The organism is Eubacterium xylanophilum ATCC 35991, from assembly GCF_000518685.1.
Lineage (GTDB): Bacteria > Bacillota > Clostridia > Lachnospirales > Lachnospiraceae > Eubacterium_F > Eubacterium_F xylanophilum.
Genome location: NZ_KI912472.1, coordinates 80,299 through 174,742, shown reverse-complemented (window position 1 = coordinate 174,742; position 94,444 = coordinate 80,299). Strand labels below are relative to the sequence as shown.

General features: G+C 40.6%; 73 protein-coding genes, 1 tRNA gene, 1 other RNA gene and 1 pseudogene (1 of these 76 cut by a window edge). 65 read left to right on the top strand and 11 right to left on the bottom strand.

The genetic code is table 11. From position 1 onward, the window contains the following. The 40 genes and pseudogenes from L877_RS14320 to L877_RS0109955 form a co-directional block, all read left to right on the top strand. Positions 1 to 233: pseudogene (locus L877_RS14320) on the top strand (group II intron reverse transcriptase/maturase); the annotation flags it as partial. A 317-nt stretch (positions 234 to 550) separates the two neighbouring features. After that, positions 551 to 1,639 carry a PucR family transcriptional regulator gene (locus tag L877_RS0110140; protein ID WP_026835973.1) on the top strand — a complete coding sequence of 363 codons (1,089 nt, stop codon included), beginning with the start codon at positions 551 to 553 and terminating at the stop codon, positions 1,637 to 1,639. Between the two features lie 50 nt (positions 1,640 to 1,689). After that, positions 1,690 to 2,379 (top strand): cell division ATP-binding protein FtsE, encoded by a 690-nt coding sequence (ftsE, locus tag L877_RS0110135; protein ID WP_026835972.1) that lies wholly within the window; start codon positions 1,690 to 1,692, stop codon positions 2,377 to 2,379. Beyond that, a complete protein-coding gene (gene ftsX, locus L877_RS0110130) occupies positions 2,339 to 3,277 on the top strand; it encodes a permease-like cell division protein FtsX (protein WP_242837144.1) in 939 nt (312 codons plus the stop codon). The genes ftsE and ftsX overlap by 41 nt, the downstream gene beginning before the upstream one ends. A gap of 18 nt (positions 3,278 to 3,295) precedes the next feature. Then, complete coding sequence (locus L877_RS13660) at positions 3,296 to 4,633, top strand: murein hydrolase activator EnvC family protein (protein ID WP_051437817.1); 1,338 nt, start codon at positions 3,296 to 3,298, stop codon at positions 4,631 to 4,633. Between the two features lie 10 nt (positions 4,634 to 4,643). Next, positions 4,644 to 5,852 carry a S41 family peptidase gene (locus L877_RS13005; RefSeq protein ID WP_051437816.1) on the top strand — a complete coding sequence of 403 codons (1,209 nt, stop codon included), beginning with the start codon at positions 4,644 to 4,646 and terminating at the stop codon, positions 5,850 to 5,852. Positions 5,853 to 5,903: 51 nt separating this feature from the next. Then, positions 5,904 to 6,251, top strand: a transfer-messenger RNA (tmRNA) gene (gene ssrA / locus L877_RS13955). A gap of 107 nt (positions 6,252 to 6,358) precedes the next feature. Then, positions 6,359 to 7,486 (top strand): FKBP-type peptidyl-prolyl cis-trans isomerase, encoded by a 1,128-nt coding sequence (locus tag L877_RS0110115; protein ID WP_026835970.1) that lies wholly within the window; start codon positions 6,359 to 6,361, stop codon positions 7,484 to 7,486. Positions 7,487 to 7,507: 21 nt separating this feature from the next. Next, positions 7,508 to 8,110, top strand: a complete 603-nt coding sequence (locus L877_RS0110110; RefSeq protein WP_026835969.1) for a hypothetical protein — start codon at positions 7,508 to 7,510, stop codon at positions 8,108 to 8,110. A gap of 15 nt (positions 8,111 to 8,125) precedes the next feature. After that, positions 8,126 to 8,797: a response regulator transcription factor gene (locus L877_RS0110105; protein WP_026835968.1), complete on the top strand. Its 672-nt coding sequence runs from the start codon at positions 8,126 to 8,128 to the stop codon at positions 8,795 to 8,797. 142 nt (positions 8,798 to 8,939) lie between these two features. Beyond that, complete coding sequence (locus L877_RS0110100; RefSeq protein WP_207637259.1) at positions 8,940 to 10,355, top strand: sensor histidine kinase; 1,416 nt, start codon at positions 8,940 to 8,942, stop codon at positions 10,353 to 10,355. A gap of 101 nt (positions 10,356 to 10,456) precedes the next feature. Next, on the top strand, positions 10,457 to 11,185 hold the full coding sequence (locus tag L877_RS0110095) for a hypothetical protein (protein WP_026835966.1): 729 nt from the start codon (positions 10,457 to 10,459) through the stop codon (positions 11,183 to 11,185). Between the two features lie 22 nt (positions 11,186 to 11,207). After that, entirely contained in the window at positions 11,208 to 11,597 is a 390-nt protein-coding gene (locus L877_RS0110090) for a PH domain-containing protein (protein ID WP_051437815.1), read from the top strand. Positions 11,598 to 11,628: 31 nt separating this feature from the next. Further along, on the top strand, positions 11,629 to 12,549 hold the full coding sequence (locus L877_RS0110085; protein ID WP_026835964.1) for a chemotaxis protein: 921 nt from the start codon (positions 11,629 to 11,631) through the stop codon (positions 12,547 to 12,549). Positions 12,550 to 12,568: 19 nt separating this feature from the next. Next, positions 12,569 to 14,122: a hypothetical protein gene (locus L877_RS14315; protein WP_207637258.1), complete on the top strand. Its 1,554-nt coding sequence runs from the start codon at positions 12,569 to 12,571 to the stop codon at positions 14,120 to 14,122. Between the two features lie 26 nt (positions 14,123 to 14,148). Beyond that, positions 14,149 to 14,766, top strand: coding sequence for an imidazole glycerol phosphate synthase subunit HisH (gene hisH, locus L877_RS0110075; RefSeq protein ID WP_026835963.1), 618 nt, complete (start codon positions 14,149 to 14,151; stop codon positions 14,764 to 14,766). A 31-nt stretch (positions 14,767 to 14,797) separates the two neighbouring features. Beyond that, complete coding sequence (gene hisF / locus L877_RS0110070; RefSeq protein WP_026835962.1) at positions 14,798 to 15,559, top strand: imidazole glycerol phosphate synthase subunit HisF; 762 nt, start codon at positions 14,798 to 14,800, stop codon at positions 15,557 to 15,559. Between the two features lie 19 nt (positions 15,560 to 15,578). Continuing rightward, the gene (locus L877_RS0110065) at positions 15,579 to 16,250 is read left to right on the top strand and encodes a uracil-DNA glycosylase (RefSeq protein WP_026835961.1); all 672 of its coding nucleotides are present in this window, start codon (positions 15,579 to 15,581) and stop codon (positions 16,248 to 16,250) included. Between the two features lie 29 nt (positions 16,251 to 16,279). Continuing rightward, positions 16,280 to 18,316 carry a DNA topoisomerase gene (locus L877_RS0110060; protein WP_026835960.1) on the top strand — a complete coding sequence of 679 codons (2,037 nt, stop codon included), beginning with the start codon at positions 16,280 to 16,282 and terminating at the stop codon, positions 18,314 to 18,316. Continuing rightward, positions 18,297 to 18,962, top strand: a complete 666-nt coding sequence (locus L877_RS0110055) for an LbetaH domain-containing protein (protein ID WP_026835959.1) — start codon at positions 18,297 to 18,299, stop codon at positions 18,960 to 18,962. Before L877_RS0110060 ends, L877_RS0110055 begins: the two co-directional genes overlap by 20 nt. A 191-nt stretch (positions 18,963 to 19,153) precedes the next feature. Further along, complete coding sequence (locus tag L877_RS0110050) at positions 19,154 to 22,093, top strand: hypothetical protein (protein ID WP_026835958.1); 2,940 nt, start codon at positions 19,154 to 19,156, stop codon at positions 22,091 to 22,093. A 127-nt stretch (positions 22,094 to 22,220) separates the two neighbouring features. After that, a complete protein-coding gene (locus tag L877_RS0110045; RefSeq protein ID WP_084554863.1) occupies positions 22,221 to 23,342 on the top strand; it encodes an Ig-like domain-containing protein in 1,122 nt (373 codons plus the stop codon). A 14-nt stretch (positions 23,343 to 23,356) separates the two neighbouring features. Then, a complete protein-coding gene (locus L877_RS13655) occupies positions 23,357 to 24,859 on the top strand; it encodes a CpsB/CapC family capsule biosynthesis tyrosine phosphatase (RefSeq protein WP_156923026.1) in 1,503 nt (500 codons plus the stop codon). A gap of 36 nt (positions 24,860 to 24,895) precedes the next feature. Then, complete coding sequence (locus L877_RS12995) at positions 24,896 to 25,609, top strand: YveK family protein (RefSeq protein WP_034785625.1); 714 nt, start codon at positions 24,896 to 24,898, stop codon at positions 25,607 to 25,609. Beyond that, positions 25,599 to 26,411: a CpsD/CapB family tyrosine-protein kinase gene (locus L877_RS0110030; RefSeq protein WP_034785622.1), complete on the top strand. Its 813-nt coding sequence runs from the start codon at positions 25,599 to 25,601 to the stop codon at positions 26,409 to 26,411. The genes L877_RS12995 and L877_RS0110030 overlap by 11 nt, the downstream gene beginning before the upstream one ends. A gap of 14 nt (positions 26,412 to 26,425) precedes the next feature. Beyond that, entirely contained in the window at positions 26,426 to 27,313 is an 888-nt protein-coding gene (gene rfbA, locus L877_RS0110025; RefSeq protein WP_026835954.1) for a glucose-1-phosphate thymidylyltransferase RfbA, read from the top strand. A 12-nt stretch (positions 27,314 to 27,325) separates the two neighbouring features. Next, entirely contained in the window at positions 27,326 to 28,345 is a 1,020-nt protein-coding gene (gene rfbB, locus L877_RS0110020; protein ID WP_026835953.1) for a dTDP-glucose 4,6-dehydratase, read from the top strand. 36 nt (positions 28,346 to 28,381) lie between these two features. Further along, entirely contained in the window at positions 28,382 to 29,320 is a 939-nt protein-coding gene (gene rfbD, locus L877_RS0110015) for a dTDP-4-dehydrorhamnose reductase (protein WP_026835952.1), read from the top strand. Continuing rightward, positions 29,301 to 29,900, top strand: a complete 600-nt coding sequence (rfbC, locus tag L877_RS0110010; protein ID WP_026835951.1) for a dTDP-4-dehydrorhamnose 3,5-epimerase — start codon at positions 29,301 to 29,303, stop codon at positions 29,898 to 29,900. The genes rfbD and rfbC overlap by 20 nt, the downstream gene beginning before the upstream one ends. Before the next feature lie 125 nt (positions 29,901 to 30,025). Beyond that, a complete protein-coding gene (leuB, locus tag L877_RS0110005) occupies positions 30,026 to 31,111 on the top strand; it encodes a 3-isopropylmalate dehydrogenase (protein ID WP_026835950.1) in 1,086 nt (361 codons plus the stop codon). 59 nt (positions 31,112 to 31,170) lie between these two features. Then, positions 31,171 to 32,841, top strand: coding sequence for a dihydroxy-acid dehydratase (ilvD, locus tag L877_RS0110000; protein WP_026835949.1), 1,671 nt, complete (start codon positions 31,171 to 31,173; stop codon positions 32,839 to 32,841). A gap of 21 nt (positions 32,842 to 32,862) precedes the next feature. Beyond that, the gene (ilvB, locus tag L877_RS0109995; protein ID WP_026835948.1) at positions 32,863 to 34,545 is read left to right on the top strand and encodes a biosynthetic-type acetolactate synthase large subunit; all 1,683 of its coding nucleotides are present in this window, start codon (positions 32,863 to 32,865) and stop codon (positions 34,543 to 34,545) included. Between the two features lie 69 nt (positions 34,546 to 34,614). Then, positions 34,615 to 35,697, top strand: a complete 1,083-nt coding sequence (gene serC, locus L877_RS0109990; RefSeq protein WP_026835947.1) for a 3-phosphoserine/phosphohydroxythreonine transaminase — start codon at positions 34,615 to 34,617, stop codon at positions 35,695 to 35,697. 34 nt (positions 35,698 to 35,731) lie between these two features. Next, complete coding sequence (locus L877_RS0109985) at positions 35,732 to 36,898, top strand: phosphoglycerate dehydrogenase (RefSeq protein WP_026835946.1); 1,167 nt, start codon at positions 35,732 to 35,734, stop codon at positions 36,896 to 36,898. A 187-nt stretch (positions 36,899 to 37,085) separates the two neighbouring features. Then, positions 37,086 to 38,324, top strand: a complete 1,239-nt coding sequence (locus L877_RS12990) for a bifunctional folylpolyglutamate synthase/dihydrofolate synthase (protein WP_051437813.1) — start codon at positions 37,086 to 37,088, stop codon at positions 38,322 to 38,324. Then, positions 38,302 to 38,952 carry an HAD family hydrolase gene (locus L877_RS0109975; RefSeq protein ID WP_034785619.1) on the top strand — a complete coding sequence of 217 codons (651 nt, stop codon included), beginning with the start codon at positions 38,302 to 38,304 and terminating at the stop codon, positions 38,950 to 38,952. Before L877_RS12990 ends, L877_RS0109975 begins: the two co-directional genes overlap by 23 nt. Before the next feature lie 69 nt (positions 38,953 to 39,021). Beyond that, complete coding sequence (zapA, locus tag L877_RS13650) at positions 39,022 to 40,068, top strand: cell division protein ZapA (protein WP_051437812.1); 1,047 nt, start codon at positions 39,022 to 39,024, stop codon at positions 40,066 to 40,068. Between the two features lie 110 nt (positions 40,069 to 40,178). Then, positions 40,179 to 42,407, top strand: a complete 2,229-nt coding sequence (locus L877_RS12980) for a peptidase U32 family protein (protein ID WP_169729793.1) — start codon at positions 40,179 to 40,181, stop codon at positions 42,405 to 42,407. After that, positions 42,392 to 43,717 carry an FtsW/RodA/SpoVE family cell cycle protein gene (locus L877_RS0109960; RefSeq protein WP_026835944.1) on the top strand — a complete coding sequence of 442 codons (1,326 nt, stop codon included), beginning with the start codon at positions 42,392 to 42,394 and terminating at the stop codon, positions 43,715 to 43,717. The genes L877_RS12980 and L877_RS0109960 overlap by 16 nt, the downstream gene beginning before the upstream one ends. Then, positions 43,704 to 45,266, top strand: coding sequence for a peptidoglycan D,D-transpeptidase FtsI family protein (locus L877_RS0109955; RefSeq protein WP_051437810.1), 1,563 nt, complete (start codon positions 43,704 to 43,706; stop codon positions 45,264 to 45,266). Before L877_RS0109960 ends, L877_RS0109955 begins: the two co-directional genes overlap by 14 nt. Before the next feature lie 51 nt (positions 45,267 to 45,317). Here L877_RS0109955 and L877_RS0109950 read toward each other — a convergent pair whose 3' ends face one another. The 3 genes from L877_RS0109950 to L877_RS0109940 all read right to left on the bottom strand — a co-directional run bounded on the left by L877_RS0109950 (position 45,318) and on the right by L877_RS0109940 (position 49,570). Continuing rightward, a complete protein-coding gene (locus tag L877_RS0109950) occupies positions 45,318 to 46,280 on the bottom strand; it encodes a 3-hydroxyacyl-CoA dehydrogenase (RefSeq protein ID WP_026835942.1) in 963 nt (320 codons plus the stop codon). Positions 46,281 to 46,417: 137 nt separating this feature from the next. Further along, a complete protein-coding gene (locus L877_RS0109945; protein WP_026835941.1) occupies positions 46,418 to 48,340 on the bottom strand; it encodes an endo-1,4-beta-xylanase in 1,923 nt (640 codons plus the stop codon). A gap of 219 nt (positions 48,341 to 48,559) precedes the next feature. Continuing rightward, positions 48,560 to 49,570, bottom strand: coding sequence for a metal ABC transporter substrate-binding protein (locus tag L877_RS0109940; protein WP_026835940.1), 1,011 nt, complete (start codon positions 49,568 to 49,570; stop codon positions 48,560 to 48,562). 498 nt (positions 49,571 to 50,068) lie between these two features. Here L877_RS0109940 and L877_RS0109935 point away from each other — a divergent pair, with 498 nt between their 5' ends. The 6 genes from L877_RS0109935 (at position 50,069) to cysS (ending at position 64,599) form a co-directional block, all read left to right on the top strand. Beyond that, complete coding sequence (locus L877_RS0109935; RefSeq protein ID WP_026835939.1) at positions 50,069 to 50,797, top strand: DUF975 family protein; 729 nt, start codon at positions 50,069 to 50,071, stop codon at positions 50,795 to 50,797. Between the two features lie 150 nt (positions 50,798 to 50,947). Next, complete coding sequence (nifJ, locus tag L877_RS0109930; RefSeq protein WP_026835938.1) at positions 50,948 to 54,511, top strand: pyruvate:ferredoxin (flavodoxin) oxidoreductase; 3,564 nt, start codon at positions 50,948 to 50,950, stop codon at positions 54,509 to 54,511. 148 nt (positions 54,512 to 54,659) lie between these two features. After that, entirely contained in the window at positions 54,660 to 55,703 is a 1,044-nt protein-coding gene (locus L877_RS0109925) for a hypothetical protein (RefSeq protein WP_026835937.1), read from the top strand. Positions 55,704 to 55,855: 152 nt separating this feature from the next. Beyond that, on the top strand, positions 55,856 to 60,007 hold the full coding sequence (locus L877_RS0109920; protein ID WP_026835936.1) for a hypothetical protein: 4,152 nt from the start codon (positions 55,856 to 55,858) through the stop codon (positions 60,005 to 60,007). Positions 60,008 to 60,122: 115 nt separating this feature from the next. Next, a complete protein-coding gene (locus L877_RS0109915) occupies positions 60,123 to 63,155 on the top strand; it encodes an HD domain-containing phosphohydrolase (protein ID WP_051437809.1) in 3,033 nt (1,010 codons plus the stop codon). 19 nt (positions 63,156 to 63,174) lie between these two features. Further along, positions 63,175 to 64,599, top strand: coding sequence for a cysteine--tRNA ligase (gene cysS / locus L877_RS0109910; protein ID WP_026835934.1), 1,425 nt, complete (start codon positions 63,175 to 63,177; stop codon positions 64,597 to 64,599). Between the two features lie 178 nt (positions 64,600 to 64,777). Here cysS and L877_RS0109905 read toward each other — a convergent pair whose 3' ends face one another. From L877_RS0109905 to L877_RS0109895, 3 genes are all read right to left on the bottom strand, one after another. Next, a complete protein-coding gene (locus L877_RS0109905; protein WP_026835933.1) occupies positions 64,778 to 65,128 on the bottom strand; it encodes a hypothetical protein in 351 nt (116 codons plus the stop codon). 1 nt (position 65,129) lies between these two features. After that, positions 65,130 to 65,534 (bottom strand): hypothetical protein, encoded by a 405-nt coding sequence (locus L877_RS12975; protein ID WP_034785617.1) that lies wholly within the window; start codon positions 65,532 to 65,534, stop codon positions 65,130 to 65,132. 84 nt (positions 65,535 to 65,618) lie between these two features. Beyond that, positions 65,619 to 69,065, bottom strand: a complete 3,447-nt coding sequence (locus L877_RS0109895) for a glycoside hydrolase family 2 TIM barrel-domain containing protein (protein WP_034785614.1) — start codon at positions 69,063 to 69,065, stop codon at positions 65,619 to 65,621. An 86-nt stretch (positions 69,066 to 69,151) separates the two neighbouring features. Here L877_RS0109895 and srtB point away from each other — a divergent pair, with 86 nt between their 5' ends. The 3 genes from srtB to L877_RS0109880 are packed head-to-tail and all read left to right on the top strand — an operon-like array spanning position 69,152 to position 72,308. Beyond that, the gene (gene srtB / locus L877_RS12970) at positions 69,152 to 69,925 is read left to right on the top strand and encodes a class B sortase (RefSeq protein ID WP_051437808.1); all 774 of its coding nucleotides are present in this window, start codon (positions 69,152 to 69,154) and stop codon (positions 69,923 to 69,925) included. A gap of 15 nt (positions 69,926 to 69,940) precedes the next feature. Continuing rightward, positions 69,941 to 71,536 (top strand): ATP-binding response regulator, encoded by a 1,596-nt coding sequence (locus tag L877_RS0109885; RefSeq protein ID WP_026835931.1) that lies wholly within the window; start codon positions 69,941 to 69,943, stop codon positions 71,534 to 71,536. Positions 71,537 to 71,549: 13 nt separating this feature from the next. Continuing rightward, positions 71,550 to 72,308, top strand: a complete 759-nt coding sequence (locus L877_RS0109880) for a hypothetical protein (protein WP_026835930.1) — start codon at positions 71,550 to 71,552, stop codon at positions 72,306 to 72,308. A gap of 8 nt (positions 72,309 to 72,316) precedes the next feature. On the opposite strand, the gene L877_RS0109875 is transcribed toward L877_RS0109880, so the two are convergent. Both L877_RS0109875 and L877_RS0109870 read right to left on the bottom strand, forming a co-directional pair. Then, positions 72,317 to 73,903, bottom strand: coding sequence for a peptide chain release factor 3 (locus tag L877_RS0109875; RefSeq protein WP_034785612.1), 1,587 nt, complete (start codon positions 73,901 to 73,903; stop codon positions 72,317 to 72,319). A gap of 83 nt (positions 73,904 to 73,986) precedes the next feature. Then, positions 73,987 to 74,058: transfer RNA gene (locus L877_RS0109870), tRNA-Gln, on the bottom strand. A gap of 262 nt (positions 74,059 to 74,320) precedes the next feature. Here L877_RS0109870 and guaB point away from each other — a divergent pair. Together guaB and L877_RS0109860 are read left to right on the top strand one after the other, a co-directional pair. Next, positions 74,321 to 75,772, top strand: a complete 1,452-nt coding sequence (guaB, locus tag L877_RS0109865; protein ID WP_026835928.1) for an IMP dehydrogenase — start codon at positions 74,321 to 74,323, stop codon at positions 75,770 to 75,772. Next, a complete protein-coding gene (locus tag L877_RS0109860; RefSeq protein WP_242837143.1) occupies positions 75,762 to 76,514 on the top strand; it encodes a peptidoglycan recognition protein family protein in 753 nt (250 codons plus the stop codon). Before guaB ends, L877_RS0109860 begins: the two co-directional genes overlap by 11 nt. Before the next feature lie 77 nt (positions 76,515 to 76,591). Here L877_RS0109860 and L877_RS0109855 read toward each other — a convergent pair whose 3' ends face one another. The 3 genes from L877_RS0109855 to rpsT form a co-directional block, all read right to left on the bottom strand. Then, complete coding sequence (locus L877_RS0109855; protein ID WP_026835926.1) at positions 76,592 to 79,141, bottom strand: methyl-accepting chemotaxis protein; 2,550 nt, start codon at positions 79,139 to 79,141, stop codon at positions 76,592 to 76,594. 42 nt (positions 79,142 to 79,183) lie between these two features. Beyond that, complete coding sequence (locus L877_RS0109850) at positions 79,184 to 79,663, bottom strand: deoxycytidylate deaminase (protein WP_051437807.1); 480 nt, start codon at positions 79,661 to 79,663, stop codon at positions 79,184 to 79,186. 207 nt (positions 79,664 to 79,870) lie between these two features. Next, positions 79,871 to 80,131 carry a 30S ribosomal protein S20 gene (gene rpsT, locus L877_RS0109845; RefSeq protein ID WP_026835924.1) on the bottom strand — a complete coding sequence of 87 codons (261 nt, stop codon included), beginning with the start codon at positions 80,129 to 80,131 and terminating at the stop codon, positions 79,871 to 79,873. Positions 80,132 to 80,411: 280 nt separating this feature from the next. Between rpsT and L877_RS12965 the strand changes: the two genes are divergently transcribed. From L877_RS12965 to L877_RS0109775, 14 genes are all read left to right on the top strand, one after another. Beyond that, complete coding sequence (locus L877_RS12965) at positions 80,412 to 80,771, top strand: helix-turn-helix domain-containing protein (RefSeq protein WP_034785609.1); 360 nt, start codon at positions 80,412 to 80,414, stop codon at positions 80,769 to 80,771. Then, positions 80,758 to 81,105, top strand: coding sequence for a LytR/AlgR family response regulator transcription factor (locus tag L877_RS0109835; protein ID WP_026835923.1), 348 nt, complete (start codon positions 80,758 to 80,760; stop codon positions 81,103 to 81,105). Before L877_RS12965 ends, L877_RS0109835 begins: the two co-directional genes overlap by 14 nt. Positions 81,106 to 81,137: 32 nt before the next feature. After that, complete coding sequence (locus L877_RS0109830; protein WP_026835922.1) at positions 81,138 to 82,535, top strand: MATE family efflux transporter; 1,398 nt, start codon at positions 81,138 to 81,140, stop codon at positions 82,533 to 82,535. 19 nt (positions 82,536 to 82,554) lie between these two features. Further along, the gene (locus L877_RS0109825) at positions 82,555 to 84,294 is read left to right on the top strand and encodes a proline--tRNA ligase (protein ID WP_026835921.1); all 1,740 of its coding nucleotides are present in this window, start codon (positions 82,555 to 82,557) and stop codon (positions 84,292 to 84,294) included. Continuing rightward, positions 84,287 to 85,234: a glycosyltransferase family 2 protein gene (locus tag L877_RS0109820; RefSeq protein WP_026835920.1), complete on the top strand. Its 948-nt coding sequence runs from the start codon at positions 84,287 to 84,289 to the stop codon at positions 85,232 to 85,234. Before L877_RS0109825 ends, L877_RS0109820 begins: the two co-directional genes overlap by 8 nt. Beyond that, entirely contained in the window at positions 85,227 to 86,144 is a 918-nt protein-coding gene (locus tag L877_RS12960; protein WP_051437806.1) for a glycosyltransferase family 2 protein, read from the top strand. The genes L877_RS0109820 and L877_RS12960 overlap by 8 nt, the downstream gene beginning before the upstream one ends. 32 nt (positions 86,145 to 86,176) lie before the next feature. Further along, positions 86,177 to 87,199 carry an LCP family protein gene (locus L877_RS12955; RefSeq protein WP_034785649.1) on the top strand — a complete coding sequence of 341 codons (1,023 nt, stop codon included), beginning with the start codon at positions 86,177 to 86,179 and terminating at the stop codon, positions 87,197 to 87,199. Positions 87,200 to 87,283: 84 nt separating this feature from the next. Then, positions 87,284 to 87,763 (top strand): acetolactate synthase small subunit, encoded by a 480-nt coding sequence (gene ilvN / locus L877_RS0109805; RefSeq protein WP_026835919.1) that lies wholly within the window; start codon positions 87,284 to 87,286, stop codon positions 87,761 to 87,763. Between the two features lie 75 nt (positions 87,764 to 87,838). After that, positions 87,839 to 88,861, top strand: a complete 1,023-nt coding sequence (ilvC, locus tag L877_RS0109800) for a ketol-acid reductoisomerase (protein ID WP_026835918.1) — start codon at positions 87,839 to 87,841, stop codon at positions 88,859 to 88,861. Positions 88,862 to 88,988: 127 nt separating this feature from the next. Continuing rightward, positions 88,989 to 89,999, top strand: coding sequence for a deoxyguanosinetriphosphate triphosphohydrolase (locus tag L877_RS0109795; protein WP_026835917.1), 1,011 nt, complete (start codon positions 88,989 to 88,991; stop codon positions 89,997 to 89,999). 20 nt (positions 90,000 to 90,019) lie between these two features. Then, entirely contained in the window at positions 90,020 to 91,807 is a 1,788-nt protein-coding gene (gene dnaG / locus L877_RS0109790; RefSeq protein ID WP_026835916.1) for a DNA primase, read from the top strand. A 1-nt stretch (position 91,808) separates the two neighbouring features. Further along, entirely contained in the window at positions 91,809 to 92,960 is a 1,152-nt protein-coding gene (gene rpoD / locus L877_RS0109785; protein WP_034785606.1) for an RNA polymerase sigma factor RpoD, read from the top strand. Continuing rightward, positions 92,960 to 93,637, top strand: coding sequence for a tRNA (adenine(22)-N(1))-methyltransferase (locus L877_RS0109780; protein ID WP_026835914.1), 678 nt, complete (start codon positions 92,960 to 92,962; stop codon positions 93,635 to 93,637). The genes rpoD and L877_RS0109780 overlap by 1 nt, the downstream gene beginning before the upstream one ends. A 39-nt stretch (positions 93,638 to 93,676) precedes the next feature. Beyond that, positions 93,677 to 94,444: the 5' portion of a nucleoside kinase gene (locus L877_RS0109775; RefSeq protein ID WP_242837142.1), read on the top strand. Its footprint extends 897 nt past the window's final position; 768 of the gene's 1,665 nt are visible here — the first part of the coding sequence; its start codon is at positions 93,677 to 93,679; its stop codon lies off the right edge, out of view.

The following is a 94,444-nucleotide window of genomic DNA, read 5'->3' as shown; positions in this document are numbered from 1 at the left end:
GACTTCGTATGTGTATTTGGAAGCATTGGAAAACTCCGCAGAATAGAGCTAAGAATTTGATGAAGCTGGACGTACCAAGATGGGCAGCGTATAAAATCGCCTATTGTGGAGACAGATATGCAAGACTCGCTCACAATGGATGGGTACAAAAGGCTATAAGTAAAAAGAGACTAACCTCATTTGGATTAGTCTCAATGTTAGATTACTACACCGAAAGGTGTGTTACTTGTTAAGTTGATTGAACCGCCGTGTACGGAACCGTACGCACGGTGGTGTGAGAGGTCGGGGGATTATTCAAATCTCCCTCCTACTCGATTTGCTGGTCTTACTCCCTGCGATCGTAAGACAATTTGTGAAACGCATATTGCTGGTCTTACTCCCTACGGTCGTAAGACAATTAATCGGAAACGCATATTGCTGGTCTTACTCCTTTCAGTCGTAAGACAATTTTCCCTTTACTTTTTTGCTAAAAAATGATAGAATCAATATGATGCGACAGTAGTAGATTTTTTTAAATGCTGCAACCTAGCATGATATTATGGAGGTAAAGATGATATCTAATCAAATTTTGCAAAACACTATTGAGGGAATACATAAGATTATCAAAGGGCATTTGTGTGTGCTTGACACAGAAGGGAATGTTCTTGCGTCAACTTCTAAGGAATTGCCGGACATATCTGTACACGCCAAGGCTTTTGTTGAGTCACCGGCGGAGAGTCAGGTTATTAATGGATATAATTTTTTCAAGATAATTGATGATAATCAAGTTCAATACATGGTAGTTGTACAAGGCGACTCCGAAGAGATATATACAATTGGTAAGTTGATAGTCTTTCAATTTGAGGGATTGTTGCGCGCATACAAGGAAAGATATGATAAGGATAATTTTATCAAGAATTTGTTGCTTGACAACCTGCTTCTCATTGATATTTTCAATCGCGCCAAGAAGCTTCACATTGAGACCAATGCTTCAAGGGTTGTCTTCATTGTAGAAACTACAAAGAGCAAGGACAATGGTGTTCTTGAGACAGTGAGAAATCTCTTTGCCAATCAAGCAAAGGACTTTATCACAGCAGTTGATGAGCAGAATATTATCATTGTCAAAGAAGTCAATGAGAACGAAGGGGTCAATGAACTTGAGAAGACAGCCAGCGTAATCGTTGATATGCTCAATACTGAGAATATGATAAATGTTAGAGTATCATTTGGTACTGTTATCAGAGAACTCAAGGAAGTATCTAAATCATATAAAGAGGCGAAGCTCGCTATGGATGTAGGAAAGATTTTCTACAGTGACAAGAAAGTAGTTGCCTATAGCAAACTTGGAATAGGACGTCTTATATATCAGCTTCCTATGCCACTTTGCAAGATGTTTATCAAGGAAATATTCGGCGACAATGCACCGGATAAGTTTGAGGATGACACACTTGAGACAATCAATCAGTTCTTCAAGAACAACCTCAACGTGTCCAGAACGGCCGAGGTTCTGTATATTCATAGAAATACCTTGGTATATCGTCTCGACAGGTTAGTTAAGATAACTGGTCTTGATATTAGAAAGTTTGAGGATGCTATAACATTTAAGATAGCATTGATGGTAGTTAAGTACATGAAGTACTTAGAGACAATAGATTATTAGAAGAAAAGAGAAAAGAAGGTAGTTGTATGGCGGTTGATAATAAACGACCAATCATTGCGATGGATAATGTGAGCAAGCAATATCAGACAGGTGTTGATGCTCTCAAGAGAGTTACTCTTCGCATTGAAAAAGGAGAATTTGTATTTGTAGTTGGTAAGAGTGGTTCGGGAAAGTCCACATTTATCAAGCTTTTGTTGAGGGAGTTAGACCCTTCAGAGGGAAAGATTTACATTGCGGGAAGACTTGTCAACAACATGAAGCGCAAGCAGGTTCCACTGTACAGAAGAAATATTGGAGTGGTATTCCAGGACTTTAGATTGCTAAAGGACAAGACTGTATTTGAGAATGTAGCATTTGCGCAGAGGATAATCGGAAGAACCAAGAAGGAGATTATCAGAAATGTTACGACTATGTTGACGATAGTTGGACTCAATGACAAGGCGGATGTATATCCTGATGAGTTGTCAGGTGGAGAACAGCAGAGAGTTGCCATTGCCAGGGCATTGGTAAATCAGCCACCTATATTGCTGGCGGACGAGCCTACGGGTAACCTTGATCCTCAGACAGCGAAGAGCATTATGGTTTTGCTCAATCAGCTCAACAAAATGGGAACAACAGTAGTTGTGGTAACTCACAATGATGAGTTGGTTGATATGCTGAAGAAGAGAGTTATTCGTCTTGATGGCGGAGCTGTGGTTAATGACAAAGAAAAAGGTGGATATTACGATGAGGGGAATTAGTGTATTTTCATATTGTTTCAACCAGGGAATTAAAAGCCTAAAGCGCAATAGGATGTTTACGCTGGCTTCAGTGGGAACGATATCTGCATGTTTGTTGCTATTCGGAGTATTTTACTTCATAACAAGCAACTTCCAAAACATGATTTCTGAGATAGAGTCGACAGTGGGATTGACAGTTTTCTTTGAGGAAGGTGCTTCAAAGGGGCAGATTGATTCTATCGGAAATGCAATTAAGCTGAGAAAAGAAGTTGACAATGTCAAGTTTATTTCAGCTGAAGAGGCATGGGAAAAGTTTTCAGAAGAGAATTTCAAAGATAACAAAGAGCTATTAGATAGTTTTAGTGGAGACAATCCGCTAGAGGATTCGGCATCATATCAGGTTTCTCTGAAAAATGTTGCCACCCAGGAAGAAGTTGCAAAGTATATCGAAACCATAGAGGGCGTCAGGTCTGTAAAGCGTTCTGAGGATACTGCTAAGGGACTTGAAAATGCCAACAAGATGGTTAGTTATGTATCGGTTGTACTTATTGTGATTCTTCTGTTGGTATCTATATTCCTCATCAATTCGACTATTTCAGCCGGTATCGAAGTGAGAAGGCAGGAAATAGAAATCATGAGACTCATGGGTGCGTCAGACTTTTTTATCAGAGCACCATTTATGGTTGAGGGAATTGTTATCGGATTTATCGGTGCAATAGCGCCGGTTATAGTATTGCTCATTGCATATAAGGCAGTGACTGCATATCTCTTGAGTAAGTATGAAGGACTTCTCAAGTGGTTGTCATTCCTCAGTATGGGCGAGGTGTTTAGTATATTGATACCAGTTTGCTTTTTGATTGGTGTCGGAATTGGTTTTTTGGGAAGCTATATTACTGTTAGAAGACATATTAGTGTTTGATAAGGGAAGTGAGAAGTGATGTTTAAGAGAATTGTTGCAACATCTATGTTGTGTTCTATTTTAACTTCATATACGCTGGCAGGAGTGGGGGATTACTCATATGCCAAGAGTAATGTTCTCTATGCGCCAACAAAGACAGCGGCTGACTTTGAGACCAAGGAGTTCGATGAGGCTATCAAGAAGGCTGAGAAGATTAAGAAAGTTGCGCAAGAGCATATCGATGAACTGAAATCAGATATTAAGATATTAAAAACCAGCAAAAAGGGTATCCTCAAGTATATTACTGCAGTTGACAAGAAAACTGAGAAAATCAGTGATACACTTGACAAGGTTAAGAGCCAGGTAAAGGAAACCAGAAAGCAGGTTGGAGAAGCTGAGAAAAAGTACAGATTGGCTTCTAAGGTGGCAGAAGAGAAGTATGATGCCATGAAGAAGCGAATCAAGTATATGTATGAAAATGACAATGCAACTTACTTTGATGTACTATTTAATGCAGATAGTTTGTCAGAGTTGTTGAATAGATCAGAGTATATCAAGAAAATATCAGAGTTTGACTCTAAGATGTTTGAGAAGTATGCTACAGCAAGAAATAATGCTGAGAACAAAAGAGTAATCATGGAAACTCAGATTACTCAGATTACTTCCTTGCAAGGAGAAGTTAAGGAAGAAAAGGCGGCTTTAAAGGAACTTAAGAAGAGCAAGAAAACTCAGATTAAGCAGCTCAACAAAGTCATTTCAAGCCGCGGTGGAAGAATGAAGACTTTCACAACTAAGACAGCCAAACTTGAGGATAAGATTAACAACTTACTTCTTCGTAAGCAGAGAGTAATAGAGAAAAGAGAAGCAGAGAAGAAGAGAAAGCTTCAAGTCCAAGCTGCAGCATCTAATCGCGGTGGAGGCGGAGGTGCTAATATAAATGCAGCTACTAATCCGGATGCGTTTAAGGTAAATGCCAACGGACTCAGATGGCCACTTGATTTCAAGACTAGGATTTCGTCTAGGTTCGGTGCGAGAACAGCTCCTACGCGCGGTGCCAGCACATATCACAAGGGAATCGATTTGAAAGCTGTAACCGGAGCCAAGATCAAGGCTGCAGGAGATGGAGAGGTAGTAACAGCAACCTATAGTGCCACAGCCGGAAACTATGTCATGATTTATCATGGAAATAGTATGTATACAGTTTACATGCATGCATCAAAGCTTAAATGCAGAGTTGGTGATACTGTTAAGGCAGGGCAGACTATTGCCCTTGTTGGAAGCACAGGTATCTCCACAGGATCACATCTCCACTTTGGTATATCTGTAAATGGAGCTTATGTGGATCCGCTAAATTACATTAAACCGCCAAAGAAGTAGGAATTAAGTCATGAGATTTAAAGCATTTTTGAAGAAATATAAGGATTATTTGATTGGAGTATTCACAGGAATTACATTCTGTGTGGCAGTTTACGTTATTCTCCTTATGTTTGGAATTTTTCCCTTTGAGGGGAAGGTTGTGGGAGGCATCCACAACAAGACTAGGATTATCTCCGATTGCATAGAGAAATACTATCAGGGCGAGTACGACGAGCAGAAGCTGATTGACGGTGCTGCAAGTGGTATGGTTGATGCCTTGGGAGATAAATACTCTTGTTATTATTCAAAAAGCGAGTACAAAGATAAGAAAGATCAGATCAATGGTCAGTATGTCGGAATCGGCGTAACTATGCAACAGAAGGATAACGAGAGAATAAAAGTTGTCAGTGTTAATGAAAATGGTCCGGCGGCAAAAGCCGGAATGCAGGTTGGCGATGTCATCTTAAAACTAGATGGGGTTGACTATACTAGCAAAAAAATCAAAGACCTGACAGATGTTATTAAAAATGATAAGAATAAGAATAAGACTTTCGTCATCACTGTGGAGAGAACAGGAGAAGATGGAAAGGCTCAAAACATTGATATCAAGGTTGTCACAGATACAGTTAAAGTAGTAAGTGTAGCTAGTGAGATGATTGATGGATATGGATATATTCGCATTGCAACATTTGACAATGAGACAGATGATCAGTTTAAGAAGAAAGTTGATGATTTGGAAAAGCAGGGCGCCAAGGGGCTGCTCATTGATTTGAGAGACAATGGTGGTGGAATCGTGGATTCCGCAATTAATATGCTCAACAGACTTCTTCCCAAGGGAAAACTGATTACAGAGAAGAGCAAGCGAGGCGAAGATGTGGAGTATACTTCAGACGATGAGCAAAAGTATGATAAACCTATTGTAGTGCTCGTCAATGGAAATTCTGCATCGGCTTCAGAGATATTTGCAGGCTCTCTCAGAGATAGAGCAGGAGTCAAGCTGGTTGGAACCAAGACTTATGGCAAGGGCGTAGTTCAGTCTGTTATCAGTCTTGAGGATTCCTGTGGTGGCGGACTTAAGTTGACGACATCGGAATATTTTTTACCTAATGGTGAAACTATTCATAAAAAGGGTTTAACACCCGATATAGTAGAGGAGTACAAAAAACAAAGTGAAGGTGCGTACTCCAAAGATCAAGATAGTGTTCTGCAGAAGGGACTTGAGGTTCTCAAGGCACAGTAGGGCATAAAGGCGGCGTCCCAGAGGCGCTGCGACTGACCTTCATAGACATACGGGCTAGTACTGGTTTCGACAGGCTGGCTGAAGGTGGAGAAGCTATCCGTGGACCGTGACCACGTAAAAACATGGAACTAAATATAAACGCTGATAATAAAACATTAGCTGCTGCCTAAGCATAGGCAGTTGTCTGACCTGATGCACCTACACGTCGGGACCCAGGCATCAAACATGTAGGAAACGGCACATATTAAGCTTTGCGTATGTGGACGTATCATGAAGCTACTAAAGTGCGAAGAATGTTCATTTTCGTCGCATAGAGGGAATGTCAAATAATGAACTATGATAGTAGAAGTACATTGGATCCCAGTTTGGACGCGGGTTCGATTCCCGCCTGGTCCACTAAGTGTGCTGAGTTGACTCGGAGGGGTTCTCAGTGCAAAGCAAGTGACGTAGGTCCCTCATCGTAGATGGGGGCCAAAATTTTAAAGGAATAAATAAGGTGTGAAAATATGAGCAAGAAAAAGATGAACTCAAGAAGGAAAGAGAATATCAATTCACTTATAATAATGCTGGTTGTAATACTGGTACTTGTGGGATTTGGTGTTGGAGTATACTTTACAGCAAAGGACAATGAAAAGTACGATGAGTCCGAGGTAAATGGTACAACGGCGAGAGTTACCAAGAAAGTGGAGTTGGCCGATGGAGAGCTCTGTGATTTCCAAACCAAAGGAAATATTAAGCTTGCAAATTATAAGGGATTAAAGGTCAAAGTGGAGCCCGAAGAATCTGATGTCATATCAGAGATTGTAGATAGGTCCTCTGATGAAGGCGATTCTAAGTCCAAGATTGTCGAGAATGGCGACATGGTTTGTGTCACATATAAAGCCAAGAAAGATGGTCAGGAAATCGAGGAGGCCTCCTCAGAAGATGATTATATCTGGCTTGGACGAGGTGACTACATAGACGGATTTGAAAGTGGTATAGTGGGAGCTACAGTTGGAAAGAAGAAAAAGTTTAAATGCAAATTCCCAAAAGATTATAATGATGAGGATCTTGCAGGACAAACTGTAGATTATACTGTTGAAGTGTCAGCAAAGTGTGGTGTCAAAGATGTGGAGAAGATGAGCGACAACAAGTATCACACTTTGGCGGAATATTTTTCTTTTGAACACGACGAACAATTAAAGGATAATAGGGAAAATAAAGGCGATTTGGTCTGGGAGGATTATAAGGAAAAATGTGAGATTGTGTCGATCCCTAAGAATATTTTGAATGACGCAGTGGAGAGCACAAGGACAATGTATGAAAACTTTGCCAAGGTATCGGATATGACCCTTGAAGAGACTTTGGGACAGTTTGGAATGGACGAGAATAGTATCGGTGAAGTTGGCGAGGAGACTGCACAGGATATCTTGATTTCAAAGACTATTCTTGCGAAGGAAAACTATACGGTCACTGATGAAGAGTATGTCGAGTGCATCAATTCTGCGCTCGGATACGAGGGGAAAGACAAGAAGACAGATTTAGAGGCGTTGATTAAAGAGTACAAGGAACTCCAGGGCCTTAGACCCAAGGATGAGACATTGGTCGACATTGCCAAGAAGGTTATTGGAAAGTATGCAGTAGAGAAGAAGTAAGAAAAAGGAGTAGGATGTTATATGGCAAATCCTTATGTAGTTGATAGCTTTGAATTTGACAGTAAAATAGTCTATGACAGGGCGGTCAAGGAGACGGAAGTTATCAAAACTCTGACGGAGAAGTACGATGTTTCCAACGGGAAAGTTGCATATAAGATTTACAAGAAAGCCTGTAATGAAAGGGTTTTTTCCACTGTTGTTGGATACTCTTTTATGAACAAGCTTCGCGCCACCATAGTGGAGACCGGCACGGCGAGTCCCTTGGATTTGAAGCCGGTTTATGTTCCGTCAAAAAATGTGGATACCCTTGTGGGAATGCGCGGAGAAGAAAAGTATCAAAAACTCTATGGCGGTCAGAAAATTCTCAACAAGAAATTGAAAATAGCAGTATTTGCGCTAATCGTTGTTATTGCGGCATTTGTGATAATTGATTATAAGACAGAGTACTCTGTATTTACGTATTTTACCAATTATAAGGAGAATATGGAGAACGAATTAGTGGATAAGTATGAGAAGTGGGATTCTGAGTTGACAGAGAGAGAGGAAGCTGTGAAGATCAAGGAACAGGAATTGGGGATTAACACAGACGGAGAGTCTGCGACTTCCGAAAGTGCAGAGAGATAGCAAAGGAGCAAAACTATGGAACAGAAAATTTTGGTTGTAGATGATGAACAGAGAATGAGAAAATTGGTAAAGGATTTCCTCGTAAAGGAAGATTTTATCGTATTTGAAGCGGCTGACGGTGAGGAGGCAGTAGATATTTTTTTGAAAGAGAATAATATTGATTTGGTAATTCTCGATGTTATGATGCCAAAGATGGATGGATGGGAAGTTTGCAAAGAGATAAGATATTATTCCAAGGTGCCGATTATCATGCTAACAGCCCGCGGAACAGAGGATGATGAGCTCCTGGGATTTAAGCTTGGCGTTGACGAATATATATCAAAGCCGTTTAGTCCCAAGATTCTGGTGGCAAGAGTTAAGGCGATACTTAGGAGATCAAGTGCGGCGACGGAGGATGTGCTGGAATATGGAGACTTGGTGCTCAACAGATCTGCCCATCAGGTGTTTGTTGAGGGAAAACCGATAGAACTCAGTTTCAAGGAATTCGAGCTTTTGGCGTATTTTATGGAGAATAAGGACATAGCGTTATCCAGAGAGAAGATATTGAACCACGTCTGGGCCTATGATTATGTGGGGGAAGATAGAACGATTGACACCCATGTGAAGAAATTGAGAAGCAAAATGGGTGAAAAATGTGGAAAATACATCAAGACCATATGGGGAATGGGTTATAAGTTTGAAGTGTAGGTGAGATTTTGACATGATGAAATCAATGAGAACAAGGCTGGTTTGCATAAGTACAATGATGATAGTTCTTAGTATTGTACTTTTTCTTGTTATGAACATTTGCCTACTTCCTCGTTTCTATGAATATTCAAAAAAACATCAAATGAATAATGTTTATTCACAGGTTTGCAAGGTTTTTGAAGAAAACAGTTGGGATGAAAATGACACTGAAAAGCAGATTGACATCTATGACAGCGTGGATAAAATCAGAGAGAACTCGGGTGTATCTCTATATGTGATGCAGATAAAGGCCAATGTCAACAATGGAGACATAAGTGAGGTAACATATCTCTATCCAAGTATGAGTGGACGAATGCAGGATTTGAACCTTGAGCTTTTGCGCAAGTATGTGCAGTTCAAGCAAATTGGGTCCGTGAATGATGAAAACTATGAAGTGTTGGAGGGCAATGACCAATATGAAATGTTCCGCGTTTACGATAAGCGCGTGGACTCCAGATACATCGATTTGGTGGGCGGTCTCCAGGATAAATACTGGATTTATATCAGAAATAGTTATTCAAGTATCAACGAAAGCGCATATATATCCAACAAGTTTATCATTTATGTGGGAGTTTTTGTGACGATTTTGTTCATTGCAATTATGGTATTTGTCAGCGCTGGATATACAAAGCCGATTCTACGCCTGGCAAAGATTGCAAGGCAGATGGAAAAGCTTGAGTTTGACGTAAGATATACAGACGACAGGAAAGACGAGATAGGAGTCCTTGGCCATAGTATGAATTCTCTGTCGGATAAACTCGAGGAAACCATATCTGAACTAAAAACAGCCAATAACGAGCTTCAAAAAGACCTTGAAAAACGTTCCGAGCAAGAGGAGATGCGCAAGGAGTTTATAGCTAACGTATCCCATGAGCTGAAGACGCCTATAGCGCTGATCCAGGGCTATGCTGAGGGCCTCAAGGAAAATATCAACGATGACAGTGAGAGCAGAGATTTTTACTGTGAAGTTATAATGGATGAGGCGGAGAAAATGAGCAAGATGGTGAAGAACCTTCTTGAATTAAATCAGTTGGAGTTTGGTAATGGCGTGATTCAGTTGGAACATTTTGACATACAAGAAGTCGTAAGTGCAGCGGTAAATTCTGTGGATATAATAGTTAAGCAGAAGAATGTTAAGCTCTTATACGAGAAAAATGATCCGATTTATGTATGGGCAGACGAATACATGATAGCGGATGTTATAACAAACTATATAAGCAATGCGTTAAATCACGTTTCCGGTGAGAATGTCATCGAAGTGAAGGTCGTGGATGGTGAAGAAAAGGTCAGAGTCAGTGTATTTAACACAGGCGAGAAGATACCGAGAGAAGATATAGGCAAGATATGGGAAAAGTTCTATAAAGTTGACAAGGCCAGGACGAGAGAGTATGGCGGCAATGGAATAGGACTCTCCATAGTTAAGGCTGTTATGGAAGCTCTAAATCAAGAATATGGAGTTGAAAACTACGACAATGGCGTAGAGTTTTGGTTTGAACTTGACAAGACCAACGGCGATTAAAATCGGAAATTTGATTTGAAGTTTAGGGGTACTTGTGATAAAATTGAATTAGGTATATTGTCTATCAGAACATTTATGAAATCCTACAAAGGAGAGCAACTATGAAAAGATTATTTAACAATAGATTTCTCTTTGCCATGATGGCTATAAGCTGTCTTATATTTACTGGATGTGAGACCAAAAAGCTGTCAGAGGAACAGGAGAATAGTATAGCTGCTTATTCGGCACATGTTCTGTTGCAGCATTCACAGGGATTTGATAAGAAGTTAGTGAAGAATGCCGAAGTGACGGAGGCTCCGGTACGACAGGAAGTTAAAGCTACGGCGGCGCCTACAAAGGCACCGGTGGCTTCCCAAAACCAGTCCACTGATAATGGGGAGACGGCAGCAGATCCTAATGCGACACCAGCGCCGAAGGAAGTAGATATCAATGCTATATATAATATTAGCGGAGTTGATATTAAATATATAAACTATATGGTTGGAAGAGCATATCCCAAGGAATCCAATGAATATCAATTGACTGCACAAAAGGGTGATAAGTTGTTGGTTATGGAATTTGACTTGAAGAATCAATCAGGGACGACTAAAAAGATTAATCTCATGAAGTCGGGTATTACTTACAAGTTGTCATTGGACGGCGAAGAGTACTCGCCTACTATAGTCATTTTAGAGAATGGTGGCCTGAACTATCTCAAAACCAAGTTGAAGGCTGGTGGGACTGAGAGAGCGATTCTATCCTTTGAGGTTCCGGATGCTTCGGCCAAATTCAAAGAGGGAAGCCTTAAAATCGCGAAGAATAATAGCGTTTCGACAATAACGCTCAAATAATATAAGCACAAAGGAGATTAAGATGGACGAATATGTAGAGAAGAAAAGATGGTTGTTTTTGGGACTTCCATTTACATTTACAACATATACAATCAACAAGAAAAAGATTAATATTAGAAAAGGTTTGTTGAATACAACAGAAGATGACACCCTGTTATATAGAGTGACTGATGTTAAGCTAGTAAGAAGTTTATTTGAGAAGATGGCCGGTCTCGGAACAGTGGTTTGCTACTCGGCGGATAGCACTGATCCGGCTTTGCATCTAACACATATCAAGAACTCAAGCGCCATAAAGGAATTTATCCTTGAGGAGTCAGAGGAAGAGAGAAGAAGAATCAGAACACTTCACACCATGGGACTCAATTCTCCTGCGGGTGATGTGGATGATGTTGATGGCGTAGATATGTTCTAGGTGGTAAGAAGTACGAAAAGGGGGAATAGGTATGGCAAATGATATTAGCAAAACAGGAATATTGCTGGAGAGTGGAACTAACGAATTAGAACTCCTAGAGTTCGTAGTTGGTGGACAGCACTTTGGAATCAATGTTGCCAAGATAAGAGAATTATGTAATTATGAAACTCCAACTCCTATTCCAAATTCACATGAGTATATCGAGGGTATATATATGCCCAAGGACATGTTGATTACAGCGATTAATCTGGCAAAGGCACTTGGAATTCCCAAGGAAGACAATCCATCTACGGATATGTATATCGTGACAAATTTCAACAGGGTATATACAGCATTTCACGTAGATCAGGTGGTTGGTATTCACAGATTGTCATGGGAAGATATGGTCAAACCGGATACGACTATGTCATCAGCTGCAAATGCCAGCGCAATAGGTGTTGTAAAGATTAATGGCAAGGTGATATTGGTACTTGACTTTGAAAAGATTCTGTCAGAGATTAATCCTGAGTCAGGACTCAGGGTTTCTGAGATAGATATGTTGGGTGAGCGTGATAGAAGTGATGTCAAGATTCTTCTGGCTGAGGATTCGGCTATGCTTCTGGAGATGATGAAGGATTGCCTGAGCAAAGCCGGATATGTAAATCTCATTCCAACGTCTAATGGACTTGAAGCCTGGAAGGAACTCAACAAAATCATAGATGATGGCGGCAAGATAGGAGAGGATATTTCCTGCGTAATTACAGATATTGAGATGCCACAGATGGATGGTCACAGGCTTTTGAAGTTGATTAAGGATGACAGGAGATTTAATAAACTACCTGTTATCATATTCTCATCTCTTGTAAATGAGGAAATGAGGATTAAAGGCAAATCACTTGGGGCGGACGCACAGTTGTCCAAACCTGAAATTGGTAATTTAGTAAAGATGATAGATTCATTGATTGGAAAATAAGAGTAAAAGGATAAAGGTCATGGCAGATAACAAGACTTCAGCAGAATCAATGTTTGACCAGCTTCTAGATGAGGCGAATACTGGTTCTGAAGAATTGAATTCAATTGAAGATGTAGACGAAAGCATGTCTAAGGAGGAAGTAGTCGGTATTATCAATAAGCTGATTGATATCGATGAGGAAGACTCCTTGGAGAATGAATTTGATGATGAATTATCTAGGCTTCAGAAGGAGGACTCTTCTTCTTTTGAAGCTGTTTTTGATACAGAAAATGTGGAGAACCAGATGATGGACATTGCAGAAGAAGACAAGGAAGATGCGGAAATGTTCAGTATCTTAGAGGAACTAAACGAGGGCAAGAAGCCGGAGCCAGAGCCAGAGCCGGAAGCCGAACCAGAACCGGAACCAGAAGCAGAGCCGGAACCGGAACCGGAAGCAGAACTAGAACCGGAAGCAGAACCGGAGCCAGAACCAGAACCAGAACCAGAAGCAGAGCCGGAACCGGAGCTAGAGCCGGAACCGGAACCGGAGCCGGAAGCTGAACCAGAATCGGAAGCAGAAGCATCGGCGGAAGCGGAGCCGGTATCAGTTGATGACATTTTCAATGATGCTTTATCAGCTGTTGCATATAGTGAGGGAGAAGATGATGATGAGGATATGGCTGCCCTTGAGGCGATGCTAGCTCAGGATAGGGAAGAAAAACCAGCCAAGAAGGAGAAGAAAAAGAAAGAAAAGAATAAAAAAGTCAAAGGCGAGAAAAAGGGCTTTTTTGCCAGAATATTTGGCAATATAATCACTGAGGAAACTGCAGAGGAAGAGGAGAGAGAGAGGCAACTTGAGGTATTAGCTCAGCTTGACAAAGAGGAGCAGAAGAAGGTTGCCAAAGAAAAAAAGGCTGCAGAAAAGGAAGAGAAGGAAAAGAACGCCGAGGCTGCAAGGCAGAAGAAAGAACAGGAGAAGGCAGCAGCTGCTGCGGCTAAGCAGGCTGCCAAAGAGGAGAAAAAGCGACTCAAAGAAGAGAGGGCCGCAGAAGAGGCCAAGGAACCTGTTGGAAAGATCAATCCTATCGGCGCAACTATAGTGATTTTGTTCTTTGTTACAATTGGAGTCGTTGTGATTCTCGGCATAACTATATATAGCCGTAAGAAGACTCTCGACAATGCGGAAGCGCTTTTTAACAGTGAAAAGTATGTTGAAGCATATACTGAGATCAACAAACTGAGCATAGGTGAATCAGAGCAAACTTTGTATGACAAGATTGCCCTTTGCTCGAGAATTCAGAACCAGGTGATCTCATATGAGAGCTTCAAGAAGCTTGATCAGAACCTCGAGGGGATTGATTCGCTTATGAAGGGGCTAAAGGTATATGATTCCAATGTTGCAAAGGCAAATCAAGTTGGAGTTATAGGGCGAGTTAACAGCCTCGAGAGTAAGATAGCTGGCTATCTATATAATGATTTTGGGTTGTCTGAGTCGGAGGCGAGACGAATCAATGACAGCGCTGACAAGGTTCAGTATGCCAATGAACTCGAGAAATACGTTGAAAAATACAAAGACAAACAGAGAGACAAGTAGGCCCAGAGAAGAAAGAGAGGAACAACATGAGTCAGAATATCGTAATTGTAGATTATGATGCCGGAAATATCAAAAGCGTAGAAAAGGCAGTCCAATTCCTAGGATTTGATTGCAATGTAACGAGAGATTTGGAGCAAATCAAAAAGGCAGATAAGATTATTATTCCGGGCGTGGGATCTTTTGGCGACGCGATGGAAAAAATGAGACAGTACAACTTAGTGGACGTACTGAGAGATATAGCGGCAAAGGGAAATGTTCCGATGTTGGGAATTTGCCTTGGACTTCAGATTCTGTTTTCAGATAGCGAGGAGACTACCGGTGTAGAAGGACTCTCTCTATTGCCGGGACATATTGTGAAATTCCCAGATACTCCAGGTTTTAAGATTCCTCATATGGGTTGGAATTCGATTAAGATTAACAGTAATTCAAAATTATTTAAGGGAATAGAAGAAGATTCTTATGTCTATTTTGTTCATTCTTATTATTTGAAGGCCTCTAGAGAAGAGGATGTGGCAGCTACATCTGATTATATCCATCCATTTCACGCGGCTGTGGAGAGTGGCAATATCTTTGCGACGCAGTTTCATCCAGAGAAGAGTGGCGAAGTTGGATTGAAAATTCTAAGGAATTTTATTGAATTGTAGTTTGGATACAATTTAGCTATGGAGGAATGCTATGTTTACTAAGAGAATTATTCCATGTTTGGATGTAAATAACGGAAGAGTGGTTAAGGGAGTTAATTTTGTTAATCTAATAGATGCCGGGGATCCGGTTACAACAGGAGCCGCTTACGGAGAGGCCGGAGCGGATGAGTTGGTTTTTCTTGACATCACAGCTTCAAGTGATGCCAGAGAAATCAAGGCGAACATGGTTCGCAAGGTTGCTGAGACCGTTTTCATACCATTTACCGTTGGTGGTGGTATAAGAACTATAGATGATTTTAGAATGATACTGCGTGAAGGGGCGGATAAAGTTGCTGTAAACTCTGCGGCGATTATGAATCCCGACCTTGTTTCCGATGCGGCAGATAAGTTTGGTAGCCAGTGTGTAGTAGTTGCCATCGATGCGAAGCGGCGCGAAGATGGAAGTGGCTGGTCTATTTACAAAAATGGCGGCCGAGTGGATATGAATATAGACGCAGTGGAGTGGGCTATGAAAGCAGAGCGTTTGGGAGCGGGGGAAATCCTCCTCACAAGTATGGACTGCGATGGTACAAAAGATGGATATGACATCGAGCTCACTCGGACTATTTCTGAGAATACAGGAATTCCGGTTATTGCTTCTGGCGGCGCCGGAACGAAGGAACATTTTTATGATGCATTAGAAAATGGAAAAGCGGATGCGGTCTTAGCTGCGAGTTTGTTTCACTTCAATGAACTTCAGATTATGGACTTAAAGAAGTATCTAAGAGAGCGCGGAGTAAGCGTGAGAATATAATTATGTAAAGGTGATTGGAATGGCTGCGATAGACGGATTGTGGAAGGAAGTATTAAAGGAGGAGTTTGCAAAGGATTACTACAGAGATCTGTATGAATTTGTAAAAAAAGAGTATTCTACAAAGGTAGTATACCCTCCTGCTTCGAATATTTTTCAGGCATTGCACAAGACGCCATTAGACAAAGTCAAGGTGGTTATCTTGGGGCAGGATCCATATCACAATCCGGGCCAAGCTCACGGCTTGTGCTTTTCTGTGCAAAAGGGAGTGGAGATTCCACCATCCCTTGTAAATATATATAAAGAATTAAGCGATGATCTTGGAGTTGCGATTCCATCACATGGATATCTAGAAAAATGGGCGGATCAGGGGGTGCTTCTCCTGAATACTGTGCTCACTGTGGAGGCACATAAACCGATGTCACACAGAGGCAGGGGATGGGAAGATTTTACAGATGCAATTATAAGAGCTATATGCGCTCAGGACAGACCGATTGTATTTATACTTTGGGGCAAACCGGCGCAGAGCAAAGAGAAGATGATTCATAATCCCGAACATCTTGTATTAAAGGCTCCTCATCCGAGCCCGCTTTCAGCTTACAGAGGTTTTTTTGGAAGCAAACCTTTTAGCAAGACCAACGAATACTTGGTAAGCAAGGGAATTGAACCTATCGATTGGACGATTCCGGAATAATATAGATGTGGAGGATCATATAGTAATTTATGGGCAAACAATTGTTTATTGCAGAGAAACCTAGCGTTGCGCAGGAGTTCGCAAAAGTACTTAAGATGTCAGGGCGCAGAGGCGATGGTTTTATAGAATCTGAAAAGTATGTAGTAACTTGGTGTGTTGGCCATTTGGTCACAATGAGTTATCCGGACAAATACGATGAAAATCTCAAAAAATGGAGTTTTGACACAATTCCATTTATTCCAGAAAAATTCAAATATGAAATTATATCTGATGTAAAAAAACAATTCAATACGGTTAAATCTCTTCTGTTGCGAGATGATGTAGAGGCTATATATGTATGTACTGACTCGGGACGCGAAGGAGAGTATATATATCGATTGGTGGATATGATGGCAGGAGTGCCTGATTCCAAGGCAAAGTACAGAGTGTGGATTGATTCTCAGACTGAGGAGGAAATTCTCAGAGGAATCAGAGAGGCGAAAAGCTTGTCAGAGTATGATAACATAAGTGCCTCGGCCTATCTGCGCGCCAAGGAAGATTATCTTATGGGGATTAATTTTTCCAGGGCCTTATCCATAAAGTATGGAAATTGGCTTAACAAATCCTTGGATGATGGAAAGTGGACATCTGTGTCTGTGGGACGTGTTATGACCTGTGTTCTTGGCATGGTTGTCAGCCGGGAGTGGGAAATCAGAAACTTCCAAAAGACACCATTTTATCGTGTGATAGCTGACTTTGGCATAGAGGATAAAGTCTTCTCCGGAGAGTGGAAGGTGACACCTGAGTCCAAGTATCATATGTCCCCGGCACTCTATAAGGACAATGGATTCAAGGACAAAGAAAATGCTCTGGGACTCGTGGATGAGGTAAAAAACTCTGAGGATCAGTGCATCATTCAAAGTGTCAATAAGAAAAAAGAGAAGAAAAATCCTCCGCTACTTTTTAACCTGGCGGAGCTTCAAAATATCTCGTCAAAGCTTTTTAAGATTAGTCCGGATGAGACCTTGGGTGTTGTTCAGGAGCTATATGAGAAGAAACTTGTGACATACCCGAGAACAGATGCAAGAGTGCTTAGTACCGCTGTTGCAAAGGAGATAACCAACAATCTTAAGGGACTTCAGAACTATCCAATGGCTTTGCCTATAGTCAAGAAGATAGCTGAGATGAAGAGTTATGAGAATCTTGCCAAGACAAGGTATGTGGATGATAAAAAAATAACGGATCACTATGCCATTATACCTACGGGACAGGGGCTAAATGCCCTCAATTCTCTAAAGCCTATTCATGTCAAGATGTATGAAGTTATCATGAGAAGATTTCTCAGTATTTTCTTCCCGCCTGCGGAGTATCAGAAGGTGAATATAGATATATCCAAGGGAGCAGAACATTTTTTCACTTCTACGAAAGTGTTGGTGGAGGAAGGTTTTTTGCCGGTGAGCAAGTACTCGTTTGTCAACCGCAAGGAGGACGATGAGGATAAGAAATCAGAGGATGAGGAATTTGAGTCAGTCGACTTGAAGGATATATTGGATTTGTTGAAGAAGGGCACTGTGCTTGATCTCAAGAATTGCGATATCAAGGAAGGAGCTACGACTCCCCCTAAGAGATACAAATCCGGTACTATGATTCTTGCCATGGAGAATGCGGGGCAGCTCATAGAAGACGAGGAGTTGAGAGCTCAGATTAAGGGAAGTGGAATAGGAACTAGCGCCACTAGAGCGGAGATTCTCAAAAAACTGGTTAAAATCGGCTATATGAAACTTGAGAAAAAGACCCAGACCATATCGCCAACTCTAAAAGGTGAGTTGGTTTACTGCATAGTTAGATATTCTATGCCGGCCATGTTATCGCCGGAACTTACAGCGAGTTGGGAAAAAGGTCTAAATGGTGTGGCCGAGGGGAATATCACAGAAGATGAGTATATGTCAAAGCTCTCACAATATGTAAAGAAACTTGTGGGAGATGCTAAAAATATGAATAATCTCGGACAACTGGCATCGTATCAGCGACTAGTTGTGCCATATTATAATAATGGAGGAAAGAAGAATGCAAAGAATAAAAAATAGCGAATTATTCGATTTTTCGAAAACGATTGCCGCGGAGGTGTTTGATGGCACTATTTATCCGTATGAAGTATTAGGTAAAATAAGCGACTTCATAGTCAAGTTGGGAGAGAGTTTACCATTGGATAAATTTGACAAAAAGGGGGATAATATATGGATTGCCAAGAGCGCTAAAGTCGCTCCCACAGCCTTTATAGGAGGACCTGCAATAATAGATGAGGAAGCTGAAGTAAGGCATTGTGCCTTTATTAGAGGGAATGCAATTGTGGGAAAAAACTCCGTTGTCGGAAACTCGACAGAACTGAAAAACGTCTTGCTTTTTGATAATGTTCAGGTTCCGCACTATAATTACGTCGGAGATTCAATTCTTGGATATAAGAGTCATATGGGGGCTGGATCTATTACATCCAATGTAAAGTCGGACAAAACACTTGTGAAAATCAAGGTAGGAGACCAAACTGTGGAGACAGGACTCAAGAAGATGGGGGCAATCCTTGGAAACGAGGTCGAGGTTGGATGTGGAAGTATATTGAATCCCGGAACTATCATTGGATCCCATACGAATATTTATCCGCTGTCTTCTGTGAGAGGCTTTGTACCTGAAAAAAGCATCTACAAAAACCAAAATGAAGTGGTAAACAAATACTAAAATAAGTCATAAATATGTCAACTTTAATTTGTAAGAAAAATATTCCGCAATTGTCGTCGAAATGTGGCGAAATTGCTAGTATTTTAAGCAAAACAAAGTTGACATAATTTTTTTATTGTGATAAAATTTTAAACGTAGATGTATATTTGTATACAAAGATACTAAAAAAATTGTAGAAAAGGAGAAGATTTATGAACAACAAAAAATTAGTTGCAACTTCTTTGGCGTTCGCTCTTGCAGCTTCACTTGTATCTGTTAATCCAGATGTGGCTGATGCAGCAAAGAAGGTTAAGCTTGCTAAGAAGACTGTTACCGTAAAAGTTGGTAAGAGTAAGACTGTTAAGCTTAAAAACGTAAAGAAGAAAAAAGTCAAAAAGGTAAAGATTAAGCAGACAAAGAAGTCAAAGAAGATTGCCAAAGTTAGTTGGTCTAAGAAAAAACCATTGAACATTAAAGTCAAAGGTAAGAAAAAGGGCACTACTAAGGTGACAATCAGAGTTAAAGTTAAAGGTAAGAAAAAGTATACTAAACTTAAACTCAAGGTAAAGGTTAAGAAGGTTACAAAGGCAGCTACGAAGACAGCAGCACCTGCATCAAGTGCAGCGGCTTCAGCAGCAGCTTCAAGTGCAGCACCTTCAGCAGCAGCAAGCGCAGCAGCTTCAGCAGCAGCTTCAAGTGCAGCAACAGCAGCTCCAACTGCAGTAACTACACCTGTAGCAACTCCAACGGCTACTGTAGCCCCAACACCAGAGGGAAGCAAGCCACCAGCCGTAACAGCAGCACCTAAAGTTGAATTGACAAAGGATAATGTCGTTACATTTGGAAAGGAGACAACAGGTGATTATGGACAGGTTTCATTCAACGAGGATGGAACTGTTAACTTCAAGACAGATAAGCCAGCTGATGAAGAGGGAGTAGTTACAGGTTCTGTATTTAACAACGGATGTGTATTCTACCTTTCACCAGATAAGAAGAAGGTAAGTCTTGAGGGATATAAGTATGTTAAGCTTAAAATTAAGCTCAGTGAGACTTCAATCAACTCTGAAAATAAGCCTATGGAAGTATCTATGATTACATTCTCAGGTGGAGAAGATCCAGGAAATTACTGGGATAAGCATGATACATGGGGAACAATGGTTGAAGCTAGAGAGAACGAGGATGGAACCACAACATACATCTACCCAGTGGACGATAATACATTCTCAGCTCTTAAGAAGGCTACAGCAGTAGGATTCCTTATTAAGGCAACAGACTATGTTGGTGATTATACAGGTGAAGAGCCATACAAGCCAGCTGAAGCTACACTTTATAGCATCAAATTCAGCAACAGTCTTGAAGATGAGCCAGAAGAGACAGAGACTCCTACACCAGCACCTTCTTCAGAGACAATGGCTCCTGTTACAGATGGAGACTACACATTCAATGTTGCAGCTGCAGCAGATATTGCAGGATTTACTGCAGTTAAGAAAGTTGATGGTGGTATCAGACCTGACTTTACAGGAAATTATCAGAGAGTTATCTACAAACTTCCTGATGACTTCAATATCAACGATTACGAAAAAGTAGAGATGGTTGCAAATGTTCCAAATCAGTTGTCATTCTCTATCTTCAATGCAGATATTGATTTGACAGATCCTGACTATTGGCAGAATTCTCTCTACGACAACTATCCATTCTATAATGGTTCATTCACAGACAGAGAGCCAGGTGGAGTTGGTACAATTAAGGGCGAAGAAACTTTAGTTATGGATCTTAGCAAAATAAAACCAGCAACACTTAAGGGTGGTTATGTAACATTTGGAGTAAATGGCAAGCCTGAAGGAATCTATGATGAGAATGCTGGTCCTATTGATGAAGAAACTGGGGAACCAGAAGGTGCAGATGATTGGTCTAAGGTAGATTATGTAATCAAGAGCATCAAGTTCATCAAGAAAGAGAACATCGTTACACCAGCTCCAGATGACATTAAGCCACAGGAGATGGGAGTTGCAATCCCTACACCTGTTGTAGGCGGTGTGACAACTAATGATGTTGAAGCATCTGCCCTTATCGAAGGACCTAAGCCAAATTACAATGGATGGGCACCACTTTCAGGTATCGATTTCAGTAAACTTGATGTTAAACCAGGTACAGTTACTAAGATTGCCTTGTTCGGAACATTTACTGGAAATACAAAGACTAAGGGCCCAGATGATTGGGGTACAGCTCAGGCTGTAGTTACCTATAATGGTGAAACTGTTGCAAGTAAGTACAATGTTAGAAATGCAGCACTTACTTCTGCAGATGGCTTTGTAATTGATATTGCAAAGGAAAAAGGTGTTGTAGACCTAAGCAAGATTCAGATCGTCCTTCAGAACAGTGAAGAAATGGTTGATGGCAACAAGCTCACACTCAATGTAAACAAGATTGCGATCGAGACAGTTGTAGACAATGCTGGTCCAGCAATTGAGCCAGAAGTAACTGGTGATTTTATAGCTCTATACGAACTCAAGGAGTCAGCTGATGCAATCGGAATGAACTTTGACATTGATGGAACAAGAGTGACTCTTGATGATACACAGCTTTCATCACTTGAGGGTGTGGCAAATGTCAAGAATCCTGATGAGTTCTATGATAAATGGGTTGCAATTGATACTAGAGAAGTCGCTAACATGGGCGGATTCTATGTCAAGGTAACTAATAATACTAATGATAAGTCAGGTCAGACAAAGAATGTTTACATCAAGAAGACTGGTGACGTTACTGCTCTTGAGCATGATTATTCAGGATACTATGTAGTAACAGTTAAGAAGACTGACACAGAGAATACATACAATGTTAATATTAACAAGTATTCAGTGTCAGAGACAGATTCTGAAGTTAAACCTGTTCAACTTGAGTCTACAGAGAAGTATGACGCTACATTTGAAAAGGTTGAGGATATGTATGCATCAAATATCAAGTTTGATGGTACAGAGTTTAATATTGCAGTTGGTGGAGGAGCAGTCCAGTTCTCCAATGATCCATCTGTAGTTTACGCATATGTAGCTCCAAATAAGAGTAATCCAGCATACTTCTATGTAATGACAAAAGATAGTGATGTAGCTAAGTTAATTGCAGACAAGAAGATTTCAGTATCTGAGGCTAGATAAATATTTGTAACTAGTAGAGTCTTCAACTAGACTTATTATATACAGTGGCTCATGGCTATGCCATGCGCCACTGTGTTTTGATAACAGACAATCTATATGACATGACTAAGTATGATAATGGAGAATTATGATGACAAGAGAACTTTCTTTAAAGCTTTCGTATAAGATGACGACAGCGTTGTGTTTGGCGTCGCTTGCAGTCTCGTCTGTGGCGGGAAATGTAAGTGCTGCATCCAATAATAAGATAAATAATAAGAATATAAGTATTTACAAGGGATCAAAATATAAGATAGATATAAATAAACCAAAGAAGTATTCATTTAAAACTTCCAATAAGAAAATTGCTGTTGTAAGCAAAAAAGGAATTGTAAAAGCCAAGAAGTGTGGAAAGGCCATAATTACCGTTAAGAAAAAGAAAAAGACGGTGGCTAGGTACAAGATTAAAGTTGGCTGTTATATGAAAAATTTGAAAGTGACATCAGCGAGTGTAGTTACCCTTTCCAAGGGGAATACATCGATAATTAAGTATAGAGTATCGCCGGGCAATGTTTTATATGGTGGAGCGAAGTTTAAATCCGCCAATCCTAATGTTGCATCTGTCGATAAAAATGGAAAAATCACAGCGAAAGCAAAAGGCGAAACGACAATTAGCGTTACATCAAAAGCTACAACTTCCAGTGGTAAGAAAAAGACCAAAAAAGTTGTTGTAGTTGTTACAGAACAGCTAGTCGTGAAGCAGCCGGAATATGTAATAGCAGATCAACAGAGTACTGCAACCCCAGGGCACAGTACACCAAAACCCGATACTGACTCTTCTGAATCGGGAGTTGGCGGTAAGGAAGAGAATAAGGTTGAGATCCCTGCTTCAGTTCCGGATACTCAGTCAGTGGCTACAGTATTTCTTGTTACAGACAAAGATACCGGAAAGCTTGGAACTGCTTATCTAATCAACAGATCTGCAGTTTGTACATCTTCATTAATATATGATGGAAGAGTTTTTCAGTCCAATGACAAGGTGAAGACTATGCTTGTTGGTTTATCAAGCACAGATAAAGGTCTCAAACAATCTTCCGGAGACAAAAGGATAACTGTTGTTAAGGAGATGGGTACTAATATAACAACAATTACAGATAATTTGAAAGGCATAACATATACGCTGAGAGCGTATTTTAAAGATCCATATTTTGGTTCAAATTATGGATTAATAGTATTCGAAGGAGATACTAGAGATATATTTAGTATTACATAGAAATGAGTGGAAATATGAAAAAAGGATATAGAATAATAGTAATTATTATTTTTGCTTTTGTCTCATTATTCATTCCCTCTGATATTTCTATATTTGCTGCAGGAAATATTAATAGTGAAGAAGAAAGAGTTATATCAGCAGCTAGTGGTTCGTTTGAATATGAGGGTGTGACATATAAGGCTAAGGCGGAATATTTGTCAAAACTTCGCGCCAAGCTCTCTGAAGATAAAGTGGATTTAGATGCAAGCCAGGCATCTGAGGCTATAGATAATATATATTCCAATGTTAAGACAGGAGTGGATGAAGGATATCTGGAGCCTGTCGATGGCGAGGGAGCATCGGTCAAGCCTAAGAAGAAAAAAAGTGGGATATCACTTGATGATATTCTGAATGAGGATAGTGAAGATAATAAGGATAGTGAGAATCAGAAAGCCCAGCAATCTGATAACAATAAAGGCAGTGGTGGCTTAGGAGATGAGGATAGCTCTACAGCTTCCAATACATCGGAGCCTGAAAAGCAGGATTTAAGCACTGAGAAACCGAAGTCTGAGGTTTCAATTGTTACAGATTCGCCCGGGAAAGAGGATTCGGAAAAACCTTATGTCAATCCGGAACCGACAGATTCGCCTGTCATGGATCCGGTGGGGCCGGCAGTGGATCCTGTGATAATAGGTATTGTGATTTTAATACTATTGATTATTGCGATTATTGTCATATGGAGGTATTTCTCTAGGACTAAGAGAGATAAAACCGTGAATTCAGAGCAAATCATACAAGACATATGTAGTGCAATCGGGGGATTCAGTGACGTACATTCTCATATGCTGCCGGGAGTTGATGATGGTGCACAGAGTATGGGTGAAGCTATATCTCTCATCACTATGGCATATGAAAAAGGTTTTAGAAAGATATTCCTGACACCGCATTATATACCCGGAAGAAACAAGTGCAACGCAGAGGAGTTGCAGACTATTTTCAAGGATTTAAAGAAAAAAGTTATGGATAAATTCGGTGATGACATAACATTATATCTCGGAAATGAGATTCTCTACAGAGAGGGTGTTGTGAGAGAGGTAAATGAAGGCAAAGCCCTTACTATGGGAGATAGTCGTTATGTTTTAGTTGAATTTAATATCAATGTATCTTATAATGAATTGTATAATGCTTTAAAGCAGTTTGTACAAAATTCATATATTCCAATTCTTGCTCACTATGAGAGATATGAATGTCTCTTATTTAAAGAGGAGAGAGTGAGAGAAATCCATGGTTTGGGTGTTGGAATGCAGATTAATTATTCATCTTTTATTGGGGCAGACAAGCGAGCAAGATTTTGTCGAAAGATGGTTAGATTACATCTTGTACATTTCTTAGGAACGGACGCCCATGACACGAAGAGGAGAGTCCCTAATATCCATCATGCATTATCTGAGATGCTTGAGGATGGAGTGACTGAGCACCGAGTTAGAATGATAACTCATAGGAATTTTGATAAGATTATCAATGATAAGGTTCTATAGAACACATAATAAATAGCATGAAAGGATTAGATAAACATGAGTGATAATACTAATGAAGAAATTGAAATTGATTTAATGGAGATTTTCTTTCTTCTTAAATCGAGAGCAGTGATAATCATTGCATTGGCAGTTATTGCGGCCATCGGAACATTTTGCGTGAGTAAGTTTTGTTTGACGGAGCAGTTTGCATCGACATCTAAGCTGTATGTATTGTCTAAGTCAACTTCAATTACAAGTATTGCAGATCTTCAGATTGGAACATCTCTTACAACTGATTATATGGAACTTATTAACAGCAGACCGGTTGTAGAAAAGGTTATAGATAACCTTGGACTTGATAAGGAGCCTTATTCGGAAACTTATGAGTCTTTGCTTCCTAAGATTGCTGTAGAAAATCCAACAGATACGCGAATCCTGGCAATCACTGTGACATATACATCACCTGAAATGGCAAAGAAGATAGTAGATGAAATAGCTAAGGTGGCACAGACCAGTATATCCAAGGTAATGGCACAGGATGAACCTAATATAATTGAAAAAGGTTATGCCAATCCTATTAAGATTGCGCCAAGCAATGTTAAAAATGCAGCGATTGGCGGTATAATCATGTTTGTTCTTGTATGTGGATTCTTTATAGTGAGATTTATAATGGATGATACCATTAAGTCTTCTGAGGACATTGAGAAATACTTAGGAATCAATACACTTGCAACAATCCCATATAAGGAGGAAACAGTAGATGAGAATTAAGTTTGAAAAAGTTACAAAGCTTGACTATGCTTTGAGAGAAAGTTACAATACATTGAGAACTAATCTTCAGTTTTGTGGAGATGACATAAAGGTAGTAATGCTTACAAGCTGCACACCTAATGAAGGAAAGAGTACCATTGGCTTCAATCTTTGCAGACTTTTAGCGGAAGATGAGAAGAGGGTTCTTTTTCTCGATGCAGACATAAGAAAGTCAGTGCTTCTGGGAAGACATGGAGTAAGTATTCAGGAAAATAATAAAAATAAGAAAAAGCAAGAGATACTCGGACTTAGTCACTATTTGACGGGTCAGGCATCCCTTGAGGATGTAATCTGTGAAACAGATATAGAGAGATTTGATATAGTTTTTTCAGGTCCTGTTGTACCAAATCCGACAGAGCTTCTCGGCAACAAGTACTTTGAAGATATGGTTTCAAAGTGTCGCGCTTCCTATGACTATATTATCATTGATGCACCTCCTCTTGGAAGTGTTATTGATGGCGCTATTGTATCTACAGTATGTGATGGAGCGGTTGTAATTATCGAGAATAATAAGATTAGTTATAAGTTCGCGCAAAGTGTCAAGAAACAGCTTGAAACTGCCGAGTGCAGGATTCTCGGAACTGTACTTAATAAAGTCCCTGTTGGAACCGGTAAGGGCTATGGATATGGCAAATACAAAGGTTATTACAAGGGATATTACAAAGGATATTACTCCAATTATGGAGATTATTATAGCAGTGATAAGAACAAAGATAAGAGTGCTAAGAAGAAAAAGTTTTTCGCGAGAAAACAGGAAGGTTAAGGTAAATAGTATTTATGAAAGGTATTATACTTGCGGGAGGATCCGGTACGAGATTGTATCCGCTGACTATGGTGACATCAAAACAGTTGTTGCCTATATATGATAAACCTATGATTTACTATCCGCTTTCAGTATTTATGAAAGCCGGAATAAGAGATATTTTGATAATATCAACTCCACAGGATACTCCTAGATTTGAGGAGTTATTGGGAGATGGACATCAGTTTGGTATCTCCCTTAGTTATAAGGTTCAGGAGAGCCCAGATGGACTTGCTCAGGCCTTTATAATAGGTGAGGATTTTGTGGGCGATGATTCTGTTGCCATGATCCTCGGAGACAATATTTTTGATGGAAGTGGACTTGCAAAGCGCCTTGAGAATGCCATCGAGAATGCTGAAACTGGCAAAGGTGCTACAGTATTTGGCTACTATGTCGATGATCCGGAGAGATTTGGTATAGTTGAGTTTGATGAGAATGGTAAGGCTATATCCATAGAGGAGAAACCGGAACATCCTAAAAGCAATTACTGCGTGACCGGAATTTACTTTTACGACAATGATGTTGTTGAGTATGCCAAGAATTTAAAGCCAAGTGCCAGAGGTGAGCTTGAAATCACGGACATCAATAAGATTTATCTCGAAAAGGATAAACTCAATGTTGAGATTCTCGGGCAGGGATTTACATGGCTTGACACAGGTACACATGACAGCTTGGTGGAGGCAACGAACTTTGTCAGTACAATCGAGAATCATCAGCATAGAAAAATTGCTTGTTTGGAGGAAATTGCTTACCTCAAGGGGTGGATTTCCAAAGAGGAAATTCTCGAAGTATATGAATTGTTGAAGAAGAATCAATATGGCCAATATTTAAAGGACGTAATTGATGGAAAATATCAGGAATAGGCGGTGCAAAATATGATAAGAGTAGTAACAGGTGGGGCAGGTTTTATTGGTAGTAATTTTATATTTCATATGATGGATAAGTACCCTGATGACAGACTTGTATGCATTGATAGTCTTACTTATGCGGGAAATTTGTCTACTTTAAAATCTGTAATGGACAAGGAAAATTTTAGATTTGAAAAAATAGATATTAGAGATAGAGATGCGGTTTATAAGCTGTTTGAGGAGGAGAAACCGGATGTTGTAATCAACTTTGCGGCAGAGAGTCATGTTGACAGATCTATTGAGAATCCAAGCATCTTCCTCGAGACCAATATCATGGGAACTTCAATTCTCATGGATGCTTGTATCAAGTACAATGTAGGCAGATATCATCAGGTTTCAACAGACGAAGTATATGGTGATTTGCCACTTGACAGACCGGATCTTTTCTTTACGGAGGAGACTCCAATTCACACAAGTAGTCCATATAGCTCATCAAAGGCAGGGGCTGATTTGTTGGTTTTGGCATATCATAGAACTTATGGCTTACCTGTGACTATCAGTCGTTGTTCTAATAACTATGGACCATATCACTTCCCGGAGAAGTTGATACCTTTGATGATTATCAACGCTCTCCATGACAAGGATTTGCCTGTATATGGAGCTGGTGAGAATGTCAGAGATTGGCTATATGTGGAGGATCACTGCAAAGCTATCGATCTGATTTTACAGAAGGGTAGAATTGGAGAAGTCTATAATATCGGTGGTCACAATGAGAAGAAAAATATCGATATTGTAAAGATTATATGCGCAGAGCTTGGAAAGCCGGAGAGCTTGATAAAGCATGTTACTGACAGAAAAGGACATGACATGAGATATGCCATTGATCCAACCAAGATTCACAGCGAGCTTGGATGGTTGCCTGAGACGAAGTTTGAAGATGGAATCAAGAAGACTATTAAGTGGTACTTAGACAATGAAGATTGGTGGAAAGATATCATCAGTGGTGAGTATCAAAAGTATTATGAGGAGATGTACTCCAATAGATAAATTTGTGCCTTGTGCACCAGAAAGAGATGAAAGATTTTGAAAATATTTGTTACCGGAGTTGCGGGACAGCTAGGAAATGATATATTAAAAGTTTTGGATAGACGAGGAGATATTGCCGTAGGATCTGATATTGTGGAGACATGTGAAAATATTCCGACAAGTGCCAGTTATGTGGCATTAGATATCACGGATGCAGATCAGGTGCGGAATACGCTACTTGAGCATAAGCCAGATGCTATAATTCATTGTGCTGCATGGACTGCAGTTGATGCAGCAGAAGATGAAGAAAACAGAGAAATGGTCTATGCAATCAATGCGGGAGGAACCGAGAATATTGCGGTTGTTGCCAGGGAGATTGGTGCCAAGATGCTCTATATAAGTACGGATTATGTATTTGATGGTGAGGGAACCAAACCTTGGGACCCGGACGATAAGAATTACAATCCACTCTGTGTATACGGCGATAGCAAGCTGAAGGGCGAACTGGCTGTGGCAGAAAATGTGGAGAAGTTTTTTGTGACCAGAATTAGTTGGGTTTTTGGTGCCAACGGAAATAACTTTGTAAAGACGATGTTGAATGTGGGAGAGAGATTTGACACCTTGAAGGTAGTAGATGATCAAATCGGATTGCCTACATATACACCGGACTTATCAGAGTTGTTGGTAGACATGATTAAGAGCGACAAATACGGGTATTATCATGTATCTAATGAAGGGGATTACATAAGTTGGTATGATTTTGCCAAGGAGATATTTAAGGTGGCATGCGAGATGGGGCATAGCAATTATTCTCCGGAGAGGCTTACTGTCAATGCAGTGAGTACGGAGGAATACGGTGTTTCCAAGGCGAAGAGACCATTTAACTCAAGACTTGACAAGAGTAAGCTTGTGAAAAATGGATTCAAGTTGTTACCGGATTGGAAAGATGCCCTAAGAAGATATATGGAGGAATATTATGGGACAGATAACTGTTGAAAAAAATGTCGGAGGAATTGAGGGATTGTGCATTATCACACCCAAGGTTCACGGCGATGCAAGAGGCTACTTTGTAGAGACATATAACAAGAGAGATATGCTGGAGGCTGGGCTTGATCTTGACTTTGTTCAGGACAATCAGTCGAGTTCCACAAAGGGAGTTTTGAGAGGATTGCACTATCAAATCGAACATGCCCAAGGAAAACTTGTCCGAGTGGTAAAGGGAGAGGTTTTTGATGTGGCTGTTGATATGAGAGCGGGCAGTGTAACTTATGGAAAATGGTTCGGCGTGAAACTGTCTGCCGAGAATTTCAAACAATTCTACATTCCAAAAGGTTTTGCACATGGTTTTTTGGTTCTCTCAGAGACAGCAGAATTTTGTTATAAGTGCACAGATTTCTATCATCCGGGTGATGAGGGAGGAATCGCGTGGAATGACCCAGAAGTGGGAATTGAGTGGCCAGATGTAGTTGGAGAGTACTCCGGAAGTGCTTCGAGCGAAGGATATGAGATGTCAGACGGAACACCTCTAAATCTTAGTGAGAGAGACGTACTTTGGGGAAAATTAAGCGAAAAATAAAGATGTTATATAGATGGATCACTCTTTTTGTACTTGACATAAAGAGTGATTTTGCATTATACTAAAAAAGTTAAGAATTTTTTATTGCTGATAATAAGAATTGTAAAACATAAAGGAGGACAGATATGAATTGTAATATTGCAGTTATTCCAGGTGATGGAATAGGACCAGAGATCGTGAGAGAAGCTAGAAAGGTGCTAGATAAAGTCGGTGAAGTGTACGGACATACATTCAATTATGAGGAGCTTGATATGGGCGGATGCTCGATTGACAAGTATGGTGAACCACTTACTGATGAAACTCTCGAGAAAGCAAAGAAAAGCGATTCTGTTCTTCTTGGTGCGGTAGGTGGAAATGTAGGTCAGAGCCATTGGTATGAGCTTCCACCTGACAAGAGACCAGAAGCTGGTTTGTTGAAGATTAGAAAAGGCCTTGGACTTTTTTGCAATTTGCGTCCGGCTGTATTGTTTGACGAGCTCAGCGGAGCGTGCCCTCTTAAGGAAGAATTGACTGAGGGTGGTTTTGATTTCGTTGTCACACGAGAATTGACTGGTGGATTGTATTTTGGAGATAGATATACAAAGGAAGTAGACGGCGTTATGACAGCTGTCGATACCCTTACATATAATGAAGAAGAGATAAGACGAATTGCAAAGTGGGGATTTGAGATCGCCAGCAAGCGCTCTAAGAAGGTCTGCAGTGTAGATAAAGCCAATGTTCTTGATTCATCAAGGCTTTGGAGAAAAGTTGTAAAGGAAGTCAGCGCTGACTATCCGGATGTAGAACTCACAGACATGCTCGTCGATAACTGTGCTATGCAGATTGTCAAGGATCCTAAGCAATTTGATGTCATCTTGACTGAGAACATGTTTGGAGATATCTTATCAGATGAAGCGAGTATGGTCACAGGTTCGATTGGAATGTTGTCATCAGCGAGTCTGGGAGAGGGAACCCTAGGATTGTATGAGCCAAGTCATGGTTCAGCTCCTGATATTGCCGGACAGAATAAGGCAAATCCTATTGCGACTATTTTATCAGCAGCAATGATGCTCAAGTATTCATTCAACATGTTAGAGGAATCAGATGCCATCGAGAATGCTGTCAAGGCTGTATTGAAGAAGGGCCTTAGAACTATAGATATTATGGACGAGGGCAAGACTTGTCTTGGAACAATTGAGATGGGAGATGCCATCTGTGCTGAGATTAAGTAGGATGGTTGCCTTTGTGAGATATAAGAAGATTTGAATATATGACGAAAGGACTTGATATTATGAAGAGTGATTCAGTAAAAAAAGGTATGGCGACAGCTCCACAGCGTTCACTTTTTAATGCGCTTGGAATGACAAAAGAAGAGTTATCAAAGCCACTTGTTGGTATTGTTAGTTCATATAATGAGATTGTACCTGGACATATGAACATAGATAAGATTGTTGAAGCTGTAAAGCTTGGCGTTGCTATGGCAGGCGGTACACCTATCGTATTTCCGGCTATCGCAGTTTGTGATGGAATTGCAATGGGACATGTGGGAATGAAGTATTCCCTCGTTACCAGAGACTTGATTGCAGACTCAACAGAGTGTATGGCACTTGCACATGCTTTTGATGCATTGGTTATGGTACCTAACTGTGACAAGAACGTGCCTGGACTTCTCATGGCAGCTGCAAGGGTAAATGTTCCGACAGTTTTCGTGAGCGGTGGTCCTATGCTCGCAGGTCATGTAAAGGGCAAGAAAACAAGTTTGTCAAGCATGTTCGAGGCAGTTGGCGCATATTCTGCCGGTAAGATGACAGAAGATGACGTAGATGAATTTGTAAGCCATGCATGTCCAACTTGCGGATCATGTTCCGGAATGTATACAGCCAACAGTATGAATTGCCTTACAGAGGCCATCGGTATGGGACTCAAGGGCAATGGAACAATTCCTGCAGTTTATTCTGAGAGAATCAAGCTCGCAAAGCATGCGGGAATGAAGGTCATGGAATTATATGAGAAAAATATTCGCCCAAGAGATATCATGACTGAGAAGGCATTTCTCAATGCATTGACAGTAGATATGGCTCTTGGATGCTCCACTAACAGTATGTTGCACCTTCCTGCAATTGCCCACGAGGCAGGAGTTGATCTCAACCTTGATTTGGCCAATGATATAAGTGCTAAGACACCTAACTTGTGTCACCTTGCACCGGCAGGTCACACATACATGGAAGACCTCAATGAGGCAGGTGGTGTATATGCAGTAATGAATGAGCTCAACAAGAAGGGACTTCTATATACAGACATTATCACTGCTACAGGAAAGACTGTAGGAGAGAATATAGAGAATTGTATTAACAAAGACCCAGAGGTCATCAGACCTTTGGATAATCCATACAGCGAGACAGGTGGAATAGCTGTACTCAAGGGTAATATTGCACCGGATTCAGCAGTTGTCAAGAGATCAGCTGTAGTAGAAGAGATGATGGTTCATGAGGGACCGGCTAGAGTTTTTGATTGTGAAGAGGACGCAATTGCAGCAATCAGAGGCGGAAAGATTGTGGCAGGCGATGTAGTTGTAATCAGATACGAGGGACCTAAGGGTGGTCCGGGAATGCGTGAGATGCTCAATCCTACATCTGCAATTGCAGGTATGGGACTTGGATCATCTGTGGCACTTATCACAGACGGAAGATTTTCAGGAGCAAGCCGTGGAGCTTCAATCGGACATGTATCTCCTGAAGCAGCTGTTGGAGGACCAATTGCACTTATCGAGGAAGGGGATATCATCAAGATCGATATTCCTGCCAATACTCTTAACGTGGATGTCAGCGATGAAGTTCTCGAGGAGAGAAGAAAGAATTGGACACCACGTGAGCCTAAGGTTAAAACAGGATACCTTGCAAGATATGCTAATCTTGTTACATCCGGTAACACTGGGGCTGTATTAAAGAATGAATTGAATTAATTGAGAAAGAGGTGCGGATTTATGCAATTAAATGGATCTCAGATTATATTAGAATGTTTACTCGAGCAGGGTGTTGATACTATATTTGGCTATCCGGGTGGAACTATTTTGAATGTCTATGACGAATTGTATCACTATCAGGACAGGATCAGACATATTCTCACATCACATGAGCAGGGAGCTGCCCATGCAGCTGATGGATATGCCCGTTCTACCGGAAAAGTCGGAGTTTGTATGGCCACAAGTGGTCCGGGAGCAACAAACCTTGTAACCGGAATAGCAACAGCTTACATGGATTCAGTTCCTATGGTTGCCATAACTTGTAACGTTGCACTTCCTGCCCTTGGAAAGGATTCTTTCCAGGAAGTAGATATCGCCGGTGTGACAATGCCTATCACAAAGCATAGTTTTATCGTAAAGAATATTGATGATTTGGCGGATACTATGCGCCGTGCATTTGTCATTGCTCAGACAGGAAGACCGGGACCTGTACTTGTAGATGTGACTAAGGATGTTACAGCTGCAATGACAGACTTTACACCGCAGACACCGAATCTCATAACTAGACAGACGGATACAATTAACGAGGACGATATAGAGGCGGTTGTCAATGCAATACGTCAGTCTGAGAAGCCAATGATATTTGTGGGCGGAGGAAATATTCTGTCAGAGGATTCGGCAGAACTCCATGAATTCGTAAAGAAAGTAGATGCACCGGTTACAGATTCCCTCATGGGAAAAGGTGCTTTTGATAATACAGATGATTATTATGTTGGAATGCTTGGAATGCATGGCACAAAGACAGCTAATCTAAGCGTAACTGAGTGTGACTTGTTGATTGCACTGGGAACCAGATTCTCAGACCGTGTAATCGGAAATGCAAGAAAATTTGCATACAATGCAAAGATTGTACACATCGATATCGATGCGGCTGAGGTAAATAAGAATATAAGAGCTGATTACTCTATTATTGGAGATTTGAAAGCTATTCTTGAGATATTAAACAAGAAACTTGAAAATCAGTATCACAAGCCTTGGATTGACAAGGTTATGGCGAGAAAAGAAGCTCTTAAGATGTCTTACAAAGAAGACGGATTGACCGGACCATTTATCATCCAGTCAATCAATGAGATTACAGGTGGTGACGCAATCATCACAACCGATGTAGGACAGCATCAGATGTGGGCTGCACAGTACTTTGAGTACAAGGCTCCGAGAACATTTATCTCATCTGGTGGTATGGGAACTATGGGATACGGACTTGGCGCTTGTATAGGAGCTAAGGTAGGAAATCCTGATAAGCATGTTTTCAATATTGCCGGAGACGGATGTTTTAGAATGAATCTCAACGAGTTGGCAACAGCATCTAGATATGATATACCAATTATTCAGGTGGTTGTTGATAATAACGCACTTGGAATGGTTCGTCAGTGGCAGACATTGTTCTATGGCAAGAGATATTCACAGACAATTCTTAAGGATAAGGTTAACTATGAGTTAGTATCTGAGGGACTTGGAGCGAAGGCGATTAAGGTTGAGAAGAGAGAAGACCTTAAGCCGGCATTAGAAGAAGCCATGAAAGCTGATGGACCGGTAGTAATACATTGTATAATTGAGTCAGATGACAAAGTTTGGCCAATGGTTAAGCCAGGCGGAGCTATCGAAGAGGCATTTGACGAGGATGACCTCAAGAAAAACAAGTAAACATTTTCTCGCAATTATGTGAGAAATAATATATAACAAATTCAATTTAAATCTAAGGAGGAATTTAAAGTGGCTAGAGTTTATAATTTTTCAGCCGGACCGGCCGTATTGCCGGAGGAGGTTTTAAAGGAAGCAGCAGATGAGATGCTTGATTACAATGGAACAGGTATGTCTGTGATGGAGATGAGCCACAGATCCAAAGCATATGATGAGATTATTAAGACTGCAGAGAAGGACTTGAGAGACCTTATGAACATTCCTGATAATTACAAGGTATTGTTCCTTCAGGGCGGAGCTTCACAGCAGTTTGCAATGATTCCTATGAATCTTAAGAAGAATGGCGTTGCTGATTATATCGTAACAGGTCAGTGGGCTAAGAAGGCTTTCCAGGAGGCAGGAAAGTATGTTAAGGCCAATAAGATTGCTTCATCAGAGGATGAGACATTCTCATATATCCCTGATTGTTCAGATCTTCCAATCAGCGATGACGCAGATTATGTATATATTTGTGAGAACAATACAATCTATGGAACAAAGTACAAGACTCTTCCAAATACTAAGGGCAAGACTCTCGTAGCTGATGTATCATCATGCTTTTTGTCAGAGCCAGTAGATGTTGAGAAGTACGGAGTTATCTATGGTGGAGTTCAGAAGAACATCGGACCAGCCGGAGTAGTTATAGTTATCATCAGAGAAGATCTCATTCCTGAGTCAGTAGATGAGAGCGTTCCTACAATGCTTCAGTACAAGATTCACGCAGATGCTCAGAGTTTGTACAACACACCACCAGCATATGGTATCTATATCTGTGGTAAAGTATTCAAGTGGATCAAGAAGATGGGCGGTCTTGAAGTAATGAAGCAGAGAAATGAAGAGAAGGCAAAAATTCTCTATGACTTCCTTGACTCAAGCAAGTTGTTCAAGGGAACAGTTAGAAAAGAAGATCGTTCACTTATGAATGTTCCATTTGTAACAGGAGATGCTGATCTCGATGCTAAGTTTGTCGCTGAAGCTAAGGAAGCTGGACTTGAGAACCTCAAGGGTCACCGTACAGTTGGCGGTATGCGCGCTAGTATATACAATGCTATGCCTAAGGAAGGCGTAGAGAAACTCGTAGAGTTCATGAAGAAGTTCGAAGAGCAGAACTCATAATAGTATAGAAAAATATTTAGGAGGAAGAAGATTAATGAGCAAGAAAGTAAGTTGCCTTAATCCTATTGCCCTTTGTGGATTGAATCTTTTGGGCGATAATTATGAAATAATTGAAGATAACAATGATGCTGATGCAATTCTCGTCAGAAGCGCTCAGATGCATGATATGGAACTCTCAGACAAGCTTCTCGCTGTAGCAAGAGCAGGTGCCGGAGTTAATAATATTCCACTTGACAAATGTGCTGAGAAGGGTATCGTTGTATTTAACACACCTGGTGCAAATGCCAATGGTGTTAAGGAGCTTGTAATGGCTTCAATGATTCTCGCTTCACGTGATATCGTAGGTGGAATCGAGTGGGTCAAGGACAATGTTGCAGATGAGAACGTTGCCAAGGATGCAGAGAAAGCTAAGAAGGCTTTTGCTGGTACAGAGATTGCCGGCAAGAAGCTTGGTATCATCGGTCTTGGTGCGATCGGAGTTTTGGTTGCAAATGCAGCTAATAGACTTGGAATGGAAGTATATGGCTGCGATCCATTTATTTCTGTAAAGAATGCTCTTAATATGTCAAGAGATATTACGCTTGTAAACTCTTATGATGAGCTCTACGCAAAGTGTGACTATATCACAGTTCACGTACCATTGCTTGATGCTACTAGGGGTCTTCTCAACAAAGAAGCTTTCTCTAAGATGAAGGACGGAGTTATTCTTCTCAACTTCTCAAGAGATACTGTTTGTGAGGCAGATGCTATCAGAGAAGCTCTCGAGAGTGGTAAGGTTAAGAAGTATGTAGTTGACTTCCCAACACCTGAGACAGTTACACTTCCAAATACAATTGTAACTCCACACCTTGGAGCATCAACACAGGAGTCAGAGGACAACTGTGCTATCATGGCAGTTAATGAAATCAAAGACTTTATCGAGAACGGTAATATCATCAATTCAGTTAACTTCCCACAGTGCGATGCAGGTGTATGCGATACAAAGGGAAGAATTACAATTTGCCACAAGAATGTTCACTCAATCATCTCTAAGTTCACAGGAATCTTCGGTGATGCTGCGATGAACATTGAAAACATGGTTAACAAGAGCCGTGGAGACTATGCTTATACAGTTCTTGACACATCAGATGCCACAAATCCTGAGATCGTAGAGAAACTCAAGGAGATTGAGGGCGTAATTCGTGTAAGAATTGTCAAGTAATATTTTCAAGTATTAATTTAATGAGTATCAAAGCAGGTGTATATCAGTTTTTGTTGTTATCCACCTGCTTTTTTTGGAAACATTGGAATCGCATACTGCTGGTCTTACTCCCCGTGGTCGTAAGACAATAAACGCATATTGCTGGTCTTACTCACGTCGTTCGTAAGACAATTTTTTAAGGAAAACTATGAGAGAACTAAGTGAAATCAAGCTGGGATTGGAATCAATCAAAGAGCTTCTCAGGGTCAATGATAATCCAGAGAGAGAGCAAAGAATAATTCATATAGCCGGAACTAACGGTAAGGGCTCCGTATTGGCTTTTTTAGAGGAGATATTGGTCACAGCCGGGTACAAGGTAGGAAAATTCGTTTCACCTGCTGTATTCGACGATATGGAGATTATACAGTATAGGGATACTAAGACTAGGAAAAACATTCCGCGAAGTGATTATGATAGAATAAAAGATAAAATTCTAGATTCTATAGGTGAGATGAACCCTGATATAAGGAGACCGACGGATTTTGAGATAGACACAGCCGTGGCCTTTGTGTATTTTGGGGAGATTAAACCTGATTTTATTCTCTTGGAAGTAGGTATGGGAGGAAGACTTGATTCTACAAATGTAGTCAAAAATCCCCTGATGACAATAATAACTCCGGTTTCCCTTGATCATACAGGTTTTCTCGGGGATACTGTTGAAAAAATAGCATATAATAAAGCGGGAATTATAAAGAAAGATTCTCCACTTGTCACATATCAACCTTTTGCTGAGGCCGAAAAAGTGATAATAGATGAGTATAGAGCCGTTAATACTAAGCTGCCGGTTGTTGTAAATGAAGAGGATATAAGCATAGAAAGCATGACTCTTGACGGAACATTTTTCTGCTATAAAGGTGAGGATTATAAGATAAAAGCTCTTGGCAAATATCAGGTTTACAATGCATGTATCGCCATCGAAGCCGCCAGAGAATTTGCGGGTTTACATGATATTAAAGTTGGACTGGAAAATATGATTTGGCCGGGAAGGTTTCAAAAGATTCAAGAAAATCCCTTGGTTATTGTGGATGGAGCTCATAACATATCAGCAGTTAGGATGCTCCATGAGACGGTCAGGACTTATTTTTCCGGGAAGCTGGTTGGAGTAATGGGCGTATTTGCAGATAAGGATTACAGGGAGATGCTTGATATAATGGAGGAGGACTTTGATGCACTTGTGACAGTTACGCCACCCATGCCGAGGGGGCTTGATGCAGAGAAGTTAAAGGCGGAGATTGAGCGAGAAAACCTGGAAGTTTTTGCATTTCAGAGTGTCAAAGAGGGATTTGAATATGCTAAGAAGCTTGCGGGAAGGGATGGAAGTGTATTGGTGTTTGGAAGCTTATCAAATCTGAAGGAAGTGTGTGATGATAAAAGCGGCGATATTTGACTTGGATGGAACTCTACTGGATTCCCTCTATGTGTGGGCTAGAGTTGACTTTGATTTTCTCGGCAAGAGGGGTTTTGAGGTTCCTGACGATTATGGGAAGATAATTGCATCTATGGGATTTAGAGAAGTTGCAATCTATACCAATGAGAGGTTCGGCCTTGGGGAGGACATAGACGACATTTTGGCGGAGTGGAATGAGCTGGCCAGGGACAAATACCACAATGAAGTAAAGCTCAAACCCGGGGTAAAGGAGCTTCTTGAGAGATTTAAGAAAAATGGTCTGCTACTTGGAATTGCCACATCTTCCAACCATGAGTTGTATGGGAAGTGTTTGGAAAACAATGGGGTGGCGGAATATTTTCACTCTATTACTGAGACCAAGGAAGTGGGAAAGGGCAAAAAGTTTGCCGACGTATATTTGAGAGAAGCCGAAAAAATGGGAGTTTTGCCGGAGGAGTGCATAGTTTTTGAGGATTTAGGAGAGGGATTAGTGGCGGCAAGAGATGCCGGTTTTAAAACGGCAGTGGTTTATGACAGTGAGAGTGCGGCTGATTTCTTGCGTTTAGAAGAGCAGATGGATTATGCTATTAGGGACTTTTCCATTGACGCAAAAAAGATTATATTGTAAAATAATAAGTGGTGGTTTTTGACTAAATCATTATGAATTATTATAATCGTTTATGAAATGAGGATTTTTATGAGTACAAAGAATCATGTTGCCGTTATAATCAATGGTAAACAGTACAATCTCAGCGGAGTTGAGAGCCCTGAGTATTTACAAAAGATTGCATCTTATCTCAATGAAAAATTCGCGCAGTTAAAGTCTCAAGATTATTATTATACTTTGGACATGGAATTGCGGGATATTTTTCTGACTCTTAATATAGCAGATGATTATTTCAAGGAACGAGATGCTAGAATAGCTATGGTTCGTGATAATGAGAGAAAAGACGAGATCGTGCTGAACATGAAGCATGAGATTCTTGAAAGCAAGAGTAACTCAGATGGACTTGATAAGAATGTCAATGAGTTGCGAAGGCAGTTAGAAGAGGCAAAAGCCATGAACTTGAAGCTCTCAGCTGTTCGCGATGAGAATAAAGCGAAGATTAAGGAGTTAGAGGAGCAGTTAAAGCAGGCCGAGGCGGAGAGCAGTTCCAACGCCACAAAGCTTGATATAGAAATTAAGAAGTCCGAAGGATTGCAAAAGGATAAGGACAGATTGAATGTCAAAGTCAGTGAGCTGAAAGCGGGATATGAGTATGAAATCGCTGAGCTCAAGGAAAAGCTGGCCGAAGCGGAGACTAAGCGAGACGAGTTCAGCGCTCAAATCGAGGAAATGAATTCTAAGGTTACCAAAGCAGACAAGGCAGCTGCAGAAGCTGACAAGGCTTTGGAGAAGAAGACCAAGGACGATGAGCGCAAGATTAAGACATTGGAAACCAAGCTTAAGCGCGCTGAGGATAAAGCTAAGAAGGCTGTGGAAGATAGTAAGAATACCAAGGAGGATCTCCTGAAGCAGTTTGAGGAGGCCAAGGCGGATCTTGTGAAGAAGCAGCAGGCGGCCAATCTCAAGATGAAGGAGCACTTCGAGGAAGAGAAGATTAAGGCCGAGGAGAAGTATAAGGAAGAGAATAAGGAATATCAAGAGTTGGTAGATATTCTTGAGCAGGAGATAGATGATCTCAAGAATAAAACCGAAGAGGGTGGAAGAAATAAGAAATCTCGAAGAGGGAGAAATAACTAGAATTCAAATATTGGGGAACAGTTCGTCTGTTTCCCATTTGTATATGTTAAAAATTATGCATGAAAGAAGGTGACACAGGGCTATGCGCCGAGGGCGAAAGGCTCAGAATTATGAGAAATAGAGAAGTAGAAATACTCGCACCGGGGGGATCGGTGGAGGGAATATATAGCGCATTTGCGGCGGGAGCTGATGCTGTGTACACCGGAACCAGTAAGTTTTCTGCCAGAGCATATGCCAAGAATCCGTCAGTGGAGGAATTGTGTGATCTTTTAGATTATGCGCATTTTTGTGATAAGAAGATATATCTCACCCTTAATACACTCCTAAATGACACTGAAATAGGGCAGATTGAAAACCTTGTAGCGCCGCTTTATGAGTACGGTTTGGATGGTATAATAGTGCAGGATTTTGGAGTTGTTAACTATTTGGCGGAACATTTTCCTGATTTAAATATTCATGGAAGCACGCAGATGACGGTGCTAAACGGAGAGGCGTGTCAGGTCCTCCATCCGGCTATAACCCGTATTGTTCCATCCAGAGAGTTGACTATCGAGGAAATTCGAGCCTTCAGAAAGGCGACGGACCTGGAGTTGGAGGTATTTGTCCACGGAGCACTTTGTTATTGCTACTCAGGACAATGCAGGATGAGTGAAGTAATCGGTGGCAGAAGTGGAAACAGAGGGATGTGCGCTCAGCCTTGCAGGCTACCTATGGTTGCAGATGGCAGGAGGGGACATCTTCTCAGCACGAGAGATTTGTGTGGCCTTGCGGATATAGGTCAGTTAATCGATGCGGGGGTATGCTCTTTTAAGATAGAAGGACGTATGAAGAGCCCGACTTATGCGGCGCTTGCATCATATATGTATCGAAAATATTCCGACATCCATCTCGCGGGAGAAAAGCCCAACAAGGTTGAGATGGCAGATGATATGAGAAAACTTGCAGATGTATACAATAGAGGCGAGTTTACCAAGGGATTTTTGTTCGGTGGAAAAGATATTAAGAAGAGCCTTGTATATCCCAAGGTGAATGGGCACTTCGGCGTGAAAGTTGGAAAAGTTACCAAGGTTTCTGAAGGAAAGAATCTGGCAACTATAAAGCTTGAAAAAGATGTATATCCTCAGGATGTACTCGAATTAAGAGATGATGCTCAGAACAAGGAGTATGATTATACTCTCGGCGCGGGAAGTAAAGCGGGAGAGGAAATCAATGCCAGATTTACTAAGGGACTTAGAGTTAGAGCAGGAATGGGAGTTTATAGAACCAAGAATAATAGCTTGATTGACGAAGTGACTACAGCTGTAGAAAATGCAAGAACCAAGAAGCTTGCAGAAGTCAAGGTAACTTCCAAGGTTGGAGAAGAGGTCAGAGTGGAGTTTTCTTGCGGAGAAAAGAGTGTTGTGGAAACCGGCCAGATTGTGGAGGTTGCCGGCAAGAGACCTGTTACAGCTGAAGATATAGAAAAGCGAATCAGAAAGACCGGAGAAACCAAGTTTGAGATTGGAGAGGCTGAGTTTGACGTGGAGTCAGGCATCTTTCTTCCCCTCGGTGAGATCAACAAGCTTCGCAGGAAGGGGCTTGAAGAGCTGGAAAAGCTAATCGTGTCAGATTATCACAGAGAATTACCGGAAGGTAAAGAAGATGAAGTGGCAGAGTTATTAGAGGGCGAGTTCGTGATGGTTTCTTTTAAGAAGATGGCTCAATACGAGGAATTTGCGGATTCCCTGAGAGAGGATATAAAAGTTTGTATATATCTTGATGATTTTCCTAATTCCGGTGAATGGGGAAAACTTGGCGATATTCTAAGAGACAGGGAGTATTATGTGGCATTTCCAAGAATACTCAAGGGAGATAATAGGGAAAAATTTATGCGAGAATGGAGATCTCAAGGACATGCATTTGATGGTAAATCAGGAGTAATCGCCTCGACTATTCAAGGCCTGGAATTGTATCAAAATCTGGGAGAAAAGGGCGAACTTGTTATTGGAAGCGGATTATATGTTACAAACCGCAGGGCTTGGGAAACATATGCCAAACTTGGAGCAAAAAAGCACAGTTTTATAGCATATGGCAAAAGACCAGTAATGCTCACCGAAGGGTGTCTTTTTGCCACATTAAGTGAATCCTGTGGTGGGGAGAATCGCTGTAAGGAGATAGAACTTCCCAAGAGAGATAGATTTATCGTGGAGAGAAATTGTAAGTATTGTTATAATATTATATACGAGAGAGAATCAGAGGAATATGAGACAGATGAAATCTGCAATATGTCAGAGTTGCAGTTTACATTTGAGAGTGATGAGGAGATAAGAAAGGTATTGAACAGATGGAATTGTTTATAGTTGAGAGCCTTAGATATGTGATAGTGCTGCTTTTTGCAGTATATACATTCTATTGTTTTTTTGGGCTTCGTTATACCAATCCGGAGAAGCAAAATGGTGTTTATACAACTCAGCAGGTGTTTACCGTTTTACTTCATTTGGTTATGAGTGTAATCCTAATTATGGAGAATAAAAGCATAAAATATATAATTATTTGGATAATTGGATTATTGTTCTACTTCGTATTTTTGTTCTTGTATCAAGTGTGTTACAAGGGCTTATCTAGGCTTGTATTCAACAATATGATGATGTGCATGATGGTTGGATTTGTTATGTTAGCCAGACTATCTTATGACTATGCCCTTCATCAGATAATCATGGCTTCCATAGCCCTGGGAATATGTATATTTGTTCCTGTGATAATAGAAAAGCTGAAGATTTTGGAGAAAATGGGCTGGCAGTATGCAATGGTTGGCATCGCCTTTCTCATGCTGGTTTTTATCATAGGTGTGGAAAAATATGGATCTAGAAACTGGATAAGTTTTGGTGGAATTGCGATTCAGCCTTCCGAGTTTGTAAAGATAATATTTGTATTTTTCATAGCTTCCCTGCTCTCCAGAAAGCTCAGCCTCAAAAAGATTGCAATAGTCAGTGGAGTTGCGGCAGTTCACGTCATTATCTTAGTCTTGGAAAAGGACCTAGGAGCTGCCCTCATATATTTCTTTACATACATTATGGTGCTCTACGTGGCAACCACTAGAATTGCCTATGTATTTCTCGGTGCCATTGGTGGAACAGGAGCTGCGCTTGTGGCTTACAGACTATTTTCACATGTGAGAAATCGAGTAATTGCTTGGCAGGATCCATTTGGACATATTACGACATCCGGATATCAGGTTTCCCAGTCATTATTTGCCATAGGAACGGGTGGTTTTATAGGACTTGGGCTTGGAAAGGGACTTCCTACCAGTGTGCCGGTGGTGGAAAGCGATTTTATATTTGCGGCTATCTCAGAGGAGTTAGGAGGGGCTTTTGCAATATGCCTTCTGCTTGTATATCTTAGCAGTTTTATCATGTTTATGAATATAGCTATGAAAATGAAGAATCGTTTTCACAAGTTAACTGCCTTTGGACTTAGTGTAATATTTATTGTTCAGGTATTTATATGCGTCGGGGGAGTAACCAAATTCATTCCGTCAACGGGAGTGACCCTGCCTCTGATTAGTTACGGAGGAAGTTCGATAATGAGTACGATTGCCCTGTTTAGTATTATTCAGGGAATGTATGTTATTAACAGTAAAGGGGAGGGGGACAAATATGAAGAGAAGTGAGAGTGAACGCATCCAAGAGGGGGTTCGTTCAGCGAGAAATAGAAAAAAGAACAAAGAACAGCCATTACAAAGTCCAAAACCTAAGAAAAAGAAAAAACAAAAGCAAGACACTCAGAGTTTTCAGGAGACAACGCTAATAGCGCTGAACAAAAAAAGCAATAGAGAAATTGCAGTAGTGACCTATATTTTCTTGTTTTTGTTTGTATTTATGACGGGATATGTTATGTTTTTCTTGTCAAAGGACAAGGATCAAATTCTCAATAATCCGCAAAACAGAAGACAAGATTTATTGGCAGAGAGAGTGATAAAGGGAAGTATTCAGTCGGCAGACGGAACAGTTCTCGCCAAAACTGTCACCGGATCGGATGGCAAGGAAAGGCGTGAGTATCCATTTGACGGACTATTTGCCCATGTGGTAGGAAGAACATCTCATGGAAGAACGGGGATAGAGGCATCGGAGAGTTTTACATTATTAAACTCAAGCATTAATCCGGTAACAGCTGTCGTAAATAGTCTGAAGGGCAAGAAAAATCCCGGGGATAACGTGGTTACCACCCTTAATGTCGATTTGACAAGAATAGCAAGTGAGGCTTTGGGCAATAGAAAAGGTGCAGTTGTGGTAATGGATCCAAGTGACGGATCGATTCTCACCATGGTTTCAAAGCCAACATATAATCCCAATTATATTGCAGAAAGATGGGAGAAGTTGATAAATTCAGTGGACAGTTCATCACTTTACAATAGAGCTACTCAGGGCTTGTATCCGCCGGGATCTACATTTAAACTCTATACATTGCTTGAGTATATGAGGGAAAACAAGGATTATAAGAAGTTTACGTATAATTGTAAGGGCAAGATTGGAACGGATTCTGAATCCATTCACTGTTACGGAAATACTGTGCATGGAAAGCTTGATCTTGATACTGCCTTTGCCAAGTCCTGTAATTCAGCATTTGCTGAAATAGGTAAGGGTTTAAGCACATCCAGTTGGACCAAGCTCTGCGAGAAGTTCTACTACAACAAGACAATGCCTATTTCTGAGGTTGAGCAAAAGAGTGCAAGATTTGATCTTAGTGGACTTGGGACTGGAGATATCATGCAAGCTTCTATCGGCCAGGGCGATGTGTTGACATCCCCGCTTCAGAACATTTTTCTTGTGAATGCGGTGATGAACAATGGGACACTTGTAAAACCGCGATTGGTAGACCATATAAGTGACACTTATGGAAATGTTATTTCTAAGAGAGAGCCGGAAGAACTTTCTGCATCAATTAGCAAGAAAGAAGTGAAGGCACTTAAAGAGGCCATGAGTGCTACGGTTTCGCGGGGAACTGCTACGGCGCTCCAATCCTCAAATTACTCTGCAGGCGGCAAGACCGGATCCGCAGAGTTCAAGGAGGGTTCAAATGATTCACATGCGTGGTTTGTAGGCTATGCCAAGCAGGGCAAGAAGTGCCTGACAATTAGTGTGATTGTAGAGGGAGCCGGAACCGGTGGGGCGCATGCTGTGCCTATCGCCAGACGTATATTTGATGCTTATTTCCTATAATTGATTAAGGCCACCGACTGATCGGTGGCCTTTTACTAGCTATTTATAAATTTATTTGTATTCATAGAATCCTTTTCCGCTGTTGATTCCCGTTTCGCCTTTGTCGATTTTTTCTTTGAGAAGCTTTCCGATTTTGTATGTCGTACTTGTTTCATCAGCCGCTTCAGGCTTCATCTGGTTGATATTATAAGCTGTTTCAAGTCCAACAATATCAAGTATCTGAAATGGTCCGGCTGGTGCTCCCGTGGCTAGTCTCCATGTGAGATCGATTGTCTCAGGGTCAGAAACTTCATTAGCCCACAGAGATTGGGCTGCTGTGAGGAATGGAACAAGCATGGAATTGAGTATATACCCAGGCTGTTCCTTGTGAAGTTTGAGTGGAACCATGTTGATTTCATCGGCGAATTCGACAACTTTATTATAGACATTTGCGTCAGTTCCAGGGTGCCCCATTACTTCAGCTGTGTTATTCTTCCATATTGTGTTTGCAAAATGAAGAGCGCAATACTTATCCGGTCTTCCTGTATACTCTGCGAATGTGCTTGGAAGCATAGTAGAAGAGTTTGTACAAAGAATTGTATCGGGATCCAATAAATCCTTCATCGCCTCATATACACCAATCTTAGCTTTTGGATCCTCAGACATGGATTCTATAACAATATCCGCTCCGGAGAGAGCCTTTGCCATGTCGATTTCGATTGTTATATTATTCTTCAGTGCTTCAGCACCGTCTTTGACGAGTTGATCAATTTTCTCGGCTGTGATTCCATCCCAGCTTCTGATAAGTCCTCTAGGATAAAGCATTCCGCCAATGGGATTTCCGACAAGATTTTTTGCGGCCTCAAGATCCTGTAACATCATTTCTGTGTAACGAGCAATCTTAGGTTCTGTTCTCCCGATAGAAGCTTCACTTCTCAACCAAAATGTCACCTTATGTCCCGTATATGCACACATCAAACCTATCTGAGTTCCCAGTACACCGCCTCCAGCTACTACAACATTTTTAAAGTTCATTAATACATCCTCCTTATACTTTAATTATAATTGTAAACCTTAATTATAATATACCATATCTTTTGATATATCTGCAAGAAAAAACCTGACGAAGAACCCTTCGCCAGGTTGTATTAGAAAAATATTCCGCAAATTATTTACTCGCCTTTTGCTTCCTTTGCAGCTGCGATAAGTCCATCAAATGCTGGTTTCTTATCAGCAATAGTCAAACCAAAGAGTGTAGGATAGTAGTTTGGTCTCCAAGATACAGCATCGCAAATATTCCAAACTGTTATAGATGTGATATTTGCACCTTCCTTTTTGGCTTTGATAATTCCATCAAACAAAGATTTGTAGAATGCACCCTGTGTATTGAGAACATAGTTCTTATAATCGTTGTAGTTTTCGATTACTTCTTTGTTCTTTGTCTTGATATCTTCGATGTCAGTTCCGCCAGATGTCTCAGTGATAACTTCATAGTATGGATTTCCATTTTCATCTGTTGCGATTGGAAGATCATACTTTGTTCTCTCTGGATAGTGATCAACATCTGTTACATCCATCTCTGTGAGCTGGATTTCAAAATTCTTAGCTGCAAATTTCTTAACAGCCGTGATAAATGTTTCAACTGATCCTGATGGGTCATTGAAGTGACTCTGCATTCCTACACCGTCGCAAACCTTACCAATCTTGTTGTATTGATCAACAGTGTTGATATGCTCGATGAGCTCGATGATGTTGGCTGTTGCAGATGACTCATAAGTATTATAGTCGTTGTAGATAAGTGAGATATCATCTCTCTCATACTTCATACACTGCTCTTTGGCCCATACAAATCCACATTTAACATATTCGCAGTCTTTGCGGTAAGAAGTACCGAATGCATCTTTCCAATAGTTGGAGAATGCTGCGTTCTGCATATGTACATACTCGTTAGCTACGTCGATTGTATAAAGTGCGCTTGCATATGGACTTGTGAGTGCATAATCAAGTACATTGTGGATATACATCTCTTCACGGCAGAGAAGAAGTTCCTTGCTCTTACTAAGGCCTTTTGATGTGTCATAGTTAGGGCAGAAGAAGTACTTAGGCATCTGTGATTGCCATAGGAGAGTATGGAAACGAACTCCAATACCATTATCCTTACAAATCTTCAAAATTTTGTCGATTCTCTCGAAGTTTGCTTTATTGAACTCAGGGACGATGAGATTTCCATCTGCGTCCTTGTTTTCATCAAATGAAGCATAGTTTTCAGGAACCCAAACTTCTTTTGTTCCGATCTTAGCCTCGGAGAGTTTTTCTGTGCTATCCTCAACCATAAGGGCATCTGGCTTCATCTCGTTAGTCATTGTAATTGTATTGCAATGATGAGCGATGAATGCACATGTTGTATCTTTTGCGAGGAGCTCATCATAAGTCACACCGAATCCAACACGTGGAATAAGTCCATCGAATTCTTTGCATAGACTTGGAAGAGTGAGATCTGGCTGAGCAGATAAATGAGCATTTCCTGTTGTGTCAATTGAGAAATCTGCATTTGCAGGAAGTGGGGTTCTCGCATATGCTGGATAAGTCTCAGTTGGTTCTTCGCTAACTACCGGAGTTGCTGTGGCAGCTGAAGCTGTAGGAGCAACTGTTGAAGCTGGCTTTTCAGAAGCCTTGGCTGCAGGTGCTGCAGTAGCAACGTTCTGATTTGCAGGAGCTTTAGCTCCGGTTACCTTGACCTTGACAGTCAAAGTGTAGGATTTCTTACCGGCAATCTTTTTCTTGAGTTTTACTTTTGCAGTGACTTTTGTGCTACCGGCTGAAATACCTTTAATTGCAATAGTAGTCTTTTTACTTACCTTTGCAGTTGCAACCTTTTTGTTCTTGACTTTTGCAGTTAGCTTCTTTACTTGTGATGCCTTGGCATTTTTGAGTTTAACTTTCTTTGTTTTAGCAATTGCTAAACTGACGGATTTACTGCTTAATACTACTTTCTTTTGTTTTGCTGCCACCTCAGGCGCAGTAATTGAGGTAGCTACCAAAGCTGCTGTTAAAGCAAATGTGACCGCTTTGGATACTTGTGATTTTTTAATCATATCTATCTCCTTTGTTAATAGTTGCGTGTTTGTCGTCGGATTAAATAATGTGGAATCGATCCCATAGCAAGTAAATTCAACGACAAAAGTTTATAAGTTTCTCCAATACAATATTATACAACAAAACTGTTATTATGTCACGGGCTTTAGTAAAAAATGCACAAAAAACCCCGATTTATTTCTTAAAGGGAAATAATCGGGGAATGCACATATAAAAGGTTATTTGAGTGATTCTCTCAGTATATCCAAGTTGGACTTCATAACATTGAGGTATGTCTCGCCCTTGTTGATGTCATCTGATGTCACTGACTGCATAGAGTCTAATACGACAATCTTTTGATCTTTGGATTTTGTATTTTGCTTTACTGTATCGGCGATTTTTCCATCACTTTTCTCAATGGTGAAAATTGTGGATAGACCGAGCTCGTCCACCTTTTTGGCAAGGAAGGATACAGTCTCAAAACTTGCATTCGTCTCAGAAGAGCAGCCCACAAAAGCTGCATAGTAATCTAACTTGTAATCCTCTATCATGTAGCGGAACGGAAATCTATCTGCAAAGAGAAGAGTTTTCTTGTCAGAAGAATTCACAGTATCCTGATAACTCTTGTCTAGAGCGTCTAATTCCTTGTTATACTTTGCTAAGTTTTTATCGTATTTTCCGGCATTTGCAGCATCGATTTTTTTCATTGAATCAGCAATCTTAGAGCAAATAACTTTAGCATTTTTTAGAGAAAGCCATACGTGTTCGTCATTTTCGACTTCTTCTTCCTCGGCTTCTTCGTGTTCATGTTCTTCAGCCTGCATTCCTTCCTTTACTTCTTCTGCCTTCACACTATCTCCGAGAACATCGAGAAGATTGATAACAATCATATTTTTATTGGTCGCCTGTGCAAGAGCATCTGTCACCCATCCGTCAGACTCACCGCCGACATAGATGAACAAATCACATGTTGAAATTTTTTTGATATCTTCTATAGAAGGCTGGTAGCTGTGAAGATCGACGCCCTTGTCAAGTAGCATAGTTATGTCTGCTTTCCCCGGAGTCTCGCCAATAACATTTTTAGCCCAATCATAAGCTGGGAAAATAGTAGTCACAATGTGATACTTAGAGTTACCTGATTCTTGATTTAGATTTGTGGAAGCGGATTTTTCTTGATTACCGCATCCAACGGATACAAGTGCCGCGATCATTATGCAACACAGTACAGATACAAATTTTTTTGTTTTCATATTTCATGCTCCTTTCCTGAATATGAGAACTGTTTTCAAATTTAATTTGAGAACGATTTTCATTTTAGCACAACTAGAATGACATGTCAAGAGAATTGGGATTGGAAATGGAAAGTGGAAGGGTAGAGAGAGGGGGATAGACTTGATTGATAAGTAGTGAGGGGCATGCCTATTTGAAAAAAGAGGATTTGGCATGCCCCGAGAAGGGGAGAGACTTGATTGATAAGTAGTGAGGGGCATGCCTATTTGAAAAAAGAGGATTTGGCATGCCCCGAGAGGGGGATAGACTTGATTGATAAGTAGTGAGGGGCATGCCTATTTGAAAAAAGAGGATTTGGCATGCCCCGAGAAGGGGAGAGACTTGATTGATAAGTAGTGAGGGGCATGCCTATTCGACCCCAAAAGCACTGTGACATATCCAATTTGCAAATATTCCAACAATATGATAGAATTGAAGAGACTTTTGTCAAATACTAAAGAACATTACGGAGGATTATTATGTGGACAAGAAGTGAGTTGAAAGACAGAGCCAAAGACGCATACAGAAGATGTAAATGGGGACTTATAGTTGTTTCTATTATCATTGGCGTCATAGCAGGAGGAGGAGCCGGTGGCTCATGGAGCAATATTGGAAAAATTTTTGATGACAAGAGCGGAAAACGCCCCAAATTTAGTGGTGGGCATATGAGTCAAGATGAGATGGCAGTGCTTATAGCTGTAATTCTTGCAGTTCTTGCTGTTGTAGCTGTTGCTATTCTATTCGGCACAGCACTGGGTATTTTTCTTAAAAATCCGCTTATGGTTGGATGTAAGAGATACTTTGTCGACTGTACAACAGAGGATTTGACGGTATCAGAGATAAGTCGAATCATGAGCCCTTTCAAAAAGGGAGCATACGGAAACACAGTTAAGACTATGTTCCTAATGCAGTTGTTCATTTTTCTGTGGTCTATGTTATTCTGGATTCCTGGAATTGTGAAGTCATATGAATATAGAATGATTCCTTATATCATGGCAGAACATCCAGAGCTTAGTTATAAGGAAGCATTTAGAATGAGTAAGGAGATGATGCAGGGTAATAAATGGTCTGCATTTGTACTTGACTTATCATTCCTCGGATGGCATATTCTTGGCATCATGACACTTGGAATTCTTGAGATTTTTTATGTGGCCCCATATGTGGCGATGACAGATGCATATCTGTATAAGACTTTGAAGAATTATTAATGAAAATACTACGAGTCTACTAGGTAAATCCTAGTGGACTCGGCTTTTTTTGAATGTGAAGTTTTTTTTGGATTTGCTTTACATTTTTTGGCATTGGTGCTAAAATATAAGTTAGCGAATAAAAAATTTTTTTAAGGAGGATTCGAACAAATGGCTAGAGTAAAACAATCAATGGACGGAAATACAGCAGCAGCTCATGTTGCATACGCATACACAGAAGTTGCAGGTATCTATCCAATTACTCCATCAAGCCCAATGGCAGATACAGTAGATCAGTGGTCTGCTGCAGGACAGAAGAATATTTTTGGAAACACTGTTAAAGTTGTAGAGATGCAGTCTGAGGCTGGTGCAGCCGGAACGGTTCACGGCTCACTTGCTACTGGAGCTCTTACAACAACATTTACAGCATCACAGGGACTTTTGCTTATGATCCCTAATATGTATAAGATTGCTGCTGAGCAGCTCCCTTGTGTATTTGATGTTTCTGCACGTACAGTTTCTACACAATCACTTAATATCTTTGGTGATCATAGTGACGTATATGCATGTCGTCAGACTGGTTTTGCCATGTTGGCAGAGACTAATCCACAGGAAGTTATGGATCTTAGCCCTGTAGCACATCTTGCTGCATTGGAGGGTAAAGTACCATTCATCAACTTCTTCGATGGATTCCGTACATCACATGAAATCCAGAAGATTGAGAAATGGGATTATGAGGATCTCAAAGAGATGTGCCCAATGGATGCAGTTGAGGCATTCCGTGCACATGCATTGAATCCTGAAAAGCCAGCCATGCGTGGTTCTCACGAGAATGGTGACGTATTCTTCCAGCATCGTGAAGCTTGTAACACAGTATATGATGAGTTACCAGCTGTTGTTGAAAAATACATGAAGAAAATTAATGACAAACTTGGAACAAACTATGATTTGTTTAACTACTATGGTGCAGAGGATGCTGATAGAGTTATTATCGCTATGGGATCTATCTGTGACGTAGCAGAAGAAGTTATCGACTACTTGACAGCTAAGGGTGAGAAGGTTGGACTTATCAAAGTTCGTTTGTACCGCCCATGGTCTTCTAAGAGCCTTTTGAAGGTTATTCCTAAGACAGCTAAGAAGATTGCTGTTCTTGATAGAACAAAAGAGCCAGGATCACTTGGTGAGCCACTTTATCTTGATGTGGCTTCAACACTTCGTGAGGCTGGTTTGAATGATATTATCCTTACAGGTGGACGTTATGGTCTTGGATCAAAGGATACACCACCTTCATCAGTATTTGCTATTTATACTGAGCTCGCTAAGGATGCGCCTAAGGCTAGATTTACAATTGGTATCGTGGATGATGTAACAAATCTTTCACTTCCAGAGGTTAAGCCAGCTCCTATCACATCTGCTCCAGGAACAAAAGAGTGTAAGTTCTGGGGACTTGGTGGAGACGGTACTGTTGGTGCTAACAAGAACTCAACAAAGATTATCGGTGACCACACAGATAAATTTATCCAGGCATACTTCCAGTATGACTCAAAGAAGACTGGTGGTATCACAATTTCTCACTTGAGATTTGGTGACAACCCAATCAAGAGTCCATACTACATCAATCAGGCTGACTTTGTAGCATGCCACAACCCATCATATGTTGTTAAGGGATATAAGATGGTTCAGGATGTTAAGCCTGGCGGAATATTTATGATTAACTGTCAGTGGTCGGATGAAGAGCTTGACAAGCATATGCCTGCTGAGTCTAAGAAGTATATCGCTGACAACAATATTCAGTTGTATACAATCAATGCTATTGACAAGGCTATCGAGATTGGTATGGGTAAACGTACTAATACAATTCTTCAGTCTGCATTCTTCAAGCTTGCAGATATCATGCCTATCGATGAGGCCGTTGAATATATGAAAGCTGCTGCTAAGAAGTCATACTCAAAGAAGGGTGACGCAGTAGTAGAGATGAACTACAAAGCAATCGATGCTGGTGTAGATGCTGTACATAAGGTAGAGGTTCCTGCATCATGGGCTAATCCAGAAGCTGATGCTCCTAAGAAGGCTTATGAGGGAAGACCAGAGGTTGTCAAGATGGTTACAGAGCTTCTTGATCCTATCGCACTTATGGATGGTGACAATCTTCCTGTATCTGCATTCAAGGATATCGCAGATGGACAGTTTGAGATTGGTGCATCTCAGTATGAGAAGCGTGGAACAGCAGTTATGGTTCCTGAGTGGGATCCTAACACATGTGTTCAGTGTAACAGCTGTGCATTCGTATGTTCACATGCAACTATCAGACCATTTATCTTGGATGCTGACGAAGTTAAGAATGCTCCATCAAACATCAAGCTTGCTGATTCTAAGCATGCAACAGGTGAGGGAATGAAGTTCACAATGAGCGTTTCTCCACTTGATTGTATGGGATGTGGCGAGTGTGTTACTGTTTGTCCGGCAGCTGCTAAGGGCGCACTCAAGATGGTTCCACAGGAGACTCAGGCAGATGAGCAACCAGTATTTGATTATGTAGTAGCTACAGTTGGTAAGAAAGATATTAAGCCTGCATTTACTGATGCAACTCCTATCGGATCACAGTACAATCAGCCACTTCTCGAGTTCTCAGGAAGTTGTGCAGGATGTGCTGAGACAAGTTATGCAAGACTTGTTACACAGCTCTTCGGTGAGCAGATGTATATCTCTAATGCAACAGGATGTTCTTCAATCTGGGGCGGTCCTGCAGCTACATCACCATATACTGTAAACAAAGACTCAAAGCAGGGTCCTGCTTGGTCAAACTCATTGTTCGAGGACAACGCAGAGCATGGTTTGGGTATGTACATCGGACAGAAGTATCTCCGTGACAATGCAATTGCAGAGCTTGAGGAGCTTGCTGCTTCAGATAAGGCATCAGCTGAACTCAAGGATGCTATCGCTAAGTTCATCGAGACTAAGGATGATACAAAGGCTAACACACCAGCAACTAAGGCTATGATTGCAGAGCTTGAGAAGATTGCTGATAAGTGTGATAAGACAAAGGCTATTCTTGCTAAGAAACAGTACCTCGCTAAGAAGTCTGTATGGATCTTCGGTGGTGACGGTTGGGCATACGATATCGGATTCGGTGGTCTTGATCACGTACTTGCATCTGGTGAGAATGTCAATGTTATGGTATTCGATACAGAGATGTATTCTAATACAGGTGGACAGGCATCTAAGGCTTCAAACATTGGAGAAGTTTGTCAGTTCGCTGCAGCTGGTAAAGAGGTTGGTAAGAAGAGTCTTGCTGAAATCGCTATGAGTTATGGATATGTATATGTTGCTCAGATTGCTCTTGGAGCAAATCCTGCACAGGCTGTTAAGGCTATTGCAGAGGCAGAGGCATACAATGGTCCATCACTTATCATCGGATATGCACCTTGCGAGCTCCACGGAATCGCTAAGGGCGGAATGAATCACTGCCAGGATGAGATGAAAGCAGCAGTTAAGGCTGGTTACTGGAATCTCTTCAGCTTCAATCCAGAGCTTAAGGCAGAGGGCAAGAATCCATTTACTCTTGTATCAAAAGCAGGAGACGGTTCTTACCAAGACTTCCTCAACAACGAGGCACGTTATACACGTCTTATCAAACCATTCCCAGAGAGAGCAGAGAGACTCTTCAAGGAATCAGAGGAAGCAGCAAAGGCTCGTTTCGAGCACTTAGAGAAGCTTGTTGAATTATACAAATAATCTACGGATTATAATATAGAGCTATGATATTCCCACAAGGTTAGGCATGTTTCAAGGATTCATCCTTTCCTTGTGGGATGTTTTAAAATAGTTATTGATGCGATAAAACTAAACACTTGTGAAACACTATTGAAAAGGTGGTGAAATAATGTTAGGCAAACTGGATAAGGGTGTGTTGTCAATACTCGTGATACTTTCCATTCTCATAGGAATATTTTCCTCGAGCGTAGCGAGTGAGGCGGCTTCTGTAAAAAAGCCGGAAAAGGTCGTGGTTACCAAGATAACTAAGGTTGATACGGGCTTTAATATCTTCTGGAAAAAGTTGTCCAAGAAGTGCGATGGCTTTGAACTTCAGCTGGCAAACAACTCATCATTTACCAAGGGCGTTTGGACTTGCAGTATCGATAATTCCGATGCAACCAAGACGGGTGCGAGAAAGTTGAAACAAGGAAACACGTATTATGTTAGGTTGAGAGCATATGTTCTCGACGGAGAATCAAAAGTTTTTGGTTCGTGGAGCAAGAAGAAAAGTATTATTATAGGAGAGTTGGTTTCATCTTCTTCTACAGCCGCTAAAAGTAGCAAAAAAAATTCATCTAAGGCTACAAAAAAGAGTACAAAAGTAACAAAGAAGGCTGGCAAAAAAGCAAATAAGAAAAAGGTAAAACTAAAAGAAAGCGTCGTATATTTTGACGTTGGACAGAAGAAGACATTAAAGCTTATGAATGCACCGGCTTCAAAAGTGAAGTGGGTAGTGGCAAACAAGGATGACAGAAAGTGGATTAAAGTAAGTAAAAAAGGAGTGGTTTCGGCGAAACTCCGAGCACCTTACAAAATCTACGCGCAGTACAAGGGCAAGAAATATTATTGCACTGTTTACGTGGTAGGCTTCGATCCTGTAGGATATAAGAAGCTTACGTATTACAACAAGACGACTACAAAGAATAAAGCCAAACCTATAGATTTTCAGGGTTTGAATACCAAGGATTATGCCAATGTAAAGTGGAAAAATTCTAATCCTGGAGTCGTATCTATGAAGGTAAATGCCAATAACTCCGGAATTACAGTTGTTCCGACGGGCGTTGGCAATGCAACAATTACAGTCACCTTCAAAAAGAAGAGTTTTAAAGTCACTGTCAGCATCGCCATGCAGGAGGACAACAGCTCAGAGGAGAAGGACGACAAAAATTGACAATATGTAAAAGATTTTATTTACTCTAAACACCCTTTTCGGCAGAATGCTCTGACGAAGAGGGTGTTTTGGTGCATAAAATTGACTTTATAGTAAAAACATAGTAAAATACTGTTGTGACTATTTATATTTATTGTATGGAGGAAGTTAAGATGAATTACAACACAAAACGTTCTAGAATCCTTGCGGTGATTCTTGCATTTGTAATGCTTGTCACTGTGATTCCGGAATTGGGAAACAATACCCGAGAAGTAAGTGCAGCGGGTAGCACAGAAGTGGGTTATATTGACCTGGGAAGTTCGACTACTGTGAGTAAGGCACAGGGAACTTATCGATTTAATAATCCAACTATTGAGTATACGGGAAAAGATAACAATGATAAGCTAACTGTATATTCTATAAGAGTTAACAGTGGATACTTTACGCCAACATCTCCTGACAATGTTACTGGAAGTGGCATCAAGTTTAAGGGAGTTACTGACAAGTCAGATTATGTGGAAAAATATTCAAATTCTGACAGATATAAGGCTATTACAATTACAGGTAGTAATATCACTACAGAGACAATAGTTCAGTATATCAAAAATATTGTATTTACACAGGCATCTGCCACAACACCACAGACCGTCTATGCGGCTATCAGTTCAGTAAATGTTGAGAACTTAGCTGTTATGGTTGGTGAAGATGGAAAGTTGCATTTTTACGAATTTGTTAGATATAGAACAGAGAACAATAATGCAGATAATGGTAATACATGGCAGAATGCATATGCAGCTGCTAAGATGAAGTCTTTTAATGGAATGAAAGGCTATCTTGCGACCATCACAAGCACTGAGGAGCAAGAGTTTGTTGTTAGTGCTCTTGGAACAGTAGAGGGATGGATTGGTGCAACACGTTATGTATATATGGATGGAATTGGTGTTACACATGACAACACATCTTCAGCGGGCGATGATGCAGATACATATAAGATTATGAATGAAGTAAGAACTCAGAATGTTACTTCTAAAGCTCCGGATAATATTGCTGCAATTACCAACAATATGCAGACTTGGTACTGGGTTGACGGACCGGAGGCAGGAGAGGCATTTTACAAGGGACTTACAGGAACAGCTATCAATGATGAGTTCAATAAGAGCCATTTTAGCAATTGGAATCTTGGAAGTGTTCAGGAGCCTAATAATTATAACAATCGTGAGATGTTTGCTACATATGCCTATAATGGTGCAGCAAATGGAGGATGGAACGATTGGGCCAATAGAAATACAACAGTTAACGTGAACAGTGTGGGAGCCCACGGCTATTATATTGAGTATAGTCCATATGACAAAGGAATGGTTAATCCGGAAACTAATCCGGGAGATGATACTGTCTTATTGATGGACGATGAAAAAACTGTTAATGTATCAAGTTCAGCTATAAATATTAAGATAACCAAGAATGATACAGCTGTTGATTTGATGCCAAATTTCAACGGAGAAGAGAGAACAATCTCATCTCCATATGTGGCAACTGTTACAAGTGATAAGGGAAGAGAGTATGTGGATTTCCTTACCAGCTATACAGATAATGCATACAAAGAGACTTATCTCTATAAAACTAACAGTGCGGGAAATAAAACTCTCAAACTTGACAGCTTTAAGGATGTTGAAGTAGTAAAGGGAAATAACTATTTCCAAGTGGTTTATGTAGATAATAAAGGTGATGAGCACACATATACATTTAATATTTTTGTTGACTCAGATGTAGAGCCATCTACACCAACACCAAAGCCAACAGCTACGCCAACAGTTAAGCCAACAGAGTCACCAACTGCAACACCGACAATTAAGCCAACGGCAACACCGGTTGTAACACCGGAGCCAGCCAGCAATACTATTACATCAGCTCAGCTCAATAGAACCTCTATTGCAGCAGGTGATGATGTAAGCGTAATCAAGATTATGTCAGGAAGTGAAAATGTTCCGGTAAATGATCAGAATGCCAAGTTTGAGTGGCAACTGTATGCCGGGGAGACCAATGGATGGGTGCCATTGCCTGGAGCAACTTCTTCGATTTATGTTGTAGAGCCACAGTATACAATGGCTTATATACGCTGTAAAGTGACAGGAAGTGGTGAATATAACGGAACAGTTTATGTTGATGCCACCGGATCTTACGCAGTGACGCCAGGTGTTTCGGATGATTTTGTCAAGAAGGCTGTGCCTGGTGATACTGATCCAAGCATAGATGGACTTGACGGATCAAGAGTGCAGATAACTACAAAGGATATTACTTTTGCACAATTGGATAAAAAGGAAGTAAATATCGGAGAAACTATAAAACTCAGTGAACTCAGAGCTGGAGCAGAGGATGTGGCAATAAATGATTTAAATGCCAACTATCAGTGGCAGGTATTTAATTCTACAACCAACAAATGGGAGGATATTCCTGGTGCAACAGATAGGAGTTACACAGCAGGCAGTGAAGTTGCAGCAAAGAAAATCAGACTTAAGGTAACTGGAAAGAATTCTTATTCCGGAACAGTTTATGTTGATGCTGAGGGATATAAGATTCAAGGTAAGACCGAGAGTGATGATGATGCTAATAATGTTAAGCCATATGACGATATTGAGGGAGAGAATGGTTCATCGGTGAAGATGCCAATCAATGGAAATCCTAGAATTATCAACGATGAGAAGGATAGCCATGGGCAGGACGTTATCAATGTCGGAACTGTGTTAAAAGCAGATATTAGTGGCGTTGGTCCAGAGGACGTAAGAAATGGTGACAAGTTAGACTATCAGTGGTATATCGTACTTGATAATGGTTCACTTATGCCTATAGCAGGAGCCAAGTCTCCAACGCTGACAGTTAACGATGATATCATTGATGAGAAGGTTGTTGTCAGGGTAACCGGTAAGGATCCATATTATGGAACAGTGGAGTCTGCACCATATGAGTTAAAGCGTACAGTTGCAGATATTGACATTAATCCTCAGCCGGAGGAGACAGGTAAGCCGGAGAAAATTGTGATTAAGGTCAAGCCTACGGACGAAGATACAATCTATGCAATATTTGACAAAGTGGGAAATCAGCTTACAAACCTGCCTACAAAGCGCGACGGTGTGACAGTTGATGCTCCTGATGCCAACAATCCGGAGCACCCTGGATATTACAAGGGAACAAAGAATGGAATCATCGAATTTACGGTAGATCCGGGTTCATATATTATTTCAGCTATAAAAGTTGCTGAGACGATTAAGTATATCACAACTCCAAGCAAGGATATAAAGACAGAGTATAATGATAATAATACACCGGAAGATAAGAATGATGATACAGGCAATATAGTAGTTGAGCCTGCAGATAAGGATGTAGTATACTCGGTTATGGAGCAGGATCCTGAGACCAAAGAGTACAAGGTAGTTACAATTTCCAAGGATCCTACAACAGGAGAGTATAAGAGTGATCCAAAGTCATCAGACAAGTGGACAACCGGTGGAGATGATGTGATTAAGTTCTCAGGCCTTGAGCCGGGAATGACATATAAGATTGTAGCAGTTTCAACCAAAGATTCAAGTGTTAATCCACTTGCAGTTGGTGGAGGTACAGTTGTAAGTACTCCAACAGAAGGGCCAAAAGCTTCACCGACACCATCCGGACTGCCAAATGCGCCTGGAAATGATGCAAAGCCAAAAGCCACTCCGGAACATTTTGGCCGTCAGGGCGAGAGACTTAATGCCAAGACTGTAGAGCTAAATATTCCGACAATTGTCATGAAGAAGATTATGGGACGCAAGATGAAATTCAAGATTAAGCTTCTCAACTTTAAGAAGGCAAAAGTCAGATGTAGTTCAAGTAATAAAAAGATTGCAACGATTAATAAAAAAGGTCTTGTTAAGACCAAGAAGAAGCTTGGAAAAGCTAAGCTTATAATCAATGCAACAAAGGGCAAACGCCAGATTCAGTATATTGTAAATCTCAAGGTTCGCAAGAATCTCAAGAAGAATTACAGCTTATACAAGTACAAGACTAAGTACAAAGCTCCAAGTGTGGCACTTTATAAGCTTATTCCAACTAATAAGTCATATAAAGTCAGATTTAAACACTTGAGCAAGAAAGCAAAGGTTAAGTACAAGTCAAGTAAGAAGAAGATTGCCAAGGTGACGAAAAAAGGCAAGGTTAAACCTAAGAAGATAGGACGTACTGACGTGACAATCTCTATCAAGCAGGGTGGCGTCAAGTATAAGTACTTTGTCGTATGTCGTGTGGCCAAGAAGGGCAAAGAGTCAAATACTTCTTACCTGAAAGTAATTAAATAAGATGCCTTATTGTGGGCTTTTTTGGGCGCCGAGTAATCGGCGTCCATAGAAGTAAATTATATCTCGTAGATATATACTTGCTCGACAAAGAGCATAGGTGGAGGAGGAGTCGACAGTGAAGGTTAGAAAAAAGTGTGGGAAAATATTCCGAGGGATTAGCTGTATAATGATACTAGGTCTTATGTGTTCTTTCTCTATGGTTCGTTCCGAAAGAGAAGTCAGTGCAATAAGTGGACTTAGCCATAGCAAGGCGGCTAACAGCCTTGATTTATCTGTAAAGGGGGCTGGATATACTAGTATTTTATACGATAATAGCAATGGTCTTTCTACATCAGAAGCCAATGCGGTAGCTCAAACATCTGATGGATTTATATGGGTTGGTGCCTATAGTGGTCTTATGAGATATGATGGTAAAGATTTTTTTACCTATGATTCTTCTTATGGCATTTCTAGTGTAGTGAGTTTGTTCGTGGATTCAAAGGACAGACTTTGGGTTGGAACCAATGAGAGTGGAGTATTGGTTTACGAAAATGGAAAGTTTAAGAAATTTGATAAAGCCGAGGGCATGCAATCTATGTCTATTCGCTCTATTGCAGAGGATGACAAGGGAAATATTCTCCTGGCCACAACAAGCGGAATGGCATATGTGTCTTCTGAAGACTCCAAGTTGCATGCTATAGACGATCCTCAGGTAAATAATGAATATGTCAACGAGTTAAAGATTGGTGAGAATGGAGTTATCTACGGAGATACTGCCAGCGGATCATTTTTCATAATCAAAGAGCTTAGAGTTCATGGGTTTTATAATGGAGCCGAGCATGGAATAGGAATGGTAAAATGTGTGGAGCCGGATGTCGCTAATCCGGATTGTGTATATATAGGCACGCGTAATTCAGAAATCATACATTGCGACTTGTCCAATGGTGTCAAGGTAAAGTCAAAAAATAGCAATTTACCTGTTCAGACCATTAATTTTCTCAAGTATATTGAGGGAAAACTTTGGATTTGCTCTGATAATGGTATTTCTTATATTGATAAAAATGGTAAATGTAGTAAAATAGAAGATGTGCAAATGAATAATTCTGTGGATTCCGTCATGGCAGATTATGAGGGGAATCTATGGTTTGTGTCCTCTAGACAGGGAGTATTAAAGATTGTGGCCAACCAGTTTGATGACGTCAGTGATATGGCTGAACTCGAAAATATGGTTGTTAATACCACATGTATGTATGAGGGCAGATTGTATATTGGAACTGACGAGGGTTTGGAATTACTTGACAAGAATTATAATAAAGTAGAGAATAAGCTTACCCGTCAGTTGAAAAATATTAGAATTAGAGCAATTAAGACAGACTCTGCTAACAATCTTTGGATCTGTACATATGGCGACCAAGGGCTTGTTAAGTATAATGAAAAAAAGGGAACTTATAAGAATATCACCGTTAAAGATGGATTGTCATCTGTCAAATTGCGAACTATAATAGAACTCAACAATGGGGATATAGGTGTTGCTGAGAGCGGTGGTTTTGATATTATCTCCAACGATAAAGTGGTAAAGAGTTTCAATCAAAAAAATGGAGTGGCAAATCCCGAGATTTTGGGCGTTTGTCAGGATAAGGATGGAGCTATTTATCTGGGAAGTGATGGAGATGGAATTTATAAAATTGTAGATGGTAGTGTGAATCGAATTGGAATGCAAGATGGCCTCAAATCAGAAGTAGTTCTGCGAGTAAAGAAAGATCCTGATTCAGATATTATATGGATTATTACCAGTAATTCTCTTGCATATATGGATAATGGGAAAGTTAAGACAATCTCTAATTTCCCATATTCCAACAATTTTGATTTATTCTGTGATAAATTGAATAGAGTTTGGGTCATGAGTAGCCATGGTATATATGTTGTAAGCAAGGATGACTTGTTGAAAAATAAGAAAAATATGAATTATACTCTATATGACAGGAACAGTGGGCTTGAATATGTTACAACGGCCAATTCTAGAAGTTATATTGGAGCCAGCGGAAACTTATATATCTGTGGATCCACCGGTGTTGCATCTGTAAATATCAATGATAATGTGGAAGATGTAAGTAAGTTAAAGATAAGTGTTCCATTTATTGTTGTTGATGACAAGGAGATTTATGTCGGCGATAAGAAGACTATAACTATTCCTTCAGATGCCAAGCGTCTCACTATATATAGCTTTGTTCATACCAATTCTCTTATTAATCCCAATGTTAATTATATGCTGAAGGGATTTGATTCGAGAAAGATTTATTCTACCAAACAGCAATTAAAACCTGTCAGTTATACAAATCTAGCCGGTGGAAAGTATACATTCCACTTTGGAATTAATAGCAGTACAACTAATAAGGAATTTAACAGCATTGACCTACAAATAGTGAAGAAAAAAGCTATTTATGAGAGTATATGGTTTATGCTTCTCTCGCTTTTTATCATGATTTCCATAGTTGTAGGAATTGTTTACTTGATATTTAGGCGAAAGACTAGAGCCCTGGAGAAAAAGAAAGAAGAAGACAGAGTATTTATCAATCAAATTATTCAGGCATTTGCGAAGTGCATAGATATGAAGGACAAATACACCAATGGTCATTCTTTCCGAGTAGCCAAGTATACGAAAATGTTTGCTGAGAAAATGGGATATAGTGGAGATGAGTTGGAGACTATTTACAACACAGCTTTGCTCCATGATATAGGTAAGATCAGTATTCCGGATGATATCTTAGGAAAGCCTGGAAGACTGACAGATGAGGAATTTGCGATAATTAAGAGCCATGCCAGCAATGGATTCGAGATTCTCAGAGGAGTTGAGCTTTTGCCGGGACTTGCGCTCGGTGCAGGATGCCATCATGAAAAGATTGATGGAACAGGATATCCTAGAGGATTAAAAGACGAGGAAATTCCAAAGGTGGCCAAGATTATTGCAGTTGCGGACACTTTTGACGCGATGTACTCTAACAGACCATACCGAAAGCAGATGCTTTTGAGCGATGTTGTAAAGGAGGTCAAGAGAGTAGCAGGAACACAGCTCAGTCCGGAGGTCGTGGAAGTTTTTGTCGAACTTGCGGAATCTGGCGTGTTTGATGATGTACGATTTGAAACTGCAGAAGATGCAGAAAATGAATAATATTTTTTTGGAGGAAAACATGGAACAGAAAGTTTATTTACACAACACATTGACGAAAAAGGTTGAGGAGTTTATCCCCAATGTACCTGGAAAGGTTGCTATGTATACTTGTGGTCCTACAGTTTACCACTATGCTCACATAGGTAACCTCAGAAGTTATATCATGGAGGATGTATTGGAGAAATACCTCCGATTTGTCGGCTATGATGTAAAGAGAGTAATGAATATTACTGATGTGGGTCACTTGTCAAGCGATGGCGATACCGGTGAGGATAAGATGCTCGCAGGTGCAAAGCGCGAGAATAAGACGGTTATGGATATTGCCAAGTTTTATACAGATGCTTTTTTTGAGGATTGCAAAAAGCTCAATATCAAGACACCGGATGTGGTTGAGCCTGCGACAAATTGTATAGATAGCTTTATCGAAATGATAGAGAAACTCCTTGAGAAGGGGTATGCTTATGTGGCAGGAGACAATGTCTACTTTGATACATCGAAGTTGGATGATTACTATGTTCTCTCTTCACAGAATGAAGATGATCTTCAGGTTGGAGTTAGGGATGATGTAGAAGAAGACACAAACAAGAAGAACAAGACTGATTTCGTTCTTTGGTTTACAAAGTCTAAGTTTGACAATCAAGAACTTAAATGGGACAGCCCATGGGGCGTAGGGTATCCGGGATGGCACATCGAGTGCTCATGCATTGCTTTGAAACATTTGGGCGAGTATATGGATATTCACTGTGGAGGAGTTGATAACATCTTCCCACATCATACCAATGAAATAGCTCAGAGTGAGAGCTATATAGGCCACAAGTGGTGTAATTATTGGGTACATGTCAACCACTTGAATACAAAGTCAGGTAAGATGAGTAAGTCTAAAGGTGGCTTTCTTACTGTGACAAAACTTCAAGAAGATGGATATGATCCGATGGTATATAGAATGTTCTGCCTGCAGTCGCATTACAGAAAGCCACTTGAGTTTTCAGAGGAAGGCCTAGACAATGTGGCTAGAACCTACGAGAAGCTTCTTAATAGAGTGAAAAAGCTCACAGGCGAAGGAGAAGTGGATGCCGAACAATTAGAGGCATATAAGGCCAAATTTGCGGCTTCAATGAGCAATGATATTAATACATCTATGGGAATCACTGTTCTATATGATCTTTTAAAGGAAGATTATAACGATGCGACAAAGCGAGCAATCATAGAGGAAATTGATTATGTTCTCTCTCTGGGACTTGCAAAGGCATGGGAAAAGACAGAAGACAATGCCGGTGGCGATGATGAATTGGTAGCATATATAGAAGCCAAGATAGAAGAGCGCGCCCAAGCTAAAAAGAACAAGGACTTTGCCAGAGCTGATGCAATTCGCGATGAGTTGAAGGATAAGGGAATCATCATCAAGGATACACGTGAGGGCGTAGTTTGGACAATAGAAGAATAATTGTCTTACGAACGACGTGAGTAAGACCAGCAGAATGCGTTTCCGATAAAAAAAACAGGGAGAGGCCAACCGACTCGAGACTAGGTGTATGCGCATTGAAGTCTCTCTCTGGTTGGCCTCTTCCTGTTTTATTGGAAATGCATATTGCTGGTCTTACAAGCTTTGCTTGTAAGACAATTTATTCATTAGCTGATGCTTTCTTTGAAACAGCTTTCTTTGCTTTCTCGTTGTCAATATTCTTGATTACGCCCATAGGATCTTTGATAAGGAAGTAAACTGTCCATATTACAAGACCTAATACCAATACAGAGAAACCAAGAAATGCATCATTAATCATATCTGCTGTTGCAGGTGTGAAGAATTCAGCTCTTAACTCGATATACTCATAGATTGAGTCAACCAACCACATAAGTGAAGCTCCCCAATATAAATAGCAGAGCATACCAACTTTAAGTGTTCTAGCTTTTTCTGAAGTATACCAAACAACGGTTGATATTACAGCAGCTAGCATGACGATAGCTAATAGCATATTATTCACGCTCCTTTATGTCAGAAGAAACACTAACTTCCTGTGTAACCCTTTTCTTAATCTTAACATCAACAAAAGTCATAATTCCCCAAACTGCTGTGATAAGAACGGCCATCGAAACTCCAACAGTTGACATTTCATGTAACATCTCTGAGAGAGTTGCAGGGTTCTCTGCAGCTGTAAGAAATGGGAAGAATGGTGCAACTTCACCGTGCCAAACATGCTCAAATGCGAGAAGAGCAGAACCACCCCATAAAAACTTTGTAAGAGTGTTCAATCTTTTAGCAATTGAATTGTGTTTAGCAACTACTTCTGAATTGGCAGTGCCATTCTCTTTCTTTTCCATTGATTTGCTGACTACCTTAGTTACAATCGCCTCTGTTGCAGGAACTAAAAAACAAGCCATGTCAAATCCCTCCTTTAAAAATCTTAATCTGTTGTATCACAACACTTTATAATTTTATCATATATCAATTTTAAAGTAAAGCAATTAGTGCAATAATAATGATTTAAAATCAAACTTGCAGCCAGGTAAGAAGATTATGTTGATATCATAATCCCCTTCGAGATTCTCTATGTCAAATTCAAGTTCAGTGTCCCCATCCGTGTGTGGATACTGAATTGTATTGCTTATTACATCACCACTTCCATCGGATGGAGAGAATCTAAGGTAAAATGTATTGATTTCATTATGAGAAAAACCTGCAATTTTTGCCTTTGAAACTTCCCCTGATTTGAAGTGCATATCCTTGAATTCTATTGTGACATTGTTTCCTATCTCGCGGATGTAATCACCGTCAATCACATAGGCATCACCTGAAACTGTGTCGGCATCCGATCCGAGTAGAAGGGCAGTCTCGCGTCTGATTTTTTCAAAGTAGAATCCCTGTAGGGACATTTTTACAGACGGTGTCACGACAATAGTTATGTCATGAAGCCCCTTTAGCCTCTTTGGGAGGTTGAAAATGTTCTCCTGATAGTGATTATACCAACTTTTGGCCCGGTAAGTGTCCTTGACCAGACATTCTTCCTCGGCCCATACCTCTACCGGCACTTCATCTTCAAAAGAGAAAATAGGCAAATGAATCTTATCTGATCCGTATCTACCAAAATCAACACCCTCAAAAGTTACGGTGGTACACTGGTTTGAGGTTATATATATACCGCCCTTAAAGCTTAGAATCAAGTTGTCATCGCTAGAAGAGGAGTAGTCAATGCCGGAAATCAGTTCATATGGATTCAAATAAGCACTTCCGAGTCCGGTTACGCTGAATTCAAGCTCAGATATTACCTCCACGTGGTCAAGCCCGTTGCACGCCTGGCAACATAGCCTAAAATCTCCATCGCCTATAGCTGTTATAGTTGCCACATTGGTCTTAGGATCCGCATCTATGACAACGGAATTGCTGGTTGTTCCGTTGAGGGTGACAGCCTTAAAAATCAAATCACTATAACTTGCATTCTCAGGCCATATCTTTGCCTCTACAACGGTTGAATTGCAATCTTTGTTTAACTCATTTGGTCCGCTGTTGATGAGTTCTATCTTGCGGATTGGAATTTCATTTTCCCTGTCTCCTATAGGATATGGTTTATTTTCCATAATGCATGACATTCCCTCAGGCATTTGTCCCGGTAGTGCCTTTAGTGTGAGGCTCTCGCTCGGAAGATCTGGACTTGTCACCTTTACATTTATATCTCCGGAGACGTCTTTGGCTGCGATAATAGCTAAGAGTTTTCCGGAAAATAGTCTGCGGCTGGTGCCCTTGTATTGGTCCATATCGGTGCTGTCGCCATTGTCTAGACCGATTAATCGTCCACACCCGGTCACAGAGACATTCATGCGATTTCTGGCATTTTCAACGATATGTCCATCCTTGTCAACCGTCTCAATTGTGAGGAAGATTAAATCGCTTCCATCGGCAATCAACTGAGTTTTGTCCGGGGTGAGCTTTATCCTTGCAGGATCCCCAAAGGAATATTTTTCTTCGTCGGCGATAATATGGCCTTCCTCGTCATATGCTATTGCGTGTAAAGTCCCGGGTTCATAGGAGAGCTGCCAATTTCCCGAGAGATTATCGCCATCCACATGGTTTATCTGTTGTTTTCCAAGGCTATTTCCATTGAGGAAAAGCTCCACAACAGGGGCATTGGAGTATACGCGAACGTCTATTAGCTGGCCCTTGTTAAAATCCCAGTAGGGAAGAATATGAATCATAGGATTGTCCTTATAGCTTGTCCAAGCTGACTGGTACATGTAGAAGGAATCCTTGGGAAAGCCCGCTGTATCCACTTGCCCGAAGTATGAATTTTTCGTATAGTATGGTGTTGGTTCACCTATGTAGTCGAATCCGGTCCAGATATACTGGCCAAAGCAGTAATCTCTGTCTCTGTGGGCTTTGATGGTATGCTCTGAGTTTGGTGCCCCCCAGTTGGTTGTACAATTTCCGAGAGCAGAGCACTGGTTGTCATCAAAAGTTAGCAGACGGTTGCTCAGAGGGAAGTGGTAGATACCTCGACTTTGAAGAGTGGAAGCGGTCTCTGAACCGTATATAATCCAATCTTTATGCTCTTTATGATGTTCATCATAGAATTTGTCAAGGTAATTATATCCCACCAAATCGACGATTTCGGCGCATTTTCTGGAGCCCTCTGAATCCATATTGTTGGAGGCGAGAGTGGTAAATGCATTCTGCCTGTAGTCGAGGGAGCGCACTGCATCATGAAGCATTTTGGTCACTTCAAGCCCTCTGTCGAAGCAGGTGTCATAGATTTCATTGCCGATGCTCCAGATGAATACGCAGGGATGATTTCTATCCTGGCGAACCCAACTCTCGAGATCTCTTTTCCACCATTCCGGGAAATCCTTGGCATAGTCGTAGTCTGTTTTTGGTTTTTCCCACATATCGAAGGCCTCGGTGTCAAGGAGAATTCCCATCTTATCGCAGAGGTCTAGGGTTTCCTCAGGAGGCATGTTGTGGGCATTTCTGATGGAGTTTACTCCCATTTTTTTCAAAATCTCAAATTGTCTTTTTAGGGCAGTTTTATTCATTGCAGCCCCAAGTGAGCCGAGAACATGATGCTCGCAAGTTCCTTGGATTTTAAGGGGATTTCCGTTGAGGAAAAGTCCCCTGTCGGCATCAAATTCTATAGTTCTAAATCCTAAGTTCTGTGTGATAGAGTCCACTACTTGTCCGTCAACTTCCAGCTCTGTGGTAATCTGATAGAGGTTTGGATTTTCTGTGTCCCAGAGCAGTGGGTCAATCACAGTGAGAACTTGTTTATCAATCTGAATTTCTGGCATAATATTAACCTTATTTTCCCCACACGTTACGGCGTTTCCGTCTTGATCTATAATGGTATTTCTTATTGTTGCCGGAACATTTTTCTTGACTGGGTCTGTAGAAGGTTTTCCGAGAAAATATTCCGCGTCGATGAATACTTCCCAAGTTTTTCCTAACTGTTTGGTGGAAATATAAGTGCCATTGTGAGCAAACTGGGGAGATTTTTTGAGTTCCAGCCAGACATTCCTGTAAATTCCCGAACCGGGATACCAACGGCTGTTGGGAAGATGATACTCGTTTCTGACCATCAGAGTGTTGATTCCATCTGTGAGATGATCTGTCAAATCAACTACAAACTGAGAGTAGCCGTGCTTCCACTTGAATATTTCTTCTTCATTGAGATAAATAGTTGTATCCATATATACCCCATCAAATATAACTCGAATATTGTCATAATCCTCAAGGGGGAGAGTGGACTTATCGATATCTAGTTTATAGCAACTTATGGCTTCTTCGTATAAGTTTTTGGAGTCATATATCATCCAATCATGGGGGATATCGACCTGTTCCCATGACTCGTGAGAAAATATAGTCTCCATAGGAGTTTCAAGGGGGAATTTGCAGAATAACCATCCCTTGCATAGTAATTTTTTCATAACTTTTCCTTTCTGATTTTGAATTTGACACATATATGATAATTATATTATACTTGTAAGGGATATTCAATACATAAGGAGAAAATATGAAGCGAGGAAAGAAAATAATCCTCAATGTTTTGCTCGTATGCTTTTCTCTGATATTTCTTGGGAGCGCATTTGTTCTGGGAAGGTACTTTTTTCAGGCGCATCAGACGTCCAGTGACATCAAGGCGTTGCAGGAAATGAAGGAGAGCACGGAGGAACCATCTGAGGAAGAAAAAAAGATTATCAAAGAGCATGGGCTTTTGAAAAAGTTTGCCAAGCTGTATAAGAAGAATTCTGATATTGCGGGTTGGATAAAGATTGACGGGACGGAGATTGACTATCCCGTTATGCATACAAGTGATGATGAGCAGTTCTATATTCACAGAAATTTTAACAAGGATGATGATAGCAATGGACTGCCTTTTTTGGCGGGGAACTGTGATATCAGTATCAAAAATTCCAACTTTCTCATATATGGACATCATATGCGAAGTGGCCTGATGTTCACGGGGATAATGGATTATCAGGATGAGAGTTTTTATAAAAAGCATCCAACATTTAGCTTTGATACTTTGTATGAAAATGGCGAATACAAGGTGTTGGCGGCTTTTTTTACGGAAGTTTCAAGCAATTCCGGGGCCTTTGATTTTTACAATTGGTCGGGAGAATTAGACGAGGAACGTTTTAATAAATATGTGAAAGAAGCTGAGAAAAGATCCCTTTACAAGACGGGGGAGAAAGCGAAGTTTGGCCGGAGTTTAGTAACGCTTGTGACCTGTAGTTATCATGTAAATAATGGAAGATTTGTTGTTATTGGCGTGAAGAAAGACTAGATTGGAGCTGAGTTAATGAATCAGAAGATTATCAATGACTTTTTTGATGTATTCAAGGAATATATGATAAAAGAGTTTAATTTTATTATAAAGATAGATATGCGCACCAGGAGGTATATCCTGGCATATTCCAATTTTGAGGACACCCATCCGTATCCGGAAGAGGGAAAATATGATGACTTTATCAGATGGTGGACAGATACTTTCGTAGTTGGCAAGGATGAAACTATCGCAAGTCTCGGCTTTGATCTTGAGAATATGATAAGTGTTTTGAGGTCCGGCGAGGTAAAAGGACAGAAGTTCTGTACTGTCAAGGGACCAAATAATAAGCAAATGCATATCATCTGCACATATTGTTTCTATGGCAATGACCTCAATAGTATTCTTTTCTTCTCCAAAGAAGTGGGAAAGATTAAGGAGGAGGAAATAGAGCGAGAAAATCTCAGTCAGCGCCTTCTCTATGATGCTTTCGAGGAGATTAAGAGAACTAAGGAGAATCAGTCGCAACTTCTAGAGCACATAGTAAATGAGTTAGAAGAGCCTATCAGCACCATCAGAGAGTTGTTTGTTCAGGATCGAAGTCATGCCACTAGAGCTATGATTAATCATACTCTCGATTATTTGGTGGAATCTATTCGAAGCATAAAGGAATACAATCGAATTAATAATATTCAGCTTGTCACCAATCAGGATGTAAATCTCTATGATTTTTGCTATGAGTTGAGCCAAGAGTTTCGCAATCTTTGCAGCACTCTTAAGATTAATTTAAAATGGGATATTAAGATACCCAAAGATCAAAAATACGATTTTTCTGATTACAGAGTAAGAGAAATAATCAGAAATGTCATGGGAAATGCGATTAAGTATACGCCTATAGGTTCAACGATTATAATTGACTTTAGAGAGCTGATTGCGTCCGATGGAAGCACTTTTTTGGACTTATATATCGAAGATGGCGGACCATTTATCCAAGATAATACATTTGTAAGAGCCAATACTCTGGCAGACCAGGATTTTGCCAAGAAAGTATTTGTTATTGACAATATGGGGGATTCGCTGATGCTAGCCAATAGAATTGCCGGTATGATTGAAGGAAATATCGTTTTCAGAAAAGGAACAAAGGATAATAGCATCATAATGATCAAGATTCCGATTGTAAAGTCAAGTGAAAATGCGGATAAGGACATTCCTAAGCCACAAGAACAGCTCAAGGAAATGATAGGAAGAAGTATCTTGGTTGTCGAACACGGCGATGTGAGTTCCAGTTCGACAGTCGCCCTGCTTCACGCTAACGGAGCAAAGGTATATGATGCCGCCACAGGGCGACAAGCGTTAATGCTCTTGGAAAAATTCTCTACGGGCGTGATATCAGCGGTTCTAGTGGATAGGGAGCTTGAAGATATGACTGCAATTGAGTTTGCAACAGCTCTCAGGTCCAACAGCAAATTTAGATTAATGAAAAATGTTCCGATTATAGAGATGGTGGGGAAGACCCAGGCGGTCAGCATAAAGTCTGTCATCTCAGGAGGAATAAATGCGATTATAGAAAAACCGGTAAACCTCAAAAAACTTGCTAGAATTATACAGGGCTTTGGGGACAACTGGGAATAGGAGGAAAACGACAATGGCAGTAGATTTGAATGGCAAGAAGACATCGTTAGATGACAATGCATCAATCTATGACAAAAGAGATGACAATATGTCTGAAAAAGAAAAGTGGCAGAAGATGAGCATAACTGAAAAGAAAGATCACTTTTTCGGATATTACTTTATCTATATTGTGGCGGGAATTGCTATTCTATCAGTAATAGGATTTTTTGTTTACAAGGATGTTATTGCCAAGAAAGATGTGTATTTTGATGTGGCACTTATAAATGAGATGGCCATGGATGGTCCGATAGAGGAGATGGCAGACAAGTTCACTACAAGTATAGGACTTGATCCCGGGAAGAAACTGGCATCCTTCCATATGTACTTTACGAATTCCAAAGTTGCAGAGAAGGTTGGAGCCTCAGTAGCATCTGACTTGACAACCGTTTCATCCAAAGCCTTCGCAGGTATGCTTGACGGAATGATTCTCGGACATGAGGACTTAGAGGGGTATCAAGAGAGGAAACTCTATATGGATCTGACTAAGGTCTTCTCAGAGAACGAACTAAAGTATTTCGAGGACAATGGTCTGCTGTATTATCCGGAGAAGAATAACGAGAGTAAGCACCCTTATGGAATTAATCTAATCAAGTCAAGGGAATATGATCAGATATTCTCCATGGGTGGAGGAATTGTCAAAGATCCGTATTTTGTAGTTATGTTTAATTCTAAAAATGTAGGAGTTGCAGAAAAACTTATGCATTTTATGTACCCCGATATGCCGGCAGAGTAAATAATATATTAGTTATCTGACACTTCACCAAGGATAAGTCCTTCGTTGCGCTCCAATGCTGTCTGGATGCTCCATGGATGCGTGAAGAGCAGTAGAGGATTGCCTTTGAAATCCTTGACCTTCTTGGTGTCACTTGTTACTGAAAGTGCAGAAACATCGATATCCTCGTTTTCTATCCATCGCACATGCTCATATGGAAGTTGCTCCATGCGGATTTCGACATTATACTCATTCTGAAGTCTGTACTGGAGAACTTCAAATTGAAGTATTCCAACTACACCGACGATGATTTCTTCCATACCTGTATTAAACTCTTGGAAAATCTGGATTGCACCTTCAAGTGCGATCTGCTCGATTCCCTTCATAAACTGCTTGCGCTTCATTGTGTCCACCTGGCGAACCCTTGCAAAGTGCTCAGGTGCAAATGTTGGAATGCCGGCGTACTTCACCTTATTAGAGGCAGTGCAAAGAGTGTCTCCTATAGAGAAGATGCCCGGGTCAAATATTCCGATAATATCACCTGCATAGGCTTCTTCTACATGCTTTCGCTCCTGGGCCATCATCTGCTGTGGCTGTGAGAGTCGAATCTTCTTGTTACCCTGGACATGGAATGCCTCCATTCCGGCATTAAACTTGCCGGAACATATGCGCATAAATGCAATACGGTCGCGGTGTGCTTTATTCATATTTGCCTGTATCTTGAAGACAAAGGCTGAAAAATCTTCTGAAAATGGATCGACTTCAACATCTCCTGATTTTCTGGCGAGTGGAGAAGTGGTCATCTCCAAAAAGTGCTGAAGAAATGTCTCAACACCGAAGTTTGTGAGGGCTGATCCGAAGAAAATAGGAGAGAGTTTACCTGCTCTAACTTTCTCAAGGTCAAATTCATCACTGGCGCCGTCTAAGAGCTCTATGTCATCCACCAATTGATCGTGAAATTCCTTGGTAATAAGGTCGTCTAAGTTGGAGTCCCCGAGCTTTGCCTCTACAGATTCGATTTTATGTCCGTTATCTGAGGCGATAAAACGTGAGATTGTCTCGGTATTGCGGTCATATACGCCCTTAAAATTCTTACCCGATCCAATAGGCCAGTTGATTGGACAAGTTCTGATTCCCAGAACATTTTCGATTTCATCAACCAATTCAAATGGGTCTCTGGCCTCGCGGTCCATCTTGTTGACGAAAGTGAAGATAGGAATACCTCTCATGACGCAGACTTTAAACAATTTGATAGTCTGAGCCTCCACACCCTTGGAACCATCGATAACCATTACTGCAGAGTCGGCAGCCATAAGTGTTCTATATGTATCCTCTGAGAAGTCCTGATGTCCGGGAGTATCTAGAATATTGATACAAAATCCATCATAATTAAACTGAAGAACAGAGGAGGTGACGCTGATTCCACGTTCCTTTTCTATCTCCATCCAGTCTGATACTGCATGCTTGGCAGCCTTGCGCCCCTTGACTGATCCCGCGAGGTTAATGGCTCCTCCATACAAGAGAAACTTCTCGGTAAGAGTAGTTTTACCCGCATCGGGGTGGGAGATAATCGCAAATGTTCTTCTTTTTTTTACTTCTTCTATAGTATTGCCCATTGAATTCACTCATTTCTAATTTGTATATTATTAATGCCTATACTCTTGTGGAAATCCACTGAAGATTATAGGCATAAAAAAAACTGGGCTACTAGGATTCGAACCTAGAAATGCTGGAGTCAGAGTCCAGTGCCTTACCATTTGGCGATAGCCCAATTCAAACACAAGCATTATTATACACGAAAACTAATTCAAATGTCAAGAACTTTTTTGAAAAAAATTTAAGAAATTTTTAAATATTCCGATGTGCTATGGGATATAACGGAATATTTATACTTATATATGAAAAATCTTTTTACAATTTTTCAAATACACCTTGACTTTTTAGGCTCAATTAGATAGAATATTTTTTAATTATAAAAAATAGTTTCAAAAAAACCAATGAATATTTTTACAAGGAAAGGACGGTATTAAGAAATGGGAAAGATTATTGGTGAGGGAATCACATTCGATGACGTATTGTTGGTTCCACAGTATTCAGAAGTTATTCCTAATGAAGTTTCTCTTAAGACACATTTGACAAAAGATATTGAGCTGAACATTCCTATGATGAGTGCTGGAATGGATACAGTAACAGAGCATCGCATGGCGATTGCAATGGCAAGACAGGGTGGTATAGGAATTATACACAAGAATATGTCTATTGAGAAGCAGGCAGAAGAGGTTGACCAGGTTAAAAGATCTGAGAACGGAGTAATTACAGACCCATTTTACCTTTCACCTGAACATACATTGGCAGACGCAGATGAGCTCATGGCGAAGTTCAGAATTTCAGGAGTACCTATTACAGAAGGCAGAAAAATTGTTGGTATTATCACAAATCGTGATCTCAAATTCGAAACAGACTATACAAGGAAGATTAAGGAGTGTATGACATCTGAGGGTCTTATCACAGCAGAGAGTGGCATAACTCTTGAAGAGGCTAAGAAGATTCTCGCTAAGGCGCGCAAAGAAAAGCTTCCTTTGGTTGATAAAGAAGGAAATCTCACAGGTCTTATTACAATCAAGGATATTGAAAAGCAGATTAAGTATCCAAATTCAGCAAAGGATTCACAGGGAAGATTGCTTTGTGGAGCAGGTGTTGGTATTACAGCCAATATCATGGATCGTGTTGAAGCTCTTGTTAAGGCAAAAGTTGATGTATTGGTTATTGATACGGCTCACGGTCACTCTGCAAACGTATTGAGAGTTGTTAAGATGGTTAGAGATGCATATCCGGATCTCGGAATCATAGCCGGTAATGTTGCCACAGGAGAGGCTACAAAAGCTCTTATCGAGTCAGGCGTAGATGCTGTAAAGGTTGGTATTGGACCGGGATCTATCTGTACAACACGTGTTGTTGCAGGTATCGGAGTACCACAGGTTACAGCAATTATGAATTGCTACAATGTTGCTAAGGAGTATGGAATTCCAATCATCGCCGATGGTGGAATCAAGTACTCAGGAGATATGACCAAGGCTATTGCAGCTGGAGCAAATGTATGTATGATGGGAAGTATATTTGCCGGTTGTGATGAGAGTCCTGGAACATTTGAGTTATTCCAGGGAAGAAAGTATAAAGTTTACCGTGGAATGGGATCTATTGCAGCTATGGAAAATGGTAGCAAAGATAGATACTTCCAGGAGAATGCCAAGAAGCTTGTACCGGAAGGTGTAGAGGGAAGAGTGGCATATAAGGGAACTTTGGAAGATACAGTATTCCAGCTTATCGGCGGAATCAGATCCGGTATGGGATATTGTGGTGCTAAGGATATTGAAACACTCAAGACTGAGGCACAGTTTGTTAAGATTTCAGCTGCTTCATTGAAGGAAAGTCATCCACATGATATCCATATCACAAAGGAAGCACCAAACTACAGTGTCGAGTAATAGACGTAGATATAGAAAAAGTCATATAAAGTTCGTGAGAGCGACTATAAATATTAAAAGGAAGAATAAGCCTCGAAAGCGGCGGTATTCTAGGCTTAAAAGGCCAAGAATATTAGATAAGCAGATCATTATTTGCTCAGTATTCTTCCTTTTATTTATTGGAATCATTGCTTGGAATATTTTTGGTAAAAGAGATGAGCCAGAGAGAGTGGTTGTGACAGAGTCTGTCTCTGACGACGAATTAGACATCAAGAAGGAGTTTATACCTGTCAACCCATATTCTAGACCTGGAATTAAAATAGACAAAATAAACGGGGTTGTAGTGCATTATACGGCCAATCCGGGCGCCGATGCCATGTCCAACAGAGATTATTTTTCAAATCTCAGATATACTCATACCACTAAGGCAAGCAGTCACTATATAGTGGATTTAGACGGAACCATCGTTCAGTGTATACCTTTGACAGAGATGGCATATGCCTCTAATAATCGAAACAGTGATACTATTGCTATAGAGTGTTGTCACAAGAAGAAAAATGGTCAGTTCACCAAAAAGACTTATGAAGCTTTGGTTAAGTTGGTTGTCATGTTATGCAAAAAGTATAAACTAAAAGCAAATGATGTCATAAGGCATTATGATGTTACGGGGAAGATTTGCCCCAAATACTTTGTAGAACATGAGGATGAGTGGAAGAAGTTCTTGTTGAGAGTTTCCAAACAATTAAATAGAAAGCAGCAATAAGCCGATTGCATGATGCAATCGGCTTATTATGGTAATGTATGATAATAATATAAGGAGTAAAATACAAACTATAACAATTATCTTGTCTTAAAAATGCTAATTGCTTCACCGAGACTATTTGCCCTTGTCATGAGCTGTGATGAAGCATGATCAAGTTTGGCAAGTGCTTCTGTCTGTTTGTCAGTTACATTTGCAATACTTGATACTGCAGCCAAAGTCTCTTCGAGTACGGCTGAAATATTCTCCATGGAGTGAAGGGTAGTAGAACCGGATTGTTCCATGGATTTTGAATTTCCTTGGATACTCTCGATATACTCTGTGAGTTTCCCGATTGTATCGCTTAGCATCTGGAATGATCTAGCAGAGTTGGCAACTGCGTCAACCTGCTCGTAAACTATCTGCTCTGCGCTTTCTGCAGTGGTAACTGCATTGTTTGTCGCTGTCTTTATCTCTTCGAGCAACTGCTCAATCTTGGAAGATGAGATGATGCTCTGATCTGCAAGTTTTCTAATCTGATTAGCTACAACTGAGAATCCCTTTCCTGCGGCTCCGGCTCTTGCGGCCTCTATAGAAGCATTGAGGGAGAGGAGGTTGGTTTCCTCGGCAATATCATTGATTGTATTGACAATCTGACCGATATTGTTGGAGTATTTAGAGAGAATCTCAATAGTTGAAATCACGTTATTGGTGATATCAGTTGTGGAGCTAGTCTTGTCATTCAAAATAGCAACTGTCTTGAGTCCATCTGTGGCGGACTGCTTAGTTGTTGAAGCAATATTACTAATCTCAATAGTACTTTCATTAACGCTATTTATCTTGTTGAACAAGTTGTCCATCTCGCCGAGACACTCGTTGGCGCTTTCTGTCTGGTCTCCAACGCCCAACTCAACTTCGTGAATTGATTGCTGAATATTTTTCGTCGTCTCAGAGAAGACGATGGAAGAGCTGTTAACTGATTCCAGTGACTCTGATACGGCTGCATATACGGATTCAACCTCTCGAAGGAGATTCCTCATGTTTTTCAACATGTCATTACAGCTTCCGTAGAGGAGTGCGAATTCATCTCTTCTCGATGTTCTGAATTCAACTGTAAGATCTCCCTTTGCAACTCGATTGAGTTTCTTGAGCGAGTTGTTAATAACGTTACTGAATCCCTTTGAAAGCCCTGTTGCAATGACTAAGGCTATAATTACTGAGAGAAGAACGATAACAACTGTTACAACTCGAATTGAATTGGCCTGGGCAACAATCGTTGCCTCCGGTACCAAGCTACAAAGAAGAATTCCTGTTGTTCCAAGCTTGGCATATGTGAAGAGGTAGGAAGTGCCTTCAAAAGTGACATACTTTGAAGCTGACTCCTCCTCGGATTCTATGGCCTCTTTGTAAAATGGTTGGTCAACATATACTTTTTTCTTTGTTATTTTAGCTTTATTTGCATCTTTGTTTTCATCGCCGTCGCCTGAGAGAGAGGCTCCCTCAATAGTTGTCTCGGTATTATCTGCGGAAACAATACCGAGATAACTTCCTTCACCTAAGTTGATATTATTGAGGATATCGAGGATAGAATCCTTACTTATATCTACTATAACGACTGCATCACTGGTAGTTGGCAAATCATGTCCTACTCGGAAGATATAGTCGTCAGCATTGGTGAGGAGAATCTTGTCCAGGGCAGGTGATGAAGATGTCCAGTGAAATGCGGACGGATCGCTCATTACTTGCTTTCCGATATTTGAATCCTGGTAAGCTTTCCAAAGTCCGAGAGATTCTGTAGTGGTATCTTCGGCAGCGGCATCACTTGACTTGCTGTCATCTGCACTTCGGCTGTTATTAGCAGTTCTTCGAATTTTTGGCTGAGAACTGAATATAACATCCTTGTCTTTGAAGATATAAATATTTCCAATAAACTTGTTGGAAGCCGCCTTTGTACTTATTGACTGGTTAATGGATTTATATGCATTGTTATAATTATTTTCGGCATTTGTAAATATTCTGTCAGCATCAATCTGATCTTGTCTCTTGGCAAGAAAATCACTATAAAACTTATAGTACTCTTTAGTGCCTTCTTTGGTTGCAAGGTACTTTTGTTCAAGTGCATCTGTCTCTTTGTTAATCTTTTCTCGATTTTTCTTCTGAGCTTCGTTGGTTGAAAACTGGCCTGTATAGAATGCCTCCAAATCCTTGTCACCAAGGTAGGTATTCATATCAGACTCGATGTTCGAAAATGCAAAATCAAAGTAGTCTTTTGCAGTAGACATGGTCTGTGATACGGCTCCCTCGTAGTTTCCGATAAGGGCAGAAGATGCACTTATGTATGAAACGATACCGAGAACTATGATCAAGATAATTGGAACAGAATAAGCTGCAATAAGCTTTGTCTGAATGCAAAACTGAGGAAGAACTTTGAAGGAGCTGTCCAAAAGCGGAGCATTTTCATCCTCTTTGTTGGGAATAAGAGTAGGTATGAGCTTGCAAAGTCCTACTATCTTCGAACCTACCGTCGTAAGAACTTCCTTGAACTTGGCCTTAGTTTTTGGAGACGTTTTACTGTCTTTAACTTTTGTTTCAGGCGCTTGGCTTTTTTTTGTTTTTTTGTCTTTTTTTGTAAATGGCCCTAGCTTTTTCATGATAATCCTCCATTCATATTATGACAATTGACTCAAGTTTTTTTAAAGATTCAGATGGACTTCCCTGTCCTTAAATTCATATTTTCGGTAGTTGATACCGACTGAATCCATCATCCTTTTGGCGGCGACAACACTGGCAGTAGTCGCATACTTGTCATCCATATATATGACATTTTTAATTCCTGCTTGAATCAAAGCTTTTGTACATTCGTTGCATGGGAAGAGAGTAGTATAAATGCTTGCTCCTTTGAGGTCTGTTCCCGAATAGTTGAGAAGGGAGTTAAGCTCCGCATGACAAACATACAAGTACTTTGTCTGCAATTCTTCTCCGGTATTTCCCCAAGGATATTCATCGTCTGAGCATCCTCTTGGCATACCATTGTATCCCACAGAGAGAATGCGATTATCAGAGTCTACGATACAAGCTCCTACTTGAGTGTGAGGATCTTTGCTTCTCTGCGCGGAGAGAAGAGCAATACCCATAAAATATTGATCCCATGATAAATAATTCTGATTTTTCATTATTGCAAAAACCTCCAATGAAATTTTGTGAAAATTATAGTGCCCCACACTCTTTAATTTTACCATTTAATCGCCGATTTGTAAAGTGTTTATAATGTTTTGTAGCACTGAAAAAACCCCACCAAATCAATGGTGAGGTTGATATATCATTATGACGGGTAGAATTGTAGTTGCAGTACGACTGCCCTCTACATAACTCTCATAAAATTAGAGTTTGTTAACAGCTAATGTCAAGCGAGATACTTTTCTAGCTGCATTGTTCTTGTGATAAACGCCCTTCTGAGCTGCTTTATCTATATCTTTAATTGCAACCTTCAAAGCTTCCTCAGCAGCTGCCTTATCCTTTGCAGCTACAGCAGCCTCTACCTTCTTGATAGAAGTCTTAACCTTAGAGCGGATAGACTTATTGATTGCAGTCTTCTTCTGTGATACGAGAATACGTTTCTTTGCAGATTTGATATTTGCCAATTCTAACACCTCCATTTAATCGATTATTTGTTATGTATACTTTGTAAGACACGGTAAATAACAAAGCATACTCGATAATAATAGTATATTATCCGGATTTTGTCAAGAGCAAAATAAAAAAATAATATTTTTTCAAAAAAAACTTTATTTTTCCTCTTAAATAAGTTAAAATAAAAAATAGTGTCGATTTATGCGTGCTCTTCATACAGGAAAGGGACCTGTTAAAGCGGATGACAGAGTTTGTGTGGGCACAAATACTAAACATAGGAGGGGAGAATCGTTGGTAGATCGATTCAATTCAGAAGTTGGAAGAAGAATCCGGGAGATTCGACGTTTTCTTGATATTTCAGTTGAGGACATGTGTCAAGATCTTGAAGTGAGCGAGAGACAGTTGTACCGGATTGAGCGTGGGGAATGCTCAGTGAGCGTTTATGGACTTATGAGATTCCATGAGCGCCATGGTGTTGATCTGAACTATCTATTGACAGGTGTCATGATGGGTAATGACATTATAACGAGAATAGTGGACTCAACACTAAAGGAAAAAGCCTTTATAATATGTTTATTGGCTGATGCGTATAACAAAGAAGTTACATTGAGATGTAAAAAGAGGGAGGAAGAAAATCGTGGGGAAAATTAATAACAATGATGGTAAATTAATCATCAAGAATGGCACTAGGATTTCCAGAGTGAATTTAAGCGATGTTCTCTATGTAGAATACAGAGATAGAGCAGCTTATCTCAAGACCAAAGATAAGGCGACATATGTGGTGGAATATATCTCGCTTTCAGATGTTCACTTGGCCTTAGGCAGCAGAGTTTTTGCAAGGTGCCATAAGTCATTTTTGGTTAACAAGGATGAAGTTAAGGCTATCCTCAGGATGGAAAATGCTGTATTGATGGGAGAAGGCGGTATTAGAATTGCGTTGGGGCGCAAGTATAAGCAACAGTTCTATAAAGATATGGGATTATAGATTTAGAAGAAAGTTTTCACGGAGGGATTTTAATGAGTGAAACTAAAGTAGATAATCAAGAACCACAGGTTCAAGAGAACAAGATGGGAGTCATGCCTGTCAAGAAATTGATAGTGACCATGTCACTTCCGATGATGTTGTCAATGTTGGTTCAGGCGCTTTATAATATTGTCGACAGTATCTTTGTGTCGAGAATCAACGAATCTGCCCTTTCAGCAACTAGTTTGGCCTTTCCAGCCCAGATGTTGATGATTGCCATAGGAGCGGGAACCGGCGTAGGTATTAATGCAATACTATCCAAAAGCCTTGGAGCCAAGAAGTTTAATGATGTCAATAAGGCGGCAAATACCGGTTTGTTCTTGATTTTTATCAGCTATATCGTATTGATGGTATTATCGCTGTTTGCAGTCAAGCCGTTTGTAGCTTCACAGATCAAAGAGGGCACAGAGAATGCCGCGCTAATTATGCAGTACAGTACAGATTATCTGTCAATCTGCTATATCTTGTCATTTGGAATTTTCTTCGAGATGACCTTTGAGAGATTGTTGCAGTCTACCGGAAAGACTTTCTATACCATGATTACTCAGTCGGTTGGAGCAGTGATTAATATGATTCTCGATCCGATTCTCATCTTTGGACTCCTTGGAGCTCCTAAGCTTGGAATTAAGGGTGCGGCTATCGCGACAGTGGTCGGTCAGACAGTGGCGATGGCGATGGCGCTATACTTCAATATCAAGAAGAATCATGAGATTACATTGTCATTAGGTAAAATATTCCGACCGGATATAAAGACAATTAAGAATATTTATATCATCGCTGTTCCGACTATTATTATGCAGGCTATCGGTTCTGTAATGACATTTGCAATGAATAAGATAATTGCTCCGTTTTCTATGACAGCAGTAGCGGTATTTGGAGTATATTTTAAGCTCAACAGCTTTATATTCATGCCTATTTTCGGGCTTAACAATGGATTGATTCCGATTATTGCATATAATTATGGTGCGAGAAATAAAAAGAGAATTACAGAGGGAATGAAGTTCAGTCTTGTAATCTCAGTTAGTTTGATGGTGATTGGAATGCTTATATTCTTTGCTGTTCCGGACAAATTGCTCATGCTATTTAATGCTTCACCTCAGATGATAGATATTGGATCAAAGGCACTTAGAACGATAGCTATCCACTTCCCGATAGCGGGATGTTGTATTATCTTTATGGCGACATTCCAGGCTTTTGGAGAGGGCTTTGTAAGTCTCATCGTATCACTGGCGAGACAGCTTTGCGTCTTGGTCCCTGCGGCATATATTCTTTCAAGAATAGCAGGGCTTGACGCCGTATGGTTCGCATTCCCGATTGCGGAGCTTAGCTCAGTTATCATAAGCGGACTATTTTTCAGGAACTTGTATATTAAGAAAATTAAGAATTTATAATATAGGAGGCGTTCTTATAATGAAACTCGATAAATTAGTTGGAGAAAGATTTAAGGAGAGACCATCGGAGTGTGCTGTAGATAGCCATGCGTTTATGGTGCGCGGTGGATATATGAAGAATATGGCTAACGGAATATTTTCCCAGTATCCACCTCTTAAGAGAATTACAACTAAGATAGAAAATATTATCCGCAAGGAAATGGATGCAATTGACGGACAGGAAGTTCTTTTTCCTGTGGCTTTACCGGCTAGTCTCTGGGAGGAGTCAGGAAGATACGAGAGTGTTGGAAGTGAGCTCTTGAGATTTGAGGACCGCAACAAGTCCCCTATGGTGCTTGGAATGACTCATGAAGAGGCTGCAGTTCATCTCGTCAGAGAGTATGGAAACAGTTATACTAAGTATCCGTTCATGATTTATCAGATACAGACCAAATTCAGAGACGAGGCAAGACCTCGTGCGGGTATGATAAGAGTTCGTGAGTTTACTATGAAGGACGCGTATTCATTCCATACTTCCATGGAGGATTTGGAAGAGTATTATGACAAGTGCTATAAAGCATATCAGAGGATTTTTGCCAGGGCGGGAATCCCTGAGGTAGTTGTGGTTGCTTCTGATTCAGGTATGATGGGTGGAAGCATTTCTCACGAGTATATGCTTCTGGCTGACGCAGGAGAGGATTCGATTGTTATCTGCGATGAGTGTGATTACAGTGCCAATATGGAGGCAGCCAAGAATATCATCGAAAACGAGGCAGGTCCAAGTGCTGAAGATTTGAAGAAAGTTGAGACAGGTGACAATCATACAATTGAAGAAGTATGTGAATTCTTGGGTTATCCGGTAGAGCGCGCTTGTAAGGCGGTAGTATACCAGAAGAATGAAGATGATTCCTATGTGGTATTGTTTACACGCGGCGACATGGAAGCCAATGAGACCAAGATTACCAATGTTGTTGGTGCTATTCATCCTGCAGTTATCGAGGATGACTCCGTACTCGTTGCGGGATGCATTGGCCCATATGGAATAAGTGACAAAGTTACTGTTCTCTACGATTCATCATTGAAGGGCATAGAGAATCTCTGCTGCGGTGCCAATGAAGCAGATAAGCATTATACAGGGTTAAATATTCCGCGTGATCTTGGAGAAGTAGAGTTCGGTGACTACTCTAAGGCCGTAGAGGGCGGTATATGTCCTAAGTGTGGAAAGCATTCACTTGGAATTGCCCGTGGTATTGAGGTAGGTAATATCTTCCAGCTTGGAACAAAGTATACAAAGTCAATGGGAATGGAGTACCTTGACGCAGAGGGCAAGGCGCATAATCCTATCATGGGATGCTACGGAATTGGTGTTGGAAGACTTGCTGCTTCTGTATGTGAGGTCAAGCATGATGATTATGGTCCAATCTGGCCAATAACAATTGCTCCTTGGGAAGTGCATCTTTGCTGCATGAGAGCAGATGATGAGGAGTGCAAGGCTTTTGCGGACGATTTGTATGACAAGCTTCAAAAAGACGGACTTGAAGTTATATATGATGACAGAAATGTAAGAGCCGGTGCTATGTTCTCCGATGCTGATTTGCTCGGTGTGCCGGTGAGAGTTGTTGTCAGCCCAAGAAATATGAAAAATGCATGTATAGAGCTTTCAACAAGAGACAAGTCAGTTCAGGAGCAGGTTCCTCTTGATGAGGCCTTTGACACAATCAAGAAATTGGTTGCCAAGCTCTATGCTGATATCGAAGATGGAGTAAAAGAATATGAATAATACTGCAGTAGATGTGATTATCCCGGTTTACAAGCCTGATGGGAAACTCGAAAAGTTAATAGATAGACTTAACAACCAGTCAGTGACACCCGGGAAAATCATCTTCATGCAGACCATGTTAGATGACGAGGAGAATGACAGAGTAAAGAGTATCCTTGTCAAGGCCAATAATAGTGAGATTCATCCCGTGGAGGCTATTGACTTCGATCACGGCGGAACCAGAAATAAGGGGGCATCTCTGTCGAGTGCAGACTATATGCTCTTCATGACTCAGGATGCCGTGCCGGTAGACAATTATCTTGTGGAGAAACTCCTTGCGAGTTTTGAGAAAGATTCAGAAGTCGCCGTTGCCTATGGTAGGCAGATTGCCGGGGATGATGTGGGTGTTATAGAGAATTATACCAGAGAGTTTAATTACCCGGACAGATCTATAATTAAGTCGGCTGAGGATATAGAGACCCTTGGAATCAAGACATTTTTCTGTTCGAATGTATGCGCCATGTATAAAAAGGCCATATATGAGCAGCTTGGAGGTTTTGTCACTCAGACCATTTTTAATGAGGATATGATAATGGCTGCCAGTGTGATAGACAATGGTTTTAAGATTGCCTATGCCGCAGATGCAGTAGTTGTTCATGCGCATAAGTACACCTACAGGCAGCAGTTGTCGAGAAACTTTGATATGGCGGTCTCACAGGAGCAGTACCATGAAATATTTGACAGAGTGAAGTCGGAGTCCGAGGGAATAAAGCTTGTGAAGGATACTTCGGGGTATCTTGTCAGGACGGGCCGATGGTACATGGTTCCTGACCTAATTATGCAGAGTGGATTTAAGTTTATAGGTTATAAGCTTGGACGCAAGTATGAGAAGCTTCCGAGAAAGATAGTTCAGAAAATCAGTATGAACAAGAGATATTGGAAGGAGAGAGAGGATGTCTAAAGTTCATGTAGTAGTGCCTACTTACAATGGAGAGAGATATTTGAAGGCTCTTTTGGATTCTGTAATTGCAAATGATTACAATGATTTTGACATAGAGATATGCGATGATTGTTCTACGGATGGAACGGTTGCTATCGCAGAGGAATATGTCAGGGAGTATGACAATATAACCCTTCATAAGAACAAGAAAAATCTAGGGTATACAAAGAACTTTTTGAGCGCAATTAAGAGGAGCGAAAGCCCTTATATCATGCTCTGTGATCAAGATGACATCTGGCATAAGAATAAAATCAGAGTGACTGCGGAACGCATGAAGAAGGTGGAGAAAAAGTGGCCTGATCAACCGGTACTTGTATTTACCGATGCGATGAATTACGACAGCGACAGCAAGATGGAACTCGGATCATTTTTCCGCAACAGCCATATGGATCCGAGAGACAGTGGACTTGCAAAACTTCTCATGGAGAATAAGGTTATTGGGTGTACTGTGATGATTAATAGACAGGTTCTCGATTATCTCGATGTGATTCCGGAGGGGATTAAGGTTCACGATTGGTGGCTTGCTCTCATATGTAGGTGCTTTGGAAAAATTTCATATATTGACAATATGACGTTGCACTATCGTCAACACAGTGGTAATATGATAGGTGGGGCGAGTTTTGGAGCCTACTTTGTAAACAGGCTTGTGAATATCGTCAAGCAGAGGAATGCTATCAGGGCAAATGTTCGACAGGGCAAGGCGTTCTACAATTTGTTCAAGGATAGATTGAGAGACAAGGACAGATATGTGCTCAGACATTTTGCCAGACTTTATGATATAAATCCCATTAAGAGAAAATATGAGATTGTCAAGTTTGGATTTAAGAAGAGCGGGATTATCAGAAATCTTATGCTTATTATAATAGCGTAAATAAAGAGTTTGGGAATCATAGGAGGAATGGAATGGAAAGCAAGAGAAGAAGAGGCCGTATGGTCAGAAGAGTACTCTTCGTAATTGGACTTTTGCTGAGCGGGGCAGCAGGATGTGTTGCGGCTACCCTCAGTCATAGAATGGATTCAAGCCTTGGAATGCTGAATTATGATAAGGATAATGCATTGGAAAAGGTGGATATATCAAAGTATGATACAGTTAGTGACAATGAAGTTGTAAATATTCTGTTAGTTGGAGCGGATAAGGATGAAAATGAGCAGAATGTCAAGGGAGTTTCGAGGCGTTCGGATTCCATGATGATTGCAACTCTTGACATGAAGCACAAAAAACTCAAAGTAACATCCCTTATGCGAGACATGTATCTTGAGATTCCGGGACATGGCAAGAATAAGTTCAATTCTGCCTATCAAAATGGTGGAATCAAGTTGTTGTATGAGACTATAGCATCTAACTTCGGTATCAAGTTAGATGGGTATGCCGAAGTAAACTTCGATGCCTTTGTTGAGGTTATCAATAAGGTCGGCGGTATACAAGTTGATGTCACAGAGTCTGAGGCCAAACACCTCAATACTACTAACTATATCAAGAGAAAGAAGAATAGAAATCTCAAACCCGGTAAGCAAGTGCTAAATGGCTATCAGGCCTTGGGTTACAGTAGAATTCGTCATGGTAAGAGAGTTAACGGTGTGACTCCGCCGGTTTACTCTGCATCCGGAAAAGCTGATGATTATGGAAGAACAGAGAGACAGAGAAATGTTATTCAGGCCTTGTTAACCAAGGTTAAATCAATGTCAGTGGACCAGTGGTTAGATTTGATTGATGTTGTCATGCCAAATGTCAAGACGGATTTGTCTAAGGACGACATATATTCTTACATGGTGGCGATAGCAAAGCTTGGAACTACGAAGCTTGATCAGTATAGAGTTCCTGCGGACAATACATTTACATCGCCGACAATCAATGGAAGTTCGGTTTTGGATATCGATCTTGAGAAGAATAAAAATGGTCTGCACAACTTCATATTCAAGAAGTAGTATTTGACAATTTAAGGATGAATTGCTATAATTAAAATTTGATAGACACTTTTAGATAAAACATAAAGTAAGGAGTGAGAAGATATGAGAAATATGGTATTATCTATATTGATGGACAATACTCCAGGTGCCTTGTCTAGAGTTGTAGGACTTTTCAGTCGAAGAGGATACAATATTGACAGCCTTACAGTAGGAGAAACCGAGAATTCTGAAGTATCTAGGATGACAGTGTCAGTTTCGGGTGAGGACAGTGTGCTCGAGCAGATTGAGAAGCAGATTCTCAAGTTGGAGAATGTTAGAAAAGTTACAGAATTGGGAAGCAGCGTATCTGTTTGTAGAGAGCTGATTCTCGTTAAGATAAATGTAAATCAGGAAGATAGACCTGCGATTAGTGCTATCGTGGATATTTTCCGAGCTAAGATTGTTGATGTGACAAGCGATACTATGATGATTGAGCTGACAGGTAATGCATCTAAGATTAATGCATTTATCAAGTTGCTCGATGGTTATGAGATCAATGAGTTTGTGAGAACCGGTACAACCGGACTTCTTAGAGGAAACTAAGTTTGATAATATACTGTCAATGACAGATATTATATATTTAATTAAATTAATTTAATAATTTAGGAGGACAATAAAATGGCAGATGCAAAGATTTATTATGAAAGTGATTGCAATATCGGACTTTTGGACGGAAAGACAATTGCAGTTATCGGCTACGGAAGTCAGGGACATGCTCATGCGTTGAACGCAAAAGAGAGCGGATGTAATGTAATTATTGGTTTGTATGAGGGATCTAAGTCCTGGAAGAGAGCAGAGGAGCAGGGATTTGAAGTATATACTGCTGCTGAAGCTGCAAAGAAAGCCGATATCATTATGATCTTGATTAATGATGAGTTGCAGGCAAAACTTTATAAAGAGTCAATTGAGCCAAACCTTGAAGCTGGTAATATGCTTATGTTTGCTCATGGATTTAACATTCACTTTGGTCAGATCGTGGCTCCTAAGGATGTTGATGTAACTATGATCGCACCTAAGGGACCAGGACATACTGTACGTAGTGAGTATCAGGCAGGTAAGGGTGTTCCTTGTCTTGTTGCTGTACATCAGGATGCTACAGGAAAGGCTCAGGATATTGCACTTGCTTACGCACTTGCAATTGGTGGAGCAAGAGCTGGAGTTCTTGAGACAACATTCAGAACAGAGACAGAGACAGACCTTTTCGGTGAGCAGGCAGTACTTTGCGGTGGTGTTTGTGCACTTATGCAGGCTGGTTTTGAGACATTGGTTGAGGCTGGATATGATCCAAGAAATGCATACTTCGAGTGTATCCACGAGATGAAGCTTATCGTAGATCTTATCTACCAGAGTGGATTTGCCGGAATGCGTTATTCAATCTCAAACACAGCAGAGTATGGTGATTATATTACAGGACCTAAGATCATCACAGAGGATACTAAGAAGGCTATGAAGAAAGTTCTTAGTGACATCCAGGATGGTACATTTGCCAAGGAATTCCTTCTTGACATGTCAGAGGCCGGTGGACAGGTTCACTTCAAAGCTATGAGAAAGCTTGCTGCTGAGCACCCAGCTGAGGTAATCGGTGAGGACATCAGAAAGCTTTACAGCTGGAATGGTGAGGATAAGTTGATCAACAACTAATCTCTACCGAAGATTATGAATTATAATTGCTTTGCACTCTAGAGATAGAGTGCAGGGCTTTGTAGCTTTTATACCCCCCACCTTTTGATGGGGGTTATAACTGTTTTTAGAGAATGGAGCGATGCTTTTGTCTTTCAGAGAGGAACTTGAGCTAAGAGAACATCAGAATTTTTCCGAGTTTGCGGCCTTTAGTGACCAGTCCTTGGGAAGGGACAGAGAAGAGCCGCCTTGTGACATGCGGACTATTTATCAGAGAGATAGGGATAGGATTCTGCACTCAAAGTCATTTAGACGATTGAAGGGCAAGACACAAGTCTTTTTGGCGCCTGAAGGCGATCATTATCGCACTAGACTTACACATACACTGGAGGTTGCCCAGACCGCCAGAAGTATAGCAAAGGCACTTTTATTGAACGAAGACTTGACAGAGGCAATAGCTCTGGGCCATGATTTGGGTCATACTCCTTTTGGACATGCCGGAGAGAGAGCCCTGAATGAGGTGTGTGCAGGTGGATTTAAGCATCAGATGCAGAGCATACGCGTGGTGGAGTTACTTGAGAAAGACGGAAAGGGACTGAATCTCACCAAAGAGGTTAGAGACGGGATTCTCAACCATTCTACAGCGGGTAATCCTCACACATTGGAGGGCAAGATAGTCAGAATTTGTGACAAAATTGCATATGTGAATTCTGATATAGATGATGCAATCAGGGGAAAGATTATCAGCGATGAAGATTTGCCGATAAACTGCATCAAGATTCTTGGCAAGACTCTGAGAGAGAGGTTAAATACTCTTTTACATGATATTGTAGTAAATAGCAGGGGACTTAATGACATAGTAATGTCAGACGAGATTAGAGATGCTTTAGTTGAATTGAGAAAGTTTATGTTCGAGAACGTCTATGTGGCTTCCGAGGCGAAGAAGGAAGAAGGCAAGGCAGGATATATGCTCAAGGCGCTCTATGAATACTATTTAAAAAATCCTGATAAGTTGCCTGAATTCTATAGAAATATGTACGAAAGAGACGGCGAGGAATTGTCTAGAGTAATATGTGACTATATAGCAGGTATGACAGACCATTATGCAGTGCTTACGTACAAAGATTTGATGATCCCACGTGCATGGCAAATTCTATAAGGGATCAAAGGGGAGTCTAGATGTATTATCCTAACGAGCTAGTTGAAGAAATCAGAGAAAAGAATGACATTGTCGACGTGATTTCAAGCTATGTCAGCTTAAAAAAAACTGGAAGCAATTACGTTGGGTTATGCCCGTTTCACAGGGAGAAGACGGGTTCTTTTTCGGTGTCACAAACGAAGCAGATATACCACTGCTTTGGATGCGGTGTCGGAGGTAATGTATATACATTCTTGATGGAATATGAGAATATAACATTTCCTGAAGCTGTGCAGATGTTGGCTGAGAGAGCCGGTATACAATTGAGCGGCGAGACACTGACAGAGGAAGATAAGAGAAGATATAGAGACAAAGAAGTTATATATGATATACACAGAGAGGCGGCTGTGTACTTCGTCAAGAGATTAATGTCGGATCGCGGTAAGGATGCATTTAAGTATCTGACTGACCGTGGAATAGATGTGGAAGTGATTAAGCATTTTGGACTCGGTTATTCAGACAAATATTCCGACGATCTGTACAAATACCTTAAGAGCAAGGGGTATAATGACGATATATTAAAAAGGACCGGCCTCATAAAATTCGATGAAAAAAGGGGAGCTTATGACAAGTTTAATAACCGTGTCATGTACCCTATTATGAATAAAATGGGCAAAGTAGTTGCCTTTGGCGGCCGTGTGATGGGAGATGCCAAACCAAAGTATCTAAATTCCCCGGACACGGAGATTTTTGACAAGAGTCAAAATTTATATGGTATAAGTCTCATAAAGGGAAATCTCGGGGACGGTATCATATTATGCGAGGGATATATGGATGTTATCGCACTTCACAAAGTGGGGATAACCAATGCTGTTGCGACCCTCGGAACAGCACTCACAGAAAAGCAATGTGACATTATAAGCAGAATGTTGAAGAACAACAAGAATTTGGTTTATCTGTGTTATGACAGTGATGGCGCAGGTGTCAAGGCGGCACAAAGAGCCATACCGATGCTAAATGCTGTGGGATTACAAGTGAAAATCATTAATTTGCGTCCGTATAAGGATCCGGATGAATTTATAAATGGTCTGAACAAAGATGAATTTATGAAAAGAGTTGAGGAAGCTGAGAGCAGTTTCTTCTTCAGTGTGTCATTGCTAGAACAGACATTTAATATCAATGATCCGGAGGAAAAGACGCAGTTTATGAATAAAGTTGCTGATAGATGCACGGAGTTTGAGAATGAGATAGAAAGAACCAACTACATCGAAGCTTTTTGTAGGAGATACGGTGTCAGAGTTGATGACTTTAAGAAACTCGTGGGCATCAGAGCATCAGTAAAAGTCGGCAAAGATTATGAGAAAATCAAACGCGAAAAAGCAAGGCGTCAAGATGACAAGAAAGAAAATCTTGCATCAAGCGCGGAAGCTTACCTGCTTACTTGGCTGTCTTCGGACATAAGTTTATTTGAAGTTATTGATGGAATAGTTGGTCCGGAGGACTTTACTAACCAGCCTTTTACAGATGTGGCGAAGATGCTATTTGAGCAAGCGGAAGAGGGAAAAATCATTCCGGCAAAGATCATAAGTTGTTATGACAATGTTGAGGAACAGTCATTAGTTGCCAGAATATTTGACAGTGAATTAAGGCAAGTGGAAAGTGACAGTGAGCGTGAGAGAGCGTTCAACGAGCTTGTAAAGAAGATTAAGAAGGAATCACTGGATCAAAGATTGAAGACTAATACTGATCTAGGCTTGTTGCCAGAACTTATGAAAGAAATGAACAAAATTGATAGTCTTAACATAAGGTTAAAAGAGAGGAAAGTATAAAATGAGTGAGAATAACAACAAAGATGTCAAAGAAGAAGTTGATGAGATTGCGATTTTTAACGAGGGATTGAAGAACTTGTTAAAGCTTGCCAAGAAGAAAGAAGGAATCATTGATTTCTCTGACATTAATAAGCAGTTCAAGAAGATTGATTTGGACGATGACAAGACAGAGAAAATTCTCGACTATTTGGAGCAGAATGGTATTGTTACCATGATGCCGGAAGATGATAACGAAGATGATATGGTTTTGGATTTCCAGGACGAGCCAACTGAAGAAGAACTTGAGAATATAGAGCTCTCAGTTCCAGATGGAATTAGCATCGAGGATCCTGTGAGAATGTATCTCAAGGAGATTGGTAAAGTGCCTTTGCTTTCAGCAGACAGAGAAGTAGAGCTTGCCAAGAAAATGGAAGAAGGCGGACCAGAGGGTGAGGCTGCAAAGAAAGAACTTGCTGAGGCCAACCTTCGACTCGTTGTAAGTATTGCCAAGAGATATGTGGGAAGAGGAATGCTTTTCCTCGACTTGATTCAGGAGGGTAATCTTGGACTTATCAAAGCTGTTGAGAAGTTCGATTACAAAAAAGGATATAAGTTTAGTACATATGCAACTTGGTGGATTAGACAGGCGATTACAAGAGCCATCGCTGACCAGGCGAGAACTATCAGAATACCGGTTCATATGGTTGAGACTATTAATAAACTTATAAGAGTGCAGAGACAGCTTTTGCAGGAGCTTGGCAGAGAGCCACAGCCTAAGGAAATTGCAGAGCTTATGGGACTCTCTCCAGAGAGAGTTAGAGAAATTCAGAAGATTTCACAGGAACCTGTATCTCTTGAAACACCAATCGGTGAAGAGGAAGATAGTCACCTTGGAGACTTTATTCAGGACGATAATGTGCCGGTACCGGCGGAAGCTGCAGCGTTCACACTCCTCAAGGAGCAGTTGGATGACGTATTAAATGGTCTGGCAGACAGAGAGCAGAAAGTGCTCAGACTCAGATTTGGTCTTGATGACGGAAGAGCCAGAACACTCGAGGAAGTGGGAAAAGAGTTCAATGTCACAAGAGAGAGAATCAGACAGATTGAGGCAAAGGCACTTCGCAAGCTTAGACACCCAAGTCGAAGCAGAAAGCTGAGAGATTATCTAGAGTAATGAAGTTATCTAATAGACTATTAATAAATTTATCGCTAGTACCGAAAGGTACTAGCGTTGCTGATATTGGATGTGATCATGCTTATTGTTCTATATATCTAATTGAGCAAGATTTGTCTAATAAAGTAATTGCAATGGATATCAACAAAGGACCTCTTGAGAGAGCTAAGGCTCATATCGAGGAAGCGGGAATGGAAGATAGAATCCAGTGCAGACTTAGCGATGGAATGGAAAAGCTGATTCCTGGAGAAGTGGACACGGCAGTCATATCCGGTCTTGGAGGCAATCTTATGATTAGGATTCTGTCTGCATATCCCTATGTCACAGATGAGCTAAAATACCTTGTATTACAGCCTCAGTCGGACATTGGTTTGGTAAGAAGGTTTGTACAAGAGATTGGATTTCACATCGAGAGAGAGCTTGCTTGCAAAGAGGGAAAATTCTACTTTTCTTTTCTATGTGCCAAGGGAAAGGAAGAGGAAAAATGGTCCGAAGAGGATTATCTCTATGGCAAGAAGTTGATTGAGAGTAAAGACGAAACATTGAAAGAATTCTTGAACGATAAAAAAAGAACACTTCAAGATATTGTTGACAAGCTCGACGAGGATAACCCGGAAGTTTCGAATCTCAGAGAGAAGATTCACACAATAGATAAGGCATTAATAAGGATGGAGTAGAATATAGTGGGGATAGAGAAGAAAGGTAAGGTGTAGCCTATGGAGATGATTTCAGTAACCGTTCAGGGAATGAAAATGACCTGCAATGAAGGTATGAGTCTCTATGATTTGGAAAAGGAAGTAAAAGCCAAGATAGGCCGTGAGGACGCTATAGTTGCTAAGGTAAACGGATTGGTCAAGGAATTGTTTCACGAGGTTGAGCCAGATTCAAATGTGGAATTTTGTTACTATGACTCAGATCTTGGCAAAGATACATATGAGCGCGGTTTGACCATGGTTATGTTGAGAGCTTTGTACAAAGAGCTCCCACGCAAGGATTTTCAGAAGATAACAGTAGAGTATTGTATTGATACCGGATATTATTGTACTCTCAATGACAGAACGCCTATGGATGACGAGTTGATAGAGCGAATTGAGCGTCGAATGCACGAATATGTGGAAGATGATAGAAGATTCATCAAGGAAACTATGAGTGTAGACAGAGCTATTGCATTGTTCAATGAGAGAAAAATGTTCGATAAGAGTAATCTTATTCGATATAGAACATCTTCGAGGGTCAATGTATATTGGCTTGGAAAAGTTGCGGACTATTTTTATGGACCAATGCCTTATTCCACCGGAGTTTTAAAGCTATTCAGGTTGGAGAAGTTTGACGACGGATTTGTATTTATTATTCCTAAGAAGGATGCCATGGATGTATTGCCTGAGTTTAATCCAAGTATGAAACTCCACAGAACTCTCAAGGAAACGGCTGATTGGGGAGTTCGGATTGGCTCGGAGAATGTGGGCAAACTCAATGATATAATT

Bases quoted from the DNA above. Each gene is read 5' to 3' on its own strand.
- L877_RS0110140 (WP_026835973.1), top strand. From the start codon at position 551: ATGATATCTAATCAAATTTTGCAAAACACTATTGAGGGAATACATAAG.
- ftsX (WP_242837144.1), top strand. From the start codon at position 2,339: ATGACAAAGAAAAAGGTGGATATTACGATGAGGGGAATTAGTGTATTT.
- L877_RS13660 (WP_051437817.1), top strand. From the start codon at position 3,296: ATGTTTAAGAGAATTGTTGCAACATCTATGTTGTGTTCTATTTTAACT.
- L877_RS13005 (WP_051437816.1), top strand. From the start codon at position 4,644: ATGAGATTTAAAGCATTTTTGAAGAAATATAAGGATTATTTGATTGGA.
- L877_RS0110115 (WP_026835970.1), top strand. From the start codon at position 6,359: ATGAGCAAGAAAAAGATGAACTCAAGAAGGAAAGAGAATATCAATTCA.
- L877_RS0110110 (WP_026835969.1), top strand. From the start codon at position 7,508: ATGGCAAATCCTTATGTAGTTGATAGCTTTGAATTTGACAGTAAAATA.
- L877_RS0110105 (WP_026835968.1), top strand. From the start codon at position 8,126: ATGGAACAGAAAATTTTGGTTGTAGATGATGAACAGAGAATGAGAAAA.
- L877_RS0110100 (WP_207637259.1), top strand. From the start codon at position 8,940: ATGAATAATGTTTATTCACAGGTTTGCAAGGTTTTTGAAGAAAACAGT.
- L877_RS0110095 (WP_026835966.1), top strand. From the start codon at position 10,457: ATGAAAAGATTATTTAACAATAGATTTCTCTTTGCCATGATGGCTATA.
- L877_RS0110090 (WP_051437815.1), top strand. From the start codon at position 11,208: ATGGACGAATATGTAGAGAAGAAAAGATGGTTGTTTTTGGGACTTCCA.
- L877_RS0110085 (WP_026835964.1), top strand. From the start codon at position 11,629: ATGGCAAATGATATTAGCAAAACAGGAATATTGCTGGAGAGTGGAACT.
- L877_RS14315 (WP_207637258.1), top strand. From the start codon at position 12,569: ATGGCAGATAACAAGACTTCAGCAGAATCAATGTTTGACCAGCTTCTA.
- hisH (WP_026835963.1), top strand. From the start codon at position 14,149: ATGAGTCAGAATATCGTAATTGTAGATTATGATGCCGGAAATATCAAA.
- hisF (WP_026835962.1), top strand. From the start codon at position 14,798: ATGTTTACTAAGAGAATTATTCCATGTTTGGATGTAAATAACGGAAGA.
- L877_RS0110065 (WP_026835961.1), top strand. From the start codon at position 15,579: ATGGCTGCGATAGACGGATTGTGGAAGGAAGTATTAAAGGAGGAGTTT.
- L877_RS0110060 (WP_026835960.1), top strand. From the start codon at position 16,280: ATGGGCAAACAATTGTTTATTGCAGAGAAACCTAGCGTTGCGCAGGAG.
- L877_RS0110055 (WP_026835959.1), top strand. From the start codon at position 18,297: ATGCAAAGAATAAAAAATAGCGAATTATTCGATTTTTCGAAAACGATT.
- L877_RS0110050 (WP_026835958.1), top strand. From the start codon at position 19,154: ATGAACAACAAAAAATTAGTTGCAACTTCTTTGGCGTTCGCTCTTGCA.
- L877_RS0110045 (WP_084554863.1), top strand. From the start codon at position 22,221: ATGATGACAAGAGAACTTTCTTTAAAGCTTTCGTATAAGATGACGACA.
- L877_RS13655 (WP_156923026.1), top strand. From the start codon at position 23,357: ATGAAAAAAGGATATAGAATAATAGTAATTATTATTTTTGCTTTTGTC.
- L877_RS12995 (WP_034785625.1), top strand. From the start codon at position 24,896: ATGAGTGATAATACTAATGAAGAAATTGAAATTGATTTAATGGAGATT.
- L877_RS0110030 (WP_034785622.1), top strand. From the start codon at position 25,599: ATGAGAATTAAGTTTGAAAAAGTTACAAAGCTTGACTATGCTTTGAGA.
- rfbA (WP_026835954.1), top strand. From the start codon at position 26,426: ATGAAAGGTATTATACTTGCGGGAGGATCCGGTACGAGATTGTATCCG.
- rfbB (WP_026835953.1), top strand. From the start codon at position 27,326: ATGATAAGAGTAGTAACAGGTGGGGCAGGTTTTATTGGTAGTAATTTT.
- rfbC (WP_026835951.1), top strand. From the start codon at position 29,301: ATGGGACAGATAACTGTTGAAAAAAATGTCGGAGGAATTGAGGGATTG.
- leuB (WP_026835950.1), top strand. From the start codon at position 30,026: ATGAATTGTAATATTGCAGTTATTCCAGGTGATGGAATAGGACCAGAG.
- ilvD (WP_026835949.1), top strand. From the start codon at position 31,171: ATGAAGAGTGATTCAGTAAAAAAAGGTATGGCGACAGCTCCACAGCGT.
- ilvB (WP_026835948.1), top strand. From the start codon at position 32,863: ATGCAATTAAATGGATCTCAGATTATATTAGAATGTTTACTCGAGCAG.
- L877_RS0109985 (WP_026835946.1), top strand. From the start codon at position 35,732: ATGAGCAAGAAAGTAAGTTGCCTTAATCCTATTGCCCTTTGTGGATTG.
- L877_RS12990 (WP_051437813.1), top strand. From the start codon at position 37,086: ATGAGAGAACTAAGTGAAATCAAGCTGGGATTGGAATCAATCAAAGAG.
- L877_RS0109975 (WP_034785619.1), top strand. From the start codon at position 38,302: ATGATAAAAGCGGCGATATTTGACTTGGATGGAACTCTACTGGATTCC.
- zapA (WP_051437812.1), top strand. From the start codon at position 39,022: ATGAGTACAAAGAATCATGTTGCCGTTATAATCAATGGTAAACAGTAC.
- L877_RS12980 (WP_169729793.1), top strand. From the start codon at position 40,179: ATGAGAAATAGAGAAGTAGAAATACTCGCACCGGGGGGATCGGTGGAG.
- L877_RS0109960 (WP_026835944.1), top strand. From the start codon at position 42,392: ATGGAATTGTTTATAGTTGAGAGCCTTAGATATGTGATAGTGCTGCTT.
- L877_RS0109955 (WP_051437810.1), top strand. From the start codon at position 43,704: ATGAAGAGAAGTGAGAGTGAACGCATCCAAGAGGGGGTTCGTTCAGCG.
- L877_RS0109950 (WP_026835942.1), bottom strand. From the start codon at position 46,280: ATGAACTTTAAAAATGTTGTAGTAGCTGGAGGCGGTGTACTGGGAACT.
- L877_RS0109945 (WP_026835941.1), bottom strand. From the start codon at position 48,340: ATGATTAAAAAATCACAAGTATCCAAAGCGGTCACATTTGCTTTAACA.
- L877_RS0109940 (WP_026835940.1), bottom strand. From the start codon at position 49,570: ATGAAAACAAAAAAATTTGTATCTGTACTGTGTTGCATAATGATCGCG.
- L877_RS0109935 (WP_026835939.1), top strand. From the start codon at position 50,069: ATGTGGACAAGAAGTGAGTTGAAAGACAGAGCCAAAGACGCATACAGA.
- nifJ (WP_026835938.1), top strand. From the start codon at position 50,948: ATGGCTAGAGTAAAACAATCAATGGACGGAAATACAGCAGCAGCTCAT.
- L877_RS0109925 (WP_026835937.1), top strand. From the start codon at position 54,660: ATGTTAGGCAAACTGGATAAGGGTGTGTTGTCAATACTCGTGATACTT.
- L877_RS0109920 (WP_026835936.1), top strand. From the start codon at position 55,856: ATGAATTACAACACAAAACGTTCTAGAATCCTTGCGGTGATTCTTGCA.
- cysS (WP_026835934.1), top strand. From the start codon at position 63,175: ATGGAACAGAAAGTTTATTTACACAACACATTGACGAAAAAGGTTGAG.
- L877_RS0109905 (WP_026835933.1), bottom strand. From the start codon at position 65,128: ATGCTATTAGCTATCGTCATGCTAGCTGCTGTAATATCAACCGTTGTT.
- L877_RS12975 (WP_034785617.1), bottom strand. From the start codon at position 65,534: ATGGCTTGTTTTTTAGTTCCTGCAACAGAGGCGATTGTAACTAAGGTA.
- L877_RS0109895 (WP_034785614.1), bottom strand. From the start codon at position 69,065: ATGAAAAAATTACTATGCAAGGGATGGTTATTCTGCAAATTCCCCCTT.
- srtB (WP_051437808.1), top strand. From the start codon at position 69,152: ATGAAGCGAGGAAAGAAAATAATCCTCAATGTTTTGCTCGTATGCTTT.
- L877_RS0109885 (WP_026835931.1), top strand. From the start codon at position 69,941: ATGAATCAGAAGATTATCAATGACTTTTTTGATGTATTCAAGGAATAT.
- L877_RS0109880 (WP_026835930.1), top strand. From the start codon at position 71,550: ATGGCAGTAGATTTGAATGGCAAGAAGACATCGTTAGATGACAATGCA.
- L877_RS0109875 (WP_034785612.1), bottom strand. From the start codon at position 73,903: ATGGGCAATACTATAGAAGAAGTAAAAAAAAGAAGAACATTTGCGATT.
- guaB (WP_026835928.1), top strand. From the start codon at position 74,321: ATGGGAAAGATTATTGGTGAGGGAATCACATTCGATGACGTATTGTTG.
- L877_RS0109855 (WP_026835926.1), bottom strand. From the start codon at position 79,141: ATGAAAAAGCTAGGGCCATTTACAAAAAAAGACAAAAAAACAAAAAAA.
- L877_RS0109850 (WP_051437807.1), bottom strand. From the start codon at position 79,663: ATGAAAAATCAGAATTATTTATCATGGGATCAATATTTTATGGGTATT.
- L877_RS0109830 (WP_026835922.1), top strand. From the start codon at position 81,138: ATGAGTGAAACTAAAGTAGATAATCAAGAACCACAGGTTCAAGAGAAC.
- L877_RS0109825 (WP_026835921.1), top strand. From the start codon at position 82,555: ATGAAACTCGATAAATTAGTTGGAGAAAGATTTAAGGAGAGACCATCG.
- L877_RS0109820 (WP_026835920.1), top strand. From the start codon at position 84,287: ATGAATAATACTGCAGTAGATGTGATTATCCCGGTTTACAAGCCTGAT.
- L877_RS12960 (WP_051437806.1), top strand. From the start codon at position 85,227: ATGTCTAAAGTTCATGTAGTAGTGCCTACTTACAATGGAGAGAGATAT.
- L877_RS12955 (WP_034785649.1), top strand. From the start codon at position 86,177: ATGGAAAGCAAGAGAAGAAGAGGCCGTATGGTCAGAAGAGTACTCTTC.
- ilvN (WP_026835919.1), top strand. From the start codon at position 87,284: ATGAGAAATATGGTATTATCTATATTGATGGACAATACTCCAGGTGCC.
- ilvC (WP_026835918.1), top strand. From the start codon at position 87,839: ATGGCAGATGCAAAGATTTATTATGAAAGTGATTGCAATATCGGACTT.
- dnaG (WP_026835916.1), top strand. From the start codon at position 90,020: ATGTATTATCCTAACGAGCTAGTTGAAGAAATCAGAGAAAAGAATGAC.
- rpoD (WP_034785606.1), top strand. From the start codon at position 91,809: ATGAGTGAGAATAACAACAAAGATGTCAAAGAAGAAGTTGATGAGATT.
- L877_RS0109780 (WP_026835914.1), top strand. From the start codon at position 92,960: ATGAAGTTATCTAATAGACTATTAATAAATTTATCGCTAGTACCGAAA.